General features: G+C 31.5%; 77 protein-coding genes and 4 tRNA genes. 48 read left to right on the forward strand and 33 right to left on the reverse strand.

The window, feature by feature from the left end:
* The 17 genes from DFQ07_RS12480 to DFQ07_RS12555 all read left to right on the forward strand — a co-directional run.
* Positions 1–1,833: BspA family leucine-rich repeat surface protein (locus DFQ07_RS12480; RefSeq protein ID WP_166627786.1), on the forward strand; the 1,833-nt coding region annotated here is incomplete at its 5' end.
* Between the two features lie 85 nt (positions 1,834–1,918).
* Entirely contained in the window at positions 1,919–3,190 is a 1,272-nt protein-coding gene (locus DFQ07_RS12485; RefSeq protein ID WP_133537354.1) for a DUF418 domain-containing protein, read from the forward strand.
* A gap of 242 nt (positions 3,191–3,432) precedes the next feature.
* Positions 3,433–4,251, forward strand: a complete 819-nt coding sequence (locus tag DFQ07_RS12490) for a nuclear transport factor 2 family protein (protein WP_133537356.1) — start codon at positions 3,433–3,435, stop codon at positions 4,249–4,251.
* A 13-nt stretch (positions 4,252–4,264) separates the two neighbouring features.
* Positions 4,265–4,633 (forward strand): DUF6249 domain-containing protein, encoded by a 369-nt coding sequence (locus DFQ07_RS12495; RefSeq protein WP_133537358.1) that lies wholly within the window; start codon positions 4,265–4,267, stop codon positions 4,631–4,633.
* 4 nt (positions 4,634–4,637) lie between these two features.
* Positions 4,638–5,153, forward strand: a complete 516-nt coding sequence (locus DFQ07_RS12500; RefSeq protein ID WP_166627787.1) for an RNA polymerase sigma factor — start codon at positions 4,638–4,640, stop codon at positions 5,151–5,153.
* 454 nt (positions 5,154–5,607) lie between these two features.
* Positions 5,608–6,426, forward strand: coding sequence for an FISUMP domain-containing protein (locus tag DFQ07_RS12505; RefSeq protein WP_133537362.1), 819 nt, complete (start codon positions 5,608–5,610; stop codon positions 6,424–6,426).
* A gap of 175 nt (positions 6,427–6,601) precedes the next feature.
* A complete protein-coding gene (locus DFQ07_RS12510; protein ID WP_166627788.1) occupies positions 6,602–7,921 on the forward strand; it encodes a S41 family peptidase in 1,320 nt (439 codons plus the stop codon).
* The gene (locus DFQ07_RS12515; RefSeq protein ID WP_133537366.1) at positions 7,918–9,027 is read left to right on the forward strand and encodes an FG-GAP repeat domain-containing protein; all 1,110 of its coding nucleotides are present in this window, start codon (positions 7,918–7,920) and stop codon (positions 9,025–9,027) included. Before DFQ07_RS12510 ends, DFQ07_RS12515 begins: the two co-directional genes overlap by 4 nt.
* A gap of 4 nt (positions 9,028–9,031) precedes the next feature.
* Positions 9,032–10,393: a serine hydrolase domain-containing protein gene (locus DFQ07_RS12520; protein WP_243743983.1), complete on the forward strand. Its 1,362-nt coding sequence runs from the start codon at positions 9,032–9,034 to the stop codon at positions 10,391–10,393.
* Between the two features lie 4 nt (positions 10,394–10,397).
* The gene (locus DFQ07_RS12525) at positions 10,398–11,066 is read left to right on the forward strand and encodes a DUF4386 domain-containing protein (protein WP_133537368.1); all 669 of its coding nucleotides are present in this window, start codon (positions 10,398–10,400) and stop codon (positions 11,064–11,066) included.
* 160 nt (positions 11,067–11,226) lie between these two features.
* Positions 11,227–11,391 carry a hypothetical protein gene (locus tag DFQ07_RS15655; protein ID WP_166627789.1) on the forward strand — a complete coding sequence of 55 codons (165 nt, stop codon included), beginning with the start codon at positions 11,227–11,229 and terminating at the stop codon, positions 11,389–11,391.
* A 770-nt stretch (positions 11,392–12,161) separates the two neighbouring features.
* On the forward strand, positions 12,162–18,725 hold the full coding sequence (locus tag DFQ07_RS12530; RefSeq protein ID WP_133537370.1) for a DUF7507 domain-containing protein: 6,564 nt from the start codon (positions 12,162–12,164) through the stop codon (positions 18,723–18,725).
* A 15-nt stretch (positions 18,726–18,740) separates the two neighbouring features.
* Positions 18,741–19,679, forward strand: coding sequence for a PorP/SprF family type IX secretion system membrane protein (locus DFQ07_RS12535; protein WP_133537372.1), 939 nt, complete (start codon positions 18,741–18,743; stop codon positions 19,677–19,679).
* An 11-nt stretch (positions 19,680–19,690) separates the two neighbouring features.
* On the forward strand, positions 19,691–21,640 hold the full coding sequence (locus tag DFQ07_RS12540) for an OmpA family protein (RefSeq protein WP_133537374.1): 1,950 nt from the start codon (positions 19,691–19,693) through the stop codon (positions 21,638–21,640).
* A gap of 122 nt (positions 21,641–21,762) precedes the next feature.
* Complete coding sequence (locus DFQ07_RS12545; protein WP_133537376.1) at positions 21,763–22,374, forward strand: DUF4230 domain-containing protein; 612 nt, start codon at positions 21,763–21,765, stop codon at positions 22,372–22,374.
* The gene (locus DFQ07_RS12550) at positions 22,374–22,739 is read left to right on the forward strand and encodes an MmcQ/YjbR family DNA-binding protein (RefSeq protein ID WP_133537378.1); all 366 of its coding nucleotides are present in this window, start codon (positions 22,374–22,376) and stop codon (positions 22,737–22,739) included. The genes DFQ07_RS12545 and DFQ07_RS12550 overlap by 1 nt, the downstream gene beginning before the upstream one ends.
* A gap of 6 nt (positions 22,740–22,745) precedes the next feature.
* Positions 22,746–23,294, forward strand: a complete 549-nt coding sequence (locus DFQ07_RS12555) for a 5-formyltetrahydrofolate cyclo-ligase (RefSeq protein WP_133537380.1) — start codon at positions 22,746–22,748, stop codon at positions 23,292–23,294.
* Between the two features lie 47 nt (positions 23,295–23,341).
* On the opposite strand, the gene rho is transcribed toward DFQ07_RS12555, so the two are convergent.
* Entirely contained in the window at positions 23,342–24,946 is a 1,605-nt protein-coding gene (rho, locus tag DFQ07_RS12560; protein WP_133537382.1) for a transcription termination factor Rho, read from the reverse strand.
* A gap of 197 nt (positions 24,947–25,143) precedes the next feature.
* Here rho and DFQ07_RS12565 point away from each other — a divergent pair, with 197 nt between their 5' ends.
* The 4 genes from DFQ07_RS12565 to DFQ07_RS12580 all read left to right on the forward strand — a co-directional run bounded on the left by DFQ07_RS12565 (position 25,144) and on the right by DFQ07_RS12580 (position 29,284).
* The gene (locus DFQ07_RS12565; RefSeq protein ID WP_133537384.1) at positions 25,144–25,581 is read left to right on the forward strand and encodes a DUF4293 domain-containing protein; all 438 of its coding nucleotides are present in this window, start codon (positions 25,144–25,146) and stop codon (positions 25,579–25,581) included.
* 216 nt (positions 25,582–25,797) lie between these two features.
* Positions 25,798–26,451, forward strand: coding sequence for a response regulator (locus DFQ07_RS12570; protein ID WP_133537386.1), 654 nt, complete (start codon positions 25,798–25,800; stop codon positions 26,449–26,451).
* Between the two features lie 291 nt (positions 26,452–26,742).
* Positions 26,743–27,417 carry a hypothetical protein gene (locus DFQ07_RS12575; RefSeq protein WP_133537388.1) on the forward strand — a complete coding sequence of 225 codons (675 nt, stop codon included), beginning with the start codon at positions 26,743–26,745 and terminating at the stop codon, positions 27,415–27,417.
* A 13-nt stretch (positions 27,418–27,430) separates the two neighbouring features.
* Positions 27,431–29,284: an ATP-binding protein gene (locus DFQ07_RS12580; RefSeq protein ID WP_133537390.1), complete on the forward strand. Its 1,854-nt coding sequence runs from the start codon at positions 27,431–27,433 to the stop codon at positions 29,282–29,284.
* Here the strand turns inward: DFQ07_RS12580 and DFQ07_RS12585 are convergent.
* Complete coding sequence (locus tag DFQ07_RS12585) at positions 29,267–29,764, reverse strand: metallophosphoesterase family protein (protein ID WP_133537392.1); 498 nt, start codon at positions 29,762–29,764, stop codon at positions 29,267–29,269. The two genes, DFQ07_RS12580 and DFQ07_RS12585, sit on opposite strands and share 18 nt — an antisense overlap.
* 290 nt (positions 29,765–30,054) lie before the next feature.
* Here DFQ07_RS12585 and truA point away from each other — a divergent pair, with 290 nt between their 5' ends.
* The 3 genes from truA (at position 30,055) to DFQ07_RS15745 (ending at position 33,094) form a co-directional block, all read left to right on the forward strand.
* Entirely contained in the window at positions 30,055–30,789 is a 735-nt protein-coding gene (gene truA, locus DFQ07_RS12590; protein WP_133537394.1) for a tRNA pseudouridine(38-40) synthase TruA, read from the forward strand.
* A 50-nt stretch (positions 30,790–30,839) separates the two neighbouring features.
* Complete coding sequence (locus tag DFQ07_RS12595; protein ID WP_243743984.1) at positions 30,840–32,555, forward strand: ABC transporter ATP-binding protein; 1,716 nt, start codon at positions 30,840–30,842, stop codon at positions 32,553–32,555.
* Between the two features lie 71 nt (positions 32,556–32,626).
* Positions 32,627–33,094: a hypothetical protein gene (locus DFQ07_RS15745; RefSeq protein WP_208107699.1), complete on the forward strand. Its 468-nt coding sequence runs from the start codon at positions 32,627–32,629 to the stop codon at positions 33,092–33,094.
* 47 nt (positions 33,095–33,141) lie between these two features.
* Here DFQ07_RS15745 and cdaA read toward each other — a convergent pair whose 3' ends face one another.
* Together cdaA and folP are read right to left on the reverse strand one after the other, a co-directional pair.
* Positions 33,142–33,924 carry a diadenylate cyclase CdaA gene (gene cdaA, locus DFQ07_RS12605; protein ID WP_133537398.1) on the reverse strand — a complete coding sequence of 261 codons (783 nt, stop codon included), beginning with the start codon at positions 33,922–33,924 and terminating at the stop codon, positions 33,142–33,144.
* Between the two features lie 124 nt (positions 33,925–34,048).
* Positions 34,049–34,870 (reverse strand): dihydropteroate synthase, encoded by an 822-nt coding sequence (folP, locus tag DFQ07_RS12610; protein ID WP_133537400.1) that lies wholly within the window; start codon positions 34,868–34,870, stop codon positions 34,049–34,051.
* 80 nt (positions 34,871–34,950) lie between these two features.
* Here folP and DFQ07_RS12615 point away from each other — a divergent pair, with 80 nt between their 5' ends.
* From DFQ07_RS12615 to DFQ07_RS12635, 5 genes are all read left to right on the forward strand, one after another.
* A complete protein-coding gene (locus DFQ07_RS12615) occupies positions 34,951–35,496 on the forward strand; it encodes a DUF1599 domain-containing protein (protein ID WP_133537402.1) in 546 nt (181 codons plus the stop codon).
* Between the two features lie 18 nt (positions 35,497–35,514).
* Positions 35,515–36,486 (forward strand): DoxX family protein, encoded by a 972-nt coding sequence (locus tag DFQ07_RS12620; RefSeq protein ID WP_133537404.1) that lies wholly within the window; start codon positions 35,515–35,517, stop codon positions 36,484–36,486.
* Between the two features lie 52 nt (positions 36,487–36,538).
* Positions 36,539–37,087, forward strand: a complete 549-nt coding sequence (locus DFQ07_RS12625) for an SRPBCC family protein (RefSeq protein ID WP_133537406.1) — start codon at positions 36,539–36,541, stop codon at positions 37,085–37,087.
* Positions 37,088–37,226: 139 nt separating this feature from the next.
* Positions 37,227–37,619 carry a fluoride efflux transporter CrcB gene (gene crcB / locus DFQ07_RS12630; protein WP_133537408.1) on the forward strand — a complete coding sequence of 131 codons (393 nt, stop codon included), beginning with the start codon at positions 37,227–37,229 and terminating at the stop codon, positions 37,617–37,619.
* Between the two features lie 48 nt (positions 37,620–37,667).
* Positions 37,668–38,372 carry a crotonase/enoyl-CoA hydratase family protein gene (locus tag DFQ07_RS12635; protein WP_133537410.1) on the forward strand — a complete coding sequence of 235 codons (705 nt, stop codon included), beginning with the start codon at positions 37,668–37,670 and terminating at the stop codon, positions 38,370–38,372.
* A gap of 30 nt (positions 38,373–38,402) precedes the next feature.
* On the opposite strand, the gene DFQ07_RS12640 is transcribed toward DFQ07_RS12635, so the two are convergent.
* On the reverse strand, positions 38,403–39,014 hold the full coding sequence (locus tag DFQ07_RS12640) for a DUF1684 domain-containing protein (RefSeq protein WP_133537412.1): 612 nt from the start codon (positions 39,012–39,014) through the stop codon (positions 38,403–38,405).
* Positions 39,015–39,374: 360 nt separating this feature from the next.
* Between DFQ07_RS12640 and DFQ07_RS12645 the strand changes: the two genes are divergently transcribed.
* The 13 genes from DFQ07_RS12645 (at position 39,375) to DFQ07_RS12705 (ending at position 54,350) form a co-directional block, all read left to right on the forward strand.
* Complete coding sequence (locus DFQ07_RS12645) at positions 39,375–39,605, forward strand: hypothetical protein (protein ID WP_133537414.1); 231 nt, start codon at positions 39,375–39,377, stop codon at positions 39,603–39,605.
* A 156-nt stretch (positions 39,606–39,761) separates the two neighbouring features.
* Positions 39,762–39,836: transfer RNA gene (locus DFQ07_RS12650), tRNA-Pro, on the forward strand.
* A gap of 160 nt (positions 39,837–39,996) precedes the next feature.
* Positions 39,997–40,070 (forward strand) — tRNA-Thr (locus tag DFQ07_RS12655).
* A gap of 50 nt (positions 40,071–40,120) precedes the next feature.
* Positions 40,121–40,771, forward strand: a complete 651-nt coding sequence (udk, locus tag DFQ07_RS12660) for a uridine kinase (protein WP_133537416.1) — start codon at positions 40,121–40,123, stop codon at positions 40,769–40,771.
* Between the two features lies 1 nt (position 40,772).
* Positions 40,773–41,090, forward strand: coding sequence for an FtsB family cell division protein (locus DFQ07_RS12665; RefSeq protein ID WP_133537418.1), 318 nt, complete (start codon positions 40,773–40,775; stop codon positions 41,088–41,090).
* Complete coding sequence (locus tag DFQ07_RS12670; protein ID WP_133537420.1) at positions 41,090–42,436, forward strand: methylmalonyl-CoA mutase subunit beta; 1,347 nt, start codon at positions 41,090–41,092, stop codon at positions 42,434–42,436. Before DFQ07_RS12665 ends, DFQ07_RS12670 begins: the two co-directional genes overlap by 1 nt.
* On the forward strand, positions 42,429–44,492 hold the full coding sequence (gene scpA, locus DFQ07_RS12675; protein WP_133537422.1) for a methylmalonyl-CoA mutase: 2,064 nt from the start codon (positions 42,429–42,431) through the stop codon (positions 44,490–44,492). The genes DFQ07_RS12670 and scpA overlap by 8 nt, the downstream gene beginning before the upstream one ends.
* A gap of 5 nt (positions 44,493–44,497) precedes the next feature.
* Positions 44,498–45,376 (forward strand): archaetidylserine decarboxylase, encoded by an 879-nt coding sequence (gene asd / locus DFQ07_RS12680; protein WP_208107700.1) that lies wholly within the window; start codon positions 44,498–44,500, stop codon positions 45,374–45,376.
* A 106-nt stretch (positions 45,377–45,482) separates the two neighbouring features.
* Complete coding sequence (gene ccsA / locus DFQ07_RS12685; protein ID WP_133537426.1) at positions 45,483–48,629, forward strand: cytochrome c biogenesis protein CcsA; 3,147 nt, start codon at positions 45,483–45,485, stop codon at positions 48,627–48,629.
* A gap of 62 nt (positions 48,630–48,691) precedes the next feature.
* Entirely contained in the window at positions 48,692–49,207 is a 516-nt protein-coding gene (locus DFQ07_RS12690; protein ID WP_133537550.1) for a DUF2892 domain-containing protein, read from the forward strand.
* Between the two features lie 59 nt (positions 49,208–49,266).
* Complete coding sequence (locus DFQ07_RS12695) at positions 49,267–51,171, forward strand: polysaccharide biosynthesis protein (RefSeq protein ID WP_133537428.1); 1,905 nt, start codon at positions 49,267–49,269, stop codon at positions 51,169–51,171.
* 28 nt (positions 51,172–51,199) lie between these two features.
* Complete coding sequence (locus tag DFQ07_RS12700; protein WP_133537430.1) at positions 51,200–51,967, forward strand: polysaccharide biosynthesis/export family protein; 768 nt, start codon at positions 51,200–51,202, stop codon at positions 51,965–51,967.
* A gap of 7 nt (positions 51,968–51,974) precedes the next feature.
* On the forward strand, positions 51,975–54,350 hold the full coding sequence (locus DFQ07_RS12705; RefSeq protein ID WP_133537432.1) for a GumC family protein: 2,376 nt from the start codon (positions 51,975–51,977) through the stop codon (positions 54,348–54,350).
* A gap of 49 nt (positions 54,351–54,399) precedes the next feature.
* Here DFQ07_RS12705 and DFQ07_RS12710 read toward each other — a convergent pair whose 3' ends face one another.
* Positions 54,400–55,137: a tyrosine-protein phosphatase gene (locus DFQ07_RS12710; protein ID WP_133537434.1), complete on the reverse strand. Its 738-nt coding sequence runs from the start codon at positions 55,135–55,137 to the stop codon at positions 54,400–54,402.
* A 140-nt stretch (positions 55,138–55,277) separates the two neighbouring features.
* Here DFQ07_RS12710 and DFQ07_RS12715 point away from each other — a divergent pair, with 140 nt between their 5' ends.
* Entirely contained in the window at positions 55,278–56,129 is an 852-nt protein-coding gene (locus DFQ07_RS12715) for an N-acetylglucosamine kinase (RefSeq protein WP_133537436.1), read from the forward strand.
* Here the strand turns inward: DFQ07_RS12715 and DFQ07_RS12720 are convergent.
* Positions 56,126–57,379: a UDP-N-acetylmuramoyl-tripeptide--D-alanyl-D-alanine ligase gene (locus DFQ07_RS12720; RefSeq protein ID WP_133537438.1), complete on the reverse strand. Its 1,254-nt coding sequence runs from the start codon at positions 57,377–57,379 to the stop codon at positions 56,126–56,128. The two genes, DFQ07_RS12715 and DFQ07_RS12720, sit on opposite strands and share 4 nt — an antisense overlap.
* A gap of 65 nt (positions 57,380–57,444) precedes the next feature.
* Positions 57,445–59,145, reverse strand: coding sequence for a gliding motility lipoprotein GldJ (gldJ, locus tag DFQ07_RS12725; protein ID WP_133537440.1), 1,701 nt, complete (start codon positions 59,143–59,145; stop codon positions 57,445–57,447).
* 361 nt (positions 59,146–59,506) lie between these two features.
* On the opposite strand from gldJ, the gene porV reads away from it, so the two are divergent.
* The 5 genes from porV (at position 59,507) to DFQ07_RS12750 (ending at position 65,863) form a co-directional block, all read left to right on the forward strand.
* Entirely contained in the window at positions 59,507–60,604 is a 1,098-nt protein-coding gene (gene porV / locus DFQ07_RS12730; RefSeq protein WP_133537442.1) for a type IX secretion system outer membrane channel protein PorV, read from the forward strand.
* An 82-nt stretch (positions 60,605–60,686) separates the two neighbouring features.
* Positions 60,687–61,169, forward strand: a complete 483-nt coding sequence (gene cdd / locus DFQ07_RS12735) for a cytidine deaminase (protein WP_133537444.1) — start codon at positions 60,687–60,689, stop codon at positions 61,167–61,169.
* A gap of 171 nt (positions 61,170–61,340) precedes the next feature.
* Positions 61,341–62,405 (forward strand): 3-oxoacyl-ACP synthase III family protein, encoded by a 1,065-nt coding sequence (locus DFQ07_RS12740; protein ID WP_133537446.1) that lies wholly within the window; start codon positions 61,341–61,343, stop codon positions 62,403–62,405.
* A gap of 71 nt (positions 62,406–62,476) precedes the next feature.
* Positions 62,477–64,012: a glutamine-hydrolyzing GMP synthase gene (gene guaA, locus DFQ07_RS12745; RefSeq protein ID WP_133537448.1), complete on the forward strand. Its 1,536-nt coding sequence runs from the start codon at positions 62,477–62,479 to the stop codon at positions 64,010–64,012.
* A 24-nt stretch (positions 64,013–64,036) separates the two neighbouring features.
* Positions 64,037–65,863, forward strand: coding sequence for a LysM peptidoglycan-binding domain-containing protein (locus tag DFQ07_RS12750; RefSeq protein ID WP_133537450.1), 1,827 nt, complete (start codon positions 64,037–64,039; stop codon positions 65,861–65,863).
* A gap of 51 nt (positions 65,864–65,914) precedes the next feature.
* Here the strand turns inward: DFQ07_RS12750 and rfbB are convergent, their stop codons facing one another.
* From rfbB to DFQ07_RS12875, 25 genes are all read right to left on the reverse strand, one after another.
* Complete coding sequence (gene rfbB / locus DFQ07_RS12755) at positions 65,915–66,961, reverse strand: dTDP-glucose 4,6-dehydratase (protein ID WP_133537452.1); 1,047 nt, start codon at positions 66,959–66,961, stop codon at positions 65,915–65,917.
* A gap of 32 nt (positions 66,962–66,993) precedes the next feature.
* Complete coding sequence (gene rfbC, locus DFQ07_RS12760) at positions 66,994–67,548, reverse strand: dTDP-4-dehydrorhamnose 3,5-epimerase (protein WP_133537454.1); 555 nt, start codon at positions 67,546–67,548, stop codon at positions 66,994–66,996.
* Between the two features lie 2 nt (positions 67,549–67,550).
* Positions 67,551–68,426: a glucose-1-phosphate thymidylyltransferase RfbA gene (gene rfbA / locus DFQ07_RS12765; RefSeq protein WP_133537456.1), complete on the reverse strand. Its 876-nt coding sequence runs from the start codon at positions 68,424–68,426 to the stop codon at positions 67,551–67,553.
* Between the two features lie 72 nt (positions 68,427–68,498).
* On the reverse strand, positions 68,499–69,509 hold the full coding sequence (galE, locus tag DFQ07_RS12770) for a UDP-glucose 4-epimerase GalE (RefSeq protein ID WP_133537458.1): 1,011 nt from the start codon (positions 69,507–69,509) through the stop codon (positions 68,499–68,501).
* Positions 69,506–70,474: an MraY family glycosyltransferase gene (locus tag DFQ07_RS12775; protein ID WP_133537460.1), complete on the reverse strand. Its 969-nt coding sequence runs from the start codon at positions 70,472–70,474 to the stop codon at positions 69,506–69,508. The genes galE and DFQ07_RS12775 overlap by 4 nt, the downstream gene beginning before the upstream one ends.
* Entirely contained in the window at positions 70,471–71,667 is a 1,197-nt protein-coding gene (locus DFQ07_RS12780; RefSeq protein WP_133537462.1) for a glycosyltransferase family 4 protein, read from the reverse strand. The genes DFQ07_RS12775 and DFQ07_RS12780 overlap by 4 nt, the downstream gene beginning before the upstream one ends.
* Before the next feature lie 9 nt (positions 71,668–71,676).
* Positions 71,677–72,549 carry an SDR family oxidoreductase gene (locus tag DFQ07_RS12785; RefSeq protein ID WP_133537464.1) on the reverse strand — a complete coding sequence of 291 codons (873 nt, stop codon included), beginning with the start codon at positions 72,547–72,549 and terminating at the stop codon, positions 71,677–71,679.
* Positions 72,537–73,649: a non-hydrolyzing UDP-N-acetylglucosamine 2-epimerase gene (wecB, locus tag DFQ07_RS12790; RefSeq protein WP_317126700.1), complete on the reverse strand. Its 1,113-nt coding sequence runs from the start codon at positions 73,647–73,649 to the stop codon at positions 72,537–72,539. The genes DFQ07_RS12785 and wecB overlap by 13 nt, the downstream gene beginning before the upstream one ends.
* Positions 73,650–73,670: 21 nt before the next feature.
* A complete protein-coding gene (locus DFQ07_RS12795) occupies positions 73,671–74,087 on the reverse strand; it encodes a WxcM-like domain-containing protein (RefSeq protein ID WP_133537468.1) in 417 nt (138 codons plus the stop codon).
* Between the two features lie 10 nt (positions 74,088–74,097).
* Positions 74,098–75,105: a polysaccharide biosynthesis protein gene (locus DFQ07_RS12800; RefSeq protein ID WP_133537470.1), complete on the reverse strand. Its 1,008-nt coding sequence runs from the start codon at positions 75,103–75,105 to the stop codon at positions 74,098–74,100.
* A 5-nt stretch (positions 75,106–75,110) separates the two neighbouring features.
* On the reverse strand, positions 75,111–76,256 hold the full coding sequence (locus DFQ07_RS12805; RefSeq protein WP_133537472.1) for a glycosyltransferase: 1,146 nt from the start codon (positions 76,254–76,256) through the stop codon (positions 75,111–75,113).
* 3 nt (positions 76,257–76,259) lie between these two features.
* Complete coding sequence (locus DFQ07_RS12810; protein WP_133537474.1) at positions 76,260–77,528, reverse strand: hypothetical protein; 1,269 nt, start codon at positions 77,526–77,528, stop codon at positions 76,260–76,262.
* Between the two features lie 4 nt (positions 77,529–77,532).
* Positions 77,533–78,486: a glycosyltransferase gene (locus DFQ07_RS12815; RefSeq protein ID WP_133537476.1), complete on the reverse strand. Its 954-nt coding sequence runs from the start codon at positions 78,484–78,486 to the stop codon at positions 77,533–77,535.
* A 3-nt stretch (positions 78,487–78,489) separates the two neighbouring features.
* Positions 78,490–79,707 carry an oligosaccharide flippase family protein gene (locus DFQ07_RS12820; protein ID WP_133537478.1) on the reverse strand — a complete coding sequence of 406 codons (1,218 nt, stop codon included), beginning with the start codon at positions 79,705–79,707 and terminating at the stop codon, positions 78,490–78,492.
* Positions 79,700–80,155 (reverse strand): acyltransferase, encoded by a 456-nt coding sequence (locus DFQ07_RS12825; protein WP_133537479.1) that lies wholly within the window; start codon positions 80,153–80,155, stop codon positions 79,700–79,702. The genes DFQ07_RS12820 and DFQ07_RS12825 overlap by 8 nt, the downstream gene beginning before the upstream one ends.
* 74 nt (positions 80,156–80,229) lie before the next feature.
* On the reverse strand, positions 80,230–81,240 hold the full coding sequence (locus DFQ07_RS12830) for an NAD-dependent epimerase (protein ID WP_133537481.1): 1,011 nt from the start codon (positions 81,238–81,240) through the stop codon (positions 80,230–80,232).
* Positions 81,240–82,565: a UDP-glucose dehydrogenase family protein gene (locus DFQ07_RS12835; RefSeq protein ID WP_133537483.1), complete on the reverse strand. Its 1,326-nt coding sequence runs from the start codon at positions 82,563–82,565 to the stop codon at positions 81,240–81,242. Before DFQ07_RS12835 ends, DFQ07_RS12830 begins: the two co-directional genes overlap by 1 nt.
* 16 nt (positions 82,566–82,581) lie before the next feature.
* Complete coding sequence (locus tag DFQ07_RS12840) at positions 82,582–83,001, reverse strand: adenylyltransferase/cytidyltransferase family protein (protein ID WP_133537485.1); 420 nt, start codon at positions 82,999–83,001, stop codon at positions 82,582–82,584.
* 28 nt (positions 83,002–83,029) lie between these two features.
* Positions 83,030–83,971: a Gfo/Idh/MocA family oxidoreductase gene (locus DFQ07_RS12845; RefSeq protein ID WP_133537487.1), complete on the reverse strand. Its 942-nt coding sequence runs from the start codon at positions 83,969–83,971 to the stop codon at positions 83,030–83,032.
* The gene (locus tag DFQ07_RS12850) at positions 83,971–85,251 is read right to left on the reverse strand and encodes a nucleotide sugar dehydrogenase (protein WP_133537489.1); all 1,281 of its coding nucleotides are present in this window, start codon (positions 85,249–85,251) and stop codon (positions 83,971–83,973) included. The genes DFQ07_RS12845 and DFQ07_RS12850 overlap by 1 nt, the downstream gene beginning before the upstream one ends.
* A 102-nt stretch (positions 85,252–85,353) precedes the next feature.
* A tRNA-Val gene (locus DFQ07_RS12855) sits at positions 85,354–85,431 on the reverse strand.
* A 28-nt stretch (positions 85,432–85,459) separates the two neighbouring features.
* Positions 85,460–85,534 (reverse strand) — tRNA-Val (locus DFQ07_RS12860).
* A 69-nt stretch (positions 85,535–85,603) separates the two neighbouring features.
* Positions 85,604–86,812: a bifunctional folylpolyglutamate synthase/dihydrofolate synthase gene (locus DFQ07_RS12865; RefSeq protein WP_133537491.1), complete on the reverse strand. Its 1,209-nt coding sequence runs from the start codon at positions 86,810–86,812 to the stop codon at positions 85,604–85,606.
* Positions 86,813–86,846: 34 nt separating this feature from the next.
* Positions 86,847–87,857 (reverse strand): NAD-dependent epimerase, encoded by a 1,011-nt coding sequence (locus DFQ07_RS12870; RefSeq protein WP_133537492.1) that lies wholly within the window; start codon positions 87,855–87,857, stop codon positions 86,847–86,849.
* The coding region (locus tag DFQ07_RS12875; RefSeq protein ID WP_166627790.1) for a UDP-glucose dehydrogenase family protein at positions 87,857–89,176 on the reverse strand (1,320 nt) is incomplete at its 5' end. The genes DFQ07_RS12870 and DFQ07_RS12875, both read right to left, overlap by 1 nt.

The following is an 89,176-nucleotide window of genomic DNA, read 5'->3' on the forward strand; positions in this document are numbered from 1 at the left end:
CCAAAAGAAATCAAACTAACCATTACTAATAGCGGAGAAGAAGATTTAATTTTAAAAAACTACACTTTTTCAGGTTCAAATGCAACTGAGTTTACCGTTAGAGCAAGTGAAACAGAGGAAACTATCCAAGCAGGTAAAACTTATGAATTTTCAGTAATCTTTAAACCTACAGAAGAAGGTAGCAAAACAGCAATACTTACCATTATCAGTAATATAGGTGAGCATAAAGTAAATATATCAGGTAAAGGGACGCCAGAACCAGTTGCTGTTTTTAACATTAACCCAGAAAGTAAAGATTTTGGTGATGTAGAAGTAGATGCAACAGCATCACAAACTTTTAAAATTACAAACACAGGTAATGCAGATTTAATTATATCTACTACTTCTTTATCTAATACATCAGATTTTAGTACAGATCTAACCAATAAGACGATAACACCTAGCGGGTTTTATGAATTTTCTGTAGCGTTTAAACCTACTACAGAAGGCATTAAAACTACGACTATTAAACTGACTACTAACATAGGTGAATACACGGTTAGTTTAAAAGGAAATGCTACTCCTAAAACAATTATAATAGTGAGCCCTGGATTTGTGACTAATTGGAAAACAACAACATCAAACGAAACGATTACGATTCCTACTAATTCATCTTACACATACAATTACACAGTAGAATGGGGAGATGGTACCGTAAGTGAAAATCACACAGGTGATGCTTCACACACTTACGACAACCCTGGTGTATATAATGTAGCAATCACAGGTACATTTCCTGCTATATTTTTTAACAATACTGGAGATAAAACTAAAATAAAAGGAATAAAACAATGGGGAAATATCGCATGGAAGTCTATGGAGGGTGCTTTTCATGGGTGTACCTATTTGAATTCTACAGCAACAGATATTCCTGACTTATCACAGGTTACAAGTATGGCTTCTATGTTTAACACGGCTTATCGCTACCAGTTTGACGAACCCATCGGTGATTGGGACGTCAGTAATGTTACTGATATGAGCAATTTATTCAAAATTACATATTTCAATAAGAACATCAGTAATTGGAATGTGAGTAATGTAACCAATATGTTAGGTATGTTTGAAGGTGCAAGAGATTTCAATCAAGACATCAGCAGTTGGAATGTTAGTTCAGTAACTAATATGTCGCTAATGTTTTTAAGTGCTAATTCATTTAACCAAAATCTTGATAGTTGGGATGTTAGTAATGTCACTGACATGAGCTGGATGTTCTATAAAAATGAAGCCTTCAACGGAAGCATAAATAACTGGGATGTCAGCTCAGTTACCACCATGAGGTCAATGTTTGAGAAGACATTAGTTTTCGATCAACCATTAGGCAATTGGAATATTAGCTCATTGAGTAATGTGTTTTATATGTTTACGAATGCCGTGGCATTCAATCAGGATATTAGCAAATGGAATATAAACAACGGTAAATTATCCCAACTTCCGGGAATGTTTAAAGGGGCCATTGCTTTTAATCAAGACTTAAGTGCTTGGGATATGAGTAATATAACTAGTATGTCAGGTATGTTTGAAGGAGCCTCTTCATTTAATCAGAACCTAGGTGATTGGGATATTACTAAAGTAGAGTTTCAACTGGGTAGTATGTTAGATGATACAGCACTATCTGTAGCTAACTACAATGCCACCCTCTTAGGTTGGTCACAACAAGCCATTGTGTATGAAAATATTTTGGGTGCCAAAGGGTTGAAATTTTGCAATGATGGTGAAAGTGCTAGAAATGCTCTAATAGCAAAAGGTTGGACATTTAACGGAGATTCCAAAAGTACAGATTCAAGTTGCCAGTAATTAAGAAAATAAATAAGATAAAGTTGACACACATTAGTAAAAATGTGTGTCAACTCTACAACTAAGATAGTATTAAATAAACCCTATGCTTAATCAAACTAAAGTTGAACCCACAGTAACTTCAGAACGCATCCCTTCTTTAGATTTCTTAAGAGGGGTTGCTATTCTTGGCATCTTATTTATAAATATAGAATCCTTTGTGTATCCTAACCCATGGAGTTCATGGCAATATGGATATGAAAGTGCTATAGATCATAACACTCGTTTTTGGGTATACTTTTTAACACAAGGTAAGTTTTACACCATGTTTGCATTGCTTTTCGGAGTTGGTTTTGTCATTTTTATGGAACGCATTCAGCAAAGAGTATCTGGAATAAAAGCAATGGACATTTATGTTAGAAGACTACTCTGGTTATTTATTATAGGGGTTATACATGCCTACTTTATTTGGGATGGAGATATATTGTATCATTATGCGATATGTGGTTTACTATTGCTCCCATTTCGTTCTATCGCAAATAATCATTTAATATTGGTTCTTTTATTTTTAGCTTCTTTTCTGTTTTTAAAATCGTATGAAAGTGCTACCAAAAAACAAGAAACTTATGCTAGATATGTTGAAGCATCCAACAAAAAGGAAACTGAAAAAACTGAAAAAGATGAAAAACTAATTGCTTCATGGAAAAAAAGATATTCAAAAAAGTTATCAGGTCTTTCTAAAAAAGTAAACGCTCCGAAACCTACATATTGGCAAGGTCTTGTAAATTCTTACCAACATCTTAAAGTACATAAAGGTGAATTTTATTATCAGTCATTAATCCTGTCTTCATTAATCGTAATGATTATAGGCATGCTATTGTTTAGAGTTGGTATTTTTTCTGATTATAAAACATGGAAATATTATTGGCTTATTACTTCTTTAGTATTAGTAATAGGTTTGGTAGTAAATTATACGCGTTATTATCATTGGACATACGAAGATCATATTCCTAATCTCAGCACTTTTAAAGCACTACTGTTTACATTTCCAAAAGAACTTTTAGGTATTGCGTATGTACTCTTGCTAAATGGGATATATCAAAAATACTTGAAGAATATAACTTTTAAAGTATTTACCAAAATTGGTAGAACTGCTTTATCAAATTACATTTTCCAAAGTGTCATTTTAGGCTTTTTGTTTTACGGATACGGTTTAGGAATGCATAATGGTTTTTCTAGGTTTCAATTATTGGGATTTGTAGTTGCTATTTGGAGTATACAAATCTTATGCACAATTCTTTGGTTAAAACACTACCAACAAGGTCCTTTAGAGTTTATATGGAGAAAATTAACCTATAAATCATTTAACAAAAACTAAGCTATGTCTGTATACAGCTCATTTTACAGATACTTTATCATTGTTTTTGTGATTTGTTTTTTTTGGCTACAAGAGCATTTTAAGCAATACTTATTTTTCCTATAAACAAGTAAATCCATAAACCTCATCTAAACACATCTAAATGATATTACTTCTCGTTAAAATAAAATTAGGCTCTTTGTAACCTTTTCTTTTTTTAATTCATCTTAAATAAAAAGAATATAAAATTAAAAACTACAAAAATGAACTTAAAAAGATTAAAAGCGTTTCGATTGGTAATTATTTGTTTAACACAGTTAACTTGGTTTTCAAGCATAGCTCAAACTAATACTCATAACTCTAAAAATATAAATTCTAGTTTGTTTGAAGAGATTTCGAGAATGGACTCCCTACTTTTTTCTGCTTATAACAATGCGGAAATCGATAAGTATAAATCTTTAATAAGTGAAGACATAGAATTTTTTCACGATAAAAATGGACTAATCAATTCTAAAAAAAGAATTGTGGATAGTTTTAAAAAAATGACTACTAAAGAAAAAAACACTGCTTATTCAATTACAAGAATATTAGTTGAAAACTCTTTGGAAATCCATCAAATTTCTGGCTTCGGAGCTATAGAAACTGGAACACATCAGTTTATAGAAACCAATGGAAGTAACCAAAAAATAATCACACAAGCTAAATTCATGCACCTTTGGAAAAAAGAGAATGGGAATTGGGTTATTACTAAAGTGTTTAGTTATGACCATCAACCTATAAAAGAAAAAGTAAATCCAGATAAAAAAGCCATCTCCTTAACAACTAAACAAATGGATGCGTACACGGGAGCGTATCAATTCGCTCCAGAGTTTGTTCTCACCATAGTACGTGAAGGTCATAAAATGTTTGGTTTGGCTCATGGAGATAAAATTGAAATCATACCATATAATACCCACAAGTTTTTAATAGCAACAGATAATTCAAAAATTGAATTTCTTGTCAATGAAAATGAAATTGTAACTGGTATTGAAATGGAGACCAAAAAAGGAAAGATGAAAGCACAAAAAATAACGAACAAATAAAATTCATAAAATTATGACCTCACTAATTATAGCATGCATTATTTCAGTAACTGCAATTACTGCGCTTTTTTTTGCATGGTATTTTTATCTACAAGCCAGAAATAAAGAGCGAATGGAACTAATAGACCGAGGAGAAAAATTAGAAGATATTTTTCGGTTGCAAAAACAAAACAGATTCAAATTCATATTTCCATGGCTAAAAGTTTCTGTTGTAATTCTTGGTATGAGTGTGTCATTTCTTTTAATTGGAATTTACATTTTTTTCCAAGCTGATGATTCTGATAAGGCGAAAGGTTTCTTTATAACCTTCATCATTGGTATCTGTTTAGGAATATCATGCATGATCAACCATTTTATAAGTAGAAAAAATACCAGAAAATAACAAAGTGGATGATTTTTATATTGATAAAGTACTCAACGGAGATAAGCAAGCTTTCCGATATTTTGTAAGAAAATATAAAAATGTTGCTTATAATTTGGCCATTTCAATTGTAAAAGACACTTATAATGCAGAAGATGTGGTTCAAGAATCATTTATTAAGGCATTTAAAGGCTTACAATCTTTTAAGAAAAACGCCAAATTTTCATCATGGTTTTACAGAATTGTAGTTAACGAGGCTTTTATGCATTTAAGGAAAAATAAAGTTGATTTTGTTGAGATAGATGATCAACTAAAAAAACTAAGTTCAAATGAAATTAAAGAAAACGAAAAAGGATTATCAGTACAAAGAGCAATGCTCAAATTAAATCCCAATGAAGCACTGGTTTTAAATTTATTTTATTTAGAGGAAAAGAAGATAAAAGAAATTGCGAGTATCACCAGCTGGTCTATTTCGAACGTAAAAACACTATTACATCGTTCTAGAAAAAATATACGCAAACTATTAAATAACGATTTATGAAAGACAACTTTGACGAAGATTATAATAAGATGAAAGATATACTTAAAGAGGGAAAGTTTAAGCTGAATAATCCCAATTTTGAGGAAACCTTGATGTCAAGAATTGTTTTAGAAAAAAACTATAAAGTTGGTATAAGAAATTTAATAAAACGAGCTCTTGTTTGTCTTATTATAGGTTTTATATTAAGTATCTCACTCGTCTTATTATTTCTTTTCAATAAAATGGAGTTCAACAACTTCTATAACCTATCAAGTGTAATATGTCTATTTGTTTTGGGTATTGTAGGTATTTTACTTACGGATAATTTTCTAAAGCTTTTACATAATTATAACATTAGTTAACTCTATAAATAAAAGAACAGATAAAATAGATGTAACGAGAACCATTTCTAATATATAACGAAATATTAAGCAAGTAAAATTAACCTAATTATTAATATAAAAATTGATTATGTATGAATCAAAGAATTTTTAACTTATTTAAATTAAACGCTTTAATTACAATTATCTTATTGTCAACATCTTGTTCCAATAACGATAGCGACCCATGTGCTAATAGCACACTGGCAGTAACAGCTACCGTAGAGGAATACTCGATAAAAGCTACAGTAACAGGAGGTGTAGAACCTTACGAATACTCTATAGATGGGACTACATTTCAAACATCCGATACGTTCACTGATGTCGAATCCGGAGACTATACCCTTACGGTTAGAGATGCCAACACCTGTACATCTACTACAAGTGTAACAGAAGCCGATTTAAATTCATTGTTAGACGAACGGGATGGGCAACGCTACAAAATAGTAAAAATCGGCAATCAAATCTGGTTGGGCGAAAACTTTAATTTCGATACCAATATCACTACCACAACGTCGTCATGGTGTTATGGTGATGAGGCTACAAATTGCAATACCTATGGGAAACTTTACACCTGGGAGGCTGCTTCGCAATTGGCTCCAGAAGGATGGAAATTACCAACTCAAGGGGACTGGCAGGTTTTATTTAATGAAGTTGGTGGTATAAATGTGGCTCATACAGAACTAATGAATGGTGATTTTGAATTATTGACTACAGGTTACAGAAGTGTAACAAATGAATATTATGAAAGCCCTCAATGGGGATATTATTGGTCTTCTACAGAAGATAGCACAGACAACAACACCTATTATTGTTATGGTTTTCATCCAGATTATGGTGAAGTACGTGAATTCTCTGCCTTAAAAGATAAGGTTGCGTTTGGTGTAAGACTCATCAAAATCCAGAATAATTAATAGCAAATACCCATTATTTATGATCTCTTTTCATCAAAAAGTAAAACCAATTGTATTCATCTTGTTGCTCATTTTAATATGTAATAACCTCAAGGCACAACAAAGTGGTTTTAGCCCAAACAGGACATATTCTCAGGATAGTTTAAAAATCTGGACAACGGACATTTTTGATGAAATGAGTAAAAGTCACCCTGGGTTTTATCGGTATACCAGTAAGGAAAGGTTTGATTTCCTCATAGACTCTACAAATCAAACAATTAAAAATTCATTAACAGAATTAGAATATTACAGAAAGTTAAAACCTTTAATTGCGCAATTAGGATGTCTTCATACCAGTATATCACTTTCAAAAAAATATCAGGATTATTTGAATACTAGTCAATCAATGCTACCCCTAGAAATTTTTATTAATTCCAACGGGGTAGTATTGATTTCTAATAGCTATGTTTCTGATTCTAATATTCCTATTGGAAGTGAAATTCTATCTATTAACGGAAAACCAATTCATTCTATAATCAACAAATTACTCAAGGCTATCCCATCAGATGGATATAACCAAACAGAAAAAATACTATTGCTAAACCATAGGTTTTCCTTTTGGTACCAAACTATTATAGAAGCTACTGAAAAATTCAGTATAAAAATTGCTAATAATGATAAAACTGAAATGTATGAGGTTAAAGGCATTTCAAAAGATGTATTCCCTTCTTTAGATGCGATTATTTATGGCAATCAAAAAACTTTAGAATTTGAAATTATTGACAATATTGGTGTATTAAAAATACGTTCATTTGCAAAAACAGCTATCAAAGAAAACAGCCAGAATTTTAAACGATTTATCAAAGAAGTTTTTCAAAAAATTCAAACTAAAGAAATCAAAGATTTAATAGTAGATGTAAGGTATAATACTGGAGGTACTGATAGTAATGCTGTACTATTAGCCTCATATTTCTTTGACAAACCTTTTAAATATTGGAATAAAATTGAAGTAACTGAAGCTATTGCAAAGGATGTAAAAGGATTAGATAAACTTTTTTATAAAAAACCCAAAAAAAAAGGTGAACTATACCAATGGAAAAAAACATGGGTAACTAAAGAGTTTGATTTTTATGAAGAGCAAAAACCAGCAAAGAATAATTTTAAAGGAAATCTGTATATCATAACTAATGGGATGTGCTTATCATCCTGTTCTGATTTTGCCGCAATACTTTCTCATAATAAAAAAGCAATTATTGTAGGACAAGAAACTGGAGGAGGATATCAAGGGAATACTAGCGGCATGATGCCTAGTTTTATTATTCCTTCTGGTCTTCGTATAACTATGCCATTACAAAAATACACCAGTGCTGTTGACTTAACTAAAAACTTTGGAAGAGGTACTATTCCAGACCATATTGTTATCCCGAATTTCAACGATTGGATAGAAAAGAAAGATGTGGAAATGGACTATATATTGAAAATGATTAAGGGTAAGAGAACAAAAAAACAACTATGATAAATAAAAAAACACTCTGGTACATTTGTTTTGGGATATACATCAATGGCTTTTCACAAGAAGTGTCGTTTTTTAATGCCGATGGTTTTTTTTCTATCGGAACTCAATCTAACAGAACAGCCTCAATAACTTTGTTTGATATAGATAAAGATGGTGATTTAGATGCATTAATTGCCAATGGTAGACATTGGGCTGAACAGAACTACCTGCATTATAATGATGGTAAAGGAGGATTTAAAGAAGCGCTTCCAATAGGTAAACTATTAGATGCTTCGTATGCAATAAAAAGTGCCGATTTTAACAATGATGGTTATATGGATATCGCAGTGGTTAATGACAATATTAAAAACAAAATTTATTTTGGTTCTAACAATAATGGTTTTGAAAAAGAAATATCTTTTGGTTCAATAGCACCTTCCAGGAATCTTGAAGTAGCCGATATTGATGGTGATGGAGATACAGACCTAATTATATCAAACCGAAGAGCTGTGAATGAAATTTGTGTCAACGATAGTTTAGGGAACTTTGATACAATTATTAATTTCGGGAATAAATCAGACCAAACCATACAAACCTTAGTAATAGATATCAATAATGATGGATATTTAGATTTAATAACTGCCGAAAGAAAAGGTAAGAACAAAATATATCTTGGAGATAAAAAATTATCTTTTTCTAAAATTGTAGAGTTTGGTAATGAAAATGTCGAAACTCGCTCTATTGATATTGCTGACTTTAACAAAGATGGATTTTTAGATATCGTAACTGGGAATTTAGGAGCTAAAAACAGTATCTATTTTGGAAGTGAGACATTAGATTTTAAAAATTACTTAGAGTTTTCCGGCGAACGAATGACTTACTCTATAAAGGTGGCTGACTTAAATCAAGATGGCTTTTTGGATATTGTTGAAGGAAATTCAGAGGAAAGAAACTATGTTTTCCTTGGTAAAGAAAACACAACTTTTCAGGAAATAGGATTAAGAGACGACCTAAAAGATGCTACTTATCATATAGCTATTGGCGATCTAAACAATGATGGGATATTGGATATTATAGAAGCTAACTCTGGAGCTTGGAATCTATATTATAGAACAGTTAAAAAATAAACATATGAGCTGTTTATATAACTTGTTGCCAATCATGTTACGATTAAACCAAAAAACACTTCTATTCTTTTTTACTGTTTTACTAATTAAAATAGGCTCTGCACAAAGTATTGACACTCAAAAGCTAGACACCTACTTCAATTCAATTGAGATTAATAATAAATTTATGGGCAGTGTAGCCATCCTAAAAAAAGGAAACATAATCTACACTAAACAGGTTGGCTTTTCTGATATTCAATCAAAACACAAACCTGATAATAATACGAAGTACAGAATTGGTAGTATATCAAAAGTATTTACGGCTACCCTCCTATTTAAAGCTATAGAAGAAGGAAAAATAACCCTTAATGAGACTATTAACTCTTACTTTCCTGAAATAAAAAACGCAAATAAAATCACCATTTCAAATTTGTTAAATCACAGAAGTGGTATTCATAGCTTTACAAATAACAAAAATGAGTTTTTAAGCTATCATACTCAATCGAAAACTGAAAAGGAAATGATTACAATTATAACCAAAGGGGGAAGTGATTTTAAACCTAATGAAAAAGCAGCTTATAGCAATTCAAACTACCTATTATTATCCTATATTTTAGAAAAACTTTATAAAAAGCCTTATGCTCAAATTTTGGAAAATGAAATTACAAAACCTTTAAATTTGAATCAAACATTTTTCGGAAGCAAAATTAATATAGAGAATAATGAATGTTACGCTTATCGTTTTGTAGACAAATGGAAACAAACAGAGGAAACCGATCCGTCAATTGATATGGGAGCGGGTGGTATTGTTTCTTCTCCAACAGATTTAGTACTTTTTGCAAAAGCCTTGTTTAGCCATAAAATACTTTCTGCAGAAAGTGTTGCACAAATGAAAACCATTCAAGACAAGTTTGGAATGGGAATTTTCAAAACGGAATACTACGACAAAGTTAGTTATGGTCATAATGGAGAAATAAATGGGTTCACTTCTGTTTTAAGGTATTTTCCTAATGAAGATATTGCTTTTGCAATCACATCCAATGGTTTGAATTACAATTTAAACACAATAACTGTTACCATTGTTAATAGTCTTTTTAATAAACACTTTAATATTCCTGATTTTAGGGTTTATAAACCAAGCTCCAAAGAACTAAATCAATATCTGGGTATCTATTCAAGTAAAACTTTTCCAGTAAAACTAACTGTTACAAAATCGGGGAAACAGTTACACTTGCAAGCACCCAGAGATTCTAAAATGAACTTACAAGCAACAGCAAAAGGAGAGTTTAAGTATGAGCCTGCAGATATCTCAATTGTGTTTAATATTGGAAAAAATCAAATGCTCATAACTCAAGGCGGGAAAACTAGTATATTAGATAAAGAATAAGAGTATGGAAATATTTAAAAACAAAGTAAAAATTGCTGGATTGCTTATCATTTTAGGAATGATAACTGGTGTGTTAAGTATTGCTTCGGCAGTTGACTCTTCAAACTACTTAACAGAAGCTTGCGCTAATACAACTCATGTATTACTTGCTGCTTTATTCCAGTTCATTTTGTTTCTAACATATGTAGGCTTTGCCATATTGCTATACCCAATTATAAAAAAACATAGTGAAAGTTTAGCTTTAGGCTTTTTAAGTTTCAGAATTACAGCAGGTATTATATTGATTATAGGAACTGTAATACTATTATCTATATTGACATTGAGTTGTGAATTTGTAAAAAGTGGTTCAGATAATATGCTATACGAGTCTATTGGCAATATTCTCAAAATTAGTCGCGATCAAGTGAATCACATTTTTATGGTAATAACTATTAGTACAGGTAACTTAATGCTGTACATACTTTTTCTAAGGTCAAAGTTAATCCCTAAATGGCTTTCAATATGGGCAATACTAGGAACAATCTTATCAACATTAGCTAGCATATTGCTCTTATTTAGTTTGATAGAAGTAATTACTATTGAATATGTAATTTTAAATGTACCAACAGGACTCTTTGAGCTTGTACTTGGTTTTTGGTTAATCGTTAAAGATTTTGAACAAAAAGAATTTTAAACAGCTATGAATAAAAAAAACTTAATTATGCATATTTTACTCATAATTACTTACTTAACTTCTAATGCTCAAACTTGGCAAAACCCGTCCGAAAAATAGCTTGGAAAGATATAGAACCTAAGGAAGGACACTATGATTTATCTATTATAGAACATATACTGTGTCACTTGGTATAGCTATTCAATATGGAAATTACATTGGTAAAGCCAGAGTAGATTTAGATTATAATGAAGAAAATGATAAAGGAAAACGCATACGAAAAAATATAGTTCCGATGCTTCATGATTTTGCCAAAGACTTCCTAAAAATTAATTATATGTTTTGAGGAAATCAAGAGCCATACTTTAAAGAAGATGTGTTACTATGCCTTCTTTTTTAAATTCATTGTTCAACTTTTTTAAACAAATAATCTTTTCTCGGTAGTGTTTAGAAAGAATCACTTTAAACAATTAACATCATATTACTAACAAAACAATATTTTTTATTTTTTTTATTCAAAAAAAATGTTAAATTCACAAACAATTGTGAAAATACAATCAAAAAAACACATTGATATTTACATCAAAAATTGGCTTTAAGTTTATTTTTTTATGAATAGAAAAATTTCTTAATGCTAAAAAGATTGTTACTTTCATTATTAAATAATGAATAGTTGAAATTAGTAAAATCTCTGTATTTGGATTTTTACTAAGGTACATTAAGCTAAAAAAAGAACATTAAGTCCCTCATAAAGATGAGTACTTTATTATTATTTCTTCAAAAAAACGGCTACTAACTCAATTTGAGTTTTTCTTGCCTCTTTCCTCCCCTTAAAAACAATGACACTATACTACGTATTATACGTACGGCTGAACGTTAGTATAAAACTATTATTGGTTTTTACTAAAGTGTTTTAAGTTTCTGCTAAAAAACAAACACCCAATAATGAGTTGTTTTAAAATTACCTAGCTTAATAAACTTGGTAAAAAATCCTTTTGTTAAGTATTTGACCAAACATCTACTTACTACTGTCTTTTTTTAATTCTATGCTCCTATAATCAGTTAAACCACTTCTAACACTGAATTATAGCTACGCATACTTAATTATCAACTATTATGAACAAAATTACCCATGTGTATTTAATTTGTAAAAAGTTTGACAGACACATAAAGTCAATCCTCTTTGCTTCATTTTTTCTATTCTTCAACCTTCTAACTTACGCCAACTCTCCCATAAGTGGAAATAACAATTATACAGCTCCCATCACTGTACCCTGTAACACAGATGATCCTGTTGCTGTAATTTCTTCTGGTTTCACTGATTTAACAATAACAGAAAACACTTCTGGTTTATGTGTATTAGGCTGTGGTATTACTAATTCAGGAAATATTATCGATTCCAATTCAGCAAACTACGCAACCGTTACTACCTTAATAGGTTTAGGAGTAACCCATACACTAACTGTAACAGACAATACTTCTGGAGAGTATTTTAGTTCAGGTGGTTTTGCTGGTTTTTTGATAGAGAATAGCTCTGTTTCACAAGTAGACCTGCTAAACTCCATAGTTATAAGAACCTATTTAGACGGTGTTGAACAAGAAACAAGCATAAGTAACTCATTAATTACACCTGATAGTAGCTTATTAAATAGCGACCAATATTATGTAGGATTTTATACAACACAAGATTATGATACTATTGAAATATCCCTAACTAGTTTGGCAGGTGTATTATCAAGCACAAACGTGTATTACGCAGTCACTAATAATTTTTGTACTGGTCCTGCTTTGAAAGCAAATACTCCTACAACATTAACTAAAACTGATTTTCCTGCCCGTATCGTTGATGAACATACAGGAATGGGAGGCATTTTAAATCTAGGTAGGGTTAACAACACTAATTCAGCAATCGATTCAGATAGCAATACATATGCTAGTATTGATTTTACTTTGGGAGTAGCCGCAACAGGAAGCATAGCCATAAAAGATGAGCTAACAAATTATCTAGCGCAAACCTATGTAGGATTTGATATTGAAAACGCTTCTATTTTGAATTTAGATTTAATTGAAGGAGTTACCATAACCACCTATTTAGACGGAGTTTCACAAGAGAGCAGATCAGGAAGTTCCGAATTATTATCTGTAGACAGTGGTTTGCTTTTTACTGGAACAGAACGTTCGCTAATAGGTTTTGTAACAACATTGCCTTTTGACGAAGTTCAATTAACCATAGAACAAACCCTTTCTTTAGATTTAGGAAGCACTCGTGTTTACAATCTGGTACTAGAAGTATTTAGTGAAGGTGCCCTAGAGTGTGATACAGCTACATTACTAAACAATCCTTCTCATCCTGTAATTATTAATAGTACCAATACAGGTGTAGAAGGCGTAGTTTGCGCGGCTTGTGAAATTGACAATGCTACAAATGTTATCAATGAAAGTACTACTGATTATGCCTCTATAAATGTAGCTGCTGGTGTTGCCAATACTGCCTCTATTTCGGTGGAAAATGTATTAAATATATATCCTGCTGGCAGTAGTGCTGGTTTTGTTATTAGAGATACTAATGATTTACTGAAACTGAATTTACTAAACTCTTTAACAGTAACCACCTATTTAAATGGTACTGTTCAAGAATCTCAATCAGGAAATGGTTTGCTAGCACTTGAAGCTTTGGGATTAATAAATATTACCCCTTCAAGTACAGATGGTTTTTATTTAGTCGGATTTTCTACTACTTTAGAATATGATCAAATTAGACTTACAGTAAATGCCTTAGCTGCTGTTATAAATAGCATAGAAGTGTATGGTAGTTATGTAGATGCTTCTATACAAATAAATGGTAACGCTATTAACGAAACAGCAATAGGAGCCTCAAACGGAAGCTTAACAGTAACTGTCTCTGGAGGAACACCTCCCTATACTTATTTATGGAGTCCTAATGGAGAAACCTCAAACACAATTAGCGGATTATCTCCAGGAACTTATAGTGTAAAAGTAACGGATAGTTTGGGGTGTGAAGCGACCTCCGAATATATTATTTATACTGATGGTGTACAGTATCCTGTACCCTGTAATACTGAAAATCCTATAGCCGTAACCAATTCAGGATTCACAGACTTAACTATAACTGAGAATACTTCTGGGCTTTGTGTGGCAGGCTGTAGCATTACCGGTTCAAATAATATTATCGATTCAGACTCTTCTAATTATGCAACTGTAAACACCTTAGTTGGACTTGGTGTTACACATACGCTAACGGTTACCGACAATACCGTAGGTGAGTTTTTTGAAGCTGGCGGTTATGCAGGCTTTTTAATAGAAAATGCTTCAATAGTTCAAGCGGATCTTTTAAATGCTATTTCTATTACAACCTATCTTGACGGTGTGCAACAAGAAACCAATGCAGGTACTTCACTAGCTCCAATAGACAGTTCTCTTTTAGGAGGTGATGCTTTTTATGTCGGATTCTACACTACAATGGATTATGATGCTATTGAAATTGCAATTTCAAGTCTTGCTGGTATTGCTTCAACAACAAATATTTACCATGCTGTAACCAATAGGTTTTGTGTCGGTCCTGAACTGGCATGTAATACTGCAACCCAATTAACCAAACCCGATTTTCCAATTAGAATTGTAGATGAACATACAGGAACTGGTGGTATTTTAACTCTAGGTAATGTAAGTAATACAAATAATACTATTGATTCTAACCTCAACAATTATGCTACTATAAACCTATTAGCTGGTGTGGCTGGTGTAGCTTCTATAGCTTATAAAGATGAAGTTACCAACTATACTGCAAATTCTTTTGCTGGGTTTGATATAGAAAACACTACAATTTTAAATACAGAATTATTCGATGCCTTAACCATTTCAACTTATTTAGATGGAGTACTTGTAGAATCTAAAACAGGAACAACAGAATTACTTCCTATAGATTCTGGTTTGTTACTAACAGGAAGTGAATCTGTACGAGTAGGATTTATTACTACTGCTCCTTTTGATGAAGTACAACTTTCTTTAACCCAAACACTTTCGTTAGATTTAGGTAGCACTCGTGTTTATGGTATGGTACTAGAATCCTTCTGTCCTAGTACTATTAATTGTGATGAACCTTATGTACTGTCTAATCCCAGTGATTCAGTCATTATTAACAATGAGAATACAGGAACAGATGGTGTAGCTTGTATTGCTTGCGAAGTTGACAATGCAATCAATGTTATCTCAGAAGACAATTCTGATTATGCTCTTATAAATATCGTAACTGGCACTTCAGGTAGTGGGTCTATCTCCATTCAGGATGTACTTGTCGATTATCCTGCAGGTACTCAAGCTGGTTTTGTAATTAGAGATACGAACGATTTGCTTCAAGCAGATTTATTAAATACGCTTACTATTACAACCTATCTTGACGGTGTTCAACAAGAACAACAAACTTCGAATAATATTTTAGCATTAGATGCTCTTGGGTTGAATATAATTCCTACAAATACTGATGGTTTTTATGCAGTAGCTTTTACAACAACCTCTAGCTTTGACGAGATTCAATTAACGGTAACATCATTAGTCGCTGCCATCAACTCAATTGAAGTATACGGCGGATATCTTGATACTACAGGAACTACTTTCTGTCAAGTAGCTGGAATTGCCTTATTAAAACAAGGTGTGTTTAATGATTTAGACAGTGATGGATGTACCGATGTTGGTGAAACAATTACCTACACATATACAGTTACTAATACAGGTAATGTAAGTATTATCAATATTGAGTTAATCGACCCTCTATCTCCTACACCTCTAACTTTAGTTTCAGGAGACGCTGATGGAGATAACGAATTGGATGTTGATGAAACATGGATTTATACACTCAACTACGTTATTACCCAAGATGATATAGATACTGGTTCGGTTACTGGACAAGCTACCGTAACAGGAATTAGCACTGGAGGAACCAACGTTAGCGATTTATCAGACGACAATAATATTTTAGAAGACGATCCTACAGTAATTAACTTATGTCAAACCGAAGATATAGCACTTATTAAACAAGGAACTATAAATGATGAAAACGGAGACGGTTGTAGCGATGCGGGAGAAAGCATCACATTTGTGCTTTCTGTAATAAACACAGGTAATACAACTTTAAACTCGGTAGTAGTAACAGACCCGTTATTAACAGTAGCTTATAGCTCTGGTGATACTGATACAGATAACGAGTTAGATGTTGATGAAATATGGGTTTACACAGGAACCTATAGTGTTACTCCATTAGACATTACAAACAACCTAGTACAAAATCAAGCAACAGTACAAGCCTCAACTGTTTCTGGTGGTACAGTATCTGATCAATCAGATGATAATAGTGTTTTAGAAGATGACACAACAACAATTGGACTATGTCAAAATCCAGATATTGCCGTTATAAAAACAGCAAGTCATAATGATACTAATTCAGGTGGCTGTACCAATGTAGGCGAAACCCTTACCTACACTATGACTGTAACCAATCAAGGAAATACAAGTTTAACCAATGTTACGCTAAATGACCCATTACTTGGTGGAGCTGTTCCGTTGAGTTCAGGAGATGTAAACACAAATAATGTCTTAGATGTAGGCGAAATATGGATATACACAGCCAACTATAGTTTAACTCAAGATGATATTGATGCAGGAACTGTTATTAATCAAGCTACTGGAAGCGGAGAATCATCTTTAGGTGTAGTTGTAACAGATTTATCAGATAACAATAGTATTCTTGAAGACGATCCTACACAAACTTCACTGTGTCAATCCGCTGGAATTGCAGTTATCAAAACAAGTACATTTAATGATGAAGATACTGATGGTTGTAGTGATGTTGGAGAAACTATTACCTACTCTTTTACTGTTACTAATACTGGAAATACTAGTATTACCAATGTCGTATTGAACGACCCTATGTTAGGTGGTACAATAGCTCTAGCTTCTGGTGATATGGATAGTGACAATGAGCTCGACCCTAGTGAAACATGGAATTACACTACAAATTATTCCATCACACAAGCTGATATCGATACTGGTTCAGTAAGCAATCAAGCTATAGTAACGGGAACTAGTGCTAACGGAACAGATGTGAGTGATTTATCTGATGACAATAGTCCTACAGAAAATGACCAAACACAAACAACTTTATGTCAATCTCCCGGAATTGCACTTATTAAAACTGGCACTTTTAACGACCAAGATACTGATGGTTGTAGTGATGTTGGAGAAACCATTACCTATACTTTTACTGTTACCAACACAGGAAATACTGTTTTAATCAACACTATTCTTAACGACCCCTTGTTGGGAGGTGCAATAGCCCTAGACTCAGGAGATACAGATAGCGACAGTCAACTTGATGTAGGTGAAACATGGATTTATACTGCCAATTATACTCTAACTCAAAATGATATTGATACAGGTTCTATAAGTAACCAAGCGACTGTGAATGGAGAATCAAACCTAGGTGTAACAGTTTCTGATTTATCCGATGATAGTAGTACTCTTGAAGATGATCCTACTCAAACATCTTTATGTCAATCTAATGGAATTGCACTTATCAAAACGGGAACTTTTAATGACGAAGATACTGATGGGTGTAGTGATGCTGGAGAAACCATTACGTATACTTTTACTGTTACCAATACAGGAAATACTAATATTACGAATGTAGTACTAAATGATCCGATGTTAGGTGGTACTATTGCCTTAGTTTCAGGTGACATCAACAATAATAATCAACTTGACATTAACGAAACTTGGAATTACACTTCTAACTATTCTATCACATTAGCAGACATTAATGCTGGCTTAATTACTAATCAGGCTACTATAACAGGTGTTAGCATTAACGGTACTAATGTCAGTGATTTATCAGATGATAATAGTACTCTTGAAGATAATCCTACCCAAACTAATTTATGTAATCCATATGCTATTTCTCTCGAAAAAATAAGCACCTTTAATGATACTGATGGGAACGGTTATGCTGATATGGGAGAAACTATATCATATACATTTATAGTTTATAATACAGGATCTGCTCCTCTTTATAATATAACTTTACATGATAATCTTCCGGGTATTATAATAAATGGCGGTCCTATTTCACAGTTATTACCAGGAGAAGTAGACAGTACTACTTTTACAGCTACTCACACAATAACTCAGCAAGACATTAGCAATGAATCAGTCACCAATCAAGCGATTGTCACTGCTGAAGATCCACTTGGCAACCCAGTAACAGATACATCCGACGATCCTGAAAATTTAGATAATATTGATCCCAATAACGATGGAGAGCCAGATGATCCTACAATAACTGATTTACCAATAGAAGACATTGAATTTGAAATCTTTAATGCTATATCTCCTGATGAAGATGGAGAAAATGATTTCTTTAGAATTAATGGTATTGAAGAATATCCTAATAATAATTTAAAAATATTTAATCGATGGGGAGTTTTAGTTTACGAAACAGATGCCTACGGTATTAACGGAAAAGTATTCAAAGGAGAATCACAAGGACGCGCAACTATAAATAAAGACCAAAAGCTACCAACAGGAACTTACTTCTACATATTAACGCGTTGGGTTGCCGACCAAGAATCAATGATTAACAAAGGATATTTATACTTAAAAAGAAACTAAAACCCCTTACATCTAATGAAACATTATTCTTTTTTATTATTAATAGCTATGATTAGTGTTAATGTGTGCTTTTCTCAGCAAGATCCACAATACACTCAATATATGTACAATACACAAGTCATTAACTCTGGTTATATTGGTTCTAAAACTGCACTAGGCTTTGGAGTATTATATAGAACACAATGGTCTGGTTTTGAAGGGGCTCCTAATACTGGTACTATTACTTTTAATTTACCTTTAGGAGTACTTAAACGAAACGCTATTGGTTTTTCTGTTATAAATGACGAAATAGGTCCTTCAAATGAAACAAGTCTCACTGTAGATTATGCCTACTCTTTGTTGTTGTCTGGCAATTCTAGACTTTCCTTTGGAATAAAAGGAGGTATAAGTATTCTCGATGTAGATTACACCAAACTTAACATCTATGATCAAAATGATTGGCAATTTGCTAATAACATAGATAAAAAAGTACAGCCACAAATAGGTGCTGGTATTTATTATAATACCGACAAAATGTATGTAGGGCTATCAATACCTAATTTTTTCAACTCTAAACATTATAATTCCGATAACATTAACAATAGCAATGAAGATGCTATTGCTATAGAACGCTTACACTATTTTATCATTGCTGGTTATGTTTTTGATATTAGTAGTGATATAAAACTCAAACCTGCAACCATGTTTAAATGGGTTAATGGATCTCCTTTACAGGTAGATTTATCTGCTAATTTTCTATTCAATAACAAATTTACACTTGGGGCCTCCTATCGTTGGGATGCTGCACTTAGTGCTATGGCTGGGTTTCATATTTCAGATCAACTATTCTTAGGAATGGGTTACGATTTTCAAACCACAGATATTGAAGAACATAGTAATGGTTCTTACGAATTTTTCCTGCGATTTGATGTTTTCAATAATCCCGAACGTATACTAACACCAAGATTCTTCTAAATTTTTATATCATGAAAAAGCATTATTTAATCTTCTATTTTTTATTTGCTCTAATAAGTACTAACTCTTTTGCACAAATAGCGTTAGTTGAAAAGGCTAATAAAAAATATGATACGTATGACTTTATAGATGCACGTAAAATCTATTTAAAAGTCATAGAAAAAAACTATGGCTCAGCAGAAATTTATAGAAAGCTGGGAGATACTTATTATTTTAACAGTGATTATTCAGACGCTGCTAAATGGTATTACTACTTAATCGAAAAATTTCCTAACGAAGCATTAACTACCGATTATTTTAGAGCTGCTCAATGCTTAAAAAGTATTAATCAACCTGAAGAAGCAGAAAAACTTATGGAAATGTACAGGTTTAAAGGAGGAAAAATCATTAACGTAACATCGCATAAAAATGTGGCTGATACTTTATTTAGAAAAGGAGTTCAAGACAAACTTTTTGAAATAGAAAAAATCCCTGTTAATACTGAATATTCCGATTTTGGCCCCGCTTTTTATGGTAACAACATTGTGTTTGCTTCTAGCAGAAAAACACCATCTTCTTTAAAGAAACAATCTACTGATCTTGCAGGCTGGGACAATCAACCTTTTTTAAATTTATATCTAGCCCCTATAGATAAAGACATGAACTTTGGGCAAGTAAAAACATTTAAACCAAATATTAATTCACCTTATCATGAGTCTACTGCAGTTTTTACAAAAGATGGAAATACTATGTATTTTACCAGAAATAATTACTTAAATGGTAAAAAGAAAAGAGACAGAAACCATGTTATTCGACTCAAAATATATAAAGCAACAAGAGTAGGAAATACTTGGGGTAATATAAAAGAACTTCCGTTTAATAATGACAATTATTCTGTTGGACATCCAACCTTAAGCCCTAATGAAGATAAACTTTATTTTTCTTCTGATATGCCTGGTACTTTGGGGATGTCTGATATTTGGTATGTAAAAATTTTAGGAGATGATATTTATACTAGTCCTGTAAATCTGGGTAACAAAATTAATACTATAGAGAGAGAAACTTTTCCTTTTGTTAGTAAAGAAAATAACTTATACTTTTCAAGTGATGGACATGCAGGTATGGGAGGACTAGATATTTTCGTAACCAAATTAGAAAATGATTCTCATGGTGAAATCTCTACTTTTAGGGAACCGATAAACAGTTCTAAAGATGATTTTAGTTTTATTATAAAGGATGATAGAATTGGATATTTTGCTTCAAATAGAGATGGTAATGAAGGTAGTAAAAGTGATGACATATATCAAATATGGGAACGTTGTGAAATTACCATTCAAGGACCTATAGTTGATAAGGTTACAGGTGAATTAATACCCAATACTGAAGTTACTTTAATAGATAGTAATAATAACAAAATCAAAACAATAACTGTTGGTAGTGATGCTACTTTTACTTTCCTTCTAGATTGCCAAGAACAATATACTTTAAGAGCAAAAAAAGAAAATTACTATCCTAAAGAGAAGGTAATAGAAACGCCAAAAAATCCTAAAACTATTGAAATGCCTATCAAACTGAATATGCCTTTAGCTTTGGAACTATCGGGTCCTTGTCCTCCTGACGATTTAGGATGCAGATTGACCTTACAACCTATTTATTTCGACTATGATAAATCCAACATTCGTCCGGATGCTGAAGTGGAATTAGCAAAAATTCTAGCAGCTTTAAAAGAATACCCTACCCTAAAAATTCATATCGAATCACATACAGATTCTAGAGGTAACGATACATACAATTTAAAATTATCAGAACGAAGAGCTCAGGCTACGTTAAATTGGCTACTCAAACAAGAAATTGATAAAAACAGAGTATCAGCAAAAGGTTATGGAGAATCACAACTCATTAACAAATGTGCCAATGAAACACAATGCTCCGAACAAGAACATCAATTAAACCGACGGTCTATGTTTCTTATCAAAGAATAATTTTTACAACAACTAAAAACATACACTACACCTTGGTTTACAACATAAACCAAGGTGTTTTTATATAAAACACCTATTATAACATTAGTATTCTCTACAAGATTTTATGTAAATTCGTATTTATGGAATTACTTTTTTTAGGTTTAGCTGGTGGAGCTATTATTTCGTTTTTTATTTTTAAAAAATTCACTTCAGTCAATAGAAAAAACTTGACAGAAAAACAATCTGTTGTATTGTTAGATAAAATTAAAAAAGTATCAAAACTGATTACTGTAGAGGGTGAATTTGCTGAAATTTATCATCATGAAAACACAAAGGAAAAGTTTTTAGGATTAATAACCAGTAAGAAGAAAGCTATTATTATAATTAATGCTAAAGTGCATGTTGGTTTTGATTTTAGAAAAATTAAAATGCATACAAATACCAAAAACAAAACATTAGTTTTATCTGAATTTCCGCAACCTGAAGTTTTTTCTATTGAGCCAAACTTGCGCTTTTATGATGTCCAAAACGGACTACTTAATAAATTTAACTCAGAAGATTTGACAGAAGTGAATAAAGAGGCGAAAGAACATATTCTTCAAAAAATACCTGAAAGTAATTTAATGCAAACTGCCAATAAAGAAGCTATAGAAGCTATTACCCTAATGCAAAACTTAGTTGAAACCATTGGTTGGAAATTAGATTATTCTACACTGGAAATTCCTGAAACCTCAAAAAAACTTATTGACTAATGAATATTGAAGAGTTACGTAATTATTGTATCAGTAAAAAAGGAGTTACTGAACACTTCCCTTTCGATGAAGTTACTCTAGTCTTTAAAGTTATGGGTAAAATGTTTGCCTTAGTTGGACTAGATAGATGGGAACAGGGAGAAACAAAAATTAATTTAAAATGCGATCCTGAACGTGCCCTGGAGTTACGAGCTGAATACGAAAGCATCAACCCTGGATTTCATATGAGTAAAAAGCATTGGAATACCATTACTTTAAATCATGATGTTTCAGACACGCTTGCCTTTGAATTAATTGACCATTCATACGAATTGGTAGTGCAAGGATTGACAAAAAAACTACAAGAAGAATTAAAATCAATGTAATTGAACATGATAAAATCTGAGCTTAGAAAACTATACAAACAAAAAAGAAATTCACTTACTGAAATAGAAAAAGAAAAACTACAAAAAAGTATTTATCAGCAAGTTTTTGAATTGCATACAGATAATATCAGCAATGTACATCTGTTTTTATCAATGCGAAAATTTAATGAAATAGATACCTTACCCATTATCAATTTCTTCAGAAACAAAGGAAAAAAAATTATTGTAAGCCGTTGTAATTTTGAAGACGAAACCCTTTCTCATTTTTATTTTGAAAAAGACACCAAGCTAGAATCCAATAAATTTGGTGTACCAGAACCAGTAAATGCAAAAGAAGCTTTTGTAAAAGATATCGATTTGGTTTTTGTTCCTATGTTAATTTCAGACGAACAAAACTACCGAGTTGGTTATGGAAAAGGATTTTATGATCGGTTTTTATCAGAATGTAAAGAAGGTACTCGAACCATTGGACTCAACTATTTTCCTCCTATTAAAAAAATTGAAGACACTCACGAATTTGATATCCCACTTGAAATGGTTATCTATCCAAAATAAAAAAATCCCGCTCAATACGGGATTTTTTTTATTCTATATTTTAATAATTATCCATTCATAGATATTAAGAATTCTTCGTTGTTTAACGACCTCTTAATTCTGTCTTGAATAAACTCCATCGCTTCTATCGGGTTCATATCAGCTAAATACTTACGTAATACCCACATGCGTTGTACTGTCTTTTCATCTAATAATAAATCATCACGACGCGTACTTGATTTGATTAAATCAATCGCTGGATAAATTCTTCTATTAGAAATGTTACGATCTAATTGAAGCTCCATGTTACCGGTTCCTTTGAATTCCTCAAAGATAACCTCATCCATCTTAGATCCCGTTTCAGTAAGTGCAGTTGCAATGATTGTTAAAGATCCACCATTTTCAATATTACGTGCAGCTCCAAAGAAACGCTTTGGTTTATGTAAAGCATTCGCATCAATACCTCCTGATAAAATTTTACCCGAAGCTGGTGCTACTGTATTATAAGCTCTTGCCAAACGAGTAATCGAATCAAGTAAAATCACTACATCATGTCCACATTCTACCAAACGTTTTGCTTTCTCCAACACTATATTAGCTACACGTACATGCTTATCAGCAGGCTCATCAAAAGTAGAAGCTACTACTTCTCCACGAACACTACGTTGCATATCTGTAACCTCTTCTGGACGCTCATCTATTAATAAAACAATTTGATATACTTCAGGATGATTGGCTGCAATTGCATTCGCCACGTCCTTTAATAACATTGTTTTACCCGTCTTAGGTTGTGCTACAATCATACCACGTTGTCCTTTCCCTATTGGAGAAAACAAATCGATAATTCTCGTCGATAAAGAACTTCCTTTTTCTGCCAAATTGAATTTTTCTTCAGCAAATAGCGGTGTTAAATGCTCAAAAGACACTCGATCTCGAACAATATTAGGATTTAACCCATTAATTTTTGATACACGAATTAATGGAAAATACTTCTCTCCTTCTTTTGGAGGTCGTACATTACCTCTAACAGTATCTCCTGTTTTCAATCCAAACAATTTTATTTGAGATTGAGATACATAAATATCGTCAGGAGATGATAAATAATTGTAATCAGAAGAACGTAAGAAACCATACCCATCAGGCATCATCTCTAAAACTCCTTCACTTTCAATAATTCCATCAAATTCAAAATCAGGATCGCGATACTTATTACCACTCTTATGGTGGTGTTTATTAACATTCTGATTTTTGTTACTCTGCTTATTCCCTCTATTCTGAGGTTGCTTACTTTGTTTATTTTGAGGTTGCTGCTTCTTCTCTTCTACAACTTGTTTCTTCTCTTCAGCTTTTTTCTCAGGTACACTTTTTACCTCTTTTTGTTGACTTACATCTGCTATAGGAGGTTTCTCTTCCTTTTCAACAGGTTGTTGTCTATCAACTTTAGCTACAATTTTATTTTCTCCTTCGTCTGTTTTTGTAATTCTTTTACGCTTAGACTTAGGCCTTTCATCTTTAGGTTTAGCTTCAAGAGCACTTGCCTCTGCTTGTGCATCTAAAATTTTATATACTAAATCTAATTTTTTTAACTGACTTATCTTTGTTAACCCTATAGTTTTAGCTATAGCTTGTAAATCAGAGAGTTTTTTAGTTTTTAATTCCGAAATCTCGAACATTCGTCAAATAATTAAGTTATTCAAATTCTTTTGAGTTTTAAAGAATTTTGATTTTGTTAAGTTTTTTGAGTGCTAATTATATAGGGGCTATATAATAATTGGTGCGGTTACATATAAGGCAAATATATACAAATATTTTAACTTGTTGTATTTCTTTTTAAAAAAAGAAGTGTTACATTTGCTTCCGATAAAAAATTATGATACAAAGAATACAATCTATATATCTATTAGTAGCAGGAATTATCTCTGGAGGATTGACTTTTTTATTTAGTCTTTGGAATAACTCTCAAGAAAGTACAGCTATATATATATTAGATTTGTTTTCAAGAAACTCATTAATAGAAAAATGCGTTCCTGTATTATTTTTTGGATCTACCTTAGTATCTTTTGTAAGTATATTTTTATTTAAAAATCGTCAATTACAATTTGTACTAGGTCGTTTAAACATATTGATAAACCTTTTTTTATTAGGGCTATTGGTATATCTGTCACAAACATTATCTGGAGAAGCTGCTGTTTCTGAGAAAGGTATTGGGATGTTCTTTCCTGTTATTGTTATTTTGCTTTTAGTTTTAGCAAATAAAGCCATTAAAAAGGATGAAGATCTTGTAAAATCTGTAGATCGATTACGATAAACCTAACATCTTAGTATATTTAGTGCGAAAAAACCGGGATTTAAATCCCGGTTTTTTATTTTTGTTAACTCAGTACCTATAGTACCTATAGCTTAAAATGTTAAAGAAATGTTAAAGAAAACTCAGGGTTATCCCTGAGTTGCTAACAAAACAAATAGGGATACTGTGTATTGTAGACAATGCTTTTATAACATAGATTTGTAACTGTAAATAACCATGAATTACAAGATTAAAGTTCACATAGCTGATGATCACAAGATTTTAATAGACGGGGTCATAGCTTTATTAAATACCGAAGACGATATAGAAGTTGAGGGATATTCTTTAACAGGAAGAGAAGTAGTTAACTGGTCTTCTAAAAACGCAGCTGATGTGTTAGTTTTAGATATTAATATGCCTGAAATGGATGGTATTGAAGTTTTAAAAACGTTCAAACAACGTAACACACAAATTAAAACTATTATACTATCTAGCTTAAGCGACCCAAAACTTGTGCAAGAACTAATGGCTTTAGGAGCTAATGGTTTTGTTGATAAAAGTCACGCTAACGAACAAATTATAGACGCCATAAAAGTTGTTTATAACGGTATTCAATACATTAGCGAAGACATTAAAGTAAAACTATTAGAACTATACGCTTCCGATTCAAAAGAAGTAATAGAACCTGAGTTTATAAACGGAGATTTAACTGAACGAGAAATTTCAGTGTTAAAGTTGATAGCTCAAGAAAAAAGCTCTAATGAAATTGCAAAACAGTTAAACATCAGCCTAAAGACTGTTGAAACGTACCGAAGTAATTTATACAAAAAATTAAAAGTAAAAAACGTAGTAGGTTTAGCGATGTATGCCGTGAGAAACAATATAGTGTAGGGATGTACCCCTCATCATTTTTCTTTATCCCCTAGATTAAGAAAAAGTCCCCCGAATCTGTACACTATATCCCCTGGAGACTATACATTATACATGCATCGCTTTACTAACTACAAATAAAAAATAATTAGCGATGTACGCTGTTAATCAAACATAGTACACCATAAATAGGAAACCCCTTCATTTTGTTTTCTTTATCCCCCAAGAGATTCCCCAATCTCAACCCTGTCAAAAGTACATCGCTTTTTTTTTGAAAAATAAACCAATAATAACTTACTAAAACTGTCAATCATGAAAAAAGTCGCTCCTTATTTTCTCGCATTAACTCTAAGTATTGTGTTTGCTTCTTGTTCTAACAACGACACTGAAGTTTTAGACGATACTCCAGAAAACTTATTACAATCATATACTCTTAAAAGAGATGCTAGTGGTGCTTACTCAATTGATTTTAATACTTCTAGCAATACTGATGTAACTACCGTTACAAATACAGATAACTCTAAAGAAATAATTTTAGCAGAAACAGCTCAAAAAACTGCTACTAAACACTCTAATGATTTTTCTATTGATAATGAGCATTTAAAAATCGGTTTTTTAGAAACTAACAATGGGAAGCAAACTAATATATGGGTAAAAGATGAAAACATTACCTTTGCTAAAGGCATTACTGAATTTTTAAATTCGTATAGTGTTACAGCTAATGAAGATGGCACCTATCAATTAGACTTTGTTGTAAATGATAATGTAGCTACTGAGTTTAGTTATAATGAAGACATAGAAGCGTACGAGGTTCATTTGTCTAATAATTATGACACAGAAAATGCAAAAACTTTTTCAAGAACAATGAGCTCTTCTGATAATGGTATTATCAAAATTAATTTTGTTAACCACAAATACTCTGGAAAAACAGTAGAAGAAGAACTAGCTAATTTAGTTACAAAACCTGAGGTAATAATTCAATCATAACAAAAAGAGTAGTTTGAAAAAAGCACTAAGTATATTAGCATTATGTCTTTTAATTTCAAATATATCCTTTGGACAAGAAAATAAATTAAGTTTAAGGGAAAAATTATCCTATATTAAACATAAAGACTCTTTAGCTTTTTTTAAAGTTGACAGCCTGTATTCAAAGCAAAAATATACTGAGGCATTAGACAAAGCTTTAATCCTGCTCAAAGAAAGTAAAATCAATAGTAATGACTTACTTTCTTCAAAAATCAATAATATTATTGGAAATATTTATTTTGAAAATAATTCATATCAAAAAGCTATAGAATTCTATACAATTAGCAACAAATACTTTAAGAAACACAAAAACAAATCTCCATCTCTAGACAGAAATAAGAAATTAGATTTACTACCTATCAATGATGACGATTATATTGAAATGATTAATCTCCAAAAAATTGGTAGCTCTTATCATATATTAAAAGAAAGTGATTCTATAAACTCTGAAATGTATAAAGATAGTGCTATGTACTATTACGGAAAAGTTATAAACAACTCTTTCAAAACTGAAAAGGCTAAAATATTAAAGGCAAAAATAAATAATAACCTTTCTACAATTTATTTGAGGGATTCATTATATAAAAAAGCTGAGTTTTACATTAATGAGTCTATAAAATTATATGAAAGCATAAATGATAAGGTAGGTAAAGCTGGTTCTTTAGGTAATTTAGCCAATATTTATCTAGAAAAAAAAGAGTTAGAAAAATCTAAAGCTACATATATTAAAGCATTAAATCTAATCAAAGATGTAGAAGACAATAATATATCTTCGACCAAAACTAAATCCAGTTTATACTTTAACCTAGCTTGGACTCTATATCTCTTAAAGGATTATACTGCATATACCTATCAAGAAAAATCTTATAATATTAAGGACGATTTAAGAGATATAGAGATAAGAAGAATGATTGATGAAATATATACCCAACATGAACTTAACCTTGAAAAAGAAAAGACAGCCTTAGTTGAAGAACAACGAAAATTAAAGGAAGCACAACAAGCAAAAACTTCTATGCTTTTTGGGGTATTAAGTTTGCTTGTTTTAATCATATCTGGTGTAATCATATACAACTACAAACTTCGTCAAAGAAACTTACGACTTAAATTATCAGAGAGCAAACTTATACAACAACAAAACATTGAGAAACTTAAATCTGAAGCACAGGTTAAAATACTTAATGCAACTATTGACGGTAAAGAAACCGAGCGCAAGCTTATTGCAGAGATATTGCATGACAATGTCAGTGCTTTATTATCTTCTGCTAACATGCATTTATCAGCAACTAAGAAACAATTTGAAGGAGAAACTTCTCAAGAAATACAAAAGACACAAGCCATTATCTCAGAGGCCTCTCAAAAGGTTAGGGACTTATCACATAACCTAGTTTCATCTATTTTATTAAAATTTGGGTTAGAATATGCTATTAAAGATGTTGCTAAAAAATATTCAAATAGCGAGTTAAACTTTAAAGTATCTGCTCAAAACATTAGCAGGTATAATCAAGAATTTGAAATAAAGATTTTTAATGTTATTCAAGAATTAATTAACAACATTCTTAAGCATAGTAAAGCCAAACATGCACAAATAAACTTGAAAGAAGAGAATAATCAACTAACCGTTCTCGTAAAAGATGATGGGGTAGGTTTCTCTACCTCGTCTTCTTCTTTTTCTGATGGTATTGGGCTTAATCAAATAGAAGCTAGAATTCATGTCATGAATGGTAAATTAACCATAAAGTCAAAAGAAAATGCTGGTACATCTGTGCATATCAAAGTACCTATTCTTAAACAAGAAAAAAACATCAGGCTAACTTCTATTAGCTAGCTCTATAATTTCCATGTTTTTTATTTCCCCTTTGTCTATTTCGAATCGAAGCATTGTCCTCACTTTATGAAAACCATGTTTGCCTGCTGCACCAGGGTTCAAATGCAATAAATTTAGCTTTTTATCATACTGAATTTTTAAAATATGCGAATGACCACAAATAAAAAGTTTAGGTCTGTTATTTTTCAATTCTTCTTTAATCCTTTGATCGTATCTATTAGGATATCCTCCTATATGAGTTATCCATACAGAAACTCCATCAACAACAAATTTATTATCTAAAGGAAATTCAGCTCTAGCATCTTTGTCGTCAATATTCCCGTAAACAGCTCTGAGCGGTTTCAACTTTTTAATTGTATCTGTAACCTTTAAACTTCCTATATCACCTGCATGCCAAATTTCATCAGCTTGTTTCACAAACTTTAAAATTTGTTCATCTATAAAACTATGTGTATCAGAGAGAAGTAAAATCTTTATCATATGCACAAAACTAATGAAGAATTATTGCACAAAAAAAATCCATAAGCATTTTTATGGATTTCTTTAAAATAAGGGGAAATTAATGAAAGGGGAATTCACTATTTTATAATCTTCAACAAAAAACTAATGATTAGTTATTCATTAGTTTAACTCAAGGGGTCAAAAATAACATAATCATCCAAACAAAGTGTTAACATATGTTAATAAAACTAATTTTCTTTTTAACTCTTACTCTTCTCTATTTCATCACAGAATTTCATAATTTAGCTATCTAAAAAAATTTGTACTCATTGAGGTATTTTATCAAATTAGCATACAACGGAAAAAACTACCACGGGTGGCAAATTCAACCCGATGCTATTTCTGTTCAAGAAAAAATTAACACAGCTATAAGTACTATTTTAAGGCAAAAAATAAATATAGTAGGCGCAGGAAGAACAGATGCAGGCGTACACGCCTCTGAAATGTTTGCTCATTTTGATTTTGATTTACCTTTAAATGATAATTTTACATACAAGCTAAATGCTATTTTGCCAGATGATATCGTTATTATAAACACACAACAAGTACACGAAGATGCTCACGCTAGATTTGATGCAGTAAGCAGAAGTTATGAATATAAAATTTGGTTAGGTAGAAATCCGTTTTTATTAGAAACTTCATGGCAACTACATCATCAAAACTTAAATATAGAATTGATGAATAAAGCTGCTATAATTTTATATGAATATGAAGATTTTGAGTGTTTTTCAAAAGTAAAAACAGATGTTAACACATTTAATTGTACAGTAACTAATGCTGAGTGGGTTTTAAACGGCAATGAATTAACATTTCATATTAGTGCTAATCGATTTTTAAGAAATATGGTTCGCGCTATAGTGGGTACTTTAATTGAAGTTGGCTTAGGTAAAATTACTACTGACGATTTTAAAAAAATTATTGAGAGTAAAAACCGAAGCAATGCTGGAGTATCTGTTCCGGCAAAAGGATTATTTTTAACTAAAGTAACATACGATTATATATAGTGAGTAAAGCAACAGGTAGAGCATTCGACATTAAAATTTTTGCACGACTTATGAGTTTTGCAAAAAAATACCGTATTCGATTTATAATTGCATCGCTTTCAACCATTTTGTTAGCTGGGTTTTCTGCTTTAAGCCCTGTAATTTTGATGATGGCAATTGACGATTTCACAATTACCAAAGACTTTGTAAGACTATCGTATTTCACTATCGCTATGTTAGTGGTTTTACTTATTCAAGTTTTTTTTCAATTTAGTTTCATTTATTACGCCAACTGGGTGGGTCAACATATAATCAGAGATATTAGAGCCAAAACTTTTAGAAAAATCTTAGAATTTAAGATGAGTTATTTTGATAATTCGTCTGTAGGAAAATTGGTAACTCGTGTTGTTTCTGATATAGAAACTATTGCTAACTTTTTTACGCAAGGTGTTTTTATGATTGTCAGTGACATTTTAAAAATGATAGTAGTAATTATAGTAATGTTTTATACAAACTGGAAACTGGCACTAATCGCACTTGCTACATTACCTGTACTTATTTATGCTACCAAATTATTCCAAATTGCTATAAAATCAACTTTTCAAGATGTTCGAAACCAAGTAGCCAACCTTAACAGTTTTGTACAAGAAAGAGTAACAGGAATAAAAATTGTTCAGCTTTTTAATCGCGAAAAAATCGAATATCAAAACTTCATTAATATTAACGAAAAACATAAGAAAGCACATATTAAGACCGTTTGGTACTACTCAATCTTTTTTCCTATTGCAGAAATACTATCATCTATTTCAATTGGTTTAATCGCATGGTTTGGAGGTTTACAGGTAGTTGGTAGTACTGCTGTTAGTGTAGGAGCTGTTATTGCTTTTATTCAAATGGCTCAAATGTTATTTAGACCTTTACGACAAATTGCTGATAAATTTAATCAGTTACAAATGGGAATTGTGGCTGGCGAACGTGTATTTAATGTTATAGATACTGAAAGCTCTATTGATAAAAATGGAACTTTTTCTGCAGCTAATATCCAGGGCAACATTAACTTTAAAGATGTACACTTTAGCTATATAAAAGATGAAGAAATTTTAAAAGGAATTAGTTTTGATGTAGAAAAAGGACAAACAGTAGCCATTGTGGGTGCTACCGGAGCAGGTAAATCAACTATTATTAGTCTTATTAGTCGTTTTTATGAAATAAACAGTGGGTTAATTTGTATTGATGATACTCCTATTCAAGATTATGACATCACTTCTTTACGTCAAAAAGTAGCAATAGTATTGCAAGATGTATTTTTATTTTCAGACACTATTCTAAATAATATTACTTTAAAAAATGAAAAGATATCTTTAGAAGAGGTCAAAAAAGCCGCCAAACAAATAGGTATTCACGATTTTATAATGAGCCTACCTAATGATTATAATTACAATGTAAAAGAACGTGGAGGCATGTTATCGTCTGGTCAACGTCAATTAATTGCTTTTTTACGTGCTTACCTTAGTAAACCAAGTATATTAATTTTAGACGAAGCTACCTCATCGGTTGACACACATTCTGAACAAATGATTCAATACGCCACAGATGAGATTACCAAAGACCGAACTTCTATAGTGATTGCACACCGCTTGGCAACTATTAAAAAGGCTGATATGATTATAGTTATGGACAAAGGTCGTATCGTTGAAAAAGGAAATCATACCGAATTATTAAAAAAACATGATGGTTATTATAAGAATTTGTACGAAAAACAGTTTAATAGTGAGACGGTGATATAAATAAATTTGTTTACGTCGTCCAAAATAGTACATTTGTTATTCAATCTAAAAAACTAAAAATCAATTAAACGATGAAAAAAGTAATCTTATCAGTATTTGTTGTTGGTGCTTTGTTAGCAACATCATGTAAAAAAGAAGCTAAAGACGCTAAAGATGCAACTGTAGAAACTGTAGAAAACGCTGCTCAAGCTGTTGAAGAAGCTACTGCTGAGACTGTTGAGGCTACTGAAGAAGCTGCTGAAGAAGCTGCTGACGCTGTAGAAAATGCTGCAGAAACAGTAAAATCTGCAATTGAAGGTATTGAAATTCCTGAATTTGAAGATCAAAAAGTAGGAGAATACTTACAATCATACACTGAGTATGCTAAAGATTATATCGAAGCGAAAGGAGATGTTGTTAAGAACACTGAATTAGCTAAAAAAGGTGTTGAATTAGCTGCTCAAGCAAAAGAGATTGCTGCTAATTTAGACGAAGAAGCTGCTAAGAAATTCAATAGCGTAATGACTGCTATTCAATCTAAGATGGCTCCTGCTCAATAATTTTGAGACAGAAAAAAATAAAAAGGCTCGCTAATGCGAGCCTTTTTTTATGCCATAACATCTTTTTCTAATTTTCTATGGAGTTCTTCAAGTGATTTATACAACACAAATTCTCCATCTTTTATGTACGAAATTTCTCCTGTTTCTTCAGAAACCAGTAAACAAATCGCATCTGTTTTTTCTGTAACCCCAATTGCAGCCCGATGTCGTAAGCCAAAACGAGCTGGAATTTTAGTACTATCTGAAACTGGTAACACTACACGAGTAGCCACAATGTAATTATCTCTAATTACAGTAGCCCCATCATGCAATGGGCTATTTTTATAAAAAATACTCTCTATAATTGCTTCATTTACCAATGCATCCATCTTATCGCCTGTATTAATCAAAAAATCAAGATTATTTGTTTTCTCGATTACTAATAATGCTCCTGTTTTCGTCTTTGATAAATTAACACAGGCTCTCAAAATAGCTTCAATATCAATTTCTGAGTGGATTTCAGTTTTTAAAAACTTAAGCTGATTCAAAAAACCTCTTTTAGTAGAAAAATTAGTAGTTCCTATCATTAATAAAAACTTTCGGATTTCTTGTTGAAATACAATAATGAGCGCAATAACTCCTCCAGAAAGCAAGTACCCTAAAATTCCACTTAGCATTTCCATGTGAAGAGCTTGCGTTATTTTCCAAATTAAAAAGATTAGTGCAATTCCTATAACAATATTAATAGCTACCGTTCCTTTTAACAATTTGTAAATATAATAAAGCAATACAGCTACTAAGAAGATATCTAACACATCTAGAAACGAAAAGTCTATAAAATCTAAATTCATTAATTTTTAGAAGTTTAGCAACTACTTTTAAACAAAGCCAAAAGACAGTTATTTGAAAACTATTTTTTATCTGAGGTATATTTTTAGTCAAAAAACCTCATACTTATTAGTAAATGTAAGCATTTTATAATAACTGCTCTACAATCTTAATCGCTTCTACTGCTTCTTTTACATCATGTACTCTTAAAATCTGAGTCCCATTTAACAAAGCTATTGTATTAGCTACTGTCGTAGCATTCAATGCTTCTTGAGGCGAAGTATCTAATAGCTTATACAACATTGACTTTCTTGAAACACCTGTTAATACAGGAACTTCAAGATTCTTAAATAATGATAGGTTTTTAAGCAACTTATAATTTTGATTGATTGTTTTCCCAAAACCAAAACCAACATCAATAATTACATCATTCACTTTTAATTGTCGTAGTTTAAAAAGTTGTTCAGCAAAAAAGGTGATCACTTCAGTAACTACATTTTCATACTGCGGATTTTGCTGCATGCTTTGTGGGGTTCCTTGCATATGCATCATAATGTACGGAACTTGTAACTTTGCTACAGTTTCAAACATTTTCTCATCCATTTTTCCTCCAGAAATATCATTAATAATTGCTGCTCCTGCATTTATTGATTCTTCTATCACCCTACTTCTAAAAGAATCTACAGAAATAAGAATTTCAGGAAAACTCTTCAGTAACAAATCAACAACAGGAAGCATCCTTTGCAGCTCCTCTTCTTCCGAAATATGTTTCGCTCCTGGCCTTGAAGAATACGCCCCTACATCAATAAAGTCAGCTCCCTCATTCAACATTTTTTCTGTTTGAGCCAGTATATCGTGTTCATTTTTATATTTTCCTCCATCAAAAAAAGAATCTGGGGTTATATTTAAAATCCCCATAACCTTAGGAGTAGTGAGATCTATTAAGGTTCCTTTACAATTAATCGTCATTACACTAAATTTCCAAGTAAAAATAAATGAAAAGCTTGTAATATTTACTATTTTTGGTCGATTACTTTTAAATAAGAAAGATGCAAGACACCTCAAAACAGTACGATGCTGTGGTTGAAGAATGTAAAAGTTTATTTACTAAAAAAATGAGTGATTATGGTAGTGCTTGGAGGATTTTACGCCTTCCTTCATTAACCGATCAAATATTTATCAAGGCACAACGCATTCGTCAATTACAAGAAAATACTGAACGAAAAGTTGATGAAGGAGAAAAATCAGAGTTTATAGGTATTATTAACTACTCAGTAATGGCGTTAATTCAAATAGAATTAGGGATTGTTGAGCAACCTGATTTAACCACAGAAGAAGCTACCAAACTATACAACAAGCATATAAAAATCACCAAAGAGTTAATGGAAAACAAAAACCATGACTATGGTGAAGCATGGAGAGATATGCGAGTTTCATCGTTAACCGATTTAATTCTGCAAAAACTACTTCGTGTAAAACAAATAGAAGACAATCAAGGTAAAACCTTAGTTTCAGAAGGAATTGAAGCAAATTATCAAGATATGATTAATTATGCTATTTTTGCCATGATTCACCTTTCGGAATCAGATATTTAACCTAAATAACACCCCTATATGATTTTAAAAATATTAACTCATATTTCAAGAGTACTCGTAGGACTTCTTTTTATTTACTCTGGATTTGTAAAATTGGTAGATCCTATAGGATCTCAATATAAATTTCAAGAATACTTTAGTGAAGGTGTTCTAAATTTAGAATTCTTAATCCCATATACATTACCTTTTGCTATTCTTTTAATTGTTGCAGAATTAGCACTAGGCGTTATGCTTTTAGTTGGATTTAAACCTAAATTCACTGTTTGGAGCTTATTTAGCCTAAACCTCATCTTTTTATTTTTAACTTGGTACTCTTATACCTATAATAAAGTTACCGATTGTGGGTGTTTTGGTGACGCTTTAAAACTTACTCCAAAAGAAACTTTTTACAAGAATGTTATTTTCATGATATTTATTGTAATTCTAATCTTTGGACTAAAACACATCAAACCTCTTATTTCTAATAAAATAGCCTCATTAACATCTTATAGCGCTATATTTTTATCACTTATCATAACCTATTACGTATTAAATCATTTACCTATTATTGATTTTAGAGCTTATGCAATAGGAACAGATATTGCTGAAGGAATGAAGTATCAAGAAGGTAGTGACGAAATCCCTCCTATTCACGACTTTGAAATTAGCACTGATGATGGTGATAAATTAGAAGAAATGTTGGCTAAAGAAAAAGCAATGCTAATCATCATGTATAATTTTGAAAAGACAGAAAAAGAAGGTATTGCTGAAGTAGCAAAAGCTGCAAAAAAGGCTAAAGACCAAGGGTATGAAATATATGTATTAACAGCTTCATATATCGAGGATTTAGCAGTTACTCAAAAAGAATTTGAACTCCCTTATACTTTTGGCTTCTGTGATGAAACAGCATTAAAAACAGTAATTAGAGCCAACCCAGGTATTGTTACTGTTAAAAAAGGAATTATCACAGGCAAATGGAATTGGACAGATGCTGACGACATAAAACTATAATCAGCAAGCTAAAAATCAGTAACTTTACTATACAATCAAAAATTTAAAAGCCATGAAATTTGTAAAGTACTTTTTATTACTGATAATTGTTTTAGTTGGATTAGCATTAATTTATGTAGCTAGCTTTTCTGGTAGTTATGATATTAGCAGAAGCAAAGTCATAGAAGCTCCAATAAATCATGTATTCAATACTGTTAATGATATAAAAACATGGGAAAAATGGGGTCCTTGGCATGATGAAGATAGTACTATTGTAGTTACATACGGAGAAAAAACAGTAGGTGTTGGCGCTTCGGATAGCTGGACAAGTAAAGACGGCCCAGGAAAAATGGAAACCATAGCTGTAGTTCCCAACAAATCTATTAATCAAAAAATATCTTTTGCCGACAATGATCCTGGAGATATTTATTGGTATTTTGAAGAAGTTTCTAATGGAACAAAGGTAACATGGGGAATGAAAGCTAAAAAATCTCCTTTTATCTTTAAATTTTTCGCAGCTATGTCAGGAAGTTGGGATAACATGTTAGGACCTATGGAAGAAAAAGGACTTAACAACCTTGAAAAGGTAATATTAGAAACAATTCCTTCGCAACAGGAATAAGCTTTAACTATGAATATAAAACTAAAACCTCACAAAATTTGTGAGGTTTTCTTATTTTCGCAATAGCATAATGCTTTTTTATAATAATTCTTACAAATTATCTTTAAGAATAATAAGCTATTAATCTAAAATAACTTTAGTGAAGCAATTTTTATTAGTTTTTATTGGTGGTGGCATTGGAAGTGTTCTTCGATTTTTAATTGGAAAACTTTTAAACAGTTCGCAAGCAGGAATTCCTTACGGAACCTTTACTGCAAATATTCTAGGCAGCTTACTTATCGGAATTATTTTAGGATTTGCAGCTAAAAATGAAGCTTTAACACAAAACCATACTTTATTATTAGCTACAGGCTTTTGTGGTGGATTTACCACTTTTTCAACCTTTGCTTACGAAAATCATATTTTTTTAAAATCAGGAGATTTCACCTCTTTTGCCATATATACTATCGCTAGCTTCATATTAGGTTTTTTAGCCGTATTTGCAGGAATCTATCTGGCGAATTACTTTGTGGCTAATCCCAGAGGCATTTAATTCGAAACCATTTTGATTTTACACAACTCTTAAAATAATACATAGTAAATGGATAACCTTACACAATACACATCGGCTAACAACCATGTAATCATTACAATTACCAACGGAAAAGCCAATGCTATTTCTCATGAAGTAATCGACGCTTTAAACTCCTCATTAGATCAAGCAGAAAAAGAAGGAAAACCAGTCATTTTAACTGGGCAATCTGGAATATTCTCTGCAGGTTACGACTTAAAAAGCATGACTCAGTCTCCTGAATCAGCTTTAGAATTAGTTACTAAAGGTTCTAAGTTATCACATAGAATGCTTTCATTTCCTTTTCCTATAATCGCTGCTTGTTCAGGACACGCAGTTGCCAAAGGAGCATTTTTATTACTTTCTACAGATTACAGACTAGGCGTTGAAGGTGATTTTAAAATTGGATTAAACGAGGTAATGATTGGTATGACCATGCACAATGCCGGTATAGAAATTGCTAAAGCTCGTTTAACACCTATATACTTTGAAAGAAGTGTAAACTGTTCAGAAATATACAACCCTAAAGATGCTATTACTGCTGGATTTTTAGACAAAGTTGTACCTCAAGAACATTTGTTGCCTACCGCTATTAAAATCGCTGAAATGTTTTCAAAATTGAACAAAAAGGCACATACTGAGACAAAACTAAAGGTTAGAGAACCATATTTAACTTCATTACAAGAAGCTATTGAACAAGATTGCAAAGAAGGATTAACACCTCCTTCAAAATAAAAAAATCCTGCTGCAGCAGGATTTTTTTTATTACTTAGGTCCTTTATAAGCCATTACTCCTGCTTTAATTTCTGTATCTAAATAATTACCTCTTGGTGTTATTGGACACGAATAACGATTACTATATGCACAATAAGGATTATATGCCTTATTAAAATCAATCATTAATGTGCCATCTGAGGCAATATCACCAGTTAAAACATCTATAAATCGACCTCCTTTATACGAAGTTTTTCCGTTGGTATTATCTAAAAAGGGGAGAAACAAGTAATCTTGATACTCTGGCTTAGGGTTTTCATTTTGGTAAATTGCCAACTCATACTCTTTCTCATCAATAGTAAATAACACTACTCCATATTTTTGATACACCACTACCCTATCTGTTGTTGTAGGAAAATTAAAAGTTGGAGCATCTGGTGTTCTTATTAACTTCGCCTTAACCTTATACTTGCTATCAATTGGAAAAAAGTCTAGTCCTTTAAAGTTCTTCAATCCTTTTTTTGTTAAAGGTGATTTAGACGCATCTTTAAACTCGGCATTCATTTCCCTTTGAAATTCAGATTTTCCTTGAGCACTTCTTTTGTCTTGATTCTTACATGATAAGAACAAGGCTACCAAAACAAGCAATATTATTTTTTGCATATTTCATTTCTTTTTATTGCATACAAAAATACTGTATTCTCAGCAAAACACTGATATTACTTAAGAAATCATTAAACGAATCAGCTAAAACTGTTAATATTTTGCTAATAAATTTTAAATCTCGGCAAAAAATCCTTATATTTAAATTTATAGATTAAATCTATAATTGATGTGTAGAAGGTTTTAAACCTTATAAAAAAAACTTATACATAAATAAAACAAATTGATAAAATTAACTATAAGCAACTTAAAGTTTCCCTTATATTTGCCCCCCATTTATTTTAGGGAAAATCTTCTACGTAAAGTCAATTACCAGACCAACCTAAAAGATAATTTTAATTTAAAATTGGTAAATAGTATATGAATTCAGAATTAATAAATAAAGCAGAAGAATTTGAAAACAGAAAATTCAAATTTGTTACTACTAGCGATAGAATACTAGCCTCTAGAGAAGCAAAAGCTTTAATTTTAGAGATTAATGAGGTCTATAAAGAAACCAAAGACAGTGCTTTAATGGATGTTATGAAACGGTTAACCGCTGTAAAACAGCGTATCGAAAAACGTTTAAAAGGAAAACCTTTAACAGCCTAAGCAATAAACCTTATGTTTATTTCGTTATTAAACAATATGAATAATGGATAGTGGTTTCATTAACTTTACTATCGCTCTCATTATAATATTTATTCTTGATAAAGTTCTAAGTAATTTGCTTAGAACTTTTTCTTTTTTAAATATATTTGCATTCATCGGGATGTAGCTTAGTCCGGTTAAAGTGCTGGTCTGGGGGACCAGAGATCGGTGGTTCGAATCCACTCATCCCGACTTCTTTATTTTTGTAAAAAAAACTTAGTTCTTTTTTTACAAAAAACAAACTAAAAATCAACCACTTAAAAAACAAACTAAAAAAGTTCTTCAAAAAAATAAAAAAAGTTTTTGGCAGTATTAAAAAACATTATATATTTGCCACGCTTTTAAGGAAAACGCCGATGTAGCTCAGCTGGCTAGAGCAGCTGATTTGTAATCAGCAGGTCGTGGGTTCGAGTCCCTCCATCGGCTCTTAAGTCAAAAGCGCTAACAAAAGTTAGCGCTTTTTTTATGCGCTTATTTTGCTAAATTTGTCACACATTATTTTACAAAACTTGATGAAAAATATATTTGTTATTGGTATTGCTGGAGGTACAGGAAGCGGAAAAACCACAGTAGTAAACCAGATAATTAACGAACTTCCTGCAGACGAAGTATGCGTTATATCTCAAGACTCTTACTACAAACAAACAGATAATCTCACCTACGAAGAACGTACAAAAATAAACTTTGACCACCCAAGAGCAATTGATTTTGATTTAATGGTTCATCATCTAACCGATTTAAAAAACGGAAACATTATTGAACAACCTGTGTATTCGTTTGTAGCTCATAATAGAACCAAAGACACCATAAAAACACACCCTAGAAAAGTTATTATTATAGAAGGAATTTTGATATTTAATAGTGAAGAACTTCGTAACTTGTGTGATATTAAAGTTTTTGTACACGCCGATGCCGACGAACGATTAATAAGACGTGTACGAAGAGACATTAAAGAGCGAGGTAGAGATGTTAACGAGGTTTTAAGCAGATACCAAACTACTTTAAAGCCCATGCATCAACAATTTATCGAACCTACCAAAAACTATGCTGACATTATTATTCCTAACGATAGATATAATACTGTTGCCATTGATATTGTAAGGACTGTAATTAACGATCGTTTATAAAATGAATTTTAAATCAATAAAAAACAAACCATCCTTTAAAATTGCCACTAACATTTATGTTGTTATACTAACCGTTTTTGTGGTTTGGATGCTTTTTTTTGATGAAAATTCTTACCTTACTCACAGAGAGTTCAATAAAGAAATCAACGAGTTAAAAAGCTGGATAGAATATCATGAAAAGAGAATCAAAAAAGATAAAAAAACTATACAGTTACTCCAAGACTCTCTTCAACTAGAACGTTATGCAAGAGAAAAATACTTAATGAAGAAAGGTGATGAAGATATTTATATTATTGAATTTGATACCATAAAAAAGTAATGAGCGATTATTTATTTAACGAATTCCAAGGTGTTAGTTCAGCTGAATGGAAACAAAAGATACAAGTAGACCTTAAAGGTTCCGATTATAACGAAACGTTATTATGGAAAACCACGGAAAGCATTACCGTAAGACCTTTTTACACCAAGGAAGATAGAACTAACATAAAAGTTAACACTCCAAAAGAAGGTTTTGCTATTTGTCAATCAATTTTTATTGATGATGAAAAAAAAGCCAATACGTTTGCTATTGACTCACTTCAAAGAGGTGCTTCATCAATCCAATTTTTAGCAAAAAAAGAGTTCGATTACAAAGCTTTATTAAAAGGAATTGACACAAAAAATACCACAATCTATTTTTCGTTAGATTTTCTATCTTCAGAATTTGTTAAAAGCGTATCTAGCTTTATAAACTCTGACAAATATTACTTTAATACAGATGTTATAGGTCACTTAGCAAGTTCAGGAAACTGGTATTCAAACCTTAAAAACGACCACACTCAATTAGAAGAAATAGTCAATAACTCTAAAAATGCTATTTCTGTTAATGCTTTAATTTATCAAAATGCTGGGGCAACAATTACACAACAATTAGCGTATGCTTTAGCACATGTAAATGAGTACTTGAATCACTTCGGAAGTTCAATCGCCAACAATATTCACTTTAATTTTTCTGTAGGAAGTAATTACTTTTTTGAAATTGCCAAACTAAGAGCCTTTAGAATTTTATGGAGTTCTTTATTGAAAGAATACAATACTGAAGCAACCGCTCATATTTTTGCAGAACCTAGTAGACGAAACAAAACCATATACGACTATAATGTAAACATGCTTCGTACAACTTCTGAGTGCATGAGTGCTATTTTAGGAGGTGTAAACACGGTAGCTAATAATTCATATGATAAAATATTTCATCAACCGAATGAGTTCGGAGAACGCATTTCAAGAAATCAATTATTAATTTTACAACAAGAAAGCGAACTTGCTGAGGCGCAAAATATTGCAGATGGAGCCTACTATATTGAAACCATCACACAGCAACTTGCGCAAAAAGCGCTAGAAATTTTTAAACAAATAGAACAAGGTGGAGGTTTCTTAAAACAGCTTAAAGAAGGTGTTATTCAACGAAAAATAAAAGAATCTGCTGATAAAGAGCAAGAATTATTCAACTCAGGGAAATTAGTCCTACTAGGCACTAATAAAATTAAGAATGAGAATGATAAGATGAAAAACGATTTAGAAGTTTCTCCTTTCTTAGAAGTACGTAAAGAAAAAACCTTGATTCAGCCAATTATTCAAAAACGATTAGCCGAAAAGTTAGAACAAGAACGTTTACAAGATGAGTAGAAAAGATATATCAAACATACAATTACCTAAAAATCAAGAGCAAGCAAACAACTCTTTCAAGCACGAAGATTTTGTTGCTGGAATTGCTCCCAACTTACGTGGTCCCTACTCTACCATGTATGTTCGTAGACCTTGGACCATTCGTCAGTATGCAGGTTTTTCTACTGCCGAAGAAAGTAATGCTTTTTACCGCAGAAATTTAGCCGCTGGTCAAAAAGGACTATCTGTAGCTTTTGATTTAGCTACACATAGAGGGTACGATTCCGATCATGAACGTGTTCAAGGTGATGTTGGAAAAGCAGGAGTTGCTATTGATTCAATTGAAGACATGAAAGTCTTATTTGATCAAATTCCGCTAGACAAAATGTCGGTTTCTATGACCATGAACGGAGCCGTTTTACCTATTTTAGCTTTCTACATTGTGGCTGCTGAAGAACAAGGTGTTGCTCCCGAACTATTATCAGGAACAATTCAAAATGACATATTAAAAGAGTTTATGGTGCGTAACACCTATATTTACCCACCTACTCCATCAATGAAAATTATTGCAGATATTTTCGAATACACTTCTGAAAATATGCCAAAATTCAATTCTATTTCAATTTCAGGATACCATATGCAAGAAGCTGGTGCTACTGCCGAAATTGAATTAGCTTACACTTTAGCTGACGGATTGGAATACATCAAAAAAGGATTGGAAGCAGGAATGGATATCGACACTTTCGCTCCTCGTTTATCTTTTTTCTGGGCGATTGGAATGAACCATTTTATGGAAATTGCTAAAATGCGTGCAGGAAGAATGCTATGGGCAAAAATGGTAAAACAATTCAATCCAAAAAACTCAAAATCACTAGCCTTAAGAACTCACTGTCAAACCAGTGGATGGAGTTTAACCGAACAAGATCCTTTTAACAATGTTGCTCGTACCACTATCGAAGCTATGGCTGCTGCCTTTGGCGGAACCCAAAGCTTACATACCAATGCCTTAGATGAAGCCATTGCTTTACCTACCGATTTTTCGGCACGTATTGCTCGTAACACACAAATATATTTACAAGAGGAAACGCATATCACCAAAACAGTTGATCCTTGGGCGGGTAGCTACCATGTAGAAAAGCTTACCGAAGAAATCGCCAACAAAGCTTGGGAATTAATTCAGGAAGTTGAAGAATTAGGAGGAATGACCAAAGCTATTGAAAAAGGAATTCCGAAAATGCGCATTGAGGAAGCCGCAGCAAAAAAGCAAGCAAAAATTGATAGCGGTCAAGATGTTATTGTTGGCGTTAATAAGTATCAACTAGCACAAGAAGATCCTCTACATATTTTAGAAGTAGATAACGAAGCTGTTCGTCAATCACAAATCAATCGATTGAATGATTTAAAATCAAAAAGAAATCAAGCTGAAGTTGACAAAGCTTTGAATGATTTAACTGAATCTGCTAAATCAGGTGACGGAAATTTATTAGATTTAGCTGTAAAAGCCGCAAGAAACAGAGCTACTTTAGGTGAAATTTCAGATGCTCTTGAAACTATTTTCGGGCGTCATAAAGCAGTCCATAAAACCATTTCAGGCGTGTATAGTAAAGAAATAAAAGACGACGAATTATTTAAAAAAGCAACCGAATTAGCCGATAAGTTTGCTGAATTAGAAGGGCGCCGACCACGTATTATGATTGCCAAACTTGGACAAGACGGTCATGACCGCGGTGCCAAAGTAGTTGCTACTGGTTATGCCGATTTAGGTTTTGATGTAGATATAGGCCCTTTATTTCAAACACCACAAGAAGCTACCAAGCAAGCTATAGAAAACGACGTACACATTTTAGGTATTTCATCTTTAGCTGCTGGACATAAAACATTGGTTCCTCAGGTAATTGCTGAACTTAAGAAATATGGTCGTGAAGACATTATGGTTATTGTAGGAGGAGTAATTCCTGCACAAGATTATCAATTCTTATTTGACGCTGGTGCCGTAGGTGTTTTTGGCCCTGGAACCAAAATTGCGCAAGCTGCTATAGATATGTTAACTATTTTAATTGATAGTATTGAGGAATAACAATTATGCAAATAAAATTCATCGATAGAAAATCGGGTAAAATCATTACCGAAACACCTCCTGGTGAGGGGTATTTAAAGCTGCTATATAACAATCCGTTTGGAAAAATGGCTTTATTACCCTTAGTAAAACGTAAGTTTTTATCGTCTTGGTACGGTAAACTAATGAATAAACCTGGCTCTATCAATAAGATAAATAATTTTGTTAGAGAGCTTCAAATAGATATGAATGAAGCTGAAAGACCTTCTGAAGATTATATTTCTTTCAATGATTTTTTCTATCGAAAATTAAAACCAAATGCTCGAGAAATCGAAAACGGTTTTGTTTCTCCTGGTGATGGAAAAATGTTAGCTTTTAAAAGTGTAGCTAATATCCATGATTTTTTTATAAAAGGGCGAAAGTTTACTCTTGAAGAATTTTTAGGAAACAAAGAACTAGCCAAAAAATATCAAAACTCTTCCTTAATTATTTTACGACTAGCACCCAATGACTACCATCGATACCATTTTCCTTATGACGGAACACCTTCCGAAGTAACCAAAATTAAAGGAAGTTATTTTTCAGTATCACCATATGCCTTGGCTTCAAACTTCACCAAAGTCTTTTGCGAAAACAAACGCGAGTATTGTGAATTAGCCACTCAAGACAAAGGAGATGTTTTAATTGCTCCTGTAGGAGCTACTATGGTAGGGAGCATTATAGAAACCTATACACCCAACGCTCCTGTTAAAAAAGGTGATGAAATGGGGTATTTTGCTTTTGGTGGATCCACTATTGTTATATTAGTTGACAGCTCCAAAATTACTCTTGATCAAGATATTTTAGACAATACACAAAACAAGATGGAAACTTTTGTTAAAATGGGAGAAAAAATTGGCAAATAACACTTTTAATTTTAACAATTAACTTCTTAAAAATGATTGAATTCATAGGGTGGTTAAAGCTTTAATGCGTAAATTTGCGTCGTTTTACACTTAGCAGATTTAACTGATGAAAAAAATCTTAAATACCCTCTACTCTACTCGTTTAATGGCCGTGTTATTTTTTGTTTTTGCCATTGCCATGGGAGTTGCCACATTTATTGAAAACGATTTCGGAACACAAACTTCTAAAGCACTAATATATAATACTTGGTGGTTTGAACTAATTATGGTGTTCTTTGTTATAAACTTCTTTGGAAACATTTTCAGGTACCAATTATATAAAAAAGAAAAATGGTCTGTACTATTATTCCACGTTGCTTTTTTATTCATTTTAATTGGAGCTGGTATTACTCGATATATTAGTTATGAAGGGTTAATGGTAATTGATGAAGGAGAAACAACCAACCAATTCTATTCTGAACACACTTATTTAAATGTAATTATTGATAATAGTGAGTTTCAAAAAACCACTGCTAATAAATTACTTTTATCTGCTTGGGGCAAAAACTCAGCAACTTTTAAAGAAAATTTTCAACCTGAAAAAGAAGGTGAAAATCATGAAGTTACTTTTAATTTAGTTGATTACATTCCTTGGTCAGAAACAAAACTTGTGTTAGATGAAAACGGAACAGAACACTTGTTTTTAGTAGAAAGCTCAAGTGGAACTAGGCATGAACACTACATTAAAAAAGGAACCATTGAAAACATCCATAACATTTTAGTGGGCTTTGAAGCACCTAATAAAGAAGCTGCATCTATTAACTTCTTTTATGAAGACGGCAGCTTAAAAATGATTTCTAAGAATGATGGAGATTGGTTTAGAATGGCTGATCAAAAGAAAGGCTTGATAGTTAAAGATAGTGCACAACACTTTCAACTCTTAACACTTCACAACGTAAATGGATTACAATTTGTAGTTCCAAAATCTCCAGAAAAAGGAGAAATTAAAACTGTAAGAGGTAAAAAAGATGATAAAAAATACGACACTGTAATTTTTGATGTTACTACCAATGGAGAAACTAAACGCGTTGAATTTTACGGTGGAAAATTTAATGTTGACAATCAACAACAATTCAGTATTGGCGATCTAAACTTTAGAGCTTGGTATGGTTCTAAATTATTACAGGCTCCTTTTAGTATAAAACTAAATGATTTTCAGTTAGAAAAATATCCTGGTTCTGAAAGTGCTGCTGCATATGCTAGTGAAATTACGGTAATAGCTCCTGAAGAAACCTTTGACTATAGAATTTTTATGAATCATATTTTAGATTATAAAGGTTATAAGTTTTTCCAGTCTAGTTATAAAATAGATGGTCAGCACGAACAAACACACCTGTCTGTTAACCACGATTTTTGGGGAACATCAATTACATATCTTGGTTACTTCTTATTATTCTTTGGCTTAATCGCTTCTTTATTTGTAAAAGACACTCGTTTTTACGATTTAAAACAATCGTTAGTGAAAATTCGAAATAAGAAAGCTAAATTATCTGTAATTGCTTTGTTATTTTCATTGGCAAGCTTTGGACAACACAATTCTCATCAACCAAAACAAATTACAGAAGCGCAAATAGATTCTATTTTGAAAGCAAACAAAGTAGATGATAAACACGCTGCTCTATTTAGCTCTTTAGTCATTCAAGATGCTGGTGGACGTATGAAGCCTGCGCATACTTTTGCTTCTGAATTAGTTAGAAAAGTAGCCCATAGTGGCAAGTTTAAAGATATGGACCCTAGCCAAATTCTACTTTCTATTACAGAAAGCCCGATGCTTTGGGTAAATGTTCCTTTTATTTATCTAGAAGAAGGAAATACACAAATACGAGAACTATTAGGACTTCCAAAAGATACTGAATATGCTCGCTTTCTCGATTTCTACAACAAAGATGGTTCTTCAAAAATTAGCAATTTAGTAGTTGAAGCTGAAAAGAAAAAAATTCAAAATAAGTTTGAAAAAGATATTATAAAAATTGAACGTAGAGTTTGGTTATTATCTCAAGCCTTAGGTGGAGGAATGTTACGTATTTATCCTATTCCTAATGACGAAAATAATAAATGGGTTTCGCAACCAGAAACATTGCAAGCGAATTTTAAAGGAACAGACTCAGTATTTGTACGTCAATCATTACCTGTATATTTGCAGTTATTACAAGCCTCGAAGAAGTCTGGAGATTATACTGAAACTAATAAAGTTTTAGATGGAATAAAAAAATTCCAACGAAAATTTGGTTCAGAGGTTATTCCTGCAAAGGATAAAATCGATTTAGAAATAGCATACAATAAATTAAATATCTTCGTTAAACTTTCTAAATCTTACGGATATGTAAGTTTGCTTTTAATTGTATTTGTTTTCTTCCAAATCTTCAACAACAAAACTTGGGTTAATACTATTGTTAAAGGGTTAATTGCCGTAGTAATTGTCTTATTTGTATTTCATATACTAGGTTTAGCTGCTAGATGGTACATAAGCGGAAATGCGCCGTGGAGTAACGCATATGAATCTATCATATTTGTTGGTTTAGCAACCATGCTCTTTGGTTTATTCCTTGGTAAAAAATCATCACTAACCATTGCTGCTACTACATTCTTAGTTTCTATTATTTTAATGTTCGCCCATCAAAATTGGTTAGACCCAGAAATTGCCAACTTGCAACCTGTTTTGAATTCATGGTGGTTATATGTGCACGTATCCATAATTGTTGCGAGTTACGGTCCTTTTTCAATGGGAATGATTTTAGGGGTCTTTACTTTATTCTTAATCATTTTCACCAATAAAAAGAACAAAAAGAAAATGAAGTTACACATAAAAGAGCTTACTGTTATCAATGAAATGGCCTTAACTGTTGGGCTAGTCATGCTTACTATCGGTAACTTTTTAGGTGGAATGTGGGCAAACGAAAGCTGGGGACGCTATTGGGGATGGGATCCTAAAGAAACTTGGGCCTTAATTTCAATCATGATATACGCTTTTGTTCTACATATGCGTTTAATTCCTGGATTAAGAAGTAGATTTACTTTTAACTTATGGTCAATAATTGCTTATGCTTCTATTATGATGACTTATTTTGGAGTAAACTTTTATTTATCAGGCTTACACTCATATGCTAGTGGAGATAAAGTAATTACTCCAACATCTGTATATTATTCAGTTGCTTTTGTAACTATTTTAGGAATTTTAGCTTGGATAAAAAACAAAAAGTATTATAGAAAATAAGTTACAACTTTTTCTGTTAAAAAAATGTATTTTTGCAAACCGATAAGAAGAAAAAAACAACTATGTTCAATAAAAATATAAAATTAGTTTTAGCCGCTTTAGTAACTGCATGGTCTGTATATGAATTTATACAAGGACATATCATGAATGGAATATCAATACTTTTACTTGCTGGACTATTCATTTTATTATATTTCAAAAACGAATTTATTCTTTTAGCCTTTTTACAACTACGTAAACAAAATTTTGAAGGAGCTCAAAAATGGTTGGGCTATATTAAAAATCCTTCGACTGCTTTAATCCGAAAACAAGAGGGGTATTACAATTATTTGCATGGCATTATGTTGTCTCAAACCAACATAACACAAGCAGAAAAGTACCTAAAAAAAGCTGTAAAACTGGGATTGGCTATGGATCATGATTTAGCTATGGCTAAGCTACAACTTGCAGGAATTGCTATGACAAAACGTCGAAAAAGAGAAGCTACTAATTTAATGGCTGAAGCTAAAAAATTAGATAAGCATGGAATGCTTAAAGAGCAAATGCAAATGATGAAACAACAAATGAAGAAGATCTAATTCTTCTTTTTATTGGTTCATTTTTTATTTTGTAACTTTAATCGCTAACAAAAAATTTAATGACTAAAAGTCTAATTTTAAAAGCCTTAAACAAACACACCTCTAAATGGTTAGTTTTAATTATAGATATCATTTTAGTTTGTATATCTTTTGTTTTAGCCTATACTGTACGCTTTAACGCTAGCCTAGATTTTGATTTCTATAGCTTATATTACCAACTCCCTTTTATTGCTTTAGTAGCGCTTATTAGCTTCCTTGCGGTCGGTTCTTACAGAGGTATTATACGACATACAGGAACTAGAGATGCTTTTAATGTATTTGTTGGCACCACATTGCTTTCAACAATAACTGCTAGCATTGTATTAATTAATAATTTTTTTAGAGTTTTTCCAGCTTTCACTATTCCTAAATCTATAATAATTATCCATTATTTGATTTCTGTACTTATTTTAGTTATTAGTCGATTTGTCTTTAAAGCATTTTACGAAATTATTTCCACTGAATTAAGTTCAATCACTAACGTTCTAATATATGGTGCCGGTGATTCTGGTTTGATAACCTATGGCGCATTAAATAGAGATACAAAAAACAAATATGAAATAGTTGGTTTTATTGATGATGATGTCAAAAAAATCGGAAAAAAACTAGATCGAATAAAAATATATGATGGAAAAAGAATTGATAAAGAATTCATCAATAGCAAAAAGGTTAATGAAATTATCATTTCTATCCAAAACATAAAGTCAGAAAAACTTTTATACTTAACAGATCATTTATTTACACTAGGAGTTCAAGTAAAAATTGTACCACCATTATCAAAATGGATTGATGGAGATTTAGAAGCCAACCAAATAAAACAGGTTAAAATTGAAGATTTATTAGATAGAAAACCTATCTCTATAGACAATCCAATCGTTAAAAGAGACGTTAATAATAAAATTATTTTAGTAACAGGTGCTGCTGGTTCTATTGGATCAGAAATTTCACGTCAATTAAGTTTTTACAATCATAAACACTTAGTGTTAATAGATCAGGCTGAATCTCCTTTATACGATCTTCAACAAGAGTTAATACAACAAGACCGAAAGAACTTCACCTCTATTGTTGCTGATGTTAGAGATCAGGTAAGGATGAATGAGATTTTTGAAGAGTTTAAACCACAAAAAGTTTTTCATGCAGCTGCATACAAGCATGTTCCTTTGATGGAAATGAGTCCTTATGAAGCTGTGAAAATTAATATTGGAGGCACAAAAAATATTGCTGATTTATCAAAAAAACACAATGTTGAACGTTTTGTTATGGTATCTACAGATAAAGCTGTTAATCCGACCAATGTTATGGGAGCCACAAAACGAGTGGCAGAAATGTATATTAGTTACTTAAGTAATTTGAAAAATCATACCACAAAATTTACCACTACACGTTTTGGTAATGTTTTAGGTTCAAACGGCTCTGTGATTCCTTTATTCAAACGTCAAATAGAAAATGGGGGACCTTTAACGGTTACTCATAAAGAAATTACCCGATATTTTATGACTATCCCCGAAGCTTGCCGATTGGTTTTAGAAGCAGGAACTATGGGGAACGGGGGTGAAATTTATATTTTTGACATGGGTAAATCTGTTAAAATTTATGATGTTGCCAAAAGAATGATTCATCTATCAGGGTTACAATTCCCCGAAGATATTGACATAAAAATTACTGGTTTACGTCCTGGTGAAAAATTATATGAAGAACTTTTGGCTAATGGAGAAAATACTACTCCCACCTATCATGAAAAAATCATGATTGCTAAAAATCAGCCTATAGATTATACATATATTAATCGTAAAATAGAAGAGTTGTGTTTGTCCAACCAAAATCATAATAACAAAAAAACTGTACAACTTATCAAAGAAATTGTTCCTGAATATATTTCAAACAATTCTATCTATGAAAAATTAGATATTTCTTCTAAAAATTAAATTAGTACTTTCGCAAAAAAAATAATCAATGCAAAGAGTTACAAAAATTGTTTTAGCTATTATTATTCTAACCATAACTTCATGTGCATCAAAAAAAGATATCGTATATTTTCAAAATGATGAAGTTAACCAATCAAAAACTAATACCGCTTATAAAACTATATTTAAGGCAGACGATTTACTTCAGATAACAATTTCTGCTTTAGATCTAGAAGCAGTTAAACCTTTCAACCTTCCTGCTGTTACCTTTTCTGCTACTACAGACAGAGCAGTTGGAACACCACAACAGCAATCTTATTTAATAGACAGTAATGGTTTTATTGATTTTCCTGTTTTAGGACAAATAAAATTAGCTGGATTATCTAGAACAGAGGCGATTGACTTACTCAAAAGCAAATTATCTCCTGATTATATTAAAAATCCAACTATTAATATCAAAATCACCAATTTTTCAGTTACTGTGTTAGGTGATGTAAAAAATCCAGGAAGATTTACCATTCCTAATGAGCGCATTTCTGTCTTAGAAGCTATTGGTTTAGCAGGTGATTTAAATATGTCAGGAATTAGAATTATTGAAGTTAAAAGAGAAGAGAATAATCAAATTAAGAGTTATAAATTGGATTTACGTTCTAATAAAATTTTTAATTCTCCTGCTTATTATTTGCAACAAAACGATGTCGTATATGTTGAACCAAATAAAGCAACTTCACAGGATGCTGCTTACAATAAAAACACAGGACTCTTTATTTCTTTAGGATCCGTGATTATTTCATTAATTTCAATTCTTACTAGATAATATTGCTATGAATAACGAACAATATTCTCCACAAATAGACAACAACGACACCATTAACATTAGGGCTGAATTAGAAAAATACTTAATTCATTGGAAATGGTTTGCTTTAGGTATTTTAATTGCTATAATAGGTGCGTATTTGTACTTAAGATATAGTACACCTGCATATAGTGCATCCACCACCATCTTAATAAAGAATGATAAACAAGGAGGTATTTCAGATGAGTTAGCTGCATTTGAAGACCTAGGTATAGTTGGAGGATCTAGTAAGAATATTGATAATGAAATAGAAATAATAAAATCTCGTAAACTTATTAATGATGTTATTCAAAAACTAGATTTAAATATCAAATACCTTACAGAAGGTAGAATTAAAGAATCTGAAATTTACGAAAACAAACCTATTACTTTTGTTAAAATTGATTCTACATCAAAAAGATTAAACGAGTTAGACACTATCATCAATATTGAGATTTTATCTGCCGAAAAATTTCGTTTAAAAAATAGTGAAGGAAATACTATTTCTGAAAACTTATTTAATCAACTAATAAATGATACTTCTCTCGGTAATTTTAAAATTGTAAAAAATCAAGGTTTTGATAAAGAAAGTACAAACAAGAATATCAAAATCTTAATAAAACCAGTTGATAAAATTATTGATGGGTATCAAAAAGGGATTAATATCTCTCCTATTAGCAAAAAATCTAGTGTTTTAAGATTATCATTACAATCTTCGGTTAAAGAAAAAGCTGAAAATATACTAGATGAACTAGTAAGACAGTATAACTTAGATGCAATAAATGACAAAAAAGAAGTCTCAGAAAAAACCAATGATTTCATTGCTAATCGTTTAAGTAATATTGCTAAAGAACTAGGAAAACTAGACGATAATGTTGAAACTTTTAAAGACAAAAACAACATTACCGATATTGAATCTGAAGCACAATTAGTACTTCAAACCAATACGGAAAATCGTAAGAAACTAATTGAAGCTACCACAGAATTAAGTTTGGCTAAATCTTTAAACAAGGAACTAGACAATGATGATTATTTACCTGCAAATTTAGGCTTATCAGATGGTAATATTGCTACTTCAATTAATGAATACAATCAACTTTTGGCACAACAAAAGCGTTTAGAAAAAAGCGCAGGTGCTAAAAACACTATACTCATTGATATACAGGAAAACTTATCAAGCCTAAAAAGTTCTTTAAAAAGAAGTCTTGAAAATACTGTTCATTCTTTACAAATAAAAGTAAATAGTTTACAACGTGAGGCAAATCGATTTAACTCAAAAATATCTTCAATTCCTACTAAAGAAAGAGAATTTTTAGACATTGCTCGTCAACAAGAAATTATAGCTGGTCTATACTCATATTTATTAAAGAAAAAAGAAGAAACAGCTATTTCTCTTACGGCTACGGCAGTACCAAATGCTAAAATTATCGATAAAGCTTATGGATCTGACATTCCTGTTAGTCCCAAAAGAAAAATCATATATTTAGCAGCATTATTATTAGGATTGATTATTCCTTTTGTTTTTATTTATTTAAGAGATTTACTAGACACAAAAGTTCATACTAGAAAAGATATTAAGGATTTAACTTCTATTCCTTTCTTAGGAGACATCCCACATTCTGAAACGAAAGAAAAAATAGTAATCAATACCAACGCTCGTTCAAGCACTGCTGAAGCTTTTAGGTTGATAAGAACTAACCTAGATTTTATGCTTCCTAATAAAGGTGAAAAACAAGCAAAAACTATTTTTATAACTTCCACAACTAGTGGAGAAGGTAAATCTTTTACCTCTATCAACTTAGCTGCTTCTTTATCTTTATCAGGTAAAAAAGTGGTATTGGTTGGAATGGACTTAAGAGCACCAAAAATTATAGAATATTTAGAAATACCTGAAAGAAAAGGAATTACTAATTTAATTACTAATGATAGTATCACTTTAGATTCATTAAAGTTTTCAATTGATGAAATTCCAAATTTAGATATTATCTCTTCTGGTGCTATCCCTCCCAATCCAGCAGAATTGTTAATGACAAATAAAATAGGAGACATATTTACTGAACTAGAATCACAATATGATTATGTTATTATCGATACTGCTCCTGTAAACTTAGTAACAGATACCTTGTTAATTGCTAAGTATGCTGATATCGTATTGTATGTTGCTAGAGCAAATTACCTAGATAAACGTATGTTAATGATTCCTGAAACTTTATATAAGGATAAAAAACTACCAAAATTAGCTATTATTTTAAATGACACTGATTTAAAACGAGGTTATGGTTATGGCTACGGCTATGGCTATGGCTACGGCTATGGTGTGGCTGAAGATGATGGAAAACCTTGGTATAAAAAAATATTTAGTTAAGTTATAAACTATAGAATTATAAAAAAGGAAGCATTAATGCTTCCTTTTTTTATTTAAACTTTTTATTATTTTCTAACAACTTCTCTATCTGCTTTTTTGTCTTTACAGTTCCTATTTTTTGTAAAAGTTTCAAATGATTGTGATGATGGGTATCAGTACCAACAAAATCATACATTCCTTCACTTAACAATTTTTGTGCTGTCTTTTGTACTCCTTTACCATACTGTTCTGTCAAAGACAATAAATTCAATTGAAAAACACAACCTGCCTTTTTTAACTTATAATAATTCTGATAGTCATTATGGTAAAAATTATACCTTTCTGGATGCGCTAAAACAGGCTTATACCCTTTCAGTTGAATTTCAAATAAAATATCGTATAAATTATAAGGCGCATTAAAATACGACATTTCCACAAGTATATAATTATCTTTTAATGTTAAAATATCATCAGCTTTAAGCCTTTCTGTGAATCGCTCATCCATCATATACTCGGCTGCAGCGTTTATAGAAATATCTTTAAGACCTCGTTCTTTTAATGCTGTCCTAACCTCTTCTAATTTTTCTTTAATTGTTGTAGAAGAATTTGGATATACATCTCCCAAAACATGAGGAGTGGTAATAAAATTCTTAATTCCGTAAGAATACATTTTCTCTATCAAAGAGATAGAGTTATCTATATCTTTTGCTCCATCATCAATTCCTGGTAATAAATGAGAGTGAATATCTACAAACCCTTCAGGAAAAACTTCTTGTAGTGGAATCTCTTTTTTTTTAAAAAAAAACATAGTGGGTAAAATATCTATTTTGACACAAATTTAAACTAATAAATTTACTGTACTATAACAAATTTCATTCCTTTTCCATTCCACATGATTGCCAATTAACTTTGATAGCCATATATTTGACTTATAAGAAATAGTAAGAAATGATTTTAATTGCTGATGGTGGCTCTACAAAAGCCGATTGGATTGCTCTTAACAATAATAAAAAAGAAGTTTTCAGAGCAACTACACTAGGTATAAACCCTTCCGTCCTTACAAAAGAGGAAATAACAGATAAAATATCATGTTCAAAAGAACTGTTACATATTAAAAATGATGTTTTACAAGTTTATTTTTATGGAGCGGGTTGTGGTTCTCCCATAGCTTCTAAAAATTTACAAGAAGTTTTAGAAATTACTTTTACAAATGCTAGGGTTATTGTTTCTGAAGACACTTTAGGTGCCGTTTACGCTAGCTCTGGCACAAAGCCATCTATTGTATGTATTTTAGGAACGGGCTCTAACAGCTGTTATTTTGATGGAAAAACCATGATAACTTCTGCTCCTTCATTAGGTTATACAATAATGGATGAAGCCAGCGGCAATTATTTTGGCAAACAATTACTCTGTGATTTTTACTATAACAAAATGCCTAAAAAAATCGCCTCTGCTTTTCAGGCTTCTTTTGATCTTGACACAGACACTGTTAAGATGAATTTATACAGAAAACCAAATCCGAATATGTATTTGGCTTCTTTTGCCAAATTCATGTTTAAATATAAAGACAAAAAATACATTAGAAAAATTATAAAAAAAGGATTCCAAGATTTCTTTTATTACAGAATACTTCCTTTTCAAAAGGACTCTAATACTCCTATTTACTTTATCGGCTCTATTGCCTATTACTTCAAGGATATTTTAGAAAAAGTAGCATCTAAGAATAACTTAGTTGTTACAGATATTATTCAGCGACCAATTGAAAAATTGGTTGATTTTCACCGTAATAATAAAGTTTAACAATATTCTACTATGCGTTCAAGAGCCATTCCTCTTGATCCTTTTACTAGAATTGTACTATTCTCAATTGAATTAATTTTTAAATACTCTTTTAATTCTTCAAATGTTTCAAACTTAGTATTGGTTGTTCTGGTTTTATTAAAATTTTTACCTACTAAAAAAACCTTATCAAAACTCATCTGTTGTGTCAAATCTGCTATAAATTGATGCTCTTTTGCACTAAACTCTCCTAATTCAAACATATCACCTAAAATAATAGTTTTATGAGTATCATTAAATGCATTAAAACTCTCTAAAGCAGCTTTCATACTCGTTGGGTTTGCATTATAAGCATCTAATATTACTTTATTCCTTTCAGTATTAATAACTTGAGATCTATTGTTTGATGGAACATAATTTTCTATTGCTCTTTTAATTTGCTCTGATGAAACATTAAAAAAATCTCCAATTGTTATAGCTGCAGATATATTCGCAAAATTATAAGTTCCTATAAGATTACTTGTTATACTTATATCTTTAAATAATAATTTCACAAACGGGTTAGCATCAATAAGCTGAATATCTTCGACGAACATTATTGTTTCCATACTACTAGTTTTTTCAACCTGAGTTCTGTCGTTAGGATTAACAAACACCTTTTTATTATGCCTTCTAAGAAAGTCATATAACTCAGACTTCGCTTTGACAACCCCTTCTAATGACCCAAAACCTTCTAAATGTGCACTACCAAAGTTTGTTATGTAACCATAATCAGGATTTGCTATTTCAGATAAAAAAGCTATTTCTTTTGGATGGTTGGCTCCCATTTCTACAATACCAATTTCTGTATTCTTATTCATAGATAGCAAAGTCAACGGAACCCCAATATGATTGTTTAAATTTCCAATAGTAGCTGTTGTTTTGTACTTAGTTGATAGTACTGCGTTAATTAATTCTTTCGTCGTTGTTTTTCCATTACTTCCTGTTAAAGCTATAACTGGTATTTGTAATTGATCTCTATGATAATTTGCAAGCTTTTGAAGTGTTTGTAAAACATCTTCAACTAGAATAATTTTCTCTGAAGTTTTATATACTGCTTCATCTACTACAGCATAACTAGCTCCATCAGCAATTGCTTCTTCAGCAAACTTATTCCCATTAAATTTTTCACCTTTTAACGCAAAGAACATTGCATTCTTTCTAATGTTTCTAGTATCTGTATCAACTAAACCGTGAGTAATGTACAGCTTATATAAATCTTCTATATTCATATTGTAAAAATAAAAAAACCTCATTGAGAGTCAATGAGGTTTTTTGAATATAATTAAATTCTGTTTTATTTAACTTTATCTGGTGTCGCAGTTTTTCTTTTGTTTAACACCATAGGTCCCATTTTATCAGTAGCACATCTAAATCCAATGTAATTAGTTGCCATATATTCTGGGAAATATCTTCTCTGTGCAGGATCTAACCAATATTCTCTATCAGCCCAAGAACCTCCTTTAAACACTCTTGACTTATCACTAATTAAAGTAGTTCTTCTTTTGCTATCATACTTATAATTATCAATTGCATTTCCTAAAGAATCTACTTCAGCTTCTGGTTTTTGAGGTGAGTTATACATTCTAGAAGAACGATCTAACTGGTCTTTATCTAATCCATAGTATTTAGATGAAGCTTGATCACCATCTCCTAAACTAGAGTTATTAGCTAAGTTATAATTTCTTCTCATGTAAGTATCTTCTTTCGTAATAGGAATATACTTAACACTACCAGGTAAATCTTTAGGTACAATTCTACCATTTTCTAAAGTATCGTACTGAACTTCTCCATCACCAACGATAACCACCTTACCTTCTTCATTAATTAATTTCTTAGTAAAGATGTTTCCTCTAAAATAATTAAAGTCATTAGCTTCCGAATCAATAATAGGTCTGTAAACATCTTCAACCCATTCAGCTACGTTACCTGACATATCGTATAATCCAAATGCATTAGGAGGGTAACTTTTTACTGCATTAGGAATATCCGATCCATCACTACTCCAACCTGCAATACCACTATAATCTCCTTTACCTTGTTTAAAGTTTGCTAATTGATCACCTCTTCTACGCTTATCTCTATCACGAGTGTACTTTCCGCTCCAAGCATATTTTTTTCTACCTCTAATATTATTATACTCGCGGTTTTCAAAAAGTGCTTTTGCTGCATATTCCCACTCTACTTCTGTAGGTAATCTAAACTTTTGTGATAGAATACCATCTGACGAGGTAACTTGTCTTCCTGTAAATGATCCTTTAGCTGGTTTAGGCTCTCCTTTTGCTCTAGGCACTGGAATTCCTTTTTTATAGATAGTAGAATCTCCATCGAAAATAGCATAAGGATCCGTCAAATATGTATCTGTATCAAAGTTATTAGCTCCTTTAAAACTCAATGAATCATCTTTAAAGATGTTTTTAATTACACCTTTATCCATTAAAATTTTTAAGTTAACCGCATTTGTACGCCACTTACAATATTTGTTTGCTTGAATCCAACTAACTCCAACCACAGGATATTCTGCATAAGATGGATGTCTTAAATAGCTTTCAGATAATAAGTTTGTGTTTCCTAATCCCTTTCTCCAAACTAAAGTATCTGGTAAAATTGATGGATAAATATTTTTAAACTGAGGGTCTTCTGTAGGAAAAACATCTTTTGTATATTGCATAAACAGCCCATACTCTGCATTTGTCACCTCCGTTTCATCCATATAAAAGGTACGTACATGCATTTTTTTAGGAGTTGTATTCCAATCGAACATCACATCGTCCTGTACCAATCCCATAGTAAAGGTACCTCCTTCAATATGAACCATCCCTGGAGGAACGTTCTTTCCTTCTTTATACTTCCCTTTTATGTAACCACCATAACTAGGATCATTAAAGTTCCAGCCTGTTAATGAGGATTTACCTGACCCACCTCCGTTGTTCTTACAAGAAACAACCAATAAACTGGTGACTGCCAATAAACTAAATAATTTCAACGTACTTTTCATGTATTTTAAACTGTTTTTAAGGGTGCCGCAATTTACAATATTTCTAATTTCTTACAACTAAATTATCTACAATTTCACATTTAGCAACCTTGCTCATGCAAGATTACAAACGACAGTTTTTTAACTTTAGTATTACGAAACTAAGAAAAAGATTAAAATAAGCATCATTAAAGTGTTACAATTTTCGAGTATGCAAATAGTATTTTAAATATAAAGCAGTCATATAATATTTTTATACTAACATCGTTATCATGTTAGTAAAATCCCCTTAGTGTATACAAAATCTGATCCCTTAAAGCATTAAAAGCAAATAATGCTTTAAGAAAATCATATATTTGCTAAACAATTAATCAAATTTTACATGAAAAAATTATCTATAGCGCTATTATTATTTATGTGCTTTACCCTTCAAAACAAAGTACAAGCCCAAACATCAATAAACACTACGGCAATGCCATTTTTATTGATTACACCCGATGCTCGTGCTGGGGGGATGGGGGATGTTGGTGTAGCAACATCTTCTGATGCTTTTTCAATTTTTCACAACCCTGCTAAAACAGTATTCAATCAAAATAGAATAAGTGTTGGGGTAAACTACACTCCTTGGCTGCGAAATTTAACTGATGATATTTTTGTAGGTGGGGTCTCTTATGTAAATAAGTATAGTGAAAAATCTGCCTGGGGAGTAGATTTAAAGTATTTTTCTTTAGGTGAAGTTTCCCTAAGAGATGATTCTAATAACCCTACAGGAACAGAAACCCCTAACGAATTAGCCATTACAGGAATATACTCACTAAAACTAAGCGAAACCTTTTCTATGGGAATTGGCTTAAAGTATATCCACTCAAACTATAAAATTAGAAGTAACGATTCAAGTTTAGAAACTGTAAATTCTTTTGCTGTAGATGTTTCGGGATACTACCAATCTAAGGAAGAAAACTATGGAAACTTTAATGGTCGTTATCGATTAGGGTTTAATATTGCTAATATTGGACCTAAAGTTGAATACACTCCTGGAGTAGAAAACTTTATACCAACAAATGCTAAAATAGGTGGTGGGTTTGATTTTATATTTGATAATTATAACACTTTTGGACTTAATTTGGAATTCACAAAGTTATTAGTCCCATCAAGTCCAAACTCAGAAAGAGGATGGTTCGAAGGTATGTTTACCTCTTTAGGTGACAGAGATTTTAGTGAAGAATTAAAAGAGACCACATGGGCTTTAGGTGCTGAGTACTTATACAACAATGCTTTTGCTGTAAGAGCTGGATATTTTCATGAAAGTGAAGAAAAAGGGCAACGTCAATATTTTACTTTAGGAACAGGGTTTAGCTCTAAAGCTTTCACTTTAGATTTATCATACTTAATTAACACTTCAAACGTTAACAACCCATTAGAAAACACCTTACGTTTTTCTTTATCTTTTGATTTAGGAGAACTCTATGAAATTTACTAGGAGAACAATATTTTTTTTATAAATTCGTGTCAGAATATAAAAGCAGTCTACCCGACTGCTTTTTTTGACTAATTTATTTACCATGAAGAAAATTAATATAACTACTAAAGCTATTTTGTTTGATGATATTTCACAATTATCGAAAGAAGATGCCTTTTTAATTGAAAAAGCAACTGAAGCTAGGCAAAAAGCTTATGCTCCTTATTCAAAATTTAATGTAGGAGCCGCTATTCTACTTGATAATGGCGAGGTTATATTAGGTAATAACCAAGAAAGCGCAGCTTATCCTTCTGGCATGTGTGCTGAACGTGTAGCTATTTGGAAAGCAGGATCAGAATACCCTAACATGAAGGTAAAAAAAATAGCCATTACTGCTGCTTCAGAAAATACTAAAGTAGACAAACCTGTTGGCCCTTGTGGAGCTTGTCGTCAAACATTGTCAGAATATGAAATCAATCAAAAAGAACCTATTCAAATACTATTTATGGGAGAAGTTGGACAAATTGTAAAAACTGAATCTTTACTTTCTTTACTTCCTTTTTCTTTCGATAGTTCTTATTTATAATACTAACAACATAAAAACTAAAAAAAAGGGCTTCATTTTTGCAATACTCCAAAATAACCTTTATTTTTTAAGAATATCATAATTTTGCAAAATTGACTATCAATAAAGAGGTTATAGTCAATAAAAATGCTTTATTTGTAATTATTCAACCCTAAAAAATTAGCACACCTAATGAAGTCATCAGTAATTACAGGAACAGGTTCTTTCATCCCGTCAATCACAAAAGAGAATTATAAATTTGACAAAAATGTATTTTTAAATGCAGATGGAACTACTATTAACAACCCCAATCCTATAATTATTGAAAAATTCAAGTCTATCACAGGTATTGACGAACGTCGTTATGCTAAAGATGAGTATAAAGCTTCTGATTTAGGGTATTTGGCTGCTAAAAAAGCCATTGAAGACGCCAAGGTGAATCCTGAAGAATTAGATTATATCATTTTTGCCCACAATTTTGGAGATGTAAAAAAAGATGCTATACAAAGTGATATTCTTCCTAGTTTGGCTACTCGCGTAAAACATTTACTGCAGATAGAAAACCCAAACTGTGTTGCTTATGATATTTTATTTGGCTGTCCAGGATGGATTGAAGGTGTTATTCAAGCACAAGCCTTTATTAAAGCAGACATAGCTAAGAAATGTTTAGTTATTGGTGGAGAAACCTTATCTAGAGTTATTGACATGAACGATCGAGACTCGATGATTTATAGTGATGGTGCTGGAGCTTGTATTATAGAAGCTGTAGATAAAAGCGATAGTGGAATATTAAGTCACGCTTCACAAACCTTCACTAAAGAGGAAGCTTATTTTTTATTTTTTGGAAACTCAAACGATAAAAGCAAAGACAAAGATGTTCGCTATATTAAAATGCATGGGAGAAAAATTTACGAGTTTGCCTTAAACAATGTTCCAAAAGCAATGCAAACTGCATTAGACAAGAGTGGTATTGCAATTGATGATGTTAAAAAAATATTTATACATCAAGCTAATGAAAAAATGGACGAAGCCATTATTAAACGTTTTTATCGTTTGTATAAAAAACCTGTTCCAGAAGGTGTAATGCCTATGAGTATTCATAAATTAGGGAATAGTTCTGTAGCAACTGTCCCTACCCTACTCGATTTAGTTTTAAAAGGAAATATTGAAAATCAAGAAGTAAAAAAAGGAGATGTAATCATTCTTGCTTCTGTCGGTGCAGGAATGAATATTAATGCAATTGTTTATAAGTATTAATAGTTTGTTAATCTGAAGAATTTCTTACTAAATATTCTCGCAAATCTAAAATGTAAGTACTATTTTTGCGCATGCAACAACACAACGTACTTATATTAGATTTCGGTTCGCAATACACGCAATTAATTGCGCGCCGCGTAAGAGAATTAAACATTTACTGTGAAATTCACCCTTACAACAAAATACCACAAAATTTAAACGATTTTAAAGCTGTAATCCTATCTGGAAGTCCGTCATCGGTTCGTTCAGAAGAAGCTCCTCATCCAGATTTATCTGAAATAAGAGGTCAAAAGCCATTATTAGCAGTATGCTATGGAGCGCAATACTTATCTCATTTTTCTGGTGGATTAGTAGCTCCTTCGAATACTCGTGAATATGGTAGAGCTAACCTTTCTTTTATTAAAGAAGGAGAAGAATTCTTTAAAAACATTTCTGAAGGAAGCCAAGTATGGATGAGTCATTCAGACACCATTAAAGAATTACCTACTGGAGGGACTTTATTAGCAAGCACGCACGATGTTGAAAATGCCGCTTATAAAATTGAGGGAGAAACTACCTATGCTATTCAATTTCATCCAGAAGTATATCATTCTACAGATGGAAAACAATTATTACAAAACTTTTTAGTTAATATAGCTGGAGTTGCTCAAACTTGGACACCTGATTCATTTGTTGATGAAACGGTAGCTGAATTAAAAGCAAAGATTGGTAACGATAAAGTTGTTTTAGGATTGTCTGGTGGAGTAGATTCAACTGTAGCAGCTGTATTATTACACAAAGCAATTGGAAGCAACCTACACTGTATTTTCGTAAATAATGGATTATTACGTAAAAATGAATTTACCGATGTATTAAAACAATACGAAGGTATGGGGTTAAACGTTAAAGGTGTAGATGCTTCGGCACGTTTTTTGGATGAACTAGCAGGTTTAAGTGATCCTGAAGCAAAGCGTAAAGCCATCGGTAAAGTTTTTATTGATGTTTTTGATGATGAGGCTCATCAAATAGAAGATGCTAAATGGTTGGCACAAGGAACGATTTATCCTGATGTGATTGAATCAGTTTCTGTAAACGGTGGACCTTCAGCTACTATAAAAAGTCATCACAATGTAGGTGGATTACCTGATTTTATGAAATTGAAAGTAGTAGAGCCTTTACGTATGATTTTTAAAGATGAAGTACGTCGCGTAGGTGCTTCTATGGGAATTGACAAAGAATTATTAGGTCGTCACCCATTTCCTGGTCCTGGTTTAGCTATTAGGATTTTAGGGGATATCACCGCAGAAAAAGTTCGTATTTTACAAGAAGTAGATGCTGTATTCATCAACGGATTAAAAGAAAGCGGATTATACGATAAAGTATGGCAAGCCGGTGCTATTTTATTACCTGTGAACTCTGTTGGAGTTATGGGAGATGAAAGAACCTATGAAAAGGTAGTTGCCTTAAGAGCTGTAGAAAGTACTGACGGTATGACTGCTGATTGGGTAAATTTACCGTATGAATTTTTACAAAAAACATCAAATAAAATAATAAATAATGTGAAAGGTGTTAATAGAGTTGTGTACGATATCAGCTCGAAGCCACCTGCAACAATTGAATGGGAATAAAATCCATATAATAAAAAAGAGTAGATGAAGAAATTACAATTTTTACTATTAGCTTGTTTTTTAACTATTGCCGTTTCTTGCGGTCAACAAAAGCGTTTTATAACTTATAAAGTCCAAAAAGGTGAAACAATGCGAGACATTGCAGATCGTTTGGATATGAAAACAAAAGATTTATTACGTTTAAATCCTGATGTAGGAAGAAGACCCGAAGCCAATACGGTAATTGTAATTCCAAATGTTAAAAAGAGTACTTCTTCATCTACTTCTTCAATTGAAGAAGAAGTTGTAAATAACAATACTACCGACAAAAATTCTACTCCAGACAATACAAATGAAGTAGACGATACGGTATTTCAACAAACTATTGTTGAGTATGAGACTCATGAGGTAAAAAAAGGCGAAACGGTATATCGTATCACCAAACAATATGATATTACTAAAGACGACTTAATTAAATACAACCCTGAGTATACTAACATTCAAAGTAACAATTTAAGTATAGGTCAAATATTAAAAGTTAAGGCTATTAAAAAGACCATAACCATTGATAAAGACGAGGTCTTAAAAAAGTTTTTAACACACACGGTTAAGAGTAAAGAAACCATGTATAGCTTAACCCGTTTTTACAATGTTTCAAAAAAGGATTTAGTTCGTTTAAATCCAGAGTATCCAGATTTAGTTGACAATAAGTTGTCGATAGGTCAATTATTAAAAATTAAGCCTATTGAAGATGTGAACAAAACTGAAAATTATGCTTTTTACAAAGATAGTATTCAAGAAAACTCTTCAATAAACCTTGCTATTTTACTACCATTTAAAGCTACTGAGTATAGTGATAAATCTAGTAAAAATATCTTTGAAGGAAATCAACTTGCCAATATGGTAACCGATTTTTATATGGGAGCAGAAATCGCTATTGATTCTATAAAAAAACAGGGAGTAAATGTAGCTGTTAACATTTTTGATACTGGAAACAGAGGGGAAAATATTACTACTATCATAGAAAACAACAACCTAGAAAATGTTGATGTGGTTATTGGACCTTTTTACTCAGACAAAGCTGAAGTTGTAGCTAAGGGTGTAGATGCACCTGTCATCTTTCCTCATTATTCAAACAAACAGAATAAATTTTCATCTTCTAGATTGGTTAAAACTTCTCCTGAAAAAAGTAGATATATAGAATATTTAGCTTCTTACCTAAAAGATAGCTATAAAGACCAAGAAATTTTCATTGTAAGTGATGATGAAAGTAGTACAAAAAATAATGTTACTAAAATAGTTTCTGAATTGAGAAAACATGACAGTATTAGTGACATACACATTTTAAAACCTGAAGAGGGTTATATTAAAAGAGAACGTTTTACTAAAAAAATGTCTTCTAAAAGACATAACTGGGTAATATTTGCTTCTAACGATAATGTGGTAGTTGCTGATGCTTTAAATAGCATGATTAGTTTACCTGACGAAATTAAAGTTCAAGTATTTACTACTGATAAAGGTAGTGCCTATGATAAGATTGACAACAACAAGCTAGCTAGTATCAACTTTACTTATGTTTCAAACACCTATTCTGATGAAGAGGCTATTGAAACCAAAACTTTTAATGAAAAATTCTTACAAAAGAACAATACAGTTCCTTCAGATTATGCTATTAAAGGTTTTGATATTACATACGATATTTTAATGCGTTTAGCTTCTGGTGATAACCTTACAAATACCTTTAAAAAAGGAGTCTCTTTGCGTGTAGAAAACAAATTTGATTATCGTAAAAAAATGTTTGGAAGTACTGGTAATGAAGGTTTGTTTATTGTGAAATACAATAAAGACTTAAGCTTAAGCAGACTGAGATAACCTCAAACATATTAATAAAAGAGCCAAAACTGCATAGTTTTGGCTCTTTTATTACTCATACATTTGCTGATAATATTTCTGGTATTCACCACTCGTTACATTGTTAACCCAATCTTTATTTTCAAAATACCACTGAACTGTTTTTTCTATTCCTTCTTCAAATTGTAAAGAAGGCTCCCAACCCAATTCATTTTTAAGTTTTGATGAATCTATTGCATAGCGATAGTCATGCCCCGCCCTATCGGTTACATATGTTATTAGCTTCTCTGAAGCTCCTTCTTTTCTTCCCAAGAGTTTGTCTACCGTTTTTATAAGTACCTTGATTAAATCAATATTCTTCCATTCATTAAAGCCTCCAATATTATAAGTATCACCAACTGTTCCTTTATGAAAAATAACATCAATCGCTCTAGCATGATCGTTTACAAACAACCAATCTCTAACATTTTCACCTTTCCCATAGACTGGTAAAGATTTGTTATTACAAATATTATTGATGAATAACGGAATTAATTTCTCAGGAAATTGATGTGACCCATAATTGTTTGAACAGTTAGAAATTATAACAGGTAACCCATAGGTATTATGATACGCTCTTACAAAATGATCTGATGAAGCTTTGGATGCTGAATACGGTGATTTTGGATTGTAAGAAGTACTTTCTGTGAAAAAACCATCATCTCCTAAACTTCCATACACCTCATCTGTAGAAATATGGTAGAACAGCTTTCCTTCTAAATTATCTTTCCAACTATTTTTAGCCGCTTCTAATAAATTCAACGTTCCATAAACATTAGTTTTAACAAACAATAAAGGATCTGTAATAGAACGATCTACATGCGATTCAGCAGCTAAATGAATAACTCCATTAATTGTATAAGTCGAAAACAATTCTTTTATTAAGTCTTCATCACAAATATCCCCTTTAATAAAGGTATAATTTGGTTGACCTTCAATATCTTTTAAGTTCTCTAGATTCCCTGCATAAGTTAATGCATCTAAATTTAAAATATGGTAATCAGGATAGTTATTCACAAACAGACGAACAACGTGTGAACCAATAAAACCTGCTCCACCAGTAATTAAAATATGCTTCATAAAAGTTTACACTTATAAACCTTTCAAAGTTACTAATAAATAAATGGAGTTTCTAACTCTTTAAAGGTTGATAGTAGCTTATCTTTTGAAGAAAGTATTACATCTTTTGGAGTAATTTTCCAATCGATATTTAAAGTAGTATCATTCCATATAATCCCTGAATCGTATTCAGGAGCATACCAATTATCTACCTTGTACGCAAAAATAGCTTCTTCGGATAAAGTTACAAATCCGTGTGCAAAACCTCTTGGTATAAATAATTGCTTTTTATTTTCTTCTGATAATTCTACCGCTATATGTTTCCCATAAGTAGGTGAGTTTTTTCGAACATCTACCACTACATCTAATACTTTTCCTTGAATACAACGAACTAGTTTCGCTTGAGCAAAAGGTGCTTGTTGAAAATGCAAGCCTCGTAAAACACCATAAGTCGATTTCGACTCATTATCTTGAACAAAGTTTATGTGTCCTATATTTTCTTCAAATTCTTTTTGATTGAAAGACTCAAAAAAATATCCTCTTTGATCTCCAAAAACTTTCGGTTCAATAATTACAACTTCAGGAATGGCTGTTTTCGTAAAAATCATTACTATTCTTTTACTAAGTTTAATAAGTATTGTCCGTAACTATTTTTCTGCAAAGGTTCCGCCAGTTTTCTAACTTGTTCTTTATTAATATACCCCATGTATAAGGCTATTTCTTCAATACAAGCCACCTTTAATCCTTGACGCTTTTCAATCGTTTCAATAAACTGACTTGCTTCTAATAAAGAATCATGTGTTCCCGTATCTAACCACGCAAAACCACGCCCCATTAATTCAACCTTTAACTGTTCGTTTTCTAAATAATATTGATTTACCGAAGTGATTTCTAACTCTCCTCTTTGCGAAGGCTTTACATTTTTAGCTACTTGAATTACATCATTCGGATAAAAATACAAACCAACCACCGCATAATTAGATTTTGGATTCTCTGGTTTTTCTATAATAGATATTGCATTTCCATTATTATCAAAATCTACCACTCCATATCGTTGCGGATCTTTTACATTATATCCAAAAACTGTTGCTTTGTTATTCTTTTTTATATTTTGAATTGCAGATTGTAACATTTCGGGCAAACCGTGGCCATAAAAAATATTGTCTCCTAAAATAAGACAAACATTATCATTTCCTATAAATTCTTCACCAATAATGAACGCTTGTGCTAATCCATCTGGTGATGGTTGTTCTACATAACTTAACTGAATTCCCAAGTCACTCCCATTACCTAGTAATTTTTGAAAACTTGGTACATCATCTGGGGTAGAAATAATAAGAATATCACGAATACCAGCCAACATCAATACTGATAATGGGTAATAAATCATCGGTTTATCATATACCGGAAGTAACTGTTTAGATACTCCTTTAGTAATAGGATATAACCTTGTCCCTGACCCGCCTGCTAGTATAATACCTTTCATATAATTTATTTATTATAATGCTAATTTATATAAAAAATAAAGCTCAGGAAAACCTGAGTTTTGAATTCTAAATTATTTCTGTTTTTGTTGCCATTTCCAAGCTGAAAGCAAAGCTTCTTCAAGTGTTTCTTGAGGTTCCCATCTTAATACTTCATTGGCTTTTGTAGTGTCTGCATAAGCTGCTGTAATGTCCCCATCCCTTCTATCGGTTATTTTATAATTTAACGATTGCTGAGTAACTTTCTCAAAGGATTTAATAATTTCCATTACAGAGCTTCCTTTTCCAGTTCCTACATTGAAAAACTCAAAATTTTCTTCGTTCTGCTTGTTCAATAATCGCTGTAATGCTTTTACATGGGCTTTTGCTAAATCGACTACATGAATATAATCACGAATTGCAGTACCATCTGGAGTTGAATAATCATCTCCAAAAACGGATAATTCTTCTCGAATACCAGCAGCTGTTTGCGTGATAAATGGAATCAAATTTTGAGGAACTCCTAACGGCAATTCTCCTATTTTTACAGATTTATGAGCCCCTACAGGGTTGAAATATCTCAAGGCTATGGCATTCATATTATACGCCTTACAACTATCTCTTATAATTTCTTCTCCTATCTGTTTGGTGTTCCCATAAGGCGACTCTGCTGGTTTAATAGGTGCCTCTTCTGTAATTGGTAACTCATCTGCTTGCCCATATACCGTGCAAGAAGAACTAAAAATAAAATAATCTATATTTCGACTTTTTATTTCTTGTAACAGATACACTAAGGCATTTATATTATTTTCGTAATAATCTAAAGGCTTCAGAACACTCTCTCCTACCGCCTTAAAAGCTGCGAAGTGTATAACTCCTTCAATTACATTTTCATTGAAAAAGTTGTGCACTGCTTTTTTTTCTCGTAAATCTAATTGATGAAAATCCGGTTTAATATTCGTAATTTCAGTAATTTGATCTAAAACTTCAATTTTCGAATTTGACACATCGTCGATAATCACCACATCAAAACCTGAATTTTGTAGTTCTACCACTACATGTGAACCGATAAAACCTAAGCCTCCTGTTACTAGTATTCTTTTCATTTAATTAAAAATTTCTTTTTCTTTTCTATACTTTTAAATGTAATATAATAAGAAAATGCCAATACTACTGAAATTATTATAATTATAAAACATTGATATAAAAGTTTTAAATCATATGTATAATACACAATACTATTAATTACCATTTGTATTAACACATAAATTGTTGAAACCTTTAAATGAGATAAGTTTAGAGTATGTACCATTTTTTGATAGATATGAAGCCTATGAGCCTGGATTAAACTTTCTCCTATCGACTTTCTATATATCATAGTTAATATTGTATCTGCTCCATATACAGCTACTAGAAGGATAATTACTGGAGCCTTTAGTTCTTTTATAAAATAAACCCCAATAAAAAATAGTAACACTGCTATAGATATACTTCCAATATCACCAGCAAACATTCTTGCTTTTTTTCGAAAATTATAGAGTCCAAAAACAACTAGAGAAATTAAACTATAGACAATTAAGTTATTATCAACTATGTTTTCTCTAATATTTATAAATAAAATTCCTAATAAGCTTGCGATACTATACAGTCCTGTTATTCCGTTAATTCCATCCATGAAATTATATATGTTAATAAACCCTACTCCAACAATTAACAATGGAATTAAAACTAGAAAATCATTTGGAGAATACCCTATTTGATACAGACATAAAGCTATTGCTAAAAATTGAAAAGGTAATCTAAAGCTAGAACTTAGTGTAATTATATCATCTACAAAACTTACAATAGCAATTAATGAAACTCCCAATACAAAGTATGGATACTGAAATCTTGAGCTAACAAAAAAAATAAGTATTACTAAAAAAAATAAAATTCCCCCACCTCGAATTGTTGGTGAAGTGTGAGAGCTTCTGTGATTTGGTTTATCTATAATATTTAATTTATCTGCTAACTTTAAATAAACAATAGATACTAAAGTTAACACTATAAAAATTAAAATATAATCTATCATAAGCTTTTAATAAAGGAATCAACAATTTTATTTTTAGAAAAATGTCTTTGATAATACTCAAAAGAATTTTGTCCCATAGACTCTATTTTTTCGACAGATAAGTTTTCACACTTCACTACATTCTCTGCTAACGTTTGATAATCTCCAGCATTAGCAACAAAACCAGAACCTGATTCTTTTATAATATCATTCCCTGCCCCATTAAGCATCGATAAAATTGGTTTTTTTGATGCCATATAACTCTGTACCTTACTTGGCACTGTTAAAGAAAAAATGTATTCATCTTTTAATGATACTAACATAACATCTGCCAGTTTAAAAAATAGAGGCATTTGTTCCATTGGAAATCTTCCCAAAACCTTAACTGTATCTGATAATTTTTTATCTTTAATATTATTCTTCAACCAATTTCCTTTTCTCCCATCACCTACAAAAACCCATTTAATATTTTTGTTGTTTTTTGTTAATTCAGCTGCTTTTAATACAGCTTCTAAATCTTGTGCTTCACCTAAATTTCCAGCAAACATAACAACAAATCCTTCTGGAATTGAATATTGTTTTCTATTTATTTTTAAGTTTTTCTTACTCTCAAAAATATCTTCTGCCCAATTTGGCATATAATAAATCTTCCCTTCATCTACTCCTTTATCTATTAATGACTCTTTAAATCCATTATTTGATATAAATATTTTATTTGATCTTTTATAGATATACTTAACTAATCTAGTTAATAATTTTTGTATTCGATTAGATTTAATGCTACTTGCTGCAACTACACTTTCTGGCCATAAATCTTGAACCCAAATGGAAAGCTCCTTTTTGTTTTTTTTACAATAAACAATAGCTGGAATTACTGCTGTTATAGGTGAAAAATTAACAGCAAAAACTTTATCATACTTTTTTTTATGAAAGAAAGAAAAAATACTACCCGTAACAATAAATGATAAATAGTTTAAAAATAACATAAGACTATTTTTACCTCTAGGGATAATTGGAACTCGGAGGATATTTATCCCTTTATAAATTTCTTTAGACCACCTAAATCCATATCCTTCAACAAATTTACCTTTTGGATAATTAGGATTTCCTGTTAAAACGGTTACATCATAGCCTCTTTCTACCAAACTTATAGCTAAATCATTTATTCTAAATTCTTCTGGCCAAAAATATTGTGTTACAATTAATATCCTCATATGAAAAAATTACAATAATTGATAGTGTTTATAAAGTTTATTATATTTTTCCATCCAATTTTTCATTTCTGCAATCATTTCAGTATAACTGGGGACACTATAATCAAAATCGGACCTTGTGTTGATTAGACTTTTATCTACTTTGTAATCTGAATTAGGAATAATATTAATACTTTTATTTTTAAATAAAGTATTAAATTCTTGAAGCAATTTATACTTATCAATTTTTTTATTATTAGTAAGATGATATATACCTGTTAAATCTTGGTTTAATACTTTTCCAATAGCTTTTGCCAATTCTATTGTAGTAACACCAGACCAATAAGCTTCAGTAAAACCACTTATGTCTTTTTTTTGATTCATAAACCAATGAAATAATCCTATTCCTTTTTCTTTTAACTCTGGTCCTATTATAGATGTTCTAAATGTTAAGTCTTTTAAGTTTATAACTTCTCCAATAGCTTTTGATTGTGCGTAAAATCCAATCCCATTTTTAAAATCATCTTCCTTATAATTTCCTTCTTTTCCTGAAAAAACACAATCTGTACTTATGTGTATAAGTTTAAAGTTATAAACGTTACCAAATTTAGCTAATAAATGAGGAAAATAACCATTAAACCATACTGCTAATTCAGGGTTATCTTCTGCTGTCTTATTTAAAAGTCCTACACAATTAACCACAACATCAAACTCATGTTGTTTAAAAACTTTTTCTAAATTAACAACATCAGAAATATCTAGGTTAATTAATTTTTCTTCTGGGACTATATTTCTTGCTATACCCCAAACATCATATTTTTGAGTTTCTTCAAGATGTAATTTAACAACATGTCCTGCCATTCCATTACAACCAATTACTAATACTTTTTTTATTTGTTCCATATTACCTTATTAACAATTGGGGTGTAACTCTGTATGACTTTTATTACTCGTTCTGAAGTGTTTTTTACATCATATTCCCAAGGTAAATCAGTCTCTTCACTAACCTTTAATCCTTTTGTGATTTCTATTGCATTTAGTATCTCATTTTGACTAATACCTCCTAAAACTATAGTTCCTGCATCAATAGCCTCTGGTCTTTCTGTACTAGTTCGAATGCTTACAGCTGGAAACCTCATCATTCCAGATTCTTCACTAATTGTTCCACTATCTGATAATACAACATAAGCATTTTTTTGAAGTTTTACGTAATCAAAGAATCCTAACGGAGGGATATTTGTAATCAATGGATGAAATTTAACTCCATTCTTTTCTATGCGATTTTTTGTTCTAGGGTGAGTAGAAAAAATAATTGGGATTTGATATTTTTCAGCAACAGTATTCAAAGACTCTACTAAAATTTCAAAATGATTACTTAAATCAATATTTTCTTCCCTATGTGCACTTACTACAAAATAATTGTCTTTTGTAAGACCTAATCTTTCTACAACATCACTAGATGTTATCTTATTTTCATATTTATTTAATACTTCTCTTAATGGAGATCCTGTCACAAAAACATGATCTTTTCTATAACCTTCACTCAACAAATACCTCCTGCTATGTTCTGTATATGTTAGGTTAATATCTGAAATATGATCAGATATTTTTCTATTTATCTCTTCAGGAACATTTTGGTCAAAGCATCTATTTCCTGCTTCCATATGAAAAATAGGAATTTTCAACCTTTTTGCAGCAATAGTACTTAATACACTATTTGTATCACCTAAAACTAGTAAAGCATCAGGTTTTTCTTTTTCAAGAACTTCATAAGATTTAGATATAACGTTTCCTATGGTTTCTCCTAAATGATCACCTGCCACATTAAGAAAGAAATCTGGTTTTCTAAGATTTAAATCTTCAAAAAATATTTCATTGAGTTCATAATCATAGTTTTGCCCAGTATGAATTAGAATGTGGTTAAAATACTGATCGCATTTTTTTATACATTCTGCCAACCTAATAATTTCAGGCCTTGTACCTAAAATTGTTGCTACTTTCATTTTTTTCATGGTTATATCTTTCTAATCTTTAAAATAATTTGAATCATACTTATAATTATCTTCTATTTCATTAAGGAAATAATCAGACATTACTAGTAACTTTGAATTTTCTTCCATTGCTTGAATACTACTAATAAATCCTGAGGGGATATATAAAACATCTAACTGTTTATCCGATATTTCAAAGACTTCCCTCTTCAAATTGGTTGAAGGTAATTCCCAATCATCTATACGAATTAATTCTATTCTAAAACTTCCTGTTACTACTGTAAACCATCTTTGCTCTATTTTATGTCCTTGCCATCTTCTAATAAAAGATGTGTTTACATTTTGAATTGTATAAATTCTTTTAATTTCTGTTGCTTTAAATAAATTATTGAAGTTTAATTCTCCTCTTCCATCTTTAAAACTACTTCCTGAAATAATTTTAGGATTCATTTATAATAATTTATAGATTTAATTCTTCTTGAACTAATGGTAAATTTTTCAATAAGTTTTTCATCTCCTCTACATTACATTGTTCTGTATTGTGAGAATGATAATCTTCTACTAATGAAACATCTTCCTCTCCTTCAGAAAAATATCTAGCGTAATTTAAATCTCTATTATCTGCAGGTACTCTATAAAAATCCCCCATATCTTCTGCTTTGGCCATTTCTTCACGGGTACATAAAGTTTCATAAAGTTTTTCTCCATGTCTAGTTCCAATAATCTTAACCTCATTCGTAGCATTAAACATTTCTCTCAATGCTTGTGCAAGATCTCCTATAGTCCCTGCTGGCGCTTTATTAACAAAAAGATCTCCTGGATTACCATTTTCAAAAGCAAAAAGAACTAACTCTACTGCCTCCTCTAAAGACATTAAAAAGCGAGTCATTTTAGGATCTGTTATTGTTAAAGTTTCATTATTCTTAATTTGATTAATAAACAAAGGTATAACCGAACCTCTTGATGCCATTACATTTCCATAACGTGTTAAACATACTACTGTATCCTCTAAATTTCTGGCTTCTGCTATGGCAACCTTTTCCATCATTGCTTTGGAAATCCCCATAGCATTAATTGGATAGGCTGCTTTGTCTGTAGATAAACAAATTACTTTTTTAACTCCATTGGAAGCTGCAGCTCTTATCACATTTTGAGTGCCTTCTACATTTGTTTTTACTGCCTCCATAGGGAAAAATTCACATGAAGGAACTTGTTTTAACGCTGCTGCATGAAAAACGTAATCTACGCCACGAGTTGCCAACTCTAACGAATGTAAATTTCTTACATCCCCTATGTAATATTTTATTTTATCATTTTTGTAGAAATTACGCATATCATCTTGTTTCTTTTCATCTCTAGAAAAGATGCGTATTTCTTTAAAATGATCTGTATGTAAAAAACGGTTGAGCACAGCGGTTCCAAAAGAACCCGTACCTCCTGTAATCAATAGTGTTTTCTGTTGAAACATTGTTTTTATTTTTTATCATTAATATTGAGACATAATTCTAAAAGATTTATTGCTCTATTTTTAGACGTAGGAAAATCTTTTACTCGTACAATTCCATTATCTATCATCCTTTTTTTTATTTCTGGATTATTAATCACTTTTTTTATTTTTTTTACTATGTCTTTTGAATCTAAAGGATCAAAATAACATGCTGCATCCCTACATATATCTCTAGCAAAAGATAAATCGGAAGTTAGAATCGGTTTTTTCATAACCATTGCCTCTGGGTATGTTGCAGTAAAAGTTTCAAGTAATGTCGGTAAAAATAAAAAATCAGTATTTTGATATAATTGTATGCATTGCTCTACTTTAACAGTACCTAAATTAACGACATATTTTTTATTCAAATTCTTAATAATCTTATTATAATCATCTTCTGGAATTGTTAAAAAAAATTTAAAATGCTCAATTTCTGTTTTTAACAATTCTATAACTTCATTAATTATTTGAATATTCTTATGAGGATAATTTGCTGATAATAAAAGAAATCTTATTTCATCTACATGCTTTCTTTCATCTAATAATAATTGGTGTCTTTTACCAAATAATCTTACCTGATCGTAAATTGAACTGTAGGTATTACTTATAACTGTAACCTCTTCCTGTTTTAAATTTAAAATTTTAATTAATCTTTTCTTAGCATCCTCTGTTTCTATAAATATGTGATCACTGTCTCTCTTAAGATAAAACAATTTATACTTTGATAAGAGTTTTCTTTTTAATTGATCGAATGGTTTAAGCTTTTTGTAAGCTATGGTTTCAGGATAATAACACCACCCATCTGCAAAACCACAAACATGACTAACTTTTGGTTTCCAATATGAAGGTCCAAAAATAGTCAATACAATATCTGCTTTAAATTCTTCTACAGCTTTATTTAAAATTTTTATAACTCTATTTCTTGTTATTAACTTTGCAGGAGTCTTTTTTACTATCTCAATACTAAAATTGTTTGGAAGTTTTGCACTCTCTATTTGGTTATAAAAAGGAACAGAACATAATATCAAAAAAGAATACTCCAAATTTAACAAAGACAATTCATTTACAACTGAATATGCTACTTGTAATGCCCCTCCTTTATTTAAAGTAGTTGTATTTATTACCACTCTCATTTCTTATGCTTTTTTTATCTTTTTAAAAACTAAATAAATTGGTATTACATAACCACACATTTTAAATATAATTATTGGAGAGTATGCAAACCACCTAGGGAAACTAACCAAAACTAATATACTAAAAAGTAAAACCCAATTTTTAGTTGAACTCACGAACATATGAATAATTTTAGCTATTAAATACCCAGAAAATACTACTCCTAAATATGAAAACCAAACATAAAAATATACAGGAAATAGCCCTCCTCCTCCAGCAGTATAAGATTCCTTCTTGTAACCAGCTAAATTTGTCAAATCACTGTAATCATATCCAGGAATAAAAATTGATATTACAAACCCTATAAAAGACTCTAACCTGTCGTCAAAAGAAATTATTCCGGAAGTTACAAACCCCATCAATCTAGATGACGACTGGGCTACATCCCCTTGATTAGAGACCAAACGTTTATTAGAATTTGTTTCTACAAGATGATTATATAAATCTGAAAATGAAACCTCTCCATTTAAAAGTAAATCTGGATTTGATCTTATAAAAGAAAAAACAGACATAAATAAAAAACCCAGAACTAATGTAATGTAAACTTTCTTTTTTTTAATTATGTCCTCAAAAAATAGAATATAAACCAATAGTAACAACATTATAGAAGTAATCCTTCCTCCATAAATTAAGTCTTTGATAACCATATAAGAAACAAATACAGCAATCATTATTTTTTTTATTAATTTATTATCAAAAAACAAACTTGAAATAATAAAAAAAATCAATGAATATTCAAAAAGAGGAGATCTATTTTCTTCTATAGATCCATAAGCACTTCCTCCTAACATATTCTCACCTGTTAAGCCCATTATTCCTAGTAAAAATGCAAGTGTTAAAAAAAAATAAAAAAACTTATCAGAACTTATGTGTTTTAACCTTTTTTTGGGGTAAACATAATTCGTTACTTTGTCTGTAAACCCCAATACAGACACTAAAAACACACTAAAAATGACTAACGTTTTATTTAAATAAAATGAATTATTAAAAGATGAGTGAAAAGAAACTTCATAGTCTAAAAAAAAATGATAATAATATGGAATTATGTATGTAGATGTAAAAATGAACAATATAAAAACAGGTATTACCTTTCTATAGTTGTAAATTAAACGAACGTTTAAAAACAATAAAAAACATACTAAGATTTTTGATTCTAATATCAAGTCTTCTACTAATAGTAATATTAGTGCCAAAATTACAGGATATAATATCTTTTCTATTAAAGTTATCATAATACTAATAGATTATTTTTTTTAACAATCTTAATTTATTTTTTATTGATACTTTTGGTGAAATAAAAGCGAAAAAGTATTCTTTTGTATTTACTTTTTGACTGGAGTTTAACATTAAAGATATGTTTAATTCCTTAAGAATTTTATTCGAATTAACACTTTTATTTTTTCGATACTCATTTAAAAGTTCATTTACATTATAATCAAAAAATGCTTCTTTAATTTTTATCTTTATTTTTTGTTTCAATAAAACATCATTAAATATCCTCTCTCTTATTATGTTTGCATTTTCCTGCTGGGATACGGAATATTTTGATGTTATTTGATTACTACTAACTCTATATAATAATAATTTTTCTTTTAAATTAAATAATTTACCATATTTTATTAATTCTCTAATCAGATTATAATCTTGGCTATACCTAAGTGTTTCATCATATTGCAAATTATTCTCTGTTAAAACCTTTTTTCTAATCATTAAAGTTGGATGAGCCATTGGATTGCCTACTATTAATTTTGAACATATCCTCTCAAAACTAATAGGAACTTTCATTACACCAATATTTTTATCAAATTCATTAATCATTATTGATCTTGTTCCACACGCAACATAGTTTTTGTTTTGATTTAAAAAATCTATTTGTTTTTTAAACCTATTTGGTAAAGATATATCATCAGCATCCATCCTTGCTATATATTCCCCTTTAACTAATAATAATGCTTTATTTAATGACTTCGTTAAACCTATGTTTGTATTATTTTCTAATATTTTAATTCTCTTATCAATTGATTTAAATTTATTCAATAATTTCGCGTTTTCTAACCTCTTAGGATTATCGTTTACAATAATAAATTCAAAACTAGTAAATGTTTGATTTAATATAGAAAATATAGCTTTTTCAATCCATTCTATAGGCTCAGCATAAACTGACATAACAACTGAAACTTTTATACCCATTCTTTATTCTTTTGTAGTAAACATTTTCATCACTAAACTTATCATCGCCAAAATAGAAGATCCTACTAAAAACATCCCTAAATAAAATACCTCAAGCTTAAAAAACCTAACTACTATATAACCTAATAATATTACACAGAAATTAATTCCTAAAATTTTTAAAATCTCTTTTTGCCTTCCCTCTATAATCAAAACTCTTGTGGAAACTAAATTTAAAACAGATGGTAGTATCATTAAACAAATTAAATAATATAAAATCAGCTCATCTCCTACAAAAACTCTTTTCAATAAATATAGTTGTATGTAAGGTGAAGCGAAATACATAACAAAGTAAGCTAACAAGCTTATTAATAAAAAAGCAACGAAAAACTTTTTTATTAATAACATAAAATTATTCACAACTCTTCTTTGTTCTGATAAATAGGGATATACTGCATTCATTGCAGGTTCTATAGCACTATAAAAAACTGAATATGTTTTTTGCGATAATGCAAAAATTCCTGTCATCGAATTCCCATAATTAATAGATATAAAATATGTAGTTATTGGATTTATTAAATTATTTAAAAAAGTATATGAATAAATATTAAATGAGCTTAATAATCTTTTTTTTTCATACCTAATAGTTAATAGTTCATAATTAAAATCAAATTTTCTAGAAAGAAAAAAAATGATTATACTATTTAGTATAGTTGCCGCAACTGTGAAAACAACATACAGTAATAAATCACTTTCATTTTTAACAAACAATACTATTAAAATACCGAAAATAAGTTTTGTTAAAATTTGTACAAAAGAAACAAATCTCAATTTTTGAATAGCTAAAAAATAAAAAGACAATGAAAAAACCTCAAACAAAATTCCCAATGAAAATATTAAAGAAATTAAAAAGTATCCTTCATATTTTAAGTTTACTATTATTAAAAATAAACTTATTGCAATAATTGAAAAAATAATTTTATATGAAAAGACTTCTGATAAAATTTCATGAAACTTGATTTTATCTCCCTTATTAAGAGAAATATCTTTAATAGCATCTGTGTTAAATCCAAAATTCCCAAAGGAGATAAAAAAGGTGAAAAAAGATAATAATACTGAATACTCTCCAAAAAGCTCTAAACCAATTCTCGATATTACAATTGGCAATACTATTAAAGGTATTAAAAAATCTAATCCTTTAACAATTGTCAAAAGGCCTATGTTTTCAAATAATTTACGCATTGACTTTTTTTGCTGGTATTCCTACATATATACCTGATTCTAAAATATCCTTTGAAACCACTGCTCCTGCTCCAATTATTACATTATCGCATATTGACACGTTAGGAAGCACCACTGCATTTACTCCTATTTGAACATTATTCCCAATAGAGATTTCACTCCCTACATGTTCTAATTTTCCTTCTCTATTTTTATGGTTAGTGAAATTCAACTTAAGAGAAATTATTTTAGCTCCAGAAGAAATTGCCACATTATCACCTACTTTTACTCTATTTGTTGCATTAATATAAGCATAATCATTTATGGAAAACTTACTTCCAAAACTCAATTTATGAGGATGTATTATTGAAAAAGGCCCATGAATCTCAGCTTTTTTATATTCATTAGGATAAAGAAGCTTAAACCTTAGTCGATGAAATTTTAAAATAATTTTTTCAACAAAAAACATATTGTACTTATTTTCTTAAATGATTCAAAAAACATTTTTAGTCTTTTACATCATATTATAGGGAGCCCCTTATTTTAGTTATAATATTCTTGATACCACTGTACAAAACGACGCACTCCATCAGCTACTTTTACCTTTGGCTTATACTCATAATCCTTGATTAAGCCTTCTACATTCGCCCAGGTTCTTTGTACATCTCCCATCTGCATGGGTAACATTTCTTTGGTCGCTTCTTTACCTAAATTCATTTCCATGTGAGTGATAAAGTCTAACAATTTTACAGAATCGTTATTTCCTATATTATAGATTTTATACAGCTCTCTATTTTCAACTGGTTTTTCTATCACTCTTTTTATTCCTTCTACAATATCATCTATATACGTAAAGTCACGTTCCATATCTCCTTTGTTAAACACTTTAATTGGACGGTCGTTTGAAATGGCATCAGCAAATAAAATTGGTGCCATATCAGGTCTACCCCATGGTCCATATACTGTAAAAAATCGTAATCCTGTTGTTGGAATCTTATACAAATGACTATACGTATGCGCCATGAGTTCATTGCTTTTCTTAGTTGCTGCATATAAACTCACGGGATTATCTACATTATCTTTTTCTGAAAAAGGCACTTTTTTATTAGCTCCGTATACACTCGAACTACTTGCATACACCAAGTGTTTAATTTCATGATGTCTACAACACTCCAAAATATTCAGAAAACCAACAATGTTGCTTTGAATATATACATCAGGGTTTTCGATACTGTAACGAACGCCTGCTTGTGCTGCAAGGTTGCAAACAACATCAAAATTTTCAGTAGTAAAAAGTTGAAATAGTTCTTCTTTATCTTCTAAGTTCAACCTGATAAACTTAAAATTTTCATTGATATCACTAATTATTTCTTGATGAAAAACCTCAGCTTTGTTTCTATCAATACCTAACTCCTTTAATCGAGCATATTTTAAATTGACATCGTAGTAATCGTTAATGTTATCAACTCCAACAACTGTATGCCCTAGTGCTAATAACTTATCACTTAAATGAAATCCGATAAAACCTGCTGCACCTGTAACTAAAAGCTTCATTAGTTCTTACCTATTTGATAGTATTCAAATCCTCTTTCTTCTAAACCGTAGCTATTGTATTGATTTCTTCCATCGAAAATAACAGGAATTTTCAGTTGTTTTTCAATTTCAGAAAAATCTGGTGAGCGGAACTCTTTCCATTCTGTCAATAATATCAACGCATCTGCATTTGCCAACACTTCATACTTTGCGTTTTTATAAGCGATATTCTCCATATCTTTTAAATAAAAATGTTCTGCTTCTTCCATCGCTTTCGGATCATAGGCCTGCACTTTTGCACCTCTCTTAGTTAGCTCTTTTACTACATATATTGCTGGAGCTTCACGCATATCATCTGTTCCTGGTTTGAATGCCAATCCCCACAAACCAAAAGTTTTTCCTGTTAAATCTTCTCCAAATCTTTTGATAATTTTCTCTGCAATCACAAACTTCTGACGATTATTAACTTCTTCTACCGATTTAATAAGCTGTGCTTCATAACCGTTTTCTTCTGCAATCTTTTTCAATGCTTTCACGTCTTTTGGAAAACAAGAACCTCCATATCCTGCTCCTGGATAAATAAAACTGTAGCCTATTCTTGAATCTGAACCTATACCCACTCTCACATTATTCACATCAGCTCCTACTCGTTCACAGATATTTGCTATTTCGTTCATAAACGATATTTTAGTTGCTAACATCGCATTTGCGGCATACTTGGTCATTTCTGCCGAACGAACATCCATTGCAATAAATCGATCATTTGACATAGTAAAAGGTATGTATAGCTGTCGCATTTTTTCAAAAGCGTAGTCTGATTCTGCTCCAATTACCACTCTGTCTGGCTTCATAAAATCGTTGATAGCATCTCCTTCTTTTAAAAACTCTGGATTTGAAACTACATCAAACTCTATTGTTACGTTTCTTTTATCTAACTCTGCTTGAATGGTTGCTTTTACTTTATCAGCTGTTCCTATAGGCACGGTAGATTTATCAACCACAATTAATCTGTGGTTCATTTTATGCCCTATCTCTTTAGCTACTGCTAATACATATTGTAAATCTGCAGAACCATCTTCCCCCATTGGAGTTCCAACCGCAATAAAAACAATCTCTGCTTCATCGATAGCTTCTTCCAGCTTCGTAGTAAAGACTAAGTTTTTCTTTTCTACATTTTTCAACACCATTTTTTCTAATCCCGGTTCGTAAATCGGAATAATCCCTTGGTGCAACTTATTTATTTTTTCTTGATCGATATCTACACAGGTAACTTTATTTCCCATTTCTGAAAAACAAGTTCCTGATACCAAGCCTACATATCCTGTTCCAACAACAGTTATATTCATTTTTTTTACTTTTTGCTTATTTTAAACTTTCCTTTTCTACAATTTCTTTTCTTAATCCACTACTAGAAAAACGATGTTCCCTTTTATTGTAAAATAATTCAATCCCTTTCTTTTCACAGTAATCCCTTCCTGTAAATGGTTTATCCGCATATTCTTCTCCCAATATTCTTACATCTACTTTAAAAGAACGTAATACATCTTCTAAATCTTGTTCGGTAGCATACGGTACTATCTCATCCACATACTTACACCCTTTTAATTGAATATAACGCTCCACGACAGACTGAATAGGTTTATTTTTTTCAGGTCTATCAATGGTAGGATCTGTTTGCAAACCACAAATTAAATAATCACATTGATTTTTAGCGTCTTCTAACATCTTAATGTGACCTGCATGTAATAAATCAAAAGCACTGAATGTTATTCCTATTTTCATAATTTCATTGTTGTTAGTTGAAAACATTTTAAATTTTATTTAAAAACAAATGTTTATCTCCTTTATTTACCAACTCAACATTCCTTATATCATGAACAATGTCTATCGATTGTCTTGCTTCTTGCAAACCAAATCCATTTCCTTGTAGAATTTCTTGATAACTTGTGGTGTGCAAATCTGTAAAACCTGAGCTAAATTCAATCTCTTCTCCATTTACGGTAATTGAACGGTAAGTACGTTGTCCTTTTTCTTGAATTACTTTGGGCAAGGTAGTTTCATCAATGGATAAAAACCAACGAACACGCGCTTTTTCAAATTCTAGATAGCCAGACGCTTTGTGTTTCTCTCTTAGGTGCACTTTATTTTCCTGTACATTTCCGAAAATCCAAGACAACATATCAAAAAAGTGTACTCCAATATTGGTTGCGATTCCTCCTGATTTACTCTCATCCCCTTTCCAAGAAATATCATACCAGTTTCCTCGAGAAGTGATATAGGTTAAATCTACTTCATACTTTCCCTGCTTATTCTCCTTTTCTATTTTATTCTTTAAAGCAATAATACTCGGATGTAATCGTAATTGCAGTATCGTATTTATTTTATTTCCTGTTTCTTTCTCAATCGCTTCTAAAGCATCTACATTCCACGGATTTAACACCAAAGGTTTTTCACAAATAGCATCTGCTCCTCTACGTAATGCCATGCGTATATGGGAATCATGTAAATAATTAGGTGTACAAATACTCACATAATCTAATTGAAGGTTTTGCTGACGCTTTAATTTTTCAATATGACGATCGAAACGCTCAAATTCTACAAAAAAATCTGCCTTTGGGAAATAACTATCCATAATACCTACACTATCATTTTTATCTAATGCAGCAATTAATAGATTATTAGTATCCTTAATAGCTTTTAAATGACGTGGAGCGATATACCCCGCTGCTCCTATGAGTGCAAAATTTTTCACTATAAACTTTTATCTACTAGTTCTTTTGATAATACCCCTTTAACATCATACACCACAGATTCCTTCTTCTTTAAAGAAATAATATCTAACTTTTTATATTCATCATGTGCTACCGTTAATACAATGGCATCATACTTCTCTGTTGGTAATTCTTTTGTTGCTTCTAATCCATATTCTTTTTGAACCTCACTAACATTCGCCCAAGGGTCATAAATTGTCACATTAGCTCCAAATTCTTTTAATGAACGTACTACATCCGCTACTTTAGTATTACGAACATCTGGGCAGTTTTCTTTAAACGTAATTCCCAACACTAAAACATCCGCGTTTTTTATTTTAATATCACGGCTTATCATTAATTTGATAACTTGAGAAGCTACATATTCCCCCATACCATCATTCATCCTTCTTCCTGCTAAAATAATCCCTGGGTGATATCCTAATTCTTCTGCTCGCTGCACTAAATAATATGGATCTACCCCTATACAATGTCCTCCAACTAATCCTGGTTTGAACGGTAAAAAATTCCATTTGGTTCCTGCAGCTTCTAAGACTTCTTGAGTATTGATATTCATAAACCCAAAAATCTTCGCTAATTCATTCATAAAAGCAATATTAATATCTCGCTGTGAGTTTTCAATTACTTTCGAAGCTTCTGCTACTTTTATACTAGAAACTAAATGAGTCCCGGCTATAACAACTGAGCTATATAGCTCATCAACAAACTTTGCTACTTCAGGAGTTGAACCAGAAGTTACTTTTAAAATATTTTCAATAGTGTTCTTTTTATCTCCTGGATTAATTCGTTCTGGAGAATACCCAGCAAAAAAGTCTTTATTAAATTCTAAACCAGAAATTTCCCCCAACACAGGAACACATACTTCTTCAGTCACTCCAGGATACACCGTTGATTCATATATAACAACATCACCTTTCTTCAGAACTTCACCTACAGTTTCACTAGCATTAATTAACGGAGTTAGAACCGCTCTATTGTTTTTATCTACCGGTGTAGGAACAGTGACTATAAAAATATTACAATTTCTAATATCGCTTTTTTCCGATGTACAAAACAACCCTTTAACTTCTGCATTCTTACTTCGTAAAACAGACAACAACTCTTCTTCACCTACTTCCTTAGTTACATCAACACCTTCATTTAGTTCTTTTACCCTTGCTTTATTAATATCAAATCCGACTACAGAATATTTTGTAGCAAACAACCTCGCCAACGGCAACCCAACATACCCCAATCCGATTATTGCTATTTTCTTATCCAATAGTAGTCTTTTAAATATTTTTCAAGTCCACAAAACTACAAAAAATAGCATGAACAAAAGATTATAAAACAAAAAAGTCTCACCATTAAATGATGAGACTTTTGGTGGGCGCGAAGGGATTCGAACCCCTGACCCCTTGGGTGTAAACCAAGTGCTCTGAACCAACTGAGCTACGCGCCCTTTAGCAATTAAACTTTTGTAAGAGTTGTGGGCGCGAAGGGATTCGAACCCCTGACCCCTTGGGTGTAAACCAAGTGCTCTGAACCAACTGAGCTACGCGCCCTTACTTGTTAATTGCGGATGCAAATATATAACAGTTTTAGAGATTGACAATAATTTTTTTCATTTTTTTCTATAAAATTTCTGCCACAACAAATGTGCTTCCACCTATATAAATCACATCTTCATTGGATGCATTTACTTTTGATTTTTCAAAAGCTTGATTTACAGAACTAAACACCTCTCCTACTAAATCAAACCTACTAGCTTCTTCTTTTAATTCGTCTGCAGATAATCCGCGAGGAATATCTGGTTTACAGAAATAATAAATGGCATTTTGGGGAAACATTGGTAAAATCTCATTCAAATTCTTATCTGAAACGACTCCTAAAACAATATGTAATTGCTTATAATTTTCTTTTTTTAATTGTTTCAATGTATAAAACAACCCTTCTTTATTATGTGCTGTATCACAAATCACTTTTGGATATTCCTGCAACACCTGCCAACGCCCTTTTAAGTTGGTGTTTTTTACCACATTCAACAATCCGTTTTTAATATTTCCTTCTGTAATTGTAAATTCTTTTAATTGCTGAATAGCTGTTACTGCCGTTGTTACATTATGTTTTTGGTATTCTCCTAATAAATCAGTTGTATAATTTTGTTTTGTATCTGAAGCAAAAACAATAGAAGCATTGTATTCTTCTGCTCTAGCGATAAAAACACCTTCCGTTTCTTTTTGACGCTCGCCTATAACAACTGGCACATTCCTTTTAATTATCCCTGCCTTTTCAAAAGCTATTTCTGGTAAGGTCTCCCCTAAAAATTGTGTGTGATCTAATCCAATATTGGTAATTACCGAAACTTCAGGTGTAATAATATTCGTAGAATCTAACCTCCCTCCTAAACCGACTTCAACAACTGCAATGTTTACTTCTTGGTTAGCAAATTCTTCAAACGCCATTCCAACCGTCATTTCGAAAAAAGACAAGCCTTGTTTTTCTAAAAAAAACTTATTCTTATCGATAAACTCTACTACTGAATCCCTTGAAATTTCTTTGCCATTGATTCGGATTCGTTCTGTGAAGTTTTTTAAATGAGGTGAAGTATACAACCCGACCTTGTAACCTGCTTCTTGTAATATAGAAGCTATCATGTGACTAGTAGACCCCTTTCCGTTAGTTCCTCCAACATGAATGGTCTTGAACTTTTTTTGCGGATTACCCAACTCTTCACATAGGGCAATGATATTGGTTAAATCTTTTTTAAATGCTATTTGCCCTTGACGTTGGTACATTGGCAACTGAGCAAACATCCAATCTAGTACTTCTTGGTAAGTCATTAAACAATTATATTATAATTGAAACCTTTATAAACTAACTATGATATTCTTGATACCATTTTACAAAACGACGCACTCCATCAGCTACTTTAACCTTTGGCTTATACTCATAATCCTTGATTAAGTCTTCTACATTCGCCCAGGTTCTTTGTACATCTCCCATCTGCATCGGTAACATTTCTTTGGTAGCTTCTTTTCTTAAACTCGTTTCCATCTGTGTAATAAAATCCAACAGTTTTACAGAATCGTTGTTTCCTATGTTATAGATTTTATACAGCTCTCTATTTTCAACCGACTTTTCTATTACTCGCTTTACTCCTTCTACAATATCATCTATATAGGTAAAATCACGTTCCATATCTCCATTGTTAAATACTTTGATTGGACGATCATTTGATATAGCATCAGCAAATAATATCGGTGCCATGTCTGGTCTTCCCCATGGTCCGTAAACGGTAAAAAATCGTAATCCTGTTGTTGGAATCTTATACAAATGACTGTAGGTATGCGCCATGAGTTCGTTACTCTTTTTCGTTGCTGCGTACAAACTCACAGGATTATCTACACTATCTTCTTCGGAAAAAGGTACTTTTTTATTGGCTCCGTACACACTTGAACTACTCGCATACACCAAATGTTTAATCTGATGATGTCTGCAACATTCTAAAATATTCAGAAAACCAACAATGTTACTTTGAATATACGCATCAGGATTTTCGATGCTATAACGAACCCCTGCTTGTGCAGCAAGGTTACAAATCACTTCAAATTTTTCAGTAGTAAACAATTGAAGCAGTTCTTCTTTATCCTCTAAGTTCAACCTGATAAACTTGAAGTTTTCATTCATCGAACTAATCGTTTCTTTATAAAACACCTCAGCATTCTCTCTACCAATCCCCAACTCTTTTAATCGAGCGTATTTTAAATTTATATCGTAATAATCGTTGATATTATCAATTCCGACAACTGTGTGTCCTAACGCTAACAATTTTTCACTTAGATGAAATCCGATGAAACCCGCTGCTCCTGTAACTAAAACCTTCATTAATTCTTACCTATTTGATAATATTCAAAGCCTCGTTCCTCTAAACTATAACTATTGTACTGATTTCTTCCATCAAAAATAATAGGAGTTTTTAGTTGTTTTTCAATTTCTGAAAAATCTGGAGAACGGAATTCTTTCCATTCTGTCAATAATATCAATGCATCAGCATCCCCTAATACTTCGTATTTTGCATTTTTATAAGATATGTTTTCTACATCTTTTAAATAAAAATGCTCTGCTTCTTCCATCGCTTTCGGGTCATACGCTTGCACTTTTGCACCTCTCTTAGTTAGCTCTTTTACTACATAAATTGCTGGAGCCTCACGCATATCATCTGTTCCTGGTTTGAATGCCAATCCCCACAAACCAAAAGTTTTTCCTGTTAAATCTTCTCCAAATCTTTTGATAATTTTCTCTGCAATCACAAACTTCTGACGGTTGTTAACTTCTTCTACTGATTTAATAAGCTGTGCTTCATAACCATTTTCTTCTGCAATCTTTTTCAATGCTTTCACGTCTTTTGGAAAACAAGACCCTCCATATCCTGCTCCTGGATAAATAAAACTGTAGCCTATTCTTGAATCTGAACCTATACCCACTCTCACATTATTCACATCAGCTCCTACTCGTTCACAGATATTTGCTATTTCGTTCATAAACGATATTTTAGTTGCCAACATCGCATTTGCGGCATACTTGGTCATTTCTGCCGAACGAACATCCATTGCAATAAATCGATCATTTGACATAGTAAAAGGTATGTATAGCTGTCGCATTTTTTCAAAAGCGTAGTCTGATTCTGCTCCAATTACCACTCTGTCTGGCTTCATAAAATCGTTGATAGCATCTCCTTCTTTTAAAAACTCTGGATTTGAAACTACATCAAACTCTATTGTTACGTTTCTTTTATCTAACTCTGCTTGAATGGTTGCTTTTACTTTATCAGCTGTTCCTATAGGCACGGTAGATTTATCAACCACAATTAATCTGTGGTTCATTTTATGCCCTATCTCTTTAGCTACTGCTAATACATATTGTAAATCTGCAGAACCATCTTCCCCCATTGGAGTTCCAACCGCAATAAAAACAATCTCTGCTTCATCGATAGCTTCTTCCAGCTTCGTAGTAAAGACTAAGTTTTTCTTTTCTACATTTTTCAACACCATTTTTTCTAATCCCGGTTCGTAAATCGGAATAATCCCTTGGTGCAACTTATTTATTTTTTCTTGATCGATATCTACACAGGTAACTTTATTTCCCATTTCTGAAAAACAAGTTCCTGATACCAAGCCTACATATCCTGTTCCAACAACAGTTAA

It is taken from the genome of Tenacibaculum caenipelagi (assembly GCF_004363005.1).
GTDB lineage: Bacteria > Bacteroidota > Bacteroidia > Flavobacteriales > Flavobacteriaceae > Polaribacter > Polaribacter caenipelagi.

Bases quoted from the DNA above. Each gene is read 5' to 3' on its own strand.
- DFQ07_RS12690 (WP_133537550.1), top strand. From the start codon at position 48,692: ATGTTCAATAAAAATATAAAATTAGTTTTAGCCGCTTTAGTAACTGCA.
- DFQ07_RS12720 (WP_133537438.1), bottom strand. From the start codon at position 57,379: ATGAATATAGAAGATTTATATAAGCTGTACATTACTCACGGTTTAGTT.
- guaA (WP_133537448.1), top strand. From the start codon at position 62,477: ATGCAACAACACAACGTACTTATATTAGATTTCGGTTCGCAATACACG.
- DFQ07_RS12525 (WP_133537368.1), top strand. From the start codon at position 10,398: ATGGAAATATTTAAAAACAAAGTAAAAATTGCTGGATTGCTTATCATT.
- gldJ (WP_133537440.1), bottom strand. From the start codon at position 59,145: ATGAAAAGTACGTTGAAATTATTTAGTTTATTGGCAGTCACCAGTTTA.
- DFQ07_RS12535 (WP_133537372.1), top strand. From the start codon at position 18,741: ATGAAACATTATTCTTTTTTATTATTAATAGCTATGATTAGTGTTAAT.
- DFQ07_RS12775 (WP_133537460.1), bottom strand. From the start codon at position 70,474: ATGATAGATTATATTTTAATTTTTATAGTGTTAACTTTAGTATCTATT.
- DFQ07_RS12805 (WP_133537472.1), bottom strand. From the start codon at position 76,256: ATGAGAGTGGTAATAAATACAACTACTTTAAATAAAGGAGGGGCATTA.
- DFQ07_RS12740 (WP_133537446.1), top strand. From the start codon at position 61,341: ATGAAGTCATCAGTAATTACAGGAACAGGTTCTTTCATCCCGTCAATC.
- DFQ07_RS12635 (WP_133537410.1), top strand. From the start codon at position 37,668: ATGGATAACCTTACACAATACACATCGGCTAACAACCATGTAATCATT.
- DFQ07_RS12520 (WP_243743983.1), top strand. From the start codon at position 9,032: ATGAGCTGTTTATATAACTTGTTGCCAATCATGTTACGATTAAACCAA.
- wecB (WP_317126700.1), bottom strand. From the start codon at position 73,649: ATGAAAGTAGCAACAATTTTAGGTACAAGGCCTGAAATTATTAGGTTG.
- ccsA (WP_133537426.1), top strand. From the start codon at position 45,483: ATGAAAAAAATCTTAAATACCCTCTACTCTACTCGTTTAATGGCCGTG.
- DFQ07_RS12530 (WP_133537370.1), top strand. From the start codon at position 12,162: ATGAACAAAATTACCCATGTGTATTTAATTTGTAAAAAGTTTGACAGA.
- DFQ07_RS12620 (WP_133537404.1), top strand. From the start codon at position 35,515: ATGATTTTAAAAATATTAACTCATATTTCAAGAGTACTCGTAGGACTT.
- DFQ07_RS12830 (WP_133537481.1), bottom strand. From the start codon at position 81,240: ATGAAGCTTTTAGTTACAGGTGCAGCAGGTTTTATCGGATTTCATTTA.
- DFQ07_RS12515 (WP_133537366.1), top strand. From the start codon at position 7,918: ATGATAAATAAAAAAACACTCTGGTACATTTGTTTTGGGATATACATC.
- DFQ07_RS12625 (WP_133537406.1), top strand. From the start codon at position 36,539: ATGAAATTTGTAAAGTACTTTTTATTACTGATAATTGTTTTAGTTGGA.
- DFQ07_RS12870 (WP_133537492.1), bottom strand. From the start codon at position 87,857: ATGAAGGTTTTAGTTACAGGAGCAGCGGGTTTCATCGGATTTCATCTA.
- DFQ07_RS12815 (WP_133537476.1), bottom strand. From the start codon at position 78,486: ATGGGTATAAAAGTTTCAGTTGTTATGTCAGTTTATGCTGAGCCTATA.
- DFQ07_RS12495 (WP_133537358.1), top strand. From the start codon at position 4,265: ATGACCTCACTAATTATAGCATGCATTATTTCAGTAACTGCAATTACT.
- scpA (WP_133537422.1), top strand. From the start codon at position 42,429: ATGAGTAGAAAAGATATATCAAACATACAATTACCTAAAAATCAAGAG.
- DFQ07_RS12835 (WP_133537483.1), bottom strand. From the start codon at position 82,565: ATGAATATAACTGTTGTTGGAACAGGATATGTAGGCTTGGTATCAGGA.
- DFQ07_RS12865 (WP_133537491.1), bottom strand. From the start codon at position 86,812: ATGACTTACCAAGAAGTACTAGATTGGATGTTTGCTCAGTTGCCAATG.
- DFQ07_RS12750 (WP_133537450.1), top strand. From the start codon at position 64,037: ATGAAGAAATTACAATTTTTACTATTAGCTTGTTTTTTAACTATTGCC.
- DFQ07_RS12700 (WP_133537430.1), top strand. From the start codon at position 51,200: ATGCAAAGAGTTACAAAAATTGTTTTAGCTATTATTATTCTAACCATA.
- cdd (WP_133537444.1), top strand. From the start codon at position 60,687: ATGAAGAAAATTAATATAACTACTAAAGCTATTTTGTTTGATGATATT.
- DFQ07_RS15745 (WP_208107699.1), top strand. From the start codon at position 32,627: ATGAAAAAAGTAATCTTATCAGTATTTGTTGTTGGTGCTTTGTTAGCA.
- cdaA (WP_133537398.1), bottom strand. From the start codon at position 33,924: ATGAATTTAGATTTTATAGACTTTTCGTTTCTAGATGTGTTAGATATC.
- DFQ07_RS12505 (WP_133537362.1), top strand. From the start codon at position 5,608: ATGAATCAAAGAATTTTTAACTTATTTAAATTAAACGCTTTAATTACA.
- DFQ07_RS12595 (WP_243743984.1), top strand. From the start codon at position 30,840: ATGAGTTTTGCAAAAAAATACCGTATTCGATTTATAATTGCATCGCTT.
- DFQ07_RS12645 (WP_133537414.1), top strand. From the start codon at position 39,375: ATGAATTCAGAATTAATAAATAAAGCAGAAGAATTTGAAAACAGAAAA.
- DFQ07_RS12785 (WP_133537464.1), bottom strand. From the start codon at position 72,549: ATGGAACAAATAAAAAAAGTATTAGTAATTGGTTGTAATGGAATGGCA.
- DFQ07_RS12540 (WP_133537374.1), top strand. From the start codon at position 19,691: ATGAAAAAGCATTATTTAATCTTCTATTTTTTATTTGCTCTAATAAGT.
- DFQ07_RS12810 (WP_133537474.1), bottom strand. From the start codon at position 77,528: ATGATAACTTTAATAGAAAAGATATTATATCCTGTAATTTTGGCACTA.
- DFQ07_RS12795 (WP_133537468.1), bottom strand. From the start codon at position 74,087: ATGAATCCTAAAATTATTTCAGGAAGTAGTTTTAAAGATGGAAGAGGA.
- rfbA (WP_133537456.1), bottom strand. From the start codon at position 68,426: ATGAAAGGTATTATACTAGCAGGCGGGTCAGGGACAAGGTTATATCCT.
- DFQ07_RS12615 (WP_133537402.1), top strand. From the start codon at position 34,951: ATGCAAGACACCTCAAAACAGTACGATGCTGTGGTTGAAGAATGTAAA.
- rfbB (WP_133537452.1), bottom strand. From the start codon at position 66,961: ATGAAGCATATTTTAATTACTGGTGGAGCAGGTTTTATTGGTTCACAC.
- DFQ07_RS12695 (WP_133537428.1), top strand. From the start codon at position 49,267: ATGACTAAAAGTCTAATTTTAAAAGCCTTAAACAAACACACCTCTAAA.
- DFQ07_RS12575 (WP_133537388.1), top strand. From the start codon at position 26,743: ATGAAAAAAGTCGCTCCTTATTTTCTCGCATTAACTCTAAGTATTGTG.
- DFQ07_RS12665 (WP_133537418.1), top strand. From the start codon at position 40,773: ATGAATTTTAAATCAATAAAAAACAAACCATCCTTTAAAATTGCCACT.
- DFQ07_RS12570 (WP_133537386.1), top strand. From the start codon at position 25,798: ATGAATTACAAGATTAAAGTTCACATAGCTGATGATCACAAGATTTTA.
- DFQ07_RS12800 (WP_133537470.1), bottom strand. From the start codon at position 75,105: ATGTTTCAACAGAAAACACTATTGATTACAGGAGGTACGGGTTCTTTT.
- DFQ07_RS12490 (WP_133537356.1), top strand. From the start codon at position 3,433: ATGAACTTAAAAAGATTAAAAGCGTTTCGATTGGTAATTATTTGTTTA.
- rfbC (WP_133537454.1), bottom strand. From the start codon at position 67,548: ATGATTTTTACGAAAACAGCCATTCCTGAAGTTGTAATTATTGAACCG.
- DFQ07_RS12825 (WP_133537479.1), bottom strand. From the start codon at position 80,155: ATGTTTTTTGTTGAAAAAATTATTTTAAAATTTCATCGACTAAGGTTT.
- DFQ07_RS12705 (WP_133537432.1), top strand. From the start codon at position 51,975: ATGAATAACGAACAATATTCTCCACAAATAGACAACAACGACACCATT.
- DFQ07_RS12840 (WP_133537485.1), bottom strand. From the start codon at position 83,001: ATGAAAATAGGAATAACATTCAGTGCTTTTGATTTATTACATGCAGGT.
- DFQ07_RS12555 (WP_133537380.1), top strand. From the start codon at position 22,746: ATGATAAAATCTGAGCTTAGAAAACTATACAAACAAAAAAGAAATTCA.
- porV (WP_133537442.1), top strand. From the start codon at position 59,507: ATGAAAAAATTATCTATAGCGCTATTATTATTTATGTGCTTTACCCTT.
- DFQ07_RS12565 (WP_133537384.1), top strand. From the start codon at position 25,144: ATGATACAAAGAATACAATCTATATATCTATTAGTAGCAGGAATTATC.
- DFQ07_RS12670 (WP_133537420.1), top strand. From the start codon at position 41,090: ATGAGCGATTATTTATTTAACGAATTCCAAGGTGTTAGTTCAGCTGAA.
- DFQ07_RS12780 (WP_133537462.1), bottom strand. From the start codon at position 71,667: ATGAGGATATTAATTGTAACACAATATTTTTGGCCAGAAGAATTTAGA.
- DFQ07_RS12585 (WP_133537392.1), bottom strand. From the start codon at position 29,764: ATGATAAAGATTTTACTTCTCTCTGATACACATAGTTTTATAGATGAA.
- rho (WP_133537382.1), bottom strand. From the start codon at position 24,946: ATGTTCGAGATTTCGGAATTAAAAACTAAAAAACTCTCTGATTTACAA.
- galE (WP_133537458.1), bottom strand. From the start codon at position 69,509: ATGAAAAGAATACTAGTAACAGGAGGCTTAGGTTTTATCGGTTCACAT.
- DFQ07_RS12550 (WP_133537378.1), top strand. From the start codon at position 22,374: ATGAATATTGAAGAGTTACGTAATTATTGTATCAGTAAAAAAGGAGTT.
- folP (WP_133537400.1), bottom strand. From the start codon at position 34,870: ATGACGATTAATTGTAAAGGAACCTTAATAGATCTCACTACTCCTAAG.
- DFQ07_RS12510 (WP_166627788.1), top strand. From the start codon at position 6,602: ATGAGTAAAAGTCACCCTGGGTTTTATCGGTATACCAGTAAGGAAAGG.
- DFQ07_RS12820 (WP_133537478.1), bottom strand. From the start codon at position 79,707: ATGCGTAAATTATTTGAAAACATAGGCCTTTTGACAATTGTTAAAGGA.
- asd (WP_208107700.1), top strand. From the start codon at position 44,498: ATGCAAATAAAATTCATCGATAGAAAATCGGGTAAAATCATTACCGAA.
- DFQ07_RS12710 (WP_133537434.1), bottom strand. From the start codon at position 55,137: ATGTTTTTTTTTAAAAAAAAAGAGATTCCACTACAAGAAGTTTTTCCT.
- DFQ07_RS12545 (WP_133537376.1), top strand. From the start codon at position 21,763: ATGGAATTACTTTTTTTAGGTTTAGCTGGTGGAGCTATTATTTCGTTT.
- DFQ07_RS12485 (WP_133537354.1), top strand. From the start codon at position 1,919: ATGCTTAATCAAACTAAAGTTGAACCCACAGTAACTTCAGAACGCATC.
- DFQ07_RS12640 (WP_133537412.1), bottom strand. From the start codon at position 39,014: ATGCAAAAAATAATATTGCTTGTTTTGGTAGCCTTGTTCTTATCATGT.
- DFQ07_RS12715 (WP_133537436.1), top strand. From the start codon at position 55,278: ATGATTTTAATTGCTGATGGTGGCTCTACAAAAGCCGATTGGATTGCT.